Annotated in this window: 95 protein-coding genes and 2 pseudogenes; 57 read left to right on the top strand and 40 right to left on the bottom strand. The window is 48.7% G+C overall.

Annotated features, from left to right (window positions below; genetic code table 11):
• Positions 1-394: 394 nt before the first annotated feature.
• On the bottom strand, positions 395-1345 hold the full coding sequence (locus EVX52_RS23665; protein WP_129992246.1) for a LysR family transcriptional regulator: 951 nt from the start codon (positions 1343-1345) through the stop codon (positions 395-397).
• Between the two features lie 91 nt (positions 1346-1436).
• Between EVX52_RS23665 and EVX52_RS23660 the strand changes: the two genes are divergently transcribed.
• From EVX52_RS23660 to EVX52_RS23645, 4 genes are all read left to right on the top strand, one after another.
• Entirely contained in the window at positions 1437-1913 is a 477-nt protein-coding gene (locus tag EVX52_RS23660; RefSeq protein ID WP_240783494.1) for a nuclear transport factor 2 family protein, read from the top strand.
• Positions 1914-2534: 621 nt separating this feature from the next.
• Positions 2535-3170: an AAA family ATPase gene (locus EVX52_RS23655; protein ID WP_129955455.1), complete on the top strand. Its 636-nt coding sequence runs from the start codon at positions 2535-2537 to the stop codon at positions 3168-3170.
• Complete coding sequence (locus tag EVX52_RS23650) at positions 3170-3445, top strand: ribbon-helix-helix protein, CopG family (RefSeq protein ID WP_014333818.1); 276 nt, start codon at positions 3170-3172, stop codon at positions 3443-3445. The genes EVX52_RS23655 and EVX52_RS23650 overlap by 1 nt, the downstream gene beginning before the upstream one ends.
• A gap of 1605 nt (positions 3446-5050) precedes the next feature.
• Positions 5051-5614, top strand: a complete 564-nt coding sequence (locus EVX52_RS23645; RefSeq protein WP_165385199.1) for a hypothetical protein — start codon at positions 5051-5053, stop codon at positions 5612-5614.
• Between the two features lie 101 nt (positions 5615-5715).
• Here the strand turns inward: EVX52_RS23645 and EVX52_RS23640 are convergent, their stop codons facing one another.
• Positions 5716-6282, bottom strand: coding sequence for a TetR/AcrR family transcriptional regulator (locus EVX52_RS23640; protein ID WP_129992251.1), 567 nt, complete (start codon positions 6280-6282; stop codon positions 5716-5718).
• 183 nt (positions 6283-6465) lie between these two features.
• Here EVX52_RS23640 and EVX52_RS23635 point away from each other — a divergent pair, with 183 nt between their 5' ends.
• The gene (locus tag EVX52_RS23635; RefSeq protein ID WP_129992245.1) at positions 6466-7131 is read left to right on the top strand and encodes a glutathione S-transferase; all 666 of its coding nucleotides are present in this window, start codon (positions 6466-6468) and stop codon (positions 7129-7131) included.
• Between the two features lie 2 nt (positions 7132-7133).
• Here EVX52_RS23635 and EVX52_RS23630 read toward each other — a convergent pair whose 3' ends face one another.
• The 5 genes from EVX52_RS23630 to EVX52_RS25795 form a co-directional block, all read right to left on the bottom strand.
• The gene (locus EVX52_RS23630; RefSeq protein ID WP_129992244.1) at positions 7134-7844 is read right to left on the bottom strand and encodes a helix-turn-helix transcriptional regulator; all 711 of its coding nucleotides are present in this window, start codon (positions 7842-7844) and stop codon (positions 7134-7136) included.
• Positions 7841-8233 carry an amino acid-binding protein gene (locus EVX52_RS23625; protein ID WP_129955459.1) on the bottom strand — a complete coding sequence of 131 codons (393 nt, stop codon included), beginning with the start codon at positions 8231-8233 and terminating at the stop codon, positions 7841-7843. Before EVX52_RS23625 ends, EVX52_RS23630 begins: the two co-directional genes overlap by 4 nt.
• Entirely contained in the window at positions 8226-8549 is a 324-nt protein-coding gene (locus tag EVX52_RS23620) for an antibiotic biosynthesis monooxygenase (RefSeq protein WP_129955460.1), read from the bottom strand. The genes EVX52_RS23625 and EVX52_RS23620 overlap by 8 nt, the downstream gene beginning before the upstream one ends.
• Before the next feature lie 103 nt (positions 8550-8652).
• Positions 8653-9441, bottom strand: a complete 789-nt coding sequence (locus EVX52_RS23615) for an alpha/beta fold hydrolase (protein ID WP_129992243.1) — start codon at positions 9439-9441, stop codon at positions 8653-8655.
• A gap of 121 nt (positions 9442-9562) precedes the next feature.
• Positions 9563-9646, bottom strand: a complete 84-nt coding sequence (locus tag EVX52_RS25795; RefSeq protein WP_370278370.1) for a DUF6434 domain-containing protein — start codon at positions 9644-9646, stop codon at positions 9563-9565.
• Positions 9647-9711: 65 nt separating this feature from the next.
• Between EVX52_RS25795 and EVX52_RS23610 the strand changes: the two genes are divergently transcribed.
• The gene (locus EVX52_RS23610) at positions 9712-10335 is read left to right on the top strand and encodes a pyridoxamine 5'-phosphate oxidase family protein (protein ID WP_129992242.1); all 624 of its coding nucleotides are present in this window, start codon (positions 9712-9714) and stop codon (positions 10333-10335) included.
• 170 nt (positions 10336-10505) lie between these two features.
• On the opposite strand, the gene EVX52_RS23605 is transcribed toward EVX52_RS23610, so the two are convergent.
• The 4 genes from EVX52_RS23605 to EVX52_RS23590 form a co-directional block, all read right to left on the bottom strand.
• The gene (locus EVX52_RS23605; RefSeq protein ID WP_129955463.1) at positions 10506-11246 is read right to left on the bottom strand and encodes an SDR family oxidoreductase; all 741 of its coding nucleotides are present in this window, start codon (positions 11244-11246) and stop codon (positions 10506-10508) included.
• 321 nt (positions 11247-11567) lie between these two features.
• The gene (locus tag EVX52_RS23600) at positions 11568-12332 is read right to left on the bottom strand and encodes an NADPH-dependent F420 reductase (RefSeq protein WP_129955464.1); all 765 of its coding nucleotides are present in this window, start codon (positions 12330-12332) and stop codon (positions 11568-11570) included.
• A 16-nt stretch (positions 12333-12348) separates the two neighbouring features.
• Positions 12349-13083, bottom strand: coding sequence for an NADPH-dependent F420 reductase (locus EVX52_RS23595; RefSeq protein WP_129992241.1), 735 nt, complete (start codon positions 13081-13083; stop codon positions 12349-12351).
• Positions 13084-13110: 27 nt separating this feature from the next.
• Positions 13111-13542, bottom strand: a complete 432-nt coding sequence (locus tag EVX52_RS23590; protein WP_238483234.1) for a MarR family winged helix-turn-helix transcriptional regulator — start codon at positions 13540-13542, stop codon at positions 13111-13113.
• Between the two features lie 350 nt (positions 13543-13892).
• Here EVX52_RS23590 and EVX52_RS23585 point away from each other — a divergent pair, with 350 nt between their 5' ends.
• A complete protein-coding gene (locus EVX52_RS23585) occupies positions 13893-14339 on the top strand; it encodes a hypothetical protein (RefSeq protein WP_240783493.1) in 447 nt (148 codons plus the stop codon).
• A gap of 212 nt (positions 14340-14551) precedes the next feature.
• Here the strand turns inward: EVX52_RS23585 and EVX52_RS23580 are convergent, their stop codons facing one another.
• Entirely contained in the window at positions 14552-15535 is a 984-nt protein-coding gene (locus EVX52_RS23580; RefSeq protein ID WP_129992240.1) for an NADPH:quinone reductase, read from the bottom strand.
• A gap of 150 nt (positions 15536-15685) precedes the next feature.
• Between EVX52_RS23580 and EVX52_RS23575 the strand changes: the two genes are divergently transcribed.
• The 4 genes from EVX52_RS23575 to EVX52_RS23560 all read left to right on the top strand — a co-directional run bounded on the left by EVX52_RS23575 (position 15686) and on the right by EVX52_RS23560 (position 20275).
• A complete protein-coding gene (locus EVX52_RS23575; RefSeq protein ID WP_129992239.1) occupies positions 15686-16027 on the top strand; it encodes a helix-turn-helix domain-containing protein in 342 nt (113 codons plus the stop codon).
• A 247-nt stretch (positions 16028-16274) separates the two neighbouring features.
• Positions 16275-17285 (top strand): LacI family DNA-binding transcriptional regulator, encoded by a 1011-nt coding sequence (locus tag EVX52_RS23570; RefSeq protein WP_129992238.1) that lies wholly within the window; start codon positions 16275-16277, stop codon positions 17283-17285.
• Positions 17286-17411: 126 nt separating this feature from the next.
• On the top strand, positions 17412-18833 hold the full coding sequence (locus EVX52_RS23565) for a glycoside-pentoside-hexuronide (GPH):cation symporter (protein ID WP_129992237.1): 1422 nt from the start codon (positions 17412-17414) through the stop codon (positions 18831-18833).
• Between the two features lie 83 nt (positions 18834-18916).
• Complete coding sequence (locus EVX52_RS23560; protein ID WP_129992236.1) at positions 18917-20275, top strand: NosD domain-containing protein; 1359 nt, start codon at positions 18917-18919, stop codon at positions 20273-20275.
• A 104-nt stretch (positions 20276-20379) separates the two neighbouring features.
• Here the strand turns inward: EVX52_RS23560 and EVX52_RS23555 are convergent, their stop codons facing one another.
• Positions 20380-21741: an MFS transporter gene (locus EVX52_RS23555; RefSeq protein ID WP_129955471.1), complete on the bottom strand. Its 1362-nt coding sequence runs from the start codon at positions 21739-21741 to the stop codon at positions 20380-20382.
• 210 nt (positions 21742-21951) lie between these two features.
• Positions 21952-22866, bottom strand: coding sequence for a GntR family transcriptional regulator (locus EVX52_RS23550; RefSeq protein WP_129955472.1), 915 nt, complete (start codon positions 22864-22866; stop codon positions 21952-21954).
• Between the two features lie 139 nt (positions 22867-23005).
• Here EVX52_RS23550 and EVX52_RS23545 point away from each other — a divergent pair, with 139 nt between their 5' ends.
• A complete protein-coding gene (locus EVX52_RS23545; protein ID WP_129992235.1) occupies positions 23006-24028 on the top strand; it encodes a zinc-binding alcohol dehydrogenase family protein in 1023 nt (340 codons plus the stop codon).
• A gap of 106 nt (positions 24029-24134) precedes the next feature.
• Here the strand turns inward: EVX52_RS23545 and EVX52_RS23540 are convergent, their stop codons facing one another.
• From EVX52_RS23540 to EVX52_RS25355, 7 genes are all read right to left on the bottom strand, one after another.
• On the bottom strand, positions 24135-24302 hold the full coding sequence (locus tag EVX52_RS23540; RefSeq protein ID WP_129955354.1) for a general stress protein: 168 nt from the start codon (positions 24300-24302) through the stop codon (positions 24135-24137).
• Between the two features lie 651 nt (positions 24303-24953).
• Positions 24954-25079 (bottom strand): hypothetical protein, encoded by a 126-nt coding sequence (locus EVX52_RS25715; protein WP_255466777.1) that lies wholly within the window; start codon positions 25077-25079, stop codon positions 24954-24956.
• A 251-nt stretch (positions 25080-25330) separates the two neighbouring features.
• Positions 25331-26281, bottom strand: coding sequence for a cytochrome d ubiquinol oxidase subunit II (locus tag EVX52_RS23535; RefSeq protein ID WP_129992234.1), 951 nt, complete (start codon positions 26279-26281; stop codon positions 25331-25333).
• A 10-nt stretch (positions 26282-26291) separates the two neighbouring features.
• Positions 26292-27659 (bottom strand): cytochrome ubiquinol oxidase subunit I, encoded by a 1368-nt coding sequence (locus tag EVX52_RS23530; RefSeq protein ID WP_129992233.1) that lies wholly within the window; start codon positions 27657-27659, stop codon positions 26292-26294.
• On the bottom strand, positions 27652-28143 hold the full coding sequence (locus EVX52_RS23525; RefSeq protein WP_129955357.1) for a DUF1641 domain-containing protein: 492 nt from the start codon (positions 28141-28143) through the stop codon (positions 27652-27654). The genes EVX52_RS23530 and EVX52_RS23525 overlap by 8 nt, the downstream gene beginning before the upstream one ends.
• A complete protein-coding gene (fdhF, locus tag EVX52_RS23520) occupies positions 28143-31115 on the bottom strand; it encodes a formate dehydrogenase subunit alpha (RefSeq protein WP_129992232.1) in 2973 nt (990 codons plus the stop codon). The genes EVX52_RS23525 and fdhF overlap by 1 nt, the downstream gene beginning before the upstream one ends.
• A 336-nt stretch (positions 31116-31451) precedes the next feature.
• Positions 31452-31604, bottom strand: coding sequence for a hypothetical protein (locus EVX52_RS25355; protein ID WP_165385198.1), 153 nt, complete (start codon positions 31602-31604; stop codon positions 31452-31454).
• A gap of 243 nt (positions 31605-31847) precedes the next feature.
• On the opposite strand from EVX52_RS25355, the gene EVX52_RS25620 reads away from it, so the two are divergent.
• The 4 genes from EVX52_RS25620 (at position 31848) to EVX52_RS23495 (ending at position 34424) form a co-directional block, all read left to right on the top strand.
• Positions 31848-32174 (top strand): four-helix bundle copper-binding protein, encoded by a 327-nt coding sequence (locus EVX52_RS25620; RefSeq protein ID WP_129955360.1) that lies wholly within the window; start codon positions 31848-31850, stop codon positions 32172-32174.
• A gap of 551 nt (positions 32175-32725) precedes the next feature.
• A complete protein-coding gene (locus EVX52_RS23510; protein WP_129992250.1) occupies positions 32726-32941 on the top strand; it encodes a DUF2767 family protein in 216 nt (71 codons plus the stop codon).
• Positions 32942-33057: 116 nt separating this feature from the next.
• Positions 33058-33732 carry a hypothetical protein gene (locus EVX52_RS23505; protein WP_129992231.1) on the top strand — a complete coding sequence of 225 codons (675 nt, stop codon included), beginning with the start codon at positions 33058-33060 and terminating at the stop codon, positions 33730-33732.
• Positions 33733-33944: 212 nt separating this feature from the next.
• Positions 33945-34424 carry a type VI secretion system tube protein TssD gene (locus tag EVX52_RS23495; protein ID WP_129955367.1) on the top strand — a complete coding sequence of 160 codons (480 nt, stop codon included), beginning with the start codon at positions 33945-33947 and terminating at the stop codon, positions 34422-34424.
• 398 nt (positions 34425-34822) lie between these two features.
• Here the strand turns inward: EVX52_RS23495 and EVX52_RS23490 are convergent, their stop codons facing one another.
• Positions 34823-35863: a tyrosine-type recombinase/integrase gene (locus EVX52_RS23490; RefSeq protein ID WP_129992249.1), complete on the bottom strand. Its 1041-nt coding sequence runs from the start codon at positions 35861-35863 to the stop codon at positions 34823-34825.
• Positions 35864-36235: 372 nt separating this feature from the next.
• Here EVX52_RS23490 and EVX52_RS23485 point away from each other — a divergent pair, with 372 nt between their 5' ends.
• On the top strand, positions 36236-36559 hold the full coding sequence (locus tag EVX52_RS23485; protein WP_129992230.1) for a helix-turn-helix transcriptional regulator: 324 nt from the start codon (positions 36236-36238) through the stop codon (positions 36557-36559).
• Between the two features lie 625 nt (positions 36560-37184).
• Here EVX52_RS23485 and EVX52_RS23480 read toward each other — a convergent pair.
• Entirely contained in the window at positions 37185-37883 is a 699-nt protein-coding gene (locus EVX52_RS23480) for a glutathione S-transferase family protein (RefSeq protein ID WP_129992229.1), read from the bottom strand.
• A gap of 165 nt (positions 37884-38048) precedes the next feature.
• On the opposite strand from EVX52_RS23480, the gene EVX52_RS23475 reads away from it, so the two are divergent.
• The 14 genes and pseudogenes from EVX52_RS23475 (at position 38049) to EVX52_RS23415 (ending at position 50628) form a co-directional block, all read left to right on the top strand.
• The gene (locus tag EVX52_RS23475; protein ID WP_047611445.1) at positions 38049-38960 is read left to right on the top strand and encodes a LysR family transcriptional regulator; all 912 of its coding nucleotides are present in this window, start codon (positions 38049-38051) and stop codon (positions 38958-38960) included.
• Positions 38961-39110: 150 nt separating this feature from the next.
• A pseudogene (locus EVX52_RS23470) lies at positions 39111-39227 on the top strand (IS30 family transposase); the annotation flags it as partial.
• Between the two features lie 117 nt (positions 39228-39344).
• Complete coding sequence (locus tag EVX52_RS23465; protein WP_129955373.1) at positions 39345-40157, top strand: helix-turn-helix transcriptional regulator; 813 nt, start codon at positions 39345-39347, stop codon at positions 40155-40157.
• 99 nt (positions 40158-40256) lie between these two features.
• Entirely contained in the window at positions 40257-41672 is a 1416-nt protein-coding gene (locus EVX52_RS23460) for an NAD-dependent succinate-semialdehyde dehydrogenase (RefSeq protein WP_129992228.1), read from the top strand.
• A 330-nt stretch (positions 41673-42002) separates the two neighbouring features.
• On the top strand, positions 42003-42683 hold the full coding sequence (locus tag EVX52_RS23455; RefSeq protein WP_129955473.1) for a type 1 glutamine amidotransferase domain-containing protein: 681 nt from the start codon (positions 42003-42005) through the stop codon (positions 42681-42683).
• A gap of 156 nt (positions 42684-42839) precedes the next feature.
• Positions 42840-43595, top strand: a complete 756-nt coding sequence (locus EVX52_RS23450; RefSeq protein WP_129992227.1) for an alpha/beta fold hydrolase — start codon at positions 42840-42842, stop codon at positions 43593-43595.
• Positions 43596-43730: 135 nt separating this feature from the next.
• Positions 43731-44552 carry an alpha/beta fold hydrolase gene (locus tag EVX52_RS23445; protein ID WP_120163810.1) on the top strand — a complete coding sequence of 274 codons (822 nt, stop codon included), beginning with the start codon at positions 43731-43733 and terminating at the stop codon, positions 44550-44552.
• Positions 44553-44684: 132 nt separating this feature from the next.
• Positions 44685-44945, top strand: coding sequence for a DUF1471 domain-containing protein (locus tag EVX52_RS23440; protein ID WP_129955378.1), 261 nt, complete (start codon positions 44685-44687; stop codon positions 44943-44945).
• 69 nt (positions 44946-45014) lie between these two features.
• Complete coding sequence (locus EVX52_RS23435) at positions 45015-45620, top strand: TetR/AcrR family transcriptional regulator (protein WP_014333868.1); 606 nt, start codon at positions 45015-45017, stop codon at positions 45618-45620.
• Positions 45621-45730: 110 nt separating this feature from the next.
• Positions 45731-46861 (top strand): alkene reductase, encoded by a 1131-nt coding sequence (locus EVX52_RS23430; protein ID WP_129955380.1) that lies wholly within the window; start codon positions 45731-45733, stop codon positions 46859-46861.
• A 19-nt stretch (positions 46862-46880) separates the two neighbouring features.
• On the top strand, positions 46881-47009 hold the full coding sequence (locus tag EVX52_RS25710) for a hypothetical protein (RefSeq protein WP_255466776.1): 129 nt from the start codon (positions 46881-46883) through the stop codon (positions 47007-47009).
• 692 nt (positions 47010-47701) lie between these two features.
• Positions 47702-49249, top strand: a complete 1548-nt coding sequence (locus EVX52_RS23425) for a methyl-accepting chemotaxis protein (RefSeq protein ID WP_129992248.1) — start codon at positions 47702-47704, stop codon at positions 49247-49249.
• Between the two features lie 181 nt (positions 49250-49430).
• The gene (locus EVX52_RS23420; protein ID WP_235174996.1) at positions 49431-49886 is read left to right on the top strand and encodes a DUF5680 domain-containing protein; all 456 of its coding nucleotides are present in this window, start codon (positions 49431-49433) and stop codon (positions 49884-49886) included.
• A gap of 196 nt (positions 49887-50082) precedes the next feature.
• The gene (locus EVX52_RS23415) at positions 50083-50628 is read left to right on the top strand and encodes a chorismate mutase (protein WP_129992226.1); all 546 of its coding nucleotides are present in this window, start codon (positions 50083-50085) and stop codon (positions 50626-50628) included.
• A 354-nt stretch (positions 50629-50982) separates the two neighbouring features.
• Here EVX52_RS23415 and EVX52_RS23410 read toward each other — a convergent pair whose 3' ends face one another.
• The gene (locus EVX52_RS23410) at positions 50983-51195 is read right to left on the bottom strand and encodes an ogr/Delta-like zinc finger family protein (protein WP_014333852.1); all 213 of its coding nucleotides are present in this window, start codon (positions 51193-51195) and stop codon (positions 50983-50985) included.
• 639 nt (positions 51196-51834) lie between these two features.
• Here EVX52_RS23410 and sacB point away from each other — a divergent pair.
• Positions 51835-53082, top strand: a complete 1248-nt coding sequence (gene sacB, locus EVX52_RS23405; RefSeq protein ID WP_129955387.1) for a levansucrase — start codon at positions 51835-51837, stop codon at positions 53080-53082.
• A gap of 133 nt (positions 53083-53215) precedes the next feature.
• Positions 53216-53506, top strand: a complete 291-nt coding sequence (locus EVX52_RS25790; protein ID WP_370278368.1) for a phage holin, lambda family — start codon at positions 53216-53218, stop codon at positions 53504-53506.
• 65 nt (positions 53507-53571) lie between these two features.
• Here EVX52_RS25790 and EVX52_RS23395 read toward each other — a convergent pair whose 3' ends face one another.
• Genes EVX52_RS23395 through EVX52_RS23385 form a run of 3 tightly spaced genes read right to left on the bottom strand, consistent with a single transcriptional unit; the run spans position 53572 to position 56533 of the window.
• Positions 53572-54864 (bottom strand): FAD-binding oxidoreductase, encoded by a 1293-nt coding sequence (locus EVX52_RS23395; RefSeq protein WP_129992224.1) that lies wholly within the window; start codon positions 54862-54864, stop codon positions 53572-53574.
• A 53-nt stretch (positions 54865-54917) separates the two neighbouring features.
• A complete protein-coding gene (locus tag EVX52_RS23390; protein ID WP_014333849.1) occupies positions 54918-55340 on the bottom strand; it encodes a RidA family protein in 423 nt (140 codons plus the stop codon).
• Positions 55341-55393: 53 nt separating this feature from the next.
• Entirely contained in the window at positions 55394-56533 is a 1140-nt protein-coding gene (locus EVX52_RS23385) for a tyramine oxidase subunit B (protein ID WP_129955395.1), read from the bottom strand.
• Between the two features lie 178 nt (positions 56534-56711).
• On the opposite strand from EVX52_RS23385, the gene EVX52_RS23380 reads away from it, so the two are divergent.
• The 5 genes from EVX52_RS23380 (at position 56712) to araC (ending at position 63578) form a co-directional block, all read left to right on the top strand.
• Positions 56712-57527, top strand: coding sequence for a helix-turn-helix domain-containing protein (locus tag EVX52_RS23380; RefSeq protein WP_129992223.1), 816 nt, complete (start codon positions 56712-56714; stop codon positions 57525-57527).
• A gap of 139 nt (positions 57528-57666) precedes the next feature.
• Positions 57667-59067: an APC family permease gene (locus EVX52_RS23375; RefSeq protein WP_129955475.1), complete on the top strand. Its 1401-nt coding sequence runs from the start codon at positions 57667-57669 to the stop codon at positions 59065-59067.
• A gap of 359 nt (positions 59068-59426) precedes the next feature.
• Positions 59427-60650, top strand: a complete 1224-nt coding sequence (locus tag EVX52_RS23370; protein ID WP_129955399.1) for an oligosaccharide MFS transporter — start codon at positions 59427-59429, stop codon at positions 60648-60650.
• 18 nt (positions 60651-60668) lie between these two features.
• Positions 60669-62678: a beta-galactosidase gene (locus tag EVX52_RS23365; RefSeq protein ID WP_129992222.1), complete on the top strand. Its 2010-nt coding sequence runs from the start codon at positions 60669-60671 to the stop codon at positions 62676-62678.
• Between the two features lie 27 nt (positions 62679-62705).
• Positions 62706-63578, top strand: coding sequence for an arabinose operon transcriptional regulator AraC (gene araC, locus EVX52_RS23360; RefSeq protein ID WP_129992221.1), 873 nt, complete (start codon positions 62706-62708; stop codon positions 63576-63578).
• A gap of 128 nt (positions 63579-63706) precedes the next feature.
• Here the strand turns inward: araC and EVX52_RS23355 are convergent, their stop codons facing one another.
• On the bottom strand, positions 63707-64459 hold the full coding sequence (locus tag EVX52_RS23355; RefSeq protein ID WP_129992220.1) for an IclR family transcriptional regulator: 753 nt from the start codon (positions 64457-64459) through the stop codon (positions 63707-63709).
• Positions 64460-64861: 402 nt separating this feature from the next.
• On the opposite strand from EVX52_RS23355, the gene EVX52_RS23350 reads away from it, so the two are divergent.
• The 10 genes from EVX52_RS23350 to EVX52_RS23305 all read left to right on the top strand — a co-directional run bounded on the left by EVX52_RS23350 (position 64862) and on the right by EVX52_RS23305 (position 72661).
• Entirely contained in the window at positions 64862-65254 is a 393-nt protein-coding gene (locus EVX52_RS23350; RefSeq protein ID WP_129955407.1) for a RidA family protein, read from the top strand.
• Between the two features lie 111 nt (positions 65255-65365).
• Positions 65366-66190: a transporter substrate-binding domain-containing protein gene (locus EVX52_RS23345; protein ID WP_129992219.1), complete on the top strand. Its 825-nt coding sequence runs from the start codon at positions 65366-65368 to the stop codon at positions 66188-66190.
• 49 nt (positions 66191-66239) lie between these two features.
• A complete protein-coding gene (locus EVX52_RS23340) occupies positions 66240-66974 on the top strand; it encodes an amino acid ABC transporter permease (protein ID WP_129955411.1) in 735 nt (244 codons plus the stop codon).
• A complete protein-coding gene (locus EVX52_RS23335) occupies positions 66971-67615 on the top strand; it encodes an amino acid ABC transporter permease (RefSeq protein ID WP_129992218.1) in 645 nt (214 codons plus the stop codon). The genes EVX52_RS23340 and EVX52_RS23335 overlap by 4 nt, the downstream gene beginning before the upstream one ends.
• Positions 67612-68349, top strand: a complete 738-nt coding sequence (locus tag EVX52_RS23330; protein ID WP_129992217.1) for an amino acid ABC transporter ATP-binding protein — start codon at positions 67612-67614, stop codon at positions 68347-68349. Before EVX52_RS23335 ends, EVX52_RS23330 begins: the two co-directional genes overlap by 4 nt.
• An 11-nt stretch (positions 68350-68360) precedes the next feature.
• Entirely contained in the window at positions 68361-69632 is a 1272-nt protein-coding gene (locus EVX52_RS23325) for an alanine racemase (RefSeq protein WP_129992216.1), read from the top strand.
• A gap of 182 nt (positions 69633-69814) precedes the next feature.
• Positions 69815-70036: a type II toxin-antitoxin system Phd/YefM family antitoxin gene (locus tag EVX52_RS23320; RefSeq protein ID WP_129955421.1), complete on the top strand. Its 222-nt coding sequence runs from the start codon at positions 69815-69817 to the stop codon at positions 70034-70036.
• Positions 70033-70404, top strand: coding sequence for a type II toxin-antitoxin system death-on-curing family toxin (locus EVX52_RS23315; protein WP_129955423.1), 372 nt, complete (start codon positions 70033-70035; stop codon positions 70402-70404). Before EVX52_RS23320 ends, EVX52_RS23315 begins: the two co-directional genes overlap by 4 nt.
• Positions 70405-70646: 242 nt before the next feature.
• Positions 70647-71552: a manganese catalase family protein gene (locus tag EVX52_RS23310; RefSeq protein WP_129955425.1), complete on the top strand. Its 906-nt coding sequence runs from the start codon at positions 70647-70649 to the stop codon at positions 71550-71552.
• Between the two features lie 122 nt (positions 71553-71674).
• Positions 71675-72661, top strand: coding sequence for an SDR family oxidoreductase (locus EVX52_RS23305; RefSeq protein ID WP_129992215.1), 987 nt, complete (start codon positions 71675-71677; stop codon positions 72659-72661).
• Between the two features lie 22 nt (positions 72662-72683).
• Here the strand turns inward: EVX52_RS23305 and EVX52_RS23300 are convergent, their stop codons facing one another.
• Both EVX52_RS23300 and EVX52_RS23295 read right to left on the bottom strand, forming a co-directional pair.
• Positions 72684-74312 carry an alpha-amylase family protein gene (locus EVX52_RS23300; protein ID WP_129992214.1) on the bottom strand — a complete coding sequence of 543 codons (1629 nt, stop codon included), beginning with the start codon at positions 74310-74312 and terminating at the stop codon, positions 72684-72686.
• A gap of 105 nt (positions 74313-74417) precedes the next feature.
• Positions 74418-75739, bottom strand: a pseudogene (locus tag EVX52_RS23295) (cation:proton antiporter).
• A gap of 383 nt (positions 75740-76122) precedes the next feature.
• Between EVX52_RS23295 and EVX52_RS23290 the strand changes: the two are divergent.
• Both EVX52_RS23290 and EVX52_RS23285 read left to right on the top strand, forming a co-directional pair.
• On the top strand, positions 76123-76599 hold the full coding sequence (locus EVX52_RS23290) for a DUF1003 domain-containing protein (RefSeq protein ID WP_129992213.1): 477 nt from the start codon (positions 76123-76125) through the stop codon (positions 76597-76599).
• A 25-nt stretch (positions 76600-76624) separates the two neighbouring features.
• A complete protein-coding gene (locus EVX52_RS23285) occupies positions 76625-77107 on the top strand; it encodes a CinA family protein (protein WP_129955433.1) in 483 nt (160 codons plus the stop codon).
• 102 nt (positions 77108-77209) lie between these two features.
• Here EVX52_RS23285 and EVX52_RS23280 read toward each other — a convergent pair whose 3' ends face one another.
• Together EVX52_RS23280 and EVX52_RS23275 are read right to left on the bottom strand one after the other, a co-directional pair.
• Positions 77210-77725, bottom strand: a complete 516-nt coding sequence (locus EVX52_RS23280; RefSeq protein ID WP_129992212.1) for a ferritin-like domain-containing protein — start codon at positions 77723-77725, stop codon at positions 77210-77212.
• A 62-nt stretch (positions 77726-77787) separates the two neighbouring features.
• Complete coding sequence (locus EVX52_RS23275; RefSeq protein WP_129955437.1) at positions 77788-78276, bottom strand: ferritin-like domain-containing protein; 489 nt, start codon at positions 78274-78276, stop codon at positions 77788-77790.
• A gap of 322 nt (positions 78277-78598) precedes the next feature.
• Here EVX52_RS23275 and EVX52_RS23270 point away from each other — a divergent pair, with 322 nt between their 5' ends.
• A complete protein-coding gene (locus tag EVX52_RS23270; RefSeq protein WP_014333835.1) occupies positions 78599-78766 on the top strand; it encodes a general stress protein in 168 nt (55 codons plus the stop codon).
• 135 nt (positions 78767-78901) lie between these two features.
• Here EVX52_RS23270 and EVX52_RS23265 read toward each other — a convergent pair whose 3' ends face one another.
• From EVX52_RS23265 to EVX52_RS23255, 3 genes are all read right to left on the bottom strand, one after another.
• Positions 78902-79618, bottom strand: coding sequence for an HAD family hydrolase (locus tag EVX52_RS23265; protein ID WP_129992211.1), 717 nt, complete (start codon positions 79616-79618; stop codon positions 78902-78904).
• Positions 79619-79836: 218 nt separating this feature from the next.
• Complete coding sequence (locus EVX52_RS23260; protein ID WP_129992210.1) at positions 79837-82911, bottom strand: efflux RND transporter permease subunit; 3075 nt, start codon at positions 82909-82911, stop codon at positions 79837-79839.
• Positions 82908-84050 carry an efflux RND transporter periplasmic adaptor subunit gene (locus EVX52_RS23255; RefSeq protein WP_129992209.1) on the bottom strand — a complete coding sequence of 381 codons (1143 nt, stop codon included), beginning with the start codon at positions 84048-84050 and terminating at the stop codon, positions 82908-82910. Before EVX52_RS23255 ends, EVX52_RS23260 begins: the two co-directional genes overlap by 4 nt.
• 335 nt (positions 84051-84385) lie before the next feature.
• Between EVX52_RS23255 and EVX52_RS23245 the strand changes: the two genes are divergently transcribed.
• The gene (locus EVX52_RS23245; protein WP_129955445.1) at positions 84386-85171 is read left to right on the top strand and encodes a MipA/OmpV family protein; all 786 of its coding nucleotides are present in this window, start codon (positions 84386-84388) and stop codon (positions 85169-85171) included.
• A gap of 254 nt (positions 85172-85425) precedes the next feature.
• On the opposite strand, the gene EVX52_RS23240 is transcribed toward EVX52_RS23245, so the two are convergent.
• The gene (locus EVX52_RS23240) at positions 85426-86313 is read right to left on the bottom strand and encodes an ATP-grasp fold amidoligase family protein (RefSeq protein ID WP_129955446.1); all 888 of its coding nucleotides are present in this window, start codon (positions 86311-86313) and stop codon (positions 85426-85428) included.
• Between the two features lie 312 nt (positions 86314-86625).
• On the opposite strand from EVX52_RS23240, the gene EVX52_RS23235 reads away from it, so the two are divergent.
• Both EVX52_RS23235 and surE read left to right on the top strand, forming a co-directional pair.
• The gene (locus EVX52_RS23235) at positions 86626-87843 is read left to right on the top strand and encodes an alginate lyase family protein (protein WP_205952708.1); all 1218 of its coding nucleotides are present in this window, start codon (positions 86626-86628) and stop codon (positions 87841-87843) included.
• Between the two features lie 82 nt (positions 87844-87925).
• Entirely contained in the window at positions 87926-88684 is a 759-nt protein-coding gene (surE, locus tag EVX52_RS23230) for a 5'/3'-nucleotidase SurE (protein WP_129992207.1), read from the top strand.
• Between the two features lie 41 nt (positions 88685-88725).
• On the opposite strand, the gene maa is transcribed toward surE, so the two are convergent.
• The 4 genes from maa to EVX52_RS23210 form a co-directional block, all read right to left on the bottom strand.
• A complete protein-coding gene (gene maa / locus EVX52_RS23225; protein WP_205951629.1) occupies positions 88726-89277 on the bottom strand; it encodes a maltose O-acetyltransferase in 552 nt (183 codons plus the stop codon).
• 73 nt (positions 89278-89350) lie between these two features.
• Complete coding sequence (locus tag EVX52_RS23220) at positions 89351-90703, bottom strand: carbohydrate porin (protein ID WP_129992206.1); 1353 nt, start codon at positions 90701-90703, stop codon at positions 89351-89353.
• Positions 90704-90825: 122 nt separating this feature from the next.
• The gene (locus tag EVX52_RS23215) at positions 90826-92259 is read right to left on the bottom strand and encodes a glycoside hydrolase family 32 protein (protein ID WP_129992205.1); all 1434 of its coding nucleotides are present in this window, start codon (positions 92257-92259) and stop codon (positions 90826-90828) included.
• Positions 92260-92277: 18 nt separating this feature from the next.
• Positions 92278-93519, bottom strand: a complete 1242-nt coding sequence (locus EVX52_RS23210) for an MFS transporter (RefSeq protein WP_129992204.1) — start codon at positions 93517-93519, stop codon at positions 92278-92280.
• A 244-nt stretch (positions 93520-93763) separates the two neighbouring features.
• On the opposite strand from EVX52_RS23210, the gene EVX52_RS23205 reads away from it, so the two are divergent.
• The 3 genes from EVX52_RS23205 (at position 93764) to EVX52_RS23195 (ending at position 97744) form a co-directional block, all read left to right on the top strand.
• Positions 93764-94771: a LacI family DNA-binding transcriptional regulator gene (locus EVX52_RS23205; RefSeq protein ID WP_129992203.1), complete on the top strand. Its 1008-nt coding sequence runs from the start codon at positions 93764-93766 to the stop codon at positions 94769-94771.
• A 431-nt stretch (positions 94772-95202) separates the two neighbouring features.
• Positions 95203-95910 carry a GNAT family N-acetyltransferase gene (locus EVX52_RS23200; RefSeq protein ID WP_129955452.1) on the top strand — a complete coding sequence of 236 codons (708 nt, stop codon included), beginning with the start codon at positions 95203-95205 and terminating at the stop codon, positions 95908-95910.
• Between the two features lie 784 nt (positions 95911-96694).
• Complete coding sequence (locus EVX52_RS23195) at positions 96695-97744, top strand: RepB family plasmid replication initiator protein (RefSeq protein ID WP_129955453.1); 1050 nt, start codon at positions 96695-96697, stop codon at positions 97742-97744.
• Positions 97745-98116: the final 372 nt, after the last annotated feature.

Raw genomic sequence — 98116 nt, 5'->3', positions numbered from 1 at the left:
TAGGTTAGTACTTGCTTACATTTTCCACTTCACCTCTATTTACTCTTTACAGTGGTTAATGCTCTCCATAGTGGTTTTACTCACTTTAGTGGATGTTACTCTCTGCAGTGGTTGCTTCTCACTACAGTGTTTTCAGATTTCGTGTAAGTTCTTTTGCTCACTCTAGTGGTTAATGCTCTCTATAGTAGATATTATTAATGTCTGAGTTTTTAGCGGATTAAAGTGTCTTGGAAGAGGTTTGAGACAGTGTCACTTTTACCGTGGTACTTTTAAGACCACTTTTCTGAGGTCTGCTTAGCTGGCTGAGGAATGACCCTACCCCCGATAATCTACACCCCTTCAGAAACAGAATTCCGGCCTTTACGCGGAGATTGTACAGATGGAAAGTCAGGTTTCAGATGGGAGAACGCTCACTCTTCCGCTTTGGGTCATTCATCGGAGTGACCAAATAATCGCAGAAATTGGTGTGCATAAAGTCTACGAAGGCGCGCACCTTTGGCGTAATTTTTCGGTTGCTGGGCCACATTATATGAATAGTATTAGCATCCGTTACGTAGGCATCCAGCAAGGTTTTCAGGCGTCCTTCAGCGACCGGAGTTCTGACAGAGAAATCGGGCACACATGCGATCCCGCGCCCGGCAAGAGTCATATAAAGCAACGCGTCCAGGCTATTGCATACCATCGACAAGGGCAGCGATGATATTGCTGCTGTACCGGCGGTGTGTTCGAGTGGCCACTGGTATATTTTGCCAGTGGGCGTCCAACGATAGTGCAGGCATGCATGATTCAAAAGATCGTCCGGTTTTGTGGGGATACCTTTTTCTTTCAAATATGACGGTGCGGCGACAAGGCAGGCTCGATAGGGTCCCAGCGGGCGGGATACCAGACGTGAATCGCGAAGCGAGTTCCCCCGAATTACCACATCAAATCCTTCATCGACCACATCAACAAGTCGATCGGTGAAATCCAGATCGAGTTCAATCTCGGGATAGCGCGCCATGAATGCTGAGAGGACGGGCAGCGGCAACCCTGCTGAAAGTGCCAGACCCACCCTTAGTCGTCCGCGTGGGTGTTGTGTCATTGCGCTGAGTTCATCTTCCGCTGCCTGGATTTCACCAAAAATGCGTCCGCACCTTTCGAGAAACATCTCTCCTTCTGAGGTAAGGCGGACGCTACGTGTGCTGCGCTGGAAAAGCCGCACGCCAACACGCTCTTCAAGCCGGGAAATACTTTTACTGACTGCGGACGCAGAAATGCCAAGGTTTCGCCCCGCTTCGGCAAAGCTCCGTGTCCTCGCTGTTTGAACAAACACCTCCAGCCCTCCCAGTGCGCTGAAACTATCCACAATCTCCTCCCGAAAATTTCATTACTGACATTTTTGTCATATCTGAAATGAACTTTACCCCGCTTAATGACGCACGATCAATGGCGTTAGGATGAACCTGAAAGGTGCCTGGTCTCTTACCAGGCACTGGCTGAAATTCACTAATGGGGAGAATTTTTTCATGGTCACCACTGAGCATCTCGATGCGTATCTCAACGCTATGGGCAATCGTCACGTTGAAGGGCTCGAGGCCTATATGGCGGATAATGTCATACTTCGCAGCCCGATTGTTCCTGTTCCATTTGAAGGAAAAGAACTTGTTTTTCAGATAGTTTCCCGGCTTCTTGAGACCATCGATGACTTTGAGCTGAAGCTCCTTTTGCGTGACGGAGCAGACTTTGTGGCAGTGTTCACCATCAAGTTTGGTGACCATATTATTGACGGCATGGACCACATGCATTTAGACGATATGGGCTTTATTGACAACATGACTGTGGCATGGCGCCCACTTGCGTCAGTTGTCGCAGTGCAGCAAAAACTTGCTCCGAAACTGGGAGGCAAGCCGATGCAGCTGGTTCCTTTGGAATAATCAGGTTTAAACGTTAACAATGACAGTAGAATCGTAGCCTCAACTGCGCGCAGGAATGGCATTGCAACCGGTCAATCCTGCTGTCTGCGTTGCAAACCGCAGAATTCTACTTTAGCGATCTTTAGTTGCCGGTCTGACTATATCTGGCACAGCCGGCAATGACGTGTGTCACTTTGAATTTAAACATGAACAGGGCGACCGCCGCGGCAAGTGCAATTACTGCCGCAACCCAGTCTGTTCTCCCTCAAAACTCCTTGGCCACAGTACGTGATATCTGCCGGCCGGATCGCCGAAGCTGATGAACCCCCGTTTCAACCAGAATAAGAAGGCTTCCCAAAACTGACCGGATGCGCAGGCGCCACTGTCATCATAAGTGGCGGGCTTTTATTCATGAATTCTAATCCCGCTTGTTATGACTGAGGATTGAAAATATTATAAGTATTTGTTTTTAAATAATTAACCTGAGATTATTTTGAGTTACGTTGTCACTTTTAATGAGCGCTAGATTTGTTAAAGTGAAAAAGTATTACTTCATAAATATTAATTAGTTAATATTACTTCACATTTAGCTTTTATGCGTTATTATTTAGGAAATGCTATTTTCGATATCACAGGTGACAAATGATCACGATTATTGGATGCAATAAAGGTGGGGCAGCCAAAACCACTACTGCTATTAATCTGGCTGTAGGCCTGGCCCTTCGTGGCGAAGATGTATGTCTCGTCGATGCTGACGTTCAGCGTTCAGCTTCAAGGTGGTATGCAGAACGTGAAGCTGCGGGAATTAGCCCATCCATTACCCTGATTGAAAAACGAGATAACATTTCTCAAACGCTAAGAAGCCTTGATGAAAAATTTGCTCATGTCATCGTTGATGTTGCTGGTCGCAATAGCCGTGAGCTAATCACCGGAGGCACGGTCGCACATCAGATTATCGCCCCACATCAATGCTCACAGTTAGATCTTGATACTATGGTTGAATTGCAGCAGCAGCTGGAAAGTATGCGAGATCTCAATCCCGAGCTTAAGGCGTACTGCTATCAAAGTATGGCAACCACGAACCCGCTGTTGCAGGGCAATGAACGACATGAGTTTCTTGAATATGTTCGCGAGTTTGAAGGGCTCATTCCTTTGACTGCCACCGCATGTTACCGAAAGGTTTACCGCGATGTGATGTCCGAAGGTAAATCTGTACTGGAAACAACTAATGAAAAAGCCAAGGCAGAAGTGCTGGCATTGATGAATGAGGTATTTTAATGGCTCTAAAAAAACCCCCTTTTTCAAATCGTCGTGTTGTTACGGAAGCTGAGGCTGACGCGCTGGCTAACAGACTGGCTGACCGCCCCTACGGTGACGAAAAGGTTGTGGAACCGGCTCAGGAAATCCTGACCAGGACAACCATCTCAATACCTCAGAATACGTTGCGCGAGATTGAAGATCTTGCTCTCCATAATAAGCGTATCGGTGTAGCCCCAAAAAGCGTCAGCGCAATCATTCGCGACGCATTGGAAGCCTACCTAAAAAAGGTTTGATATCTTAATGGCATGGGCAGTTATGTATGATGCTGCCACTGCCAGGTTTGCAGGTAAAATTAGCTCTTTTAAAATTTCCCACCATTCTACAACTCCCCTCCCCCACCTGAAGTTACCGACCAACACAGCTTTATCGTTGTGGTAACTCTCTGTTTTTATTTTAAAATTCTGAAATTTGTTTCATAAGGTCTGCCATTCACTACCCTACTTATGATGTAATAAGTATTACTTAGTAACTATGCAAAAATCTGTTTTTAATCGCTCATTACCCTATGAAGTTTGGTCCCTCGAAACTGCGTTTGTTGTTGAAGTTGTAACCTGATTTTACGCTAATAAATAATAAGTATGAAATGTTAAGTATGCTATTTCTGAAAGGCCAGGCTCCCTTTAATCTTCAAATGATTCCGATTATTAAATAATATGTATGAAGTATGAAAACTACACCTCATACCTCACACCTCATAAAGTTTAAATGATGAGTTTTTTGGGCGCAAGGTTGAGACATGGCGGATTAGGAGTCATCGCGGTGAAATGACTTAATTCAGGAACTGCGTGGGGTGAGTTCACTTTTCAAGAACAGAGGATAGCTGATCAATGTAATGGCCGTGTAGGGTATTATTTCATACTTATGAATGCATAATTATTACTTATTAGACGTTGTAAATGAATGTTGAATTAACATAAATTTCAGGTGCATTGATATGGCAGCTCCAGACTGAACTGCTGGCCCTTTAGAAAGGGGAGTGAGAATAATAAGTAATATTTACTCCTTTTTAAGTGTTAAGTGTTAAGTGTTAAGTATTAACTCACAACTCACTCTTGACGATTCCTGCCACCTCTAACGTAATAAATATGAGTTCATATCTAATAAGTTATAAGAAACGATAAATCAATATCAGGTGTGATTTCACACTTCACACTTAATGTTTCATATTTCATGTTTAACCATTCATACTTAACACATAATCATCCAATATGAATGCTGACCTGTGCCCAGATTTATTCACAGAAACAGCGGGTAAGGCTTTGGAACAAAAATGGGTAATAATTTTTTGTTTAACCTGGTAACCCGATCCCGAAATCCTGCTCCATTTTTTCAGTAAGCAGGGTCTGGCGCCGCGTCGCCAGTGTCTACGTCGTAACAAATCAGCACAGCTGTGACCGCCTCAGCCTCAGGGTTTATATCCTCATCATGTCTGAACCACACCAATACAGAGTTGCATAAAAACTTTTTTGTTCATGATTCGTGAACAAACATCAGGCGTGAACAAATGAAGCCTTAACGACTTGTCACAAAAGCTGCCGAAAATATGCCCTAAGGCATCAGATTAGATTATGAACTTACTGAAGGGGAGGGCGGTACTGATGGAAGCGCCACACTGACTACCTCATATGGGCAGAAAACACATTTTACTCTGGAAGTAAAAACGGTCCACCGAATGGAGACCCTTTCTGGCGTTGAAAGACGGACTCTCACGCCAGTCAATAGTTTGCCGGTGTTGCTTATTTGAATCGGCTTTCCCCGGCGCGGAGGGATTACTGCTCGCAAAACCGCATTAACTTTATCGACAGCGCCGGAAATGCGCGCATTGATGTGCCGGGACTTTGCATCATCATCCAGGGAAAGCAGGAAGAAAAAAAGGTTACTGCAGCAGGAGGGGTATTCCCTGCTGGGGTCATGAAACTTTTGTTTGTTGTGCTTTCCGAACTATCTGCGGCGCTCAGGGTATTCATTACTTTATTGCGGGTGCAACGGCGCGCGAAATCCTGCTTCACCATGTGTATGGGAGAGCCATCGGCCGCCGTACCCGTGATATTGATTTCGCAGTTTTTGTTCAGGAGTGGCAACTGTTTGACGACCTGAAGCAAGCATTAACTGCAGCGGGTGCAAACACGATAAAAGGGAATGCCCATCGTCAAGTACTGGAGGATATTGAACTCGACATCATTCCTTTTGGCGGCGTTGCTGAGGCAAATAAAATTGCCGGGCCACCAGACCGGGAAGTTGTAATGGCGGTTGATGGTTTTGAGGAAGCATTCAGGCATACGGTATTGATAACAATGCAATCTGGTGAAGAGATCCCTTTCTGCTCAGTGCCTGGTCTCGCGCTGGAGCAGCCACTCGCCTTTGTCGACGAGGTGCGCGCCACGTTCGCCAGGCTGCGTTAGCCTTAACCGGAATGGCCAGCGATCGATGTTATTTTCACTGCAGGTTGAAACACCGGGAGAGACGCGGGCGTTCTATTTCCTGATGCGTGGCTGTGACCCGTCTAGATGATGGGTATCAGTCCTGTCTGCTGATAAGTCATCATCAGTTCATCAAACAGTTCAGTGTTCTTATGGATCCGTGCAATCAGTTGCGCGCCCGCGACGGCTGTATAAATAGCGAGGGCCTGTTTTTTGTAATCCTCGGAACTACCTGTACCTTTCTCACTAAGCACCTGGCTCAGCCACGCGACGTTGGCATCAACAAAAGCCTGTACTTCAACCTTAACGTCCTGAGGCAGGTCTTCATATTCAGCGGCCATGAAACTGGATAAACACAGCCTGTTATCATCTTCAAGGGATTGACGGAAAATAGCAGGATAACGCTTTAAGGCTTCGCCGGCACTGGCACTTGTGCTGCGTATGGTCTCAAGGTGCTGAGCGGTATCCTGCCAGTATCGGTGGGCAACCGCAGCGCCAAGGCTTGCCTTGCTGTCAAAGTGGTAATAGATACTGGCATTTTTGATACCCACTGCCGATGCAATACTGCGAAAGTTTATCCCGTTATATCCGTGCTTCTGAGCCGCATGTTTCGCCTCAGCCAATATTGCTTCCCGTGCATTTACACTCATCATCGCCTCTTTCTTAAACAAAAATCCATGTCATCACTATACACCTGTCGCCTTAGCCTGCCAACTGACAGGCAGGTGTTGGCACTCACAAAATATAGGTCCAATATTAAACTACCAATTGACAGGTAGATATTGGCTATGACTTATCCACTCACATTAACTGGCGTTAAGGAACTTCCTCCGATGAAAATCTATGACTGGTATGACGGACCGTATCCTGCACGTGTGCGCATTGCGCTTGCAGAAAAAGGATGGCTGTCAAAGACAGAATTTGTCCCGATCAATTTATGGAAGGGTGAGCATAAAAAAAACGAATTTCTCGCCATTAATTATTCGGGCACGCTGCCTGTTCTGGAGCTTGATGACGGCACGCTGATCGCCGTATGTACAGCCATCACACAGTATCTGGATGCACTGGACCCGTCATGTGCGCTGACAGGAACAACGCCGGAAGAGAAGGGCATTATTCATATGATGACGAAGCGTGCTGAAATTGAATTCCTTGATGCAGTAAGCGTGTATTTCCATCACGCAACGCCGGGGCTGGGGCCGGAGGTTGAATTGTATCAAAATCCGGAGTGGGGCAACCGGATGTGCGATAAGGCAATCAGAGGGATGTATTATTTTGATCGCGTTCTACAAACGCAGCCTTATGTCGCCGGTGACGCTTTCTCAATGGCGGATATCGCAGTGATCGGAGGGATGATTTTTGCCGCATTAGTGAAACTTCCCGTACCGGCAGACTGCAATGCATTGCGTGAGTGGTATACCAGAATGCAGGCCAGATCATCCGTTCAGCAATGGAAAGCGATGGTTGATGCAGAGCGCGCCTGCAGAGATAGGATGTGAGATCAGGTTAAGTTCAAACCGAACAGGCGATACATTGCACTCTTGCCACTGCCGGTCAGGTGCACCTCGCGATATCCCTGCGTGCGGGTTATCCACCCTTTCTGCAGAAAAAGTGTCATGAGTACCGAGCCAGCATCACCGCCTAAATGGAAGCGTCTTTCGCTCCAGTCGAGGCATGGACAACAAGACTTACGGCGCGGACGTGAATTAAGCACCGCGCCAAGTTTCTCAAAATGTGTTTTGCCGACTGGCGTCAGCGCAGTGCCGTCAGCCTCAATCCATTTTTCCTGCTGCATAAAATCGTAAATTTTTACAGCCAGTTCTCCTGCCAGATGATCGTAACAGGTTCGTGCGTAACGCAGAGATACCGGCGTCCTGGATTGAGGGGAAATGAGGGGATGCATGGACACTCCCATGAGATTCTCCAGTAACCCGGCGATATGATGGCCCGCAAGGCTGTAATACCGGTGGCGCCCCTGAGTCAGACAGATGACCAGCCCGCCGCTGAGAAGTCGGGTAAGATGACCGCTCGTTGTGGATGCAGCAATATCCGCTACCACGCTGAGTTCCGTTGCTGTCCACGCGCGGCCATCCATCAGTGCACACAGAATGCTGACCCTTGATGTGTCAGCGATGGCAGACGCAACCAGTGACATCGATTTCTCTAGCGAATTATCCGGCTCACTGTCATATACGGTTTTCAGAGGGGTCATTCAGGGTGTATTGCCCATTTTTGAGTGACTTTAGCCGCCCGGATATCGTCATCCGTGACCAGAATAAGCCGGTTACTGTGATCGCTGTACTGTACCAGAATGTTAATGCCATTTCGGGCCATTGTGTCAGCTATTTCTCCGAGTTCTCCTGGCCGTTCCTGAGATAATTTCCTTATCAGAGGGCGGCATACGCGGATGACATCAAAGCCGGCATCCGTCAGAACCTTGCGGGCTTTTTCACCGTCTTCAACCAGAAAATGTGCATGTCCGGCTTCAGGCGTCGAAAATACACCACCTCCTTCAAGTCCTACACCGTTTGTACCCAGCACGCGGCCAAGTGAGCCAAGCGAACCTGGGGTATTACTGAGAATGACGTGAATATCATACATGCTGATGTGCTCCCGTATCAGAAGAGTAATCACGGAATACACGGGCAACGCGTATTCGGTAGAATGAGAAAATTGACTGTTTACCTTCTTTCTGCGCTGCCAGATGTATAACATTTTGTTTCCAGCCCGCCACAGATTCCTCATCTTCCCACCATGACAAAGAAAGGATTTTTCCGGGCGTACTCAGACTCTGGAATCGCTCAATAGAGATAAATCCCGGCGTGTCTGATAATAAGGGTTTCAGCTCAGAGGCAAGCTGAAGATACCTTTCCTGAGCCTCTGGCAGGGCGTCTGCCTCAAAAAGCACTGCAATCATTAGTCTGCTCCGTCGTTAATTTCCAGTCAGTTTATTGCCGACAGAAGCCTGATGCTTCGGTCGTCGCCGAAGCATCAATGTGTTGTGAAAAACGATTAATGATTTATATCGATGCCATAATTCCCGCCAATACATCCCCCGGCCTTTCAAGCACGGCCAGATGAGTTCTGGCATTCTCCAAACGTTTCACCTTAAAGAAATCATGCGTTGTAGCGAAACGCTGCTGTAAAGCAAGGTATTCGTCGTTTCTGTCGAGGGAATAGATATGGGTAGCCTTCGGTGGGTTTTTGAGTTTTTCGAGGCGTTGCAGCGGTGAACCGTATTTATGATAGGCACCGGCGATCACCTGACCTGCAAGCCGCCAAAGCTGGTAGCTGGAGCCAGCCATTTCGGTTTTCAGATGGTGGTTCATGATGGGGGAGTCGCTTCCTGCCAGCCAAAATTCGTAAAGATGATCCCGCGCATATTGCCAGCGATCTTCATGCTGCATTTCTTTGATTGAAGTGAAAAACGCCGCCGCAGGCTGATTCATGATCCAATCAAGGAATATCACTGCAGGCACACGTTCTTTTAAACTTTCCACCAAATCTACAGCTATCCAACTGGCATGGGCAACAGAGACAGGTACTACGCGGGACAGGCCGAGATGTTCAATGAGGGTCAACGCGTCTGTTAATAACGCCGCACCGTCAAAATCCTGACCATCGGTCGATGATTTTCCATGACCACGCCAGTCAATAATGACAACACGGAAGAAAACGGCGGCCAGCTCAGAGAAGTCATTGAAGACGGTTTTTGGCTGGCACCAGCCCGGCATCAGGAACAGCGTTGTGTCCCCCGTACCGATATCCTGATAATCGATATCGCCATGCTCTGTATGCAAAATAGGCATGTTTTCGCCCTGTAGTGAAGTGAGTGGATAACTAACCTATCCGATCCTTTATCAATTAAACAAGATATTACTTGTTTAATTGGGGGTGTTTAGCGATAATGACCGGAATTGCCTGCGCCGGTTAATGCGTACGCTGCCATTCATCTGCAATATCTCCCAAGGTTTTTGGAACGTCACTACGTATCCAGGTTATGAAAATAGACATCTAAAAAGCATCAGCGATAACATCTCAGCGTGCATACTGTTTTGAAATCAATGGAGGGGAATAAGATGGCTGACGAAAACATGCTGATTACTGACAGTGATGAGCTTGAGCAACTTTACGGCGCGATAGCTAAACCTTCTTTAACAAAGGTGACTGACCATATTCATCCGGCTTACCGGCCTTTTATTGAGGCTTCGCCATTTGTGGCGCTTGCGACATCAGGACCGGAGGGTCTGGACGTATCACCGCGAGGCGATCCAGCCGGCTTCATTCACATCGAGGACGCTAAAACGATACTTTTGCCCGATCGCCGGGGAAATAACCGTATCGATAGTCTGCGCAATATTTTAAATGACAACCGGGTTGCGCTTCTCTTTTTAATCCCCGGCGTTGGCGAAACATTGCGTATAACCGGGACAGCTGAAATCCGTAAAGACCCGGCTTTGCTTGATCAATTCTCAATCAATAATCAACCCCCTAAAACGGTGTTGCGCATTTCAGTGAACAGCGTTTTCTTTCAGTGCAGCAGGGCAATTATTCGTTCAAAACTTTGGGATCCTGCCACACAAATTGAGCGCCAGACTCTTCCCAGCACAGGCAGTATCCTGAGTATGATTTCGCAGTCAGAAATTGATGGTTTGGCTTACGACGAGGCCTTGCCCGGGCGATTAAAAACCACACTTTACTGATGTTTGCGGAAAGCAGGGCCCGGCAAGGTCAGGGCGGTAGCTGCTGGCAGATGAAAGTCACACCATGATGCTCGGGGGATTCTCTGCTCTGTTCGTTAAGCCCGCTTCAGGCACGAAGCCATCTGAAAGGAGAAACTCAGTCGCCTGTGAGCGGGAAGTGGATTTTAGTATCAATAGTGAACCAGTCCGCCGTCTACCGCATACTGGCTTCCGGTTACGTAAGACGCATCATCGGAGAGCAGGAAAAGCGCGACAGCGGCAGCTTCATCAGCTGTACCGGCTCGTCCGAGAGGCACCTGGTTTACCACAAACTCCTCAAACTGTTGCCGCGATTCATCGGGCATAAAGTGCCTGAAATTAGTCTCGATGGGCCCGGGTACCAGTGTGTTGGCGCGAATGTTGCGCGTAGCAAGCGAGGCGGCCCAGCTTTTTACCATGGCGACAACGGCACCTTTGGTTGCCGCATACAGGCTCGTCATTGCCGCGCCTTCATAGACCGAAGACGACGCGGTGACCAACACAGATGCGCCGGGATTCAGCCTTTGGGAAAGTGATGCAAGCTGGAGCATTGGCCCGCGAACATTGGCATTCATCATGCGGTTAAAGGCGTCAGCTGTCACAGATTCAGGGGCACCCACTTCCGCGTAACCTGCATTCAGCCATAATCCGTCAAGTTGTCCCCAACTGCTGACAGCCGTTGCGAGCGCATTAATATCAGCCTCACTGGCTGCATCACTTTTCAGGATCAGTGCAGTGTCCGGTAATAACTTGCGGGCTTGTGCCAGACGTTCTTCACTGAGTCCCGTGATGGCAACTTGCCCACCTTCTTTTACAATGCGCAGCGCACCCGCCAGCCCTATGCCACTGGTACCCCCCGTGATAAGAATACGTTTACCGTGAAATCTGCCCATAACCACTCCTTTTTTATTCTTAAAATCGTCGCTTACCTTACGAAACTTACACACATCCGTCTTCTGTTCAACGATGCCGTGGTGAAGTGATGGATGACCTGCCAGGATCAACCTGGCCGGGATCTTAAAAAGTGCAGGGAACTAAAACGGGTGTGCTTACAGGTTCACCTCTGGCACGGAGCGGACAATATAATCGTCCGCTGTGAGCGAAAAAAGGACGTATGCTTTCTCGCTCATATATCGATAAATGGAACAGGGCTTAATGAGAAATGGTGATATTCCAGAGCAGATTTTAGTGCAGTCAGTGATACGGCTTGCGGATTACATAAAAAGAGCCCGGTGTAAGCGAACAATATAATCTGCATTCGGATTGGATCGTTTATCGCCCATTCGTTCCTGAATTGCCTGCACAGCAATATCCCGACGCGCGGGCAGCCGTGATTTTTCCGTTGCGGCGAGCGCCAACTTCATTTCATTGTATGTGAGATCCGTACAGTAGCAGGGCGCGCCCGGCTGTTGACGCCATGACTCCTCAAGCGTGCCCGCATCGAAGGCGTCGAACCCTGTTTCATTGACAAGACTCATAACCACTTTTTTGTGCTCTTCGATATTCCCCGCCACAGGAATTGAAATACGTACTGCCGTTGCTTCTGCTGTACCTTTTGTCGCGAGAGAATCTGACCCTATTGCATTCCACACCTTTACCAGAGGGCGGTTCAGGAGATGCGCCACCCACAGGCTTTCGACCTGACCATCTGAGAACGTATCAATGTTGCCGTCGCGATGGGGATAATAGTTTGACGTATCAGCAACGATAACATGCTGGGGTAACTTTCTTATCAGAGGGGCGATATCCACAAGCTTCGCCATAGGTATGGACAGAATAACAACCTGCGCATTTTGCATGGCGCTGGCAGCATCGGCCGCTTCAGCACCCGTTGCAAGCACGTCGGGGGCTATCGTTTCAGGGCCGCGTGAATTTGCAACCTTAACGGAGTGACCGGCAGATGCGAGACTGCGCGCAAGCGTTTTACCGATATGGCCTGTTCCCAGGACAGCAATGCGGTACTTTTCATTATTAGTCATAAAGTTACCTTTTGAATCAGGCCGTTACTTCACGGTTACGTTTGACGATAGCATCATGAGTGAGTTGAGCGCCTGCAGATGTGAATTCCTCGATTAGCGCATCTCTGTTCAATGGAGCGCGGGTTTTATTCGCTGCCTGCAGGGCCGCTTCAAGCTCTCCTGCTTTCAGCTCAGTGCAATAGGCTGGCGTGCCGGGCTGTTGCCGCCATGATTCGCTGAGCGTACCGGCGTCAACGGCATCGAAACCGGTCTGACTCACCAGTTCCAGCGCAACAGATTTTGCTGCCAGATTATCGCCGGCAACCGGAATAGCGATACGGGACGGAGAACCGGCCGCCAGCCCTTTATCTTTCAGCGTCTCGGCCAGAACAGCGTTCCAGGCTTTGACAAGAGGGCGCCTGACTATTTCACTGGCGTACACGCTTTCAGGTTTGCCTTCACGGATTTTTTCAATGTCTCCGTCGCGGAAGGGGTAGTAATTAGACGTATCAATGACAATTACGCTTTCCGGAATGTTGTGCAGGAGTTCAGCCAGTTCAGCATGCTTGTCAAAAGGTATGGAGAGGATGATAACCTCCACATCGCGTACTGCCTCCTGGCGCTCAACCGCCACTGCGCCTGCCTTGCGTGCCAGCTCTGAAATCGTTTCCGGGCCTCTTGAATTCGCAAGTTTGACCGTATGACCTTGCTCAGAGAGCTTATGTGCCAGCGTCGCACCAATATTTCCTGCGCCAATAATGCCTATTTTCATACCAGTACCTTTTATCTGCGTGGGGGGTTAGCGGTTATCAGCAGGATGGGCAAAATTATTCAGGGTATCTCGTAACTCCTCGAGCTTTGCATCCGATAACTGACAGGCTGATTTGATTCTTTCGGTCACGCGCCACAGCTCGTTTTGCAAAGCGCGTCCGTTATCCGTAAGGGTAATGAGCACCCGCCTTTCGTCCGCGCGGTCCCGCGTGCGGAGTATGCGACCGGCGGATTCAAGCCGTTTAAGAATGGGCGTAATGGTGCCGGTATCCATGCCGAGCTTATTACCGATCTCACCCACGGTGCGTGGTGTGCCGTTAAACAACTCCAGCATGACCAGATACTGCGGAAAGGTAAGCCCCAGTGGGTCCAGGAATGGCTTATGTAACCGGTTCATGCGGTTCGCCGCACCGTAGAGCGCAAAAGAAAGTTGTGTTCCTGTTTCCTGTCGCGACTGCATATTCATACTCCAGTCTCTTATCTTGTTGTTGATTATCTTGCGCACAAGATAAAGCATATAGTAACCCTTTCGTCAGTTAAAGAGTGATGAATGAGTAATTCGTGCGCTATTACAATGACCATAAATCAGGGAAGAAGGCTCAAGGCTGACGGGGTGCTATAGCTCTGCGTGATTCGAACAGGCCCGCCTTTGGTACGGAGCGGCTTGGTCCGAGGGACATGTCGTCTGCTAAGAACGAGAAACGGAAGTACGAAATCGTTCTGACTACCGGGGGCGTATTTCAAAACATCCCGTGTGTTAATCAACGGGGGAGCAGATCAAAGAGGGAAAATTGATCCGAATATCTGGTCATGCCGCAGGAGGCAGTGACGCGCTTCAGCGAGCTGGGGGAAATTCTTGAAACTGGCCTGCCGCTGTTGCCGCAAAAGATCCTTGCGCAGTTTCTCAGCGAAGGGCACTTCTACCGCCATCTTAAAAAAATGCGCATTCTCTATCAGCAGCGTCGTCGCATAATGCTTGAGTCTATTGAGACGAGCTTTCCGGGGCTGTCTGGATTTGAGCTGACCGATGGCGGCATGCACATTGTTACTTTGCTGCAGCGTGGCATTCAGGACAATGCGCTGGCCGTGCTATGGAGGCAGCACGAGCTCTACGTGCGGCCTCTCTCCAGCGGGTATGCGCAGACTCAGAAGCGTTACGGGCTGGTGATTGGCTATACCGATATCCGATCGTTTGAACAGGCGCAGCAAATCTTACAGCGTGTGGCAGACGAGACCCGTGCGTTGATGCAGTCGTAACGGTACATCTTTTACAGATGTGGTATGCGATGCGCCACCAGTCGCGTGGGTGTCCTGTGCAGACGGATACGATTTCCTTTTTCGGAAAAAGCAGCCATAGAAAACTTTACTGCGGCAGTTAATTGAGGGATTTCAGGGCGATTTCGCTCACCGTAATCCTTCAGGCTTACCTGTTACTGAATAACCTCGCGTTGCACTAATTATTGAGCCGGTCAGAGGTGTACGAGGACCTTGCCGATGACTTCAGAAGATTCTACAGCGTTGTGAGCATCCGCTATTTGCTCAAGAGGCAGATTTAAGCCTATTACGGGTGAATAGTTCCCCGTTTCAAGGCAGGCATTAATATCTGCTGCGCTGGCTTGTTTCAGTTCACGAGGCACGTTGTATATATACACAAAGCGGAGTACACAACCGTGCGTCATGGCCTTAAGAAGTGGGACGGAAATTTCTTCTGTTGCGCGACTTGTTGCATAAGCGCTGATGACACCTCCCTGAGACAAACAAGCCAGATTGGTATCAAAATTCTCTTTCAAAGCCACATCGACAATATAATTAACCCCGAGGTTCTCAGTATTTGCCAAAATAGTACGTGCCACATCGTCAGTTGTACGGTTGAGCACCAAATCTGCACCATGAGTCCTCGCTATTTCTGCCTGTTTTGCATTGCTCACCGTGGTAGCGACCCATGCCCCCGCCCATTTTGCTAATGATATTGCTGCTGTTCCTACTGCGCCGGCCCCGCCATGAATAAGGACCCGACAGCCTTTCAGATCACCATCGGAAAACAGACAACGGTGGGCTGTGAGTGCGGGGATGCCGAGTGACGCACCTGTTTCAAATGAAACGTTGTCGGGAAGCCTGACGGCCTGATGTGCCGGAACAGCAACAAACTCAGCCGCAGTGCCTGTCGCCCGGCCATATTGCGCCTCATAAAGCCAGACACGTTCACCGAGTCGTTCAGATGATACGTTCCCGCCCACTGCCTCAATCACACCTGCACCATCCTGATGGGGAATGATACGTGGATAGGGCATTTTCGCAGAGAAACCTGTTCTGGCCTTAATGTCCGTCGGATTGATTCCGGAGACAGTAATACGCACGAGCACTTCATCAGGACCTGGTGCCGGTTTGGATACTTCGCCAATTTTCAGCACATCATGAGCATGGCCCTGGGTTTCATAAAACGCAGCTTTCATAATTTATAACCCATTCATTATACGAGTAAAAAAATTCATGGCCATATCAGCCACCTCTGCGGAGATACTCTAGTGGTTATAAGCTCTGTTGGAAAGTAGGCACACTTTTGATATATAGAGATAAAAAGTATACTAATGGAGTGTTTGAGAATGACGACTCAGCAAGAACGGAATTACCGGTGTACCGTCGAAGCAACAATTGCAGTAGCGGGTGGCAAGTGGAAACCGCTGATCATTTACTATCTGCTCACGGGAACCAAGCGGTTTGGCGAGCTCCGTAAGCTTATCGGCGGGGTCACACAGCGTTCATTGACGTTACAACTCAGGGAACTTGAAGCTCATGGCATTATTTCCCGGGAAATATTTGCTGAAGTTCCTCCACGCGTCGAATATTCACTGACTGAGTTGGGTTTTACGCTTGAGCCGATACTCGACACGATGAAGCGCTGGGGAGACACCTATATATCCTGGCAACAAAGAGATGATAAATAATCAAGATTCTAACTTTGGGCGTTGCCTTTGCTTTTATTGCGGCCGTTGTAATGCTGGCGGCGGGCATCCACAGATTGGATTAGTTGCGAATGATGTAGCAGCAATCCGGGATGCGTTTAGCGACTCAGGCCGAACTGAGCGGGCAGACAAGGTTTCATGTAACGCAACAACATGTGAACTGGCTTACATTTTTGACCTGCATCACAATTTATAGTGACAGAATTGTTAAACGACGCATCTCATTATCATGGCATCCATTAAAGACGTAGCGAAAAAAGCGGGAGTATCAACGGCTACCGTATCGCGAGTGCTGAATAATCACCCCAGCGTGATACCTGAAACACGCAAAGCGGTGCGTGATGCCATGGATTACCTGTGTTATGTGCCCAGTAAGAGCGCGTTCCAGCTGAGTGGTAAATGTTCCGGGCTGATTGCCGTCGTCGTGCCAAATCTCGTCAATCCTCACTTTTGCGAGTTGCTGGCGACATTTGAAGAAGAGGCAAGGTACATTGGAAAATCGGTGATTGTTAAGACACACCAGAATCAACCGCAACAGGATAAGCAGATTATCCACACCTTAATTGGTATGGGAATTGACAGTCTGCTCTGGGTGCCAACAGAAGCAGAGGCCGAACTTTCTGAATGGTTAACCGCTACCCATATTCCGGTCGCGGTAGTCACGCAGGTTTCACGTTTTTTTAATTCCGTCTCTATCAACCAGAGTAAAGGTGCGGAAAGTATCGCGGGACATTTTATACAAACCGGGCATACCACCTTTGGGTTTGTTGCCCAGGAGGGCGTTGATAATCGTAAAGTCTCCGCCTGGAGTAAAAAAATTACCGGTCAGGGGCTGACTTTCAATAAAGAGAACCAATTCTGGATAGCGAAAGGGGAAGGGGAGAGAACATCGGGCCATATCAGTATCCTTGACAAGATTATCGAGAAATTAGCACTCCGGCGAAACGAATGTTCATGCCTTTGGGTATATAACGATGTCGCTGCCAGCTATATTATCGACGGATTAAAGAAGCAAGGGATTTCTGTTCCTCAGGATATCGCGATCGCCAGTTTCGATAACACCTTACTGGCGCAAACAAAGGGTATTACCAGCGTTGCACAGCCGATACATGAAATTGCACATCTGGCATTCCAGATGGTTAAAAACCAAAGCAAACAAGAAGGGATCGAAATGTATGAAATTGTCTCCCGGTTAATTATACGTGAGAGTAGCGTCAATATGGACATCACGACCTTTTAATTTCTATATTCCATTATTTAACGTTGCCGGTAGGATAAAACCTATTCCCTTTCTGTTATCAGTACGGGTATGGGTCATAAAAACCCGTGCTTCAAATTTATGACTGCGCATTATCGAGGTAATATTATGTCTGCCACTGTAATGGAAAAACAAAGTGCTTACACAAAGTTGAGTCTAAAAGAAAAGATCGGCTACGGAATGGGTGATGCAGGTTCCTGTATGATCTGGAGCGTGCTGGCACTTTATCTGACATGGTTTTATACCGATGTATATGGTTTATCTCCAGGAATCGTAGGGACATTATTCCTGGTAATACGTATTTTCGATGCCTTCAGCGATCCCATCATGGGGGCAATTTGCGACCGGACACACAGCAAATGGGGTAAATTCCGCCCCTGGTTATTGTGGATGGCTGTGCCCTTTGGTCTGGGTGCCATATTGATGTTCACCACGCCTGATTTAAGCATGAACGGAAAAATCATTTATGCGTGGGTGACTTATCTGATCATGTCGTTGATTTATACCGCCATTAATATCCCCTATTGCTCGGTCGCAGGCGTGATTACGCTGAACCAAAAGGAACGACTGGGTTGTCTGTCATGGCGTTTCTTTCTCAATGGTCTGGCGACACTTATTGTCTCCTCATCCATTTTACCGTTAACCGACTGGCTGGGTAACGGCAACCGTGCATCGGGTTTTCAGTTGACGATGATGATTATGGGCGGAGCCGCGACCTTGATGTTTCTGTTCTGTTTTTCCAGTATTAAAGAGCGTGTGGTTTCTATTAAGCCCAACGATTCCCTGATGAAGGATTTAAAAGATATCGCCAGGAATGATCAATGGTTATTGATGATTTCGATTACGTTTCTGAACGTTTTTCCTGCATTTATTCGTGGTGCGGTGACTATCTATTATGCTACCTATGTCATGCAGGCCTCAGTAGGATTTATTACTTTATTTATGGCGCTCGGCGTTGCCTGCAATATGTTGGGCAGTGTGATAGCGAAGCCACTCACTGATCGATTTGATAAAATAAAGCTATTCCGGATTATTAATATCATCCTGGGTGTCCTATCCTTCGCATTGTGGTTCGTCGACCCGAAGTCACTGACACCGCTGTTAAGCTTATTTATCATTATTAATATCCTGCATTTAATTCAGTCCGGTCCTATTCTCTGGGCCATGATGTCCGATGTTGATGACTATGGTGACTGGAAATTCGGTAAACGCCTGACCGGTATATCCTTTGCCGGTAATCTCTTTATGCTCAAAATGGGGCTGGCTGTCGCCGGGGCCATCGTCGCCTGGATATTGTCATTCACCGGTTATGTAGCCAATAAACCTGAGCAAAATGCGCAAACCGTACAGGGCATCGTTATCATGTTCTCGTTGCTGCCGATGGTAAGTTATTTTATCAGCGCGTTCATGGTGCGTTACTTCAAACTCAATAATACCCTTGTTGAAAAAATAAAAGTTGATCTCGCAAAACGTGAACTGGAAAACGGTTCAGATCAGTCGCAGGAGTTTAAGGATATCCCCGTGCATTAATGTCAGTAAGAGTCCTTACGACTGCGCCGGATACGTTGCGCTACCAATTTATCACTTATTAATGTCAAAGAAGGATGTTACACATGTCGAGTCAAAACTATTATGATGTCACTGACTGGAATCAAGGTAATCCGTATGAAGATATTGGCGAGGTCATTAACAGTATTATCGCGGATATTAAAAGCAGGCAAACGGATACGAATGTTAATCAAGGCGGAAAGCCAGGGGCGGTTATCTATATTCCACCCGGTGATTATCCTCTCCTCACGCAAGTTGTTATAGATATCAGCTATCTGAAAATCATGGGTTCCGGGCATGGATTCACCTCTTCAAGTATCCGGTTTAATACGCCTGAGAGTGAATGGGTTAACTGGCACGAAGTGTGGCCAGGTGGAAGCCGTATCCTCGTTGAACTGCCCGCAGGTGTTGGCACGAAAGAATCCGACGGCGCCGCTTTTTACGTCGCGCGCAGCGGGGATCCGCGGATAAGTTCGGTCGAGTTCGCTGATTTTTGCATCGATGGTTTGCACTTTGTTGATGACGGTTCAGGAAATGATGATCCTGAAAACACCTATCTCAACGGTAAAACGGGCATTTATATTGCCAGCGCGCAGGATTCATTCCGCATCAGCGGCATGGGCCTGGTGTATTTAGAGCATGGCGTGACTGTCTATAATGCCGATGCTCTGGCGATACATAATAATTTCATTGCTGAGTGTGGTAACTGTATAGAATTACGCGGGTCAGGCCAGGCCTCAAAAGTCACCGATAATCTGATCGGCGCGGGTTATCGAGGTTACTCAATTTATGCGCAGAACTTCGGCGGCCTCCTGATCACTGCAAACAACATTTTCCCGCGCGGCAAAAGCAGTATTCATTTTTCGGGCGTAGTACGCTCGTCTGTCAGCAGTAACCGGTTCCATTCATTTTATCCGGGAATGCTGGTCTTTGAGGGCAGTTGTTCAGAAAACCTGGTATCTGCAAATCATTTCTTCCGTGAGCGTGAACCCTGGGGCCCGATGCAGCCTTACAACAATGGTTTAGATGATTTGTATGGCCTGCTGTATATCAGCGGCGATCATAATTCGATCATTGCCAATCATATTTCGGAAACGATAGATACTCAGTACATTACCCCGCCAGGAGCGAAACCGGTGATCATCCGAGTGGTATCAGGTCAGGGGAATTATATTTCTGATAATCATGTTGTTGCTACAACCGAAGCATCGCAAGTGCAGGACGCTACAGGCTCTTGTTTCTCTACACAAGTGAGCTCATTACTGGCGACTCAGGGGTTGCAAGCGCTTGACGTGACCACGGTACAGATTGAAAAAGAGTCCATTCAAAATACCATTCTTGATTCCGGTAGTGATGCTCAGGTTGTAGTGGACAAGGCAGTCAACGCCTTCAGGTCTACTCCTGTTCCGGGCCTGCCGGTGTAATAACGGCAGTAACGCCCGTCATTATCGCTATTCCTGCATCAGACGGGCACTCCCGTCTGATGCACCCTAACTGAGTCTCTATAATACAAATCAACCTTCAGCTTTTAATCTTTTCGCGGGTCGCTAATAGGCTGCCGTACGAGTATTACATAAGCCAGCGCTCCCAGCGCCGTAACACAACCACATATGATCAGTGCCAGACGGAAAGAGTGGGTGGTATCCACGATAAAACCCGTAACAATCGGCGCAAACGACGCGCAGAGAAAGCTGGCAAAGTTTTGAATGCTGCCTACCGATGCCGTCATGCGTGATGCCACTGCGACGTGAATCAAACCCCAGCATGAGGTACCGGCAAAATGAATACAGAACAGCGCCATGCCGATGAGAAGCACTGCGCTCATGGATGTTGTGGCCTGCGGCACTAAAAAGGTAAAGGCCGCTGAACAAAGCATACCCGTAATGATGCAGATTTTGCGGCTCCTGATCGGGGCCATTCCCCGTCTCACCAGCCAGTCTGTGACGAAACCGTTAATCAACATACCGGCCGCACCAAACAGGAAGGGGATAGCCGCCATCATCCCGGTGCTTTTTAAGTCAAGGTTATACGCAGTTTGCAAGTAGCCGGGGAGCCAGGCCAGATACAGCCACGCGGTGTAGTTAATGCCACTGAATCCCAGCATCATTCCCCACATGGTGCGGTTACGGAACAGGCTGCGCCATTCTGCAAAGCTCAGCGGGTCCCGACGCGCGTTAATACTGCCGGCATTCAGATAGGCCTGCTCTACAGTGGTCAGCTCCACGTTCTCGCGGTTCCGGTAAAGCATATACCAGCCGATGGCCAGGAACACACCCAAAATACCGATAGTAATAAACATCAGGCGCCAGCCCATCAGGAGCATCATCGCTGCCAGAATCGGCGGGCTGATGGCTACACCAATGGTGGATGCGGCGTTGAAAACCCCCATAGGCTTTCCGCGCGCTTTAATGTTGAACCAGTCGTTGATCACCTTGACGCCACAGGGGTTCATTGGCGCTTCGCCGATACCCATGCCTATCCGTACCAGGATAAACTGTGTGAAGGTATGCACCATGCCTGACATTGCCTGGAAGAGTGACCAGAAAAACATGCCCAGTCCAAGCATAATACGCGGACCTTTGCGGTCAAGCAGGGGGCCGCAGGGCAGTTGTGCGAAACCATAAGCCAGGGAGAACACGGATAACAGTGCACCAATTTCAGTGGCACTCAGTCCCAGCTCATGACGGATAGTCAGGTTCGCGACAGACAGGGAACTGCGGTCAAGATAATTAATCACTGCGGCAAAAAATAGCAAGATCATTGCCGTTGTCTGGATCCGTTTAATACGTGCAGAGCGCTCTAATAAACCGTTTGGCGGAACTGGGATGTCCGCGAATGTGGTCTGATCAAACGTTGTCTGCCGGTCGAGGGTAATATTATTTTTTTCCACGCCAGACTCCTGAGATTTGATTATTACTTTTCATTAATGGATTAATGGAAAGGTCTCATTAATTCGTCAGGGGAGGATTGTTATCATCTCCTGACGAATCTTCCGTCGTATAACCGACGTGTTATTGAAAATAGGAGTGGCATTTTATTTTGCGTTTAACTTTTAACTGAAGCGTGCGCCTGATAATGGTTTACTGCTTTTAATCGGTACTTAATGGAAAACGGACGCAGTCTGATTGATGGAGCGGACCATCGATTGTTTGGCTGTCTGGAGGTGGTTACGCATCGCCAGCATGGCGTCCATATCGCTGCGGCAAATCAGGGCACTCAGAATGGTCATATGCTCATCAATGGCAATAATATTGCGCTGCTTCAGGTCACTTTCATCCCACTGGTAGTGGAAATGGAAGATGACAGAAATAATCTCAAGTGACTGATCGAAAAATATATTATCGGCTGCAGAAAGCAGTAACCCGTGAAACTCCCGGTCCAGGGAAGAGAACTTACGAAAACTGTCGCCAATGCTGTCACGAAGGGTCCGGTGACGTTCAAGCAGCGCTTTTGCCTGAAACCAGCGGGGGTCATCAGCAGGCAGATTTAAAAAGCGCTGAAGGGCGTGGGTCTCCAGCATCTCCCTCAGTTCAAACAGTTGCTCCGCATAGCGTTGATCAAACCGTTTCATGCTCCAGTGACCCCGTTTCTCGCTTTCAATCAGGTTGTAGCGGCCAAATTTCAGGAGGTATTCACGTACTACAACCGGGCTGACACCCGCAGCACGCGCGAGCTGAAGTTCTGAGAACGATTCTCCGGCGCGAAGCTGACGCTGATTTATCATCGAGAAAAATGCCTGTTCGAAGATTTTTGTTTGTGCCTCCAGCGGTTCACCGGAGCAGGCAAAACCGTCGTTATTCTCTGGCTTACGCAAGATCAGGTAATCACTTCCTGCAGCCTGCAATACGCCACACTCGCAGAGATGAGCAAGAATATGACGGACTGTGGTGCGGCTAACGTTGTACATCTCCGCGAGTGAACTTTGGGATGGGAGCGGTGAAGGGATATGCCCCCGATCCATATCATAGATAACCTGGTTGACGACGTTATGACGTAACTTTTGTGACCGGCTCATGGGTGATCCTTATGTTTCTTGCTATTAAAAACGGTTTTAAAACCGTTTTATGAGTCGGATTTCACAAATCAATTTTCTTATTTCACGATTTTTGTTTTTTTCATTGATACCTGGGTTAACAAAACAGGAGAAATGAATCATGACGACAATGAATGCCCTGATATGCCAGGAACCTACATCACTTATCTGGAAACAACGCGCAATTCCGGTTCCCGGTGATAATGATGCGCTGCTAAAAATTAAAACCGTGGGTATTTGCGGAACGGATATACATGCATGGCGCGGGAAACAGCCTTTTTTCAGCTATCCGCGAGTACTGGGTCATGAAATATGCGGGGAGATAGTCGGGCTGGGCAAAAATATTTACCAATTTAATACCGGACAACAGGTTTCCGTTATTCCCTATGTCGCCTGTTATCAATGCCCTGCTTGCCTCACGGGGAATACCAACTGTTGTGAAAAGATATCAGTGATTGGCGTTCATCAGGATGGCGGGTTCTGTGAATATCTGAGCATACCTGCCAGCAATTTGCTTGATGCGGAGGGTATAGACCCCGAAGCCGCAGCGCTGACCGAACCTTTTGCTATCAGTGCTCATGCCGTTCGCCGCGCCGCCATCAGCCCCGGCGATCAGGTGCTGGTCGTGGGCGCAGGTCCGATTGGCCTGGGGGTGGCGGCCATTGCCAAAGCGGACGGGGCCCGGGTTGTGGTGGCTGATACCAGTCCGGAACGTCGTCAGCATGTAAAAGAAAAATTGGGATTACTGAGTATCGATCCCTCAGAAGAGAACTTTGACGTTCAGTTGTGTGGGGCATTTGGCGGTTCTCTGGCGCAGAAGCTTATTGATGCCACCGGCAACCAGCAGGCCATGAACAATGCAGTCAATCTGATCCGTCATGGCGGTAGCATCGTTTTTGTCGGGTTATTTAAAGGGGATCTGACTATTTCAGATCCTGAGTTCCATAAAAAAGAAACCACCATGATGGGCAGCCGTAACGCAACCCGGGAGGATTTTGAAAAAGTGGGCAGGCTGATGGCTGACAGAGTGTTAACGGCGGACATGATGCTGACGCACCGTTATCCATTTAGCGGGCTGGCCGAAATCTACGAAGAAAAAATCATCAATAACCGCCAGCTCATCAAAGGCGTTATTCAGTTCTGACATCGTTAGCTTAACCAACGTGGAAGCCAAATGTAAGGCCCGCAGAATTATCCACGGGCCTTTAATGCTAATACATAACTACATAACATTCATACGATTAAGCTAACTAATCATTGTCATGGCTATGCTGTCCACCTTTTTTACCGGCTTCGCTTGCGCGTTCACGGTCATTCGCGAAGTTACCCCCGCTTTTTTGTCCGCCTTTTTTACCGGCTTCAGATGCTCTTTCTGGATCTTCTGCAAAATTACCTGAACCACCACGATGTTCGGCCATAATGTCCTCCTATCGGATTTTAAAAGTTATTTACTTGTAACATCATCCTTAATGGGATTTCTTATAAAGATGATATTTCCTGAAGAGCATGTGCTCACTTCTAATAATAGCGTGTATTAATAATGCGTCAAGCCGGGTGTCGCTAAAAATTAAATAATCATCTCCGCGTGAAACAGCAAGAGTAATACCTTTACTTTTAATATCAGACATAATTCGTTGTTTTGTAAAAATATAACAGATACTGCGTGGTGAAATGCTGGATTTTATTAAGAAAAGTCCCAATCGGGAGGTTGACTGAATAAGATATTGATATGAGTAACCCGGTAATTCCATGATATTAGTGGGAGTTATAACGGGGTTTGCTTTCTCTGAAAAATGGGTATTTGTCGCAGGTGGGTAAGCGATTATTTTACTCAATGAAACATAATTAATGATTTATTTGAATATACGAAGATCGCCTTTCGCTGCATGCCGTATACAGGTGCTGTGAGAGAATCATACATAGTCTGGAGAGTTTACATTCAACGAGGAAAACGACTGGCAGATGCTCAGGCTGTGCTGTGATCATGAAAAATAACTGATTAATAATAAATATTTAAGCACAGGAGTGAAATGAGCCCCCTCAGGAGTGGGCTCATTTCAGGGGCCGGGTCAGATATTTTTATCACCTGATTCAGGCGCATTATGAGGATCGTCTTTTTTGTAGTCTGGCTGCGGATTGTCTTTATCTCTTTTATGATCACACTGGCTATTATCAGGATCGCTATTCTTAAGCATATGGCCTCCAATGGGTTCTATGAATAAGTTATAAGTATAGTCAGAGGGAATAAATACTTCGCGCCGGGATAAGTATTTATAGGATTTTTCCGATCGGTGAGTTTTACGTATGCTGCGATATAAAATTTACTGATTTATAAAGGCCCGGTTAACCTAAAGAAGTTATTACCACTCCCTTTTATAAACCTGCGCATTATTACCACATACGCAGTTGAAGCAGCATGCCTGCACGGTGATAGCTTATTGTTTTATTACTTTTCTATTTTTCCGCGAAATACCCAAAAGGCCCAGCTATGGTAAAGAAGCGTGATCGGAATAATAAAGGCAATACCGGTCAGAAGGAACACTTGTGTTATACCGCCGGACGCCACCCTGTGTAAGTTCATTTCCCCCGGAATAAGCTCAGGGTAAATGCCTATCCCGGTCTGTATAACGATGGCAGCCAGTAAAATAAGAGTAACGGCCAGTTGTCTGAACGGGCTAAGCTTCTGTAATACCAAAAGCGAAAAAAGCCATAACAGGACAATTAATAGGATCAACCCCTTACCCCAGGCCAGTTGCCATACCTGCTGCCACGGTGCAGGATTCATACATTGTATAATTAAAAACAAACCCAGACTCAGCAGTAAAAAATAACGGGTAAGTCTGAGGGTGCGTTTTTCCTTCTTTTCAGCGACGCGCCAGCGTATCCAGCCGCAGCCCAGCAACATATACGCACAGATCAACCCTATACCACTGAGCATCGGATATAAGCCCAGCCAGGAATACGCGCCAGCGGCAATATTACCGCTGACGACTAAACCTGCGCAGATCCCCTGACAATATGCGGCAAGAGCAGAAGACGCTGGCAGAAGTTTATCAAGCCAGGGACGAATCCTCCCTGAGACCGTATCCCGGTATTCCAGCGCTAATGCGCGTAAAATCAGACTGAGCAACATTACAAATACTGGGATATACAGGGCACTGAAAAGGCGGGCGTAAGCGGCAGGAAAAAGTGCGAACAATCCGCCGGCCAGCAACACCAGCCATGTCTCATTAGCATCCCAGATGGGTAGCATTGACTTTACGATGGACCGCTTTTGTTTCTCGTCGTTAAAGAAAATCAGCAGCATCCCGGCACCTAAATCCGTACCGTCGAGCATCAGATACATCAGCAATGAAAATAACAGCATCGCCGCAGAGAGATCGGCTAACCATTCCATCACGAGCTCCTCAGGTTGAGGTCGGTATCGCGGTCACCACCACATCCGATCCCTGAGGTAAAGGACCGGAGGCGTAGCGCAGAAAGTGCCGCAAACCAAAACCGAAGACCAGACCATAAATCACTATTACACCGCAACATGAGGTGATGACCCATGAGAGTGGCATTGAGGATACACTCTCGGCGGTGCGCAGCATGCCAAAAATTGTCCAGGGCTGACGGCCAAGTTCGGTGACCAGCCAGCCGGCCAGCATGGCAATAAAACCTGACGGAGACGTCCAGATCAGCCACCAGAGCAATAGTCTGGCATCAAACAATCTGCCGCGTTTAAGCCGGTACGCCGCTACCGCACTGGTCATCAACATCAGTAACCCCAATCCCACCATGATACGAAACGAGAAAAAAACCGCAGCGACGGGAGGACGTTCATGCTCAGGAAATTCACTCAAACTCTTAATATGACCGGTCAGATTATGGCGAAGATAAAGAGAACCGATCATCGGTATCGCTACTTCCAGCTGATTGCGTTGCGCCTGTTGATCCGGCCAGGCAAACAGCCGCAGAGGTTCACCTTCTCCGGGGGCGGGCTGATGCCAGCTTCCTTCCATCGCGGCCACTTTCTGAGGCTGATAGTGAAGCGTATTTTCCCCATGCTGATCACCGACCACGATTTGTACCGGCGTTGCAACAACCGCGAACCAGATGGCTGCTTTCACCATGATCCTTGAGGTGGCTTCAGCGGGATGATGAAGCAGACGCCATGCGCCAATACCGGCAATCATAAATGCGACAGCAATCAGTGAGGCCAGCACCATATGGAAAAAGCGCCAAGCGAAAGAGGGGGCTGAAAGAAACGCCATCCAGTTTGTGGGATGGAAATTACCGTTTGCGTCACGCATAAAGTCCGCCGGCGTCTGCATCCAGGAATTAGCGGCAAGGATCCAGAAGGCGCTGAACAATGCTCCGGCTGCGACCAGACAGGTGATAACAAAATGCCACTTCGGCGGGATCTTCCCCATCCCGAATAGCATCACGCCCGTCAGCCCAGATTCCATAAAAAAGGCGATCAGCACTTCATAAAACAGCAGTGGCCCGATAATGCCGCCTGCTTTTTGCGAAAATACCGACCAGTTGGTGCCGAACTGAAATTCCATCACTACGCCGGAAACGGCTCCAACGGCAACGGTGATGGCAAAAATTTTCAGCCAGAAGTGCAGGGCAGTACCCGAGGCTGCCTGTTTACCCCATAGCCAGCGGGCTTCGAACCATACCAGAAACGGAGCCAGTCCTAAGGTCAGTGCAGCCAGCGTGATGTGCATCGCCATAGTGAGCGCAAATTGTCCGCGTGACAGCAGCAGCACCCAGTCAGTTTCACTCATGCGTTTCTTTACCGGTATTTCGGGTCACAGGTTTCTGCTCTTCTTTCTGTATCTCTTCCCCAAAGGCTTTCAGGCCGTTAACGATCGGCATCAGACCACGCCATAAATCCTCATCATTGAGCAGTTTCATCATGCCGAGCACCCCGGGCGCCGTCTCTTCGTGTTTCGGTTCGTTACGCTCATTATCCTGGCGTACCGCCATAACGCCGGATTTGAGCGCCTGCAGCAGATGATTAAAATGCTCCGGCGGGATTTTGCTCAGCGTGATAAACAGCAGGGACAGGTTTTGCATGGCATTCTGGCTACCGGGCTGATTCATCCCGTCGACCAGAATACGCGCGATATCCGTATTTGCCCGTACCACATCGTTCAGCAAACGTAAAAACCCATGCTCATGCAGGCTCTCGGTTAAGGTATGCAGCATTTCCTGTGCGGTTGTTTCGGTGCTGGCAGGCGGCACCTGATATTCCTGTCGTTCAGCCATTAGAATTTCTCCGGATGTTCAACATGTTCAGGCGGCAGGCGATAACCATCCTGACGCCATTTATCTTCTGCTGGCACCTGGTTGATCGGGGTGCGCTGACCATAGCGGAAGTTTTCTCGCGGCAGGGGATCAGGTTGCGGAGTCCGCTCCAGTTTGGTCATCGTGACCGCGATTTCCTTATAAGCCGGGGTATTCACGTCCGGATCGTGGTGCTCTCCGGTCAGGCCATTCACGCCGGGTTTTCCATGATGAATGGGAATAAACAACACGTTACCGGCCACACGGTCCGTGATGAGCACCGGCACTTCCAGCGAGCCGCGGCGCGAAGTCAGGCGTACCCAATCCCCTTCCTGTAACTGACGTTCTGCCGCCAGCTGAGGGCCCACTTCCACATACCAGTTTGGCGAAAGGGAAGTGATTCTTCCTCCTTTGCCGGTCTGATTAGTTGACTGGAAGTGCTCAAGCATGCGGCCGTTATCGAGCAGCAAATCGTATTCGCTGTCGGATTCCTCCATGGGCGGATGCCACTCAAGCGGATACAGTCGTGCTTTGCCATCGGGAAATTGGAATTTGTCGGTATACAGCAGCGGCGTACTTTTACCGTCAGCACTGACCGGCCAAAGCTGAGACTGCCATCCGGACAGGCGTTCATAACTGACACCGGCAAAAATCCCGGCGATATTTGCCGCTTCCTGCATAATCTGGCCAGGATGCTGGTAATACCAGGGATGGCCAAGTTTGGAGGCCAGCATCGTCAGGATTTTCCAGTCCGGGAGGCTTTCACCCAGCGGTTTCATTACCTCATAAAAACGCTGGATACGCCGTTCGGTATTCACGAAGGTGCCTTCTTTTTCGACAGACGGGCAACCAGGCAGCACCACATCTGCAAATTCTGCGGTACGGCTCATAAAAATGTCCTGGACCACCATAAATTCCAGTTTGCTGAAAGCCTCATGAACATTCGTCGAATCTGCATCGGAAAATGCGGTCTCCTCTCCGATGATGTACATCGCCTTCAGCGCACCTTTATCGGCCTGTTGTACCATCTTAAAATTGTCTGCGCCCGCCTTGTCAGAGAGTGCCGCAGGGTCGACGCCCCAGGCTTCCGCCCACTTTTCACGCACCGCCGGGTCGGTGACTTTTTCATAGCCGGGATAAACATTACTCAGGCAACCGAAATCACTGGCCCCCTGAACATTGTTGTGGCCGCGCATCGGATAACCGCCGGTGCCCGGACGGCCATAATTGCCGGTCACCAGCAGTAAATTCGACAGCGCCGTGCTGGTATCGGCTCCGTGGCTGTGCTGGGTGATCCCCATCGCCCACAGCAGACAGACGCTTTTCGCCTGGCCGATCATCTCCGCGGCTGATACCAGTGTTTCGACACTCAGGCCCGTGATCTCACTGGCATATTCCAGCGTGAACGGCATAAGAGAGGCATAATATTCCGCGACCTGATTGACCCGCTGGTTCAGGAACTCTTCATCGGCATAACCGTGGTCAAACATGTAACGTGACATGGCCGAAGCCCAGACCAGATCGGTTCCCGGCTTGATTTGCAGGAACAGATCTGCGCGGTCGGCCATTTCATGCCGCCGGGGATCGACCACCAGCAGTTTTTGCGACCGGTGTTTATGTGACTGCTTGATATGTGAGGCAATCACCGGATGGTTTTCCGCCAGATTACTGCCGATCGTGATAATCAGGTCAGCCTGCTGCATATCTTTGATGGTTCCCGCATCGCCACCATAGCCGACCGTGCGGAACAGCCCCTGTGTGGCCGGGTTCTGGCAGTAGCGTGAGGAATTATCTACATTATTGGTGCCAAAAATCAGGCGGGCAATTTTTTGCGTCAGGTAAGCTTCTTCATTGCTGGCCTTGCTTGAACCAATAAAACCGATGGCGTCTCCCCCATGACGTTGTGCGATTTCACGCAACCGGCGGGCAACGGTCTCCAGCGCTTCGTCCCAGCTGACAGGGCGGAAGCGTCCATTTTCGCGGATCAGTGGTGTGGTCAGCCGTTCCGGGCTGTTGACAAAATCCCAGCCAAATTTCCCTTTTACGCAGGTCGAGATACCGTTTGCCGGCGCCTCCGCCACAGGCTGCACTTTCAGTATATGGCGGTCACGCGTCCACATTTCGAAACTGCATCCTACGCCACAATACGTACATACCGTCTTCGTCCGCTTGATTTCCGCCTGCCGCAGCGCATTATCGATCAGGGAAATAGCCGTCACCGGCTCCGCGCCAATACTGTTCTCCAGGGCTTTAACGAAATCGATCAGCGGACGTTTAACCGGTTCAGGCATGGCGGTAAACGGACCGGCATCCGGTTGCATGGTTTTTTCCAACAGTGCGTTGCACGGGCACACAGTGACACAATGCCCACAACTGACGCAGCTTGAACCGGCGATTTGAGTCCCGCCATCCCAGCGTACGCGCGGATGAGCTTCGGTATAATCGATGGTCAGCGTTTCATTCACCTCAACGTTCTGGCAGGCTTCAACGCAACGACCACAGAGAATGCACTGATCCGGGTCGTAAGTATAAAAAGGGTTAGAATGGTCTTTCCCGTAGGGTTTTCGCTCGAAAGGGTAATACTGAATCGGGATATGCATATCGGCGACAGTATTGTGCAGGGTGCAGTCACCGGTGTTGTGTTCGCAAACCGTACAATACAGCTCATGGCGGTTAAGTATGCGATCCATCCCTTCTTCCTGCGCTGCGCGTATGGCGTCGCTCTGACTGTTCACTGCAAGACCATCATAGGTAGTGAGCGTGCAACCGCGCACTTTTTCACCATCCGCTTCTACCCAGCACACATCGCAGGTTTCCAGCGGTGGCAGCGCAGGGTGATAACAAACATGCGGCAGTTTTTTCCCCTGTTCTTGCAGAAAATCAATCAGCGGTTGATTAATCCTCCCCGTTAAAGGCTCGCCGTTATACAAAATCGTGCATGTTTGTTGGTTCATTAAACCCCCGCGTTCCGGTTAATGAAAAAGGCAATTTCCGCCCTGCTGGTTTGTAAGGTTATGTATATGAGCTTAGCTAACATGCTTTTTTCTTCAATTAATAACGCCAGATTTACATATTCTTCAGATAAATCTGTAAATCAGGAAAAAGGGAGGGCTAAGCGAAGGTACCTTATCTTATTGATATATTGGCGTCAGGATCATAAAAGCATGGAATTATCCCCGGCGTGGAGTGCTATATCAACAGGGCTTAGAACAGACAACCGTGAGAACCGTGGAACATGGCTGCCTGCTGAAACGCATTTCATCACATATCGCAGGATATATATCTTTGTATTACAACATCTTATCGCCTGACTCCGGTGCATCTGCAGGATGATCTTTTTGATAATCTGGTTGAGGTTTATTCCTTTCCCGCTTATGAATATCCTTATCCCGTTCATGATCATGCCCGGATTTACTTTTATCTTGATCAGTGATGCCTGTCATTACAACAACCTCCCGTCATATTAATCGAACTTAAAGTATAGCCACAGGTATTGCGTGTAATGTGATTAAAAAGGATAACAATGACAGTCCTGACATTTAAATGTATAGCAAGCCCCTGTTTGTATTAAATGATTATTCATCAGGAGTATCTTATAATAAATTGTTATTATGGCACTCTGAACTTGCTTAACGTGAAATATTATTCAGACTTTGAAAGGTGTTAAATTTAATTAGGAGGCTTGTATGAAGATCAATAATCAGGAGATTATCGATGAATGTTATCAATGCGCAGAAGCATGTGATCACTGTGCTACATCCTGCCTTAACGAAGAAGACATTGGCATGATGAAAGCTTGTATCCGGCTGGACATGCAATGCGCCGCGATTTGTCGTCTTGCCGCGCATTTTCTGGCGCTCCAAAGCGGCTATGCGCAACAGATATGTTATCTGTGTGCGGACATTTGTACCGCCTGTGCTGAGGAATGTTCGCAACATCAGCATGACCACTGTCAGTACTGTGCGAAGCGCTGCCGGCAGTGCGCCGATATGTGCAGTAAGGTCGCCGCGTAAATTTCCTCTCTTAAAAAGGCCTGCAATGCAGGCTTTTAGCAACCCGAATTTAGTTACAACATTCACATGATTTCCTTCTACTACTCCGTGCAAATCTGAAGCTCCCGAGCTGGCCCTTAATAACGGACCGTGCACAGCGGTAACACCCGTGTGGAACCTGGCCGCCCTGAAAAGCCGCGCCCCCGGGCCAAAGGCCCGGAACAGAGTGGCTTTAAAATGAATGTTGTAACTACTGCGGTTGTGTCGCTTTAAGAGGTTTTCCTTTGGTTTTAGAGTACACGCTCGTAAGCGCTTTTGCCGCTAACGCGGAGATACGCCCTGGCTTCGCCAGGACCACTCCGACCGCGTAATTAAACGTTTCATTGCTGTAAGCGGGAATGGTCTTGCAGGGCGGGGGGGCTGCGCAGCGTCACCGGCGACCATAAGCTGAGGTATCCTATGTGACACTATTTGTCGGCTTCATGTGCTAACGCACACAAATACAACTTAACCGCAATTTAATTAGGGATGTTTGATAATATACAACCGATACAAACAATTATGAGGTTGCTATAAGTACAGAGGAAACGGACCAACTGTACGATCAAATGTGCCGGATTGTTGGAGATTTAGTATTTACGTTACATGACCTGGCTATTGAACCTAAACACATAGTGATAGCGGATCTGTTGAGAACAGCGCTAACAGCAAAGGTTGAGCGGCCAGAATCGATGATTAAATGTATGAAAGTGCCAATCAAAGTACTGGAAACGTACAGACCAGCCTGACGTTGTGTCGGATAAGCCGCAAGAAAGGGTGTCTTCAGGGGAAAAGCGCGCGGTGAGCGCATGTTATGGTAAATTGAATATCCATACGGACTTAATGGCATAAGCAAGGAATGATTATGTACGGTAATGATGAAATTATCAGCCATTTACAGGCCAATAAGATTCTTGCGTTAAAGCTCGATCACGCATTAACGGGTGTTAGAGAAGCGGTATCAAATCAGATTGAAACGATAGGTGCAGGCGCACAGCGTGCATTGTATTACACATCCTGTTTCACGGATGAATATCAGGACGTCTGTCAGAAACAAAAGACTGAGGATATTCGATTTTCTAAAGGAGTCTACCATCTTCTACAAAATGGCAATATTGCGTACGACATGCTTAAAATATATTTCGGAGAAATATTTAAATTTAAAACAACTGCTCAATTAGAACACATCAAGCAGCGGCTTATGGCTGTGAATGTCCTCACAAATGTCGGGTTTTCTTTAGCTGTTGCATCATCCGTTACCATCGGCATGAATCTAAATCTTGAAATCAGCGCACTAGCAGGACGCAGGGCGGGCGGGGTTGTTGGTGGGCTTGGCATATATGGCATAGTCCAGAAAGCAGCAAATAGTGCAGATCGTCTTCGCTTTACTTACCCTGCGTACTACTCTGCGCTATATGCTCAAGAACTGGAAATGATGTACTTCCTGATAGAGCCATTGTTTGAGCGGGCTGGCGCATTTAAAGCACTGTGGGGATCGGATGGTGATATTACAGACATCATCATCAAGATGATTAGATAAAATATGATGAATTTTATCAGAAGGGTTTTTAAGAGATTTTTCAAGTCATTATTTTCGATGTACGGACCCGCCGTACTAACACTTATATTTGCAGTTGTTCTAGTGCGTTTTCTCCCTGATGGCCCTTTATGGCCTGTGCCTCTATTTTTCGTGATCGTAATAGTTATTTTTTATCGCTACGTTAAATGATGATTAATTTATAAGGAAATTAAATGTCCACTCCCGCTCACTTATGGCTTGAAGATGAAAACGGCTCTCCCGTTGTCGGTAGCTGCATGATGCCACTGCGCTTAGGCTCTATCGAATTAAAATCATTCTCCCACGGCGTCACTATTCCCGTTGATCCACAATGGGGAAAACTCACAGGAACGCGCGTTCATCGGCCTATCTCGATAGTGAAAGAATTCGATCAGACTACACCACTCCTGTATCGCGCTGTGTGTGAAGGTCGAACAATGAAAAAGGCAACAATCAAGATGTACCGCATCCTGGAATCTGGCATCGAGGCTGAGTATTTCAATATCATCTTGGATAACGTCAAGCTCACGACGATTGCGCCGTACCTAGCTCCAAATGGTATGAGCAGTACGCATCTGGAAACGCTCGAGTTACGTTATGAAGCGATTACTTGGAAGTACACTGATGGGAATATTATCTACCGCGATTCATGGAATGATCGCTGTTGCGCATGACCCCATTTAGTAACAGTTTTTTTGCCTGATTTTTTTCAGGCAAAAAATGCCTAATCAGTCTGGTTAGCCTTCAAACCAAAAGCAGCATCCAGATAAAAAAGAAAATGAACGCTGAATGAACGCTGAATGATTTCCTGAATGGCATTAACTGATTAGGTCTTTAACTCGACCGGATGACATATTGGCCCAATTTAATTGATTCTTGGCGTGCTACCCACTCATTGACTACACATCACTCTCCCTATTATGGCAACGTCAGCAGGCCATTGACCCATCTTTCTCATGAAAAATCGCCCTGTTTAAACCTGACCACCATCCTGGCCCAGCACGTTTCTGAGTGAAGTAACAGATAGATTAAAATCATAATTCATACTTATTTTTTATGAATTCATATTTAATTAATTTTGTCCTGATGGTTTTTTTTCCATCAGATCAATCATAACCCCTTCATGCGCCTGAAGGTTACGGATATAACGCATTAAAGTTTCAGGTTTTTTCCAGGTTCCTTCCTGCATAATCTGAGCGACCGCATAACCACGTCCTGCCATATCCTGTGCAGCACCTACGCGGGCACTGTGGCCAGTCCAGGTTTTGTATCGCCCCTTATTGGGATTGACAGTTTCAACGGTTCCAATCGTCTGCCACGCATGTGCAAAAATGGATTCCATCGCCGGCGTGCTCAGCGGACGGGTGATTGAAAAAGTTGCACTCCCCGAACGGTGCACCGGACAAAAGAGGAAGGCATCAGGTTCAGTGCTAATACCAGACAACGATAACCATTCTGACAACCGGTGCGAGGATTGCGAACTGAGAGATTTGATCAGCCCGCCAGTCTGAACAATCGTTTTGGTATAGCTCACGTTAAGGATGATCCTGCCATCTGTTGCCCTGGAGATATCGCGAACGCGGAGACGGGATATTTCACTGACACGCAGCAAAGTACTGTAAGCGACATGCAGAAAAGCCAGATCACGTTTTTGGCGAAGCGATATTGAGTCAGACCATAACGCATCAAGCTCAAGCAGATCCTCAAGACGAAAGGGCACAGCCTGGCCAGTACGTTCGCCAGTAACGACAGCAACACGATTTATCTTCTTCACCGCCCGGAAAACCAGAGGGGAAGCGTTTGGCGGTGTAAGACCGGCGTTACGGTGTAACATCGAAATCAATGAGCCATGCGTCGCAATTGTTGAAGAGGCTCGGCCGTTCTCTTGCAGCCAGTTCAGGTAATCGCGAAGGTCGGCCGGAAGCATAGGCAAAAATGGGCGGCGATTATCTATCGACCATCTGTGGCAGATCCGCATTACGCTCATCAGTTGCCGCCAGGTATTGGGTGAAAAGGCTTCACGATCCTGGACAAACTCCTTAAGTCTGTCCAGAACATCTTCTTCGGCCTGGATAACAGGCAGCATCTGGTTCGTTGGTATTAATTTACCCATAGATAGCTCAAAAAGCGAACTCCCGGTGACTGACAACGCTACGTGGATTCTGAGAAAGATGCAGGGGATTTACCTTGCAGATTTCACGTAGCGGTATCTGTACGCGATCCACGGTGAAGAATCATTTGCATCTGTAACTACTGGATAGAATACCAGCCATCCCAGTAGACTACTAACTTTATATAAATCCCATTATATAAAGTTAGTAAAAAAGAATCATCTACAGTGAAGTGAGGAATTTTTGGGAGAGAGTGGGTTCTTTTAACATAATTATGATTATGCGTACTTAATTGTTACTCCAAAGCGCTAATTTAGGAAACTGCGAGGAACAGTGATGATGTCGGCTGGCTGTTCGCTCTGGCGGACAAGCGCATGCGTGCGGTGATCAATGCCATACCCGACGCGAAATGGACTCTGCAGAAGCTCGCCGGGCAAGCCGCCATGTCACGCACAACCTTTGCGCTTCGGTTCAAGGAGTTCGTCGGCCTCTCGCCGATGGACTACCTGACGCGCTGGAGAATGGCACTCGCCGCAGACAGGCTGAGGCATTACCGCGACTCAGTTGCTGAGATCGGCCACGCGGTTGGGTATGAGTCCGAGAAATCCTTCAGTACAGCATTCAAACGGGTCATGAATTGTCCGCCACGCCAGTATGGTCGCGGACAACGCACAGCGGGTCACAGCGAACCGACGTGAGAATTGAACGCGCTTGTTCACCTGATCTGCTGGAGCCTTAACGCGTTATGCCTGAGCCTGCATCAAGAAGTCTGACGCCCACGGACCTTTGCGGAATGAAAACCAAACGAGTTGGAGAGATGTTTCATTGAAATAAACAATGTAACACCTCCGCCCCCCTGAAAAGCTGCCCCGCCCCGGGCCAAAGGCCCGGAACAAAGTGGCTTTAAAAGTGAATGTTGTAACTATTAAAAATGTGTCGCTTTAAGAGATGTGGCGTTAACGTTGAAGTACACGCGCGTAAGCGCCAAAGGCGCTTCGCCAGGACCACTCCGGCCACGTACCTTGACGTTTCATTGCTGTTAGCGGGAATGGTCTGGCAGGACGAGGGCTGAGCATCGGTGTTACCTATAAAACCAGGGCGGCTGCGCCGCGCTACCGGCGACCCTTACCGATAACGTTCCTTTCAAAATGGGGTGTCGCCTCCATGCACTGCGCGCATTTGCAACACTAAAAACCGTTACCAACATAGCGTTTTCGTTCGCAGGGAAGCGCTGCAAATTCCTGAATACTCATACCGCCCCAAAGTAGGCCTCTTCGATCGCGCTAAATCCACGGTTGGATTTAGCGCGACTTTAAAGTTAGATCACGCCTTGTTTTCGAGCTCAGGGATACCGCTGCTACGGTCTGCATATGCAGCCTGGAAACTTGGACGCTGCTGCCAGCGCTGCCAGTATGCGTCCAGGAACTCAAAACGTTCGTCCAGCGGCGTAGCATTCACCGGGAACTTCGAGAACGCGATCGCGGTTGCCAGCGTGATGTCGGCAAAAGTAGGCTCGTCGCCCCTCAGCAGCCATTGGCGTCCGTCTGAAAGATGTTTGTTGACCAGTGCAGCATGGGCCAACGCTTCTTTACGGCAGTGTTCGCCCCAAGCTTCGTTCTTCGTCAATTCGAGTTTGAAGCCGAGACCGGTATGCAGAACGTGGAAAGCCGTGACGATTCGATACAGAATGTGAACCCAGATGCGGTTATCCCACATGTTGTCCAAGCCCTGTTCCAGCGGCGTATCCCCCATGATCTTGCGGCCGGGGTAGGACTGGTCCAGGTAACGGACGACAGCTGCAGTTTCGGAGATATAGCTACCGTCAGCGAGCTCGAGGGTCGGCGTCTCACCCCAAGCATTCATTTTCAAGTGACGCCATCCACGCTGTTCGCCAACCGGCGTCATGTCGTAAATAGTCTCCTGGAACTGATCAGCGATTCCCTTTTCATGCATGAACAGGCGCAGGCGCTGTGGGTTAGGGAAAGCCGAAGGCGAAGTGAAAACGTTCAGTTTGCTAGTCATTGTGTCGCTCCTAAAAGTAAATTGAGGTGTAGGTCAAAACCGTGCACTGCTTGAGTAGCGCGGCCTTGTCACGGTGTTGCTGAAGCTGTAGACGTACTTTAATGCGTTGTTCCTGGTTGATAAACCATGTAATAATCAATTCATTTATTACAAATGGTAATCAATATGGCAGCAGGTAACCCACTTCAGCTTGGCAGTATTGAACAGTTCTGCAGAGCAGCGGAGACCGGCAGCTTCACCAGTGCGGCTGAGACTCTCGGTCTGACGCCGGCCGCAGTCAGTCGGTCGATCAGTCGGCTCGAGCAGCGCCTCGGAGTACGTCTTTTTTTGCGGACCACCCGCGCCGTCAAGCTTACAACGGAGGGCGAGCTCTATTGGAAAGAATGTCATCTAGCGCTTGAGCAAATCGCCGAGGCTGAGCGAGCGATCACGGGTTCACAAACCGTCCCTAGCGGACCGCTACGCATTAGCGTCAGTGCTGCTTACGGAACGTTTCGCCTTTTACCCTTGATGCCCAAGTTCACTGATCTTTATCCGCAGATCGATATCGAGATTAGTATCTCGGACAAAATAATCGACTTTGTTGAAGAAGGCTTCGACCTAGCAATCAGGCTAGGCGTTCCGCAAGATTCGCGTCTTGTCGCCTTAAAGCTTGAGGACGCCTCGCTTGGGGTATTTGGAACTCCGACATATCTTGCAAAAAAAGGTGAACCATACCGTATTGATGAGCTCAATCAACACGATTGCATCCAGTACATATCACCGAATACAGGGCGCCCGCTGCAGTGGCTGTTCACCGATGAATTAGGTACTTCAATCGAGAAACAGATAACGAGCCGGATGCGCGTACATAATGATGCGTTAGGGGCTGTCGCTTGGGTTAACGCGGGCGGAGGCCTTTATCAAACCTATCGCTTTGCAGTGGGGGACGCTTTAAGGCGTGGAGACCTTGTAGAGGTCCTTCAAAAATACAGCGGCTGCTCTCGCCCTTTTTCGATTCTCTACCCCCAGAATCGTCATCTATCGGCGCGAGTACGCGCATTTGTTGAGTTCTTGCGCTCAGCAGTGAAATCCTAACTTATAGGATGCGCTCGATATCGAAGTCGCAGCTTTTTTAGCACGATCAGACGTTCTCTCAGCGTTTGCTAGCGGCCCAGGCTGTGTAAAAATGCAAAAGCATAATGTTTTCAGGGGTCGCTTTACCATTCCCTACCTCGCATCCGGTAGTGGCAACGTGGCTCAAATGAAAATACGAACAGGCTGCTCAGACAATATTTTCCAAAAGGAACTGACTTATCAGTTCACAGCCAGCAAAGACTTAACAGTGTTGCCAGACAGCTAAATGAAGGATTTTGTGTATAAATCATTCCGTTGAGCATAGGGTTCAGATGAAGAAAGAAGAGATTCATCAGCATCTTGATGAAGCGTTGGCACAACAGGCACATTTATAGGCAGGCTATTATGGTTAAAAAAACCACTTCAGAGCAGCGTCGTGAACTCGGTGCTTTCCTTGTAAGCCGGCGCGCACGCCTTAATCCTCAGGACTTCGGCATGCAACAGGGTACTCGCCGTACACCCGGTTTACGTCGTGAGGAAGTCGCCGTCCTGGCTGGAGTCAGTGTGAGTTGGTATACCTGGCTTGAGCAGGGGAGAGAGATTAAACCTTCGGCAGATGCACTCCAGCGTATAGCCAAAGTTCTTAAACTTAACAGAATCGAATCATCCCATCTTTTTGCCCTTTCACCGCGCGAAGAGCCGGTACCCCATCCCCTCGCGGATGGTGTGAGTGATGGCCTGAAAAGTTTAGTGCGCGCTATCGATCCCATTCCGGCATATGTGAGAAATGCCCGACTTGATATTCTTGCCTGGAATGATGCTATTGCTGATTTGTTTATTGATTATGGTTCGCTTCAACCTCATGAACGTAATACGTTGCGACTGCTGTTTCTATATCGTCCGTATCGCACGCAGATCCTGGATTGGGAGCCGATGGCACGAGGGATGATCTCCGTTTTCCGCGCGTCACGCGCCCATGCTCAGGACAAAAAGCCTTTTGACCATCTCATTGAAGAACTCTCGGAAAAAAGCCCGGAATTCAAGGAGTGGTGGCTGGATACGGAAGTGAAAGGCATGGGAGAGGGGAGCAAGCGGCTTTTGCATCCCACTTCCGGACATATTGAATTTACCTACGTTGCACTCACGCCAGAGGGGAGACCCGACCTCTCTCTGGTGACCTATATTCCCCGGCACGTTGCCTGTGACTCCCAGTCATAGGATAACAAGACGCCTTCCAGGGATGATTCGACCTGCCTAAACTGGATTTTATCGAAGCACACAACGTGCTTCTCTTAAACCGTTTATGAGGCAAAAACTATGTCATCCCAACATGTCACACAGAATACGCTTTCTATTGATGTCGCGACTTCACGTAATCCTGCGACGGACGAGTTGATCGCGACTTATGCATTCCAAACTGCAGACGAAGTAGAAGGCATGCTGGCAGGTAATAACGCGGCTTTTCGCCTGTGGCGTGCTACTCCCATGTCTAAACGCGTAGAAGCTTATCGTCGTTTATCCGCGATTCTGCGCGAGCGCTCAGAAAATTTGGCAGGGATCATCACCGCTGAAATGGGAAAAACCCTCGCTGCTGCCCGCGCAGAAGTCGAGAAGTGTGCAGCGACTATTGATTGGATTGCCACCAATGGCCCGGCAATCCTCGCAGATGAGCCTGTTTCTGTCGAAAATGACGATCAGGTACATGTCTCCTATCTGCCGATTGGATCTATTTTGGCCGTCATGCCCTGGAACTTCCCTTTATGGCAGGTCATTCGCGCTTCGGGCCCGATTATGCTGTCGGGCAACGGTTTTATCCTCAAGCACGCGCCTAATGTGATGGGCTCTGCCTATGCTTTGCAGGATGCTTATGAGAGTGCAGGCTTCCCTAAAGGTTTATTCGCCAATCTTATTGCTGATAACGAAACTGTTGCAGAAGTGATTGAGGATGATCGCATTGCAGCAGTGACATTGACGGGGAGTATGCGGGCGGGTTCTGCCGTATCGGCGATTGCAGGCAAAGCATTGAAAAAAAGCTTGCTTGAGCTAGGTGGATCAGACGCATTTATTGTGCTCGCTGACGCCAATATTGATTTGGCTGTTAAAGCGGGTGTTGAAGCGCGATTCCAAAATGCGGGCCAGGTGTGCTTAGCCGCGAAACGGTTTATTTTGGAAAAACCCATCGCGGAGGAATTCACACAAAAATTCATCGCGGCCGTCAGACTGTTGAACGTTGGCGATCCGCTGGACCCGCAAAATAGAATCGGGCCCATGGCGCGAAAAGATTTGCGTGATGAATTACATCATCAAGTAGAACGAACTCTCGCAGCCGGCGCGACACTTCTTCTTGGGGGGAATAAAATCGCGGGCCCCGGCAACTTCTATGAGCCTACCATATTGGGCGAAGTAGGCCCGGGAATGGCTGCATTTGATGAGGAAACCTTCGGCCCTGTTGCAGCCATTACTATCGCAGATGACGTCGAGCATGCCATTGAGCTGGCAAATACCAGCGATTACGGCTTAGGGGGCAACCTTTGGACCAGCGATGTTTCCCGTGCCCAGCGAATCGCGCGGCGCTTAGAAACCGGAGGCGTATTCATCAACGGATTTTCTGCCACTAATGCCAGCATCCCGGTTGGCGGCGTGAAAAAGAGTGGGTATGGTCGCGAACTCTCGCACTTTGGCCTGCGTGAATTCACAAATGCTCAGGCAGTTTGGGCAAAGAAAGTTGACTAAGTGCATTATCGATACGTGAAAAAACGCAGTTGAATAAGCAGGAAAATGAGTGGTTTATCTCATCGTGACAGGCATCTGCTATGAGAAGGTGCCTGGCACATAAAAGACCAAAAAGTTTTATTAACTATCTGTAGACGACCGGTCTATTCAGTGTTAGCTTACTCACATGGCAACGGCGACTAAGCGACATAGCACGACAGCCGTTCCGGAAAAATCAAACAGCACGCAGAATTGGCCGGAATAACAGGCACAGGTGAAACATTTTTATTTAAGAACATATTAGACGACTGGTCTAATTCAACTATCACTTTGAAATACTGGAGAGTAATGATGAAAATTCTGATGGTCTTAACCTCACACGACAAACTGGGTGACACCGGCCGCAAAACCGGCTTCTGGCTGGAAGAGCTGGCTGCACCTTACTACGCCTTTAAAGACGCAGGCGCGGAAATTACGCTGGCTTCACCGAAAGGCGGTAACCCGCCGTTAGACCCCAAAAGTAATGAGCCTGACTTCCAGACCGAGCAGACCCACCGCTTCGAGGCAGACCCCGAAGCAACCGCACACCTGGCGTCAACGGTTCGTCTCGACAGCGTTTCACAGGCTGATTACGACGCCGTTTTTTATCCGGGTGGTCACGGCCCTCTGTGGGACCTGGCCGAAGATAAACACTCCATCGCCCTTATCGAAGCCTTCCTGGCGGCAAACAAACACGTCGCTCTGGTCTGCCATGCGCCTGGCGTGCTGCGCCATGTCAAAACCCCGGAGGGAAAACCGCTGGTAGAAGGCCGTAAGGTCACCGGTTTTACCAACAGCGAAGAGGACGCCGTGGGCCTGACGCAGATTGTGCCTTTCCTGGTAGAAGACGAGCTGATTGCCAAAGGCGGGATTTACTCGAAAGGGGCGGACTGGAGTTCTTATGTTGTTACTGACGGCCTGCTGATCACCGGGCAAAACCCAACCTCCTCTACCGAGGCGGCAGAAGAACTGATTAAACAGCTGGGTGCATAACGGTTAATCACGTGGGGAGGGAGTTCTTTAAGCCCTCCCCCACTGAGCAAATCTGGACAACATTACACACCTGAATGTCCGTCCGCTGGCCTGTAAGGCAGGGAGCCAGGATGTCAGGGTATTAACTTAAAAAATGACAATTGAAGGAAATACATCATGTTTAAAAAAACATTGACCACGCTGGCTTTAAGCCTGGTTCTGTCTGTTTATGCTCAGTCTTCAATGGCTGCGCCGGTAAAAAACATCGTTCTGGTACATGGCGCTTTTGTTGATGGTTCAGGTTGGGATCCGGTGGCTCGCATTCTGAATAAAGCGGGCTACAAAGTGTCGATTGTTCAGGAGCCGCAAACCTCGCTGGCTGATGATGTCGCGGCGACTCGACGCGTTCTGGCATTACAAAGTGGTAAATCACTGCTGGTTGGCCATAGCTACGCCGGGATGATCATCAGTGACGCGGGAAATGATCCCTCTGTTGCGGGGCTGGTTTACATCGCAGCGTTCCAGCCGGAGCAAGGTGAATCATTGCTGAGTTTGGCCAAAAAATATCCGCCAGCCGCTCAGTCAATTACTGAAACGCCAGATCACTTCCTTTATATCAAACCGGAAAATTTCCACGCTGACTTTGCCGCTGACTTGCCGGTCAAAGAGACAAATCTGTTGGCGCAATCTCAAGTCATGACCGCAGTAGCAGCATTCGCTGCCCCGGCAGGCGTTCCTGCATGGAAAACGAAGCCAAGCTGGGCCGTCGTGGCGACGCAGGATCGTGCTATTAATCCAGAACTGGAGCGCTTCATGGCTAAACGCGCGCACAGCACCGTCACTGAATTGAAAGGTAACCATGCCATTTACGCATCGCAACCGGAAAAAATTGCGACCCTGATCGAGAAAGCGGCACAAAGCTTATCTCAGTAAACATCAGTTAAATGCTTTCTAGGCCAGTCATTCTGTCAATGACCGCCCAGTGTAAAAGTAAATATACGAAGAAAAATACTTTTAAATCAAATGCTCCGCCCATGAGGCGTCGCCAACAGAAAAGAGAATAAAGAGATGAAAACTATTCAGGTGAAAGACGGTTCTAAGATTGCATACAAAGACTTTGGCAAGGGACAAACCATTATTTTCTCCCACGGCTGGCCATTATCAAGTGATGCATGGGACGCGCAAATGTTGTTCTTCGGTCAGCAGGGGTTCCGTGTCATCGCTCACGATCGCCGTAGCCATGGCAACTCGAGTCAGACGTGGGACGGCAATGATATGGATACCTACGCTGAAGATTTATCATCACTCATCGAGCAGTTAGATCTCCACGACGTCGTTCTGGTTGGACACTCGACCGGCGGTGGTGAAGTCGCACGCTATATCGGTACGTATGGCTCGGCACGCGTCAGCAAAGCCGTACTTATCGGCGCAGTACCTCCGGTTATGCTGCAAAGTGAGAAAAATCCTGGCGGTCTGCCTATGGAAGTGTTTGATGGCATCCGTGCTGCGGTCGAAAAAGACCGTTCTCAGTTCTACAAGGATTTAACCACGCCGTTTTTCAACTATAACCGTTCGTCAGAGACGCCTTCTGAGGGTGTGAGGGAAAGCTTCTGGCTTCAGGGAATGCGGGGTGGGATCAAAGGTCAATATGACTGTATCAAACAGTTCTCTGAGGTTGATTTCACTGATGACCTCAAGAAAATCGATGTGCCAACCCTGATCATGCATGGTGATGACGATCAGATCGTTCCGCTGGCTGACTCTGCCATTCTGTCCGCGCAACTTGTCAAAGATGCGCAGCTCAAGGTCTATGCTGGATTTGGCCACGGGATGACAATCACCCAAGCCGGGACGATTAATGAAGACCTGCTGAGATTCATTGAAGAGTAATGCGATAAGGGACATACAAGGTCCCCATTTATACCCGTTCCCCAGGCATTGAACGAATTTTAAAAAGAATTCAGTGCCTACCCTTGCCCACGTTTAACGTGTGCTTAAAAATAATTTAATGAGGATATGATCATGAAAAAATTAACTAAAGCCTTTGCCGTCATCGTACTGACTGCCGCTTCTTTTGCCACTTTTGCCGCGACCGAAGTCAACGCTGTACCTGTGAAGGGACAAAGTATTGGGGTGATCAACGCTTCAGCTGTCGGAAGCAATTTGAGCGACCTGCAGGACAAACTGGCGGCGAAAGCGACTGAACATGGCGCAACGTCTTACCGTATTATTTCAGCCGGTGGCGATAACCATCTGTACGGCACTGCTGAAATCTACAAATAAGCGTTAGCAAAATGGAATAGTTTTATCTTGCCTGTAGACGACTGGTCTAGTTCTTGGTAGATTGAACCTATGAATACTACAACGCAACTACATAACAATGAAATCCGCGAGCATATTCTGGCGACAGGTCAGCGTATTATGGCGGGTAAAGGATTTTCTGCGGTCGGATTGAACGAAATACTTAAAGATGCTGGTGTGCCTAAAGGCTCTTTCTATCATTACTTTAGTTCGAAAGAAGCTTTTGGCGCAGATATGCTGGCACACTATTTTGATGATTATCTCGCCGATATCGACAGGACACTGGGCCAGCCAGGTCTCAATATGGCTCAGCGACTGATGAACTACTGGCAGCAGTGGCGAGAATCTCAGTCGTTCTCTGACTGTCAGGGTAAGTGTCTTGCCGTGAAATTAGGTGCTGAAGTTGCCGATCTTTCGGACACGATGCGCTTAACGCTAGAGGCAGGCACTTCAGGAATAATCTCGCGTCTGGCACAAGCGTTAGAAACGGGCGTAGCCGAGGGGTCTCTCACTATTGACGATACACCTCGCACTGTGGCAGAAAGCCTCTACCAGCTTTGGGTAGGTGCAAGCGTAATGGTCAAGATTGTTCGAAATACTGGCCCGTTTGATTCAGCGCTGATCACGACAAGAAAAATTATTCATATTACCCCCTAGCAAGGGGGTACTCAGTATAGAGTCGTTTTTTGTATCCGTTTAATATACGACCGGTCTAATATTTGTCACTTAATGTCGCCTCTTACGATGATCACTCATGGAAAATCCTTATGAATCATAAAGCCTTATTCGAGCCAACTCAGCTTGGCCCTTATACCCTTAAAAATCGCATTGTATTCCCCCCACTGACGCGCCAAAGAAGTGAACAACCCGGTAATGTGCCCAGCGACCTCATGGCCGAATATTACCGTCAACGCGCGGGTGCAGGTTTCATGATCACTGAAGGCACTCAGATTGAGCCCCGGGGACAAGGTTATGCATGGACACCGGGAATTTATACTGAGCAACAAATTGAGGGTTGGAAAAAAGTGACCCGCGCTGTCCATGCCGAAGGGGGGATTATTTTTGCACAACTTTGGCATGTGGGACGCGTTTCTCATTCTGCATTGCAACCAGAAGAAAGTGCCCCTGTTGCTCCTTCAGCCATTCAGGCTGAACAAGCAAAGGCTTTTATTGAGACAGGGCCAGGTACGGGCACGTTGGTTACCCCTTCGGTTCCTCGCGAACTGACGCGGTCAGAAATTAAAGACCTCGTGAATTTATATGCCCAGGCGGCGAAAAATGCCATCAGTGCAGGTTTTGACGGGGTCGAGATCCATGCTGCGAATGGTTATTTGGTTAATCAGTTTATTTCAGAGCATGCAAACCAGCGTAAGGATGAATACGGCGGTTCTATTGAAAATCGACTGCGGTTTTTGGATGAAATTGTGCAGGCTATCTCTCATGCAATAGGGCCAGACCGTCTGGGCGTTCGCTTCACGCCTTTATTTTCCAGCACAGATGAAGACCGCGTCTATATCGGCCTGGTTGAAAGTGATCCGCATAAAACCTACGTCGAAGCTGTAAAAATCCTGGAAAACGCCGGTGTGGCCTATATGTCTATAGCCGAAGCCGACTGGGAAAATGCTCCCGACTTACCCGAAGCGTTCCGCCGTGCGATCCGCGCGATATTCAGTGGACGCATCATCTATGCCGGTCGATACACAGCAGAACGTGGTGCCCGGATGGTTGAGGAGCAGTTGGCTGACCTCATCGCATTTGGTCGTCCATTTATCGCTAACCCTGATCTCCCTGAACGCATTGCGAAGGGTTGGGCATTTAACGATCTTAATGCCGCCACGCTGTATGGCGGGACGGGTGAAGGTTTTACTGATTATCCGGTTTACAACGCGCAGCGTTAACGAATTTAAAGGGCATATCATGAACAATGGAATTGAAAATAAAGTTATTTTAATCACCGGCGGTAATACAGGGATCGGTGCTGAGTTTCTGAATGGAGCAGGATTTTGGGTCAGGATCAGTGTAATATTTATGGAAAGATTGGCTTAAATGAACCAGTGGTAGAGGAAAAGAATTATTATCATAACCATTAAATATGGGTTACATATCATGTCTGCATAAATTTGTCTCACTAACTCAAACTGATCAATAATCAATCTACTTTACGCGCCCGAGATGAAAAAAGCCCGCGACAGGCGGGCAAATAGATCAGGATCATTTTTGTATATATTGGGTGAAACACGACTAAGTTAACCTGTCTCTGGTAAACCAATCACAAATGGAGAAGCAAATATTTAACCCTACTCTTACCATTACGTAATCAAACGAATGCTAAGCCGAGAAATGTTCAACATTCTGTTATCAACAGAAACCTAAGAAACTCAAAACAAAATTAAGTAATCGGTTGCTTAATTAATGCGTCTCAATTCTTAAATAATCATTCACACAAGATAAGATAACAATCAACCTGTTGATTTTAATTGTAAATTAAATTAAATAACTAATGTACCCACAAATAACAAAACCAAATTAACACTTCTTCACTGTTATTTACACATTCTCTTTTATTAATATTAAAGATCTGCTCCACCTCCCCCGATAAAGCGTCACAAACCTAAACCGGCGTTAAATCAACTAAACGTTCATTTTGATTGGAAATGTACGGAGTTTATTTGACTTAGCTGCGTAAGGTAACAGTGTTCTCCATAACCTCATTTATGATTCACCTGCCAGAGGGTAATATCTTGACTTTTAATAACATTAAAATTGGTGTGCGTTTAGGGCTCGTTTTTGGATTTATTATCACGCTCTTAATTATCGTGAGCATAACTGCATTCGTAAAAATAAACGCCATCAATGCATTAACCCAGCAAATGATTGAGGTTCGCTACGAAAAAGTCAGGTTGGCTTTTGATGTGCGCTTTCAGGTCAATGAACAGATCAAGTTTCTGCGAGGTGCCGTCATTGATTACGCCAGACCTGAATATAATAATCAGCGCATACAATCGCTTAATAATGCATCATCTGCGACACAACAATTGATTGCAAAAATCACTGCTCTTCAAACGACGGCCATCGGGCAACAAAAAATCAAAGCACTCGCCCAGGCAAACGAAGAATACAGGGAGGCACAGAAAGGATTATTTGCTCTTTTGAAAGCAGGCAAACGTGAAGAGGCAGAAAATTATGTCCTACGCAGCATGCGGGCGCCGGAAGCTGCAATGCTGAAATCCACAGCAGATTTCGCCGACTCTCAGGCTTCACAAATGAAAGAAGAAGGTCGTCAGATACTGCATGAGAGTGCAATGGCAATCAGGATAACCCTGCTGATATCCCTCATGGCCATCATATCTTCCATTATTTTAGGATATTTACTCACCCGCTCTATCACACGTCCGATGATGCATGCTATTCGTATTGCTGAAAACGTAGCCAAAGGCGATCTCACCTCCGAAATACAGGTCAATTCTACGGACGAAACCGGGCAAATGATGCTTGCTCTGCTGAATATGAATAATAACCTGCGGAAAATTGTCAGCGAAGTCCGTTCGGGCACTGACACCATTGCGACGGCTTCTCAGCAAATATCAATGGGAACGCTTGATCTCGCTTCACGTACCGAGCAACAGGCCAGCTCGCTTGAAGAAACGGCCTCTGCGATGGAGCAGATGACATCTACCGTAAAACAAAATGCAGACAATGCCCATCAGGCAAATAACTTGTCCAAATCAGCGTCACGTGTTGCCACCGAAAGTGCCGATGTGGTGAGTCAGGTTGTGGTGACCATGGACATGATTAATGACGCCTCTAAGAAAATTGTCGACATCATCAGCGTCATCGACCGCATCGCTTTCCAGACCAATATTCTGGCGCTCAACGCTGCGGTGGAGGCTGCACGGGCCGGAACGCAGGGAAGAGGATTTGCGGTCGTTGCAACAGAAGTACGTGGCCTTGCACACAGTTCTGCGACAGCAGCCAGAGAGATTAAAAGTCTGATTGAGGAATCCGTTACCCGGGTGGATGAAGGTACCCGTCTGGTCGCTCAGGCGGGCTCAACTATTTCGAACGTCGTGAGCAGCGTAAGCAATGTCACCGGCATTATGGGTGAAATTTCTATCGCCAGTGTTGAACAAAGTACCGGCATCGGTCAGATCAATGCTGCGATCAACCAGATGGACAGCGTCACACAACAAAATGCCTCCCTGGTTCAGGAAGCCTCTTCAGCTGCACAGTCACTGGAGGATCAGGCTGTCCGACTGGTGAAGGCGGTTAGCATGTTTAAACTCTGATAAGGATTTAAACCTCTTAAACGGGGCATTGCTGTTTATCCGCTCCCTGTAGCGTCAGAAAAATTTCCGACGCTACAGGGGAATAAATTATTAACAAATATTTCACTTTTGAAACTTGTCAAATAAAAGATTTTTAACTATTTTTACGACTCTTTAATTTCAGGCAGGAAAAAACATATTAATGAAGGATTTTTTAATCGAAGCAAATCGCTTTCTATACACTGCACCCGATACATTAATTATAAGAAAATTACCTCAGAATGATGTGAATCTCATTGAATACAGTAGGGATAATTATTCGTACAGAAACTACTTTACGGAAGGTAAAATAGTTTTCGGACAGATAATTATCTCGCTAAACAATAATCCAATTTGGTGTATGCAATTTAATGGCGGTGCCACAATACCGTCCCTGGATGAGAGGACAATGCGTAATCTCAGGTTTATTGCGCGTAAGAACCGTGGACAGGCAGATCATCGTTATCCCATCAGGGGGCCCAGAGAAAGTATTTATGCGGATTTGCATTACTTCAATGATGTGTTTGGCTGCCTTGATAAATTTCAGGGACATGAGTTCATTCAAAGTCAGGGGGAAACCTGCTTTAAAATGAAATTCTGTGGTGGGTCATTATGTTAGCGGCTCCTCTCCCGATGAGAAGTCATATTAAATAAATATAATCGGGCAAAAAAACGGCGATTTTCTCCGACAATTTCTTTCACTTCATCAACTGATGACTCACTTTTAGGATTAACGGAAGGTATTTTGTCACGGAACGGTATTATTACCTGAGTAGAGTACCTAACTCATGTTTACTGTTGCGTCAGAGGGTTCTATGGCTTACATCGTGGTTTTTTTATCATCATTGTTTATGGTGGGTTCCGTATTTGCGGCTTCCGTGTCCACCGTTGCGATTTCCTCCCTCACTTCAGCCATGAATCAGCGCATGCTGGACATGAAAGATGTCGCGGATTATAAAGCCGCACACCATCTGCCTGTAGAAGATATGATCCGGGAACAAAGTGTCCTAACCCGTACCCGTGGGGAGGCTGAAGAGTCAGGGCTCGACGGCAGCTCAATACAGCCCTTTATTCAGGCGCAAATGGATGTCGCAAAGGCGATTCAGTATCGTTACTTTGCCCAGTGGTTATCTCAACCACCCGACCGCACGGGTACGCAAAGAAGCCTGGATGACGTCAGGGCGTCCATTTCTCTGCAGGATAAAAAGATTCTTGAAGCTATCAGTCAGAAATTACTTGCTGGCGGCTTCCGTGAGTCAGACGAGTCAGAAATATTTAGTCTATTGCAGGCACCGCATCTGACAGATGCGGATAAAAAAATGTTGATCGGCTCTTTAGTGCATATCAGGCGTATTAAATAACGGCCTTTCATCAATACAGCAACCAGGACGAAAGGAATAACGATCCACTTCAGCAAACATGGGATGTTGAGCCAGCTCGCTGAGCGGTATAGCATTCTGTGCGTTTCAAAATGGATCTCAAATTCTCTGTCCAGAGTGCCTTATCTTAACGATCAATTGATCTTAGTAGCAGGAAATTAACTGATGGATTGCCCTCTCCATTCAAGCCTCGTCCCCAATCAAACTAAGGGTATTGTTAATTCTCACTAAAAGTGATCAATAGAATGCGCTTCAAACAAATTAAAGACCTTAGTTTTTTCATTTGTTTAATAAAAGCGCAGAATATGATAGACAATATTAATCTGTGGTCGCTAACTATTTTAAATAGGATTCTTCCTGATTACAGCCTGCACCTTCTGTTTTTTCAAAGGTTGGGCTGCAGAGGATTTTAGAAACGGTTTCAATTGTTTTAAAAGTGCATGAACACTCTATGTTCTGGCATTGATAATATGACTCCTTGGTTTGCTGTGACAGGTATCGGCTGGTTCGTATATGTGCTGAGTGATTGCAAAGCGGGCAACGCATCATAGGTAAAGCCTCGTTAATGTAATCATGCTAACTCATTGAATGTTAAAAATTATATTGCGTGGGGTAATGATTGTCTTACTTCGACTGAGAGCGCAGAAGAAATGGGTGGGATGCAAACAAAATAAAGAGGAGAAAATAAAATCATTCCTGACATAACGCTTTCCTTAAAGATGTTGTGTACTTACTGTCTGATACATTCCATAAAAATTAAATAATTTATAGCTGTCTTAACCCTCACACAACAAATTAAATTGACACTGAAAAGTAATTCAAAATATTTCTTCCTAAGGATTTATTAATAATAATTTAGAATTTCGTGCTATTCCCCGCAGTTAAACCGATTATTTTTCTCTGGACATTCATAATGAGTAAGCTCATCTCGTTTGCTAGCTATTTTACTAGAAGTTGTGATGAACCGGTAGAGGATAAAATTCGCTTCTTTTCCTGTCATGAAAAAACAATATGTAGCCAACTACACAACTTCCATTGCCAAAACATATATATAAGGTATTTCATATAAATTATGTATACATAATGGCACAACATCAACTGAGTGCATGCCTTATTTAATCATGTAACTATTCTTACGACTTCAAACGTCAAACACTCTTAATACTGATTTAATTAAAGGATATTTACATGACAAATTTAAATTATACACCGACAATCTGGACTCGTGCTGATGCTCTTAAGGTCAACGAAAACGACCCTACCACCACCCAACCGATTGTGAGCGCCGATTTTCCGGTCATGAGTGATGAAGTATTTATTTGGGATACTATGCCCCTGCGGTCATTAGACGGTACGGTGGTTTCTGTAGACGGATGGTCCGTTATTTTCACGCTTACCGCTCAGCGTAATAACAATAATTCAGAGTATCTCGATGCGGAAGGAAATTATGACATCACCAGTGACTGGAATAATCGCCACGGGCGCGCAAGAATTTGTTACTGGTATTCCCGTACGGGTAAAGATTGGATTTTTGGCGGGCGTGTGATGGCAGAAGGTGTCTCCCCTACAGCCCGCGAATGGGCAGGAACGCCCATTTTGCTTAATGAAGACGGTGATATTGATCTTTATTATACCTGCGTCACGCCGGGAGCGACCATTGCAAAAGTGAGAGGCAAAGTGCTGACCTCAGAAGAAGGTGTAACGCTGGCCGGTTTCAACGAGGTTAAATCATTATTTTCAGCTGACGGCGTGTACTACCAAACTGAAAGTCAAAATCCGTACTGGAACTTCAGGGATCCAAGCCCGTTTATCGATCCCCATGACGGGAAGCTCTACATGGTATTTGAAGGAAATGTGGCGGGTGAACGCGGTTCTCACATCGTTGGCAAAGAGGAAATGGGTATCCTGCCGCCGGGCCATCGTGATGTGGGTAATTCGAAATTTCAGGTGGGCTGTATTGGTATGGCCGTCGCCAAAGATCTGTCGGGAGACGAATGGGAAATTCTCCCACCTCTGGTCACGGCTGTCGGTGTGAATGATCAAACCGAACGCCCGCATTTTGTCTTCCAGGATGGAAAATATTACTTATTCACTATCAGTCATAAATTTACTTATGCAGATGGTCTGACAGGTCCTGACGGTGTTTACGGCTTCCTGAGTGATAACCTTACCGGCCCGTATTCTCCGATGAACGGCTCCGGTTTGGTGTTAGGCAATCCGCCTTCTCAGCCCTTCCAGACCTACTCACATTGCGTCATGCCCAATGGCCTGGTGACATCCTTTATTGATAACGTTCCGACAAGCGACGGTAATTATCGTATTGGTGGGACAGAAGCTCCTACCGTAAAAATTGTCCTTAAGGGAAACCGTTCATTTGTAGAGCGCGTGTTTGATTACGGGTATATCCCGCCGATGAAAAACATTATTTTAAATTAATGAGGTAATCAGCCCTTCCGCATATTGTTTGCGGAGGGGCTGATTAAAGGAGTCATAGTATCTGAAAGTTATATGCCTCATCAGACCTCAAAGGTAAAAAGGCTTTATTTTGAAACCCGACCATCCATTAATAATGTTGTTCTTAACGCTTTTTTTTCGCCAGAATTCTCCTGCCAGCGGTGTAATGATGTCAATGTTAATGGCACTGCTCAGGACAATATATTTGAAAGGCTCTCGACGGGAGATAATATGCGAAGCGTTACTTTGTGGAGCTCTCACTATAACTGCGATTTCAATAAGTTTATACTTTGGAGCCTCTGAAAATATGACGATGAGTATCGGCGGTATCATTGGTTTTATCGGCGTCAGAAAAATATGGGAATATTTAACCAGTTATATTCAGAAGAAATTATTAGGGAAGTAAACTGATGAGCGGCTTAACATCCCCTTTTCGGTCAAAGCACCAAGTGGCAATAAATCATTTCTGTCTCAGAAACGCTCAAATCGATACGGAGCGGGATCAATAATTGGCTGACAGCCGGAAACAAGATCGGCCGCCAGTTGTCCGGCTGCTGGCGAAGTACCAAAACCATGACCGGAGAAACCCGTTGCAACCGTCAGACCGGGTATTCGGTTTACAGGTCCGATAACCGGGTTGGAGTCTGGTGTAACATCAATCGTTCCAGCCCATGTATCGGCAATCTCCGCTTTGGCGAATGCGGGCCAGGCTGCCATTAAATTATCCATTGCTTCCTGATTAAGTGCCCGGTTGGCAGGGGGATCCATCATCCGCACCTTCTCAAACGGCGTGATACTTTTTGCCCCCCAATGACGTGCCAGCGTCAGGTCATGCAAAAAATTCTTACCCAGCGAAATGCGTAAATTGTCGCGCTGTGCACGCAGCTGGGGCAAATAGCGTAATCCGAGCAATAGATGGTCCGGTACCAGTGAAGCGTCCAGCGCGCCGCGCTGGGTAATAATGAACCCGCCATCCTGATGTTTTCGGAAAGAAAAATCCGGTGCGCCAACTGCTATTTCTGTCGGGCCAGCCATCGGACGAGTGCGCAATACCGAGCAGATTAATGGTAAGGTCGGCAAGGATACGCCATGATTGCCCAAAAAACGCCTCGACCAGAGCCCGCCGGCGAGCAGCACCTGATCGCAACGAATTTCGCCTCGTTCCGTGACCACACCACTGACTTTCCCGGCAGAAAGTGTCAGGCTGCGCACTGCGCAATTTTCCACAATAAAGGCTCCTCTGGCGATCGCAGCTTTTGCTATCGCGCTGGCAGCCAGTGTCGGTTCGGCACGTCCGTCGGAAGGCGTATAGATCCCCCCTGCCCATTGCCCTCTGCCCCCAGGGACCATTGCAGCAATTTCGTGCCGACTAAGCAAACGCGAGTCAAGTGACAGGTGCGCAACCGATTTGAGCCAACCTTCATACAAAGCCATCTGCACTTGCGTGCGGGCAACAAACATTATCCCCGCCTGGCAGTAACCCACATCACTTCCCAGCCGATGCGGCATCATCGCCCAGAGCCGATCCGATGCCAGCGCTAACGGAATATCTTCGGCAAGACGGCTGGTCTTACGTACCCATCCGAGATTACGGGATGATTGTTCTCCTGCAATAGCGCCTTTTTCCAATAAAACTACAGGGATTTTACGTTCAGCCAGCGCCAGTGCAGCAGTCAGGCCAACGATGCCCCCCCCGATCACCACCACAGTCGTTGCGGCAGGGAAAGTGGCGGAAGTCTGAACAGGAGTTATTGCCGGAGCCATAGCGACCTTCTTAAGTGGTTTAATATGCAAAAATTCAGTAAAAGAACCCGGCACTAAGACCCGACGGTGATTTCTTCCACTTCCGCTTTTCCAGCCCCGCGCCAGGCGGTAACTTCTAACTCAACTTTATAAACGGTCGATCCCAACGGTGGACAGGTCACCGTGGTCGCCGGATTGATGCCACGAAACTTCGCACCAATAATCTCCATCACGCTAGCGACATCCTTCGGATCCTGAATATATACCCGGGAAAAAACCACATCGGAAAGCGTGGCATCGACCGCTGCCAGAGCCATCTCAATATTTGCAAAAACCTGGAGTGTTTGTTCAGTCACGTCGTCAGGAATTTCGTTGCTACGCGGATCCCGGCCGGCCGTATTGGAGACAAAAATCCAGTTATCGACAGCAACAATGCGGGAATAACTCCCCCGTTCTTCAAATTTTGAGCCGGTTTTTACTTTAGTAATTTGGGTCATTTTGTACCTGTAAGATCAGATTATTGGAGGTGAATACGTGACTTATCCGGTACTCAGAAGAGTACAGGCGCATTCCACAGGTTGAGTTTGAGGCCGATCCCTTTTTCAAGCGCATTGCGATAGACAACAGTACCCCAGGCCACATCCTCAACCGGCATACCGCCGACTGACATGATGATGATTTCGTCATCGCTTTGGCGCCCCGGCGCATCTCCGGCAACAATCTTGCCGATGTCTTCCAACTGGTCAGCGGACAATTTCCCGGCCGCCAACATGTCCATAAACCGCACGCCTATTACGGGGATGGTGTGATGGGCAGGTTTCGGGACCTCTTCATACCAGGCGTGATAAAGCCCGGTATTGTCGAGCACTTTACGCACATCGGGTTGCTCCATGCCTTCGTCAAGGTTACACAGCGCCGGCATGGCGAGAAAAGCACCAGGCTTGACCCATTCGCGTTTTACCAACGGATAAGTTGCCGGATCGCCGACTTCCCCGGAGCTGCAATAGGTGACGATATCCGAATCACGCACCACCTGTTCAAGGCTATCGACGACCTGGATGTTGGTGATCTGAGGAAAGGTATTTCTGGCCCAAACGATAAAGCTGTCGAGATTCTTCTGACCACGGCCTTTCACCTTGATGGTGTTTATCTGCGGGCAGACAGCCATAAACGCCGCCACAGTAGTTTTCCCCATAACGCCGGGCCCCAGCAACCCGATCACCTGTGCATCGCGACGTGCTAAATGGCGGGCGCCGACACCGGGTACAGCCCCCGTGCGGTAGGCTGACAACAAATTTGCCGACATATACGCCAGTGGTGCCCCAGTATCCGCATCGTTTAGCGTAAACATCAGAATGGATCGTGGTAATCCCTTCTGCCGGTTGGCGATATTAGAGCCATACCATTTCATACCTGCAGTGCAGAAATCGCCGCCGAGATAGGCGGGCATCGCCATAAAGCGACGATCAGCTGTCGGTTTAGGCATATTGGGAAACGGTGAGTCGTTCGGGAAAGTCACCATTGCCCCATGTGAATCGTTGTTCGCTCCGGCCATGCGATAATCTCCCTGGTATAGCAGAGCAAACATCTTTTCCATCGTGTCAACACAGGCAGTCATATCAGTTACACCAGCACGGATCATGTCCTGCTCGGAAAGATAGATAAAATCAATTTTAGCGGCGTCAGACATGCCAGTTACTCCGTTAATGGGTGGGTTACATTTTTGTTAATCGTTTCGCGACACGATGAAAATTACGGGATAGGAAAACGGCTGTATTGAATATTTGCGACATTGTGAAAAAGAGATCGCCGGATATGGCATCCGAATTGCAGAGACAGGAAATGTTCTTTGTTATGGCGGGGGGCTTATGTCCTGTACAAACATTATCAATCCGGAACAGCCGTGGTTTGTGCTCAGTGCAGCGAGACAATATTCGCTGATGAACGCTGAGAATTCGGCCATTTCCCATTTTTACAGTTTCGAGGTATCTCCGTCTGCCCCTCTGACCCTCGCGGTACCGGATGGTTGCGTAGATATTGTCTTTGACTGCGATACCATTCATCCCATGGCGCGGGTATGCGGAACCACTCTTGAAGCGCGCAGCGCAAGGTTAATCCCAAACCACCGCTATTTCGGTGTGCGCTTTGCCCCTGGTGTCATTCCGGATTTTCTCGATGTGATGGCAGAAGATCTGACCGACCGCGAGTTTAATTTTCTGGACGTGGTTCCGGACGCACGTCAGGCCTGCGAGCAAATCCTGCGCACTGAGTTATTTGCACAGCAAATCACCTTGTTTAATAACTATTTTACGCCGCGACTGGCACGCAAAACGTCAACGGTGACGGCTTCAATTATTCGCACAATCCTGCAACAGAAAGGCAATTTCCGTGTCGGGCAACTGGAGGCATTAACTGGCTATACCTGTCGTACCATCCAGAGACAGTTTCGCCAGGATACCGGTATGTCTCCGAAGGCATTTGGCCGCATCATGCGCTGCCAGTCTGCCCTGAACAGCTTACATCAGGGTGCCAGCGTCTCGTTTTCCGAACTGGCACTGAATTTGGGTTTCAGTGATCAGTCACATTTCCTGCGCGAATTCAAAAAACTGATCAGTACCACCCCGCTTGATTTCCAGCGCCGTATGCTTCTTGCCGCCCATGCCGAGCGCATTAGTTACCATTAGGTTATTTTCAAGTTAACAGAAGGTGGCACTAAAAAAGTGCATATGTTGCACTATATGACTGTCCGATTTGTTCTATCCCACGCTGGCGCCGCTGGGAAATGATGCTGTCCTATATCCACTTACAAATAGGGCGCTGGCGATGAGTAACATTAATGGGTTAAGAAAAAACTCCCTGGGTTTATTTTCTCTGGTCTTCTTTGTCGTTGCCGCTGCCTCCCCCCTGACAGGGGTTATTGGTGGGTTGCCTGTGGCAATTTTTACGGGGAATGGCGGCGGTGTTCCGGCCGTTTATATTATGGCCTGCATTATTCTGATGCTCTTTTCTGTGGGCTACATAGCGATGAGCCGCTATGTAAATGACGCCGGAGCTTTCTATACCTATATATCAAAAGGCCTGGGAGAAAACTGGGGGGCCTCCGCGTCAGTACTGGCCTTGATTGCCTACCTCTCTATTCAGATAGCCATAATTTCCATGCTCGGCTTCTTTAGCCAAGAGTTCCTTGCACAGCATCTTGCGCTACATATTCCCTGGTGGGCACTCAGTATGCTGTTTACCATTATTGCCTGGATTTTCGGTATTAAACGGGTAGAAGTCGGGGGGAAACTGTTGGGAGTGCTGATGATCGCGGAAGTGGCAATTGTGCTGTTGACGGACGTCAGTTTGCTGATAAAAAAGCCGGGGCCACTGAACTTCAGTTCATTTGATCCGGCCGTGTTTAGTCACGGCAATCTCGGTATTGCGTTTATTTTTTGTATCGCTTCATTTATCGGCTTTGAGTCAACGGCGATTTATGCCGAAGAGTGTTGCGATCCGCATAAAACCGTGCCGCGCGCCACCCTCTGCGCACTGCTGATAATTACCGTTTTCTTTGGCTTTACCAGTTGGTCGCTGGTGCAAGCCTATAGTTTTGATCAGATTGTGGAGATTGCCCGTAAAGACCCTGGAAACTTCATTTTTGATATTACCCGCGAATATGTCGGTCAGTGGGCCGTTGAAACCATGTCCGTGCTGCTGATCACCAGTCTGTTTGCTGCTGCACTGGCATTTCATAACAACATTTCGCGTTATATCTTCAGCATCAGCCGTGATGGCCTGATCTGGAAAGAACTGTGCCAAACTCACCCGGCCAACGGAACGCCGCACAAGGCCAGCCATGCCCACAGTGTGATTCTACTATTGCTGCTGATGGGAATGGGCGGCACCAATATGGATCCGTTAGTCCAGATTTTCGCCTTCGGCTCCGCGATTGCGACCTTGTCGATCCTGATACTTCAGGTAGGGGTCTCTGCTGCCGTTATCCGGTTTTTCCGGCGTGTTGGCAAACACAATCACAGCGCGTGGCAAGTGCTGTGGGCACCAATGGGCGCACTTATCACCATGTCGGTTACCATTATCATGGCGATCAACAACCTGCAGCTACTCACAGGTGGCGGTGATGCAAAGCTGGTGGAATTTATTCCCTGGTTTCTTGCTGTTTGTGCCGGTGCTGGTTACCTGTTATCGGCGAGGCGTAAGATGCATGCAGTAAAGTCAAAATGATTTATCTCTTCATTGCACCCGGCTTGTAAAATATCAGGCATATTCGCGGTCAGCGTTATTGTTCGTTTCTCTTTTATAACGCTGCCCTCGTTTTTACTTCTACCCGTAGCGCTTCCCGTTACGTCAGCGACGTCTATTTCCCGGGAAAATAAACAGGCTCACACCCCCTGACCTCCCTTCCGCCGAATACTGTGACTGGGATCTCTCGTCCCCCCATAATGTGAAGCCGCTCACGCGCGTCTCGCTGTAGCAGGTTATTACTGGTCGGTAGCGAAACGTTTATGACTCCCCGTCGCGCAAAACGGTAACGTTGCTCGCGTCTCTACATCAAGATTCGTGTGTGAGGAAACGAGGGTATCATGAAAAAAAATTATTCAATTAGCTGCCTGTTCTTCCTGTTCTTCTTCATCGGTTGGGGCTGCTGTTATCCCTATCTGTCACTTTGGCTGACGGAAACCATCGGCATCAGCTATACCGATGTCGGTCTGGTTTACTCATTTACCGCTATCATCGCGGTTTGTGTGCAACCACTTTTTGGCTTTATCTCCGACAAACTGGTCTACCGCAAACACCTGATGTGGATGCTGGCCATCATTATTACACTGTTTGCTCCCTACTGGATTTATGTCTTCGCCCCACTGCTGAAGTACAACGTGATTCTCGGCGCACTGGCTGGAGGGGTTTATATAGGCATGGCCTATGGCGCTGGCTGTGGCATCTGCGAAGCCTATATTGATAAGGTCAGCCGCGCCTCTGGATTTGAATTTGGTCGGGCGCGTATGTTCGGCGGGATTGGTGCTGCTATAGGTACGTTTGCCGCCGGCAAGCTCTACGGCGTCGATCAGAACATGATTTTCTGGCTGGCCAGCGCTGCCGGGGTCTGCCTGCTGTTTGTCGTCTGGAAAACCCGGGTCGACACCACCCATGCAGGAGCACAACCGCAGAGCAAAGGCTCTCCCGTGACTTTTGATGACGCCACCGCTCTGCTAAAGATGAAGAAATTCTGGTTCTTCGCTGCCTACATGATTGGCGTCGGTGCGGTCTATGAAACTTACGACCAGCAGTTCGCTATCTATTACAGCCACTTCTTTGAAAGCAAGGCGCGCGGTGCGGAAGTCTTTGGTTACCTGACGACCGGGCAAATTGTCCTTGATGCGGTAGTGATGTTCTTCGCGCCCTGGTTCGTCAATAAAATCGGCCCTAAAAACGCCCTGCTGTACTGTGGCATAATTATGAGTCTGCGCATTATCGGTTCTGCCTGGGCGATCGGCCCGGTCTCCATCAGCCTGATTAAACTGCTGCACGGCTTTGAAAGTTCAGTGCTGCTGGTTGCTGCGCTGAAATATATCGCCGCTAACTTTAACCCTATGCTTTCCGCCACCGTCTATCTGATTGGCTTTCAGTTCGCCAAAAGCTTCAGCTCGATTTTCCTCTCTACCGGCATTGGCCATATGTACCAGAGCCTGGGTTTCACCAGCAGCTACGTGGTGCTTGGCAGCATAGCCCTGTGCTTCACTCTGCTCTCCTTTATCACGCTGGATAAAGCGCGATTTTTCGCCCCGCAGTCCGCAGCCGCACACTAACTTCATGAGGTAAACTCTATGTCTGATTTATATTACGGTGTCGCTTATTACGACGAATATATGCCGGAGGACCGACTGGCGAAAGATATCGCACTGATGCGCGAAACGAACATCAATGTCGTACGTATTGCCGAATCCACCTGGAGCACGCTGGAGCCGCAGGAAGGTGAATATAATTTTTACCACATCGATCGTGTGCTTAACGCGATGCACGAAGCGGGTATCGCGGTGATCATCGGCACTCCCACCTATGCGGTACCAGCCTGGCTGGTCGCTAAATACCCTGATATTCTCGTTACCACCGCCGGGGGGCAGCAGAAGTATGGCCCACGGCAGATTATGGATATCGTTAACCCTAATTTTCGCCGCTATGCGGAAAAGATTATCCGCACCCTGCTGGCGCACGTGCACCACCACCCGGCGATTGTTGGCTGGCAACTGGATAACGAAACAAAGCACTACGACAACATCGGACATTATATGCAGACGGGATTTGTACGCAGTCTGCGCGAAAAATACACCAGCCTCGACACGCTAAATCACGACTTCGGCCTCGATTACTGGAGTAACCGCATCGATAACTGGGATGATTTCCCGCCCGTTGAGAACACCATTAATGCCAGCCTCGCCTGCGCCTTCTCATGCTATCAGCGCCAGCAGGTGACGGAATATCTGGCCTGGCAGGCGGAGATCGTGCGGGAGTACTCGCTCCCTCATCAGTTCGTGACCCATAATTTTGACTTTGAGTGGCGCGGCTATTCGTTTGGCGTGCAGCCGCGGGTTGACCATTTTGCCGCCGCGAAGGCGCTGGATATCGCCGGGGTTGATATCTATCACCCCAGCCAGAAGCACCTGACCGGGCGGGAAATCGCCTTTGGCGGTGCTATCACCCGCGCACTCAAGGGGGGAAATAACTATTTCGTTCTTGAAACGCAGGCGCAGGGGTTCGCCCAGTGGACGCCGTTCCCCGGCCAGTTGCGGCTGCAGGCCTTCAGCCACGTGGCCGCCGGCGCGGCGATGGTTTCCTACTGGCACTGGCATTCCATTCACAACGCTTTTGAAACCTACTGGAAAGGATTGCTGAGCCACGACTTTTCGCGCAACGCCACCTGGCAAGAAGCGACGACTATCGGCGCCGATTTCGCCCGCCTCTCCCCTAAGCTTGCCGGGCTGCGCGCGGAGAATGATGTCGCACTGTTGATCAGCAACGAAGCGATGGATGCGCTTAACCGGTTTCGTCCCGGTAATGCTCAGGGCAACGTCTACAACGATATTTTCCGTCGCTTCCACGACGCGCTCTATGATCATAATATCGCGCTGGATATCATTAATGACGTAACTGATGAAACCTCGCGCTATAAAACGCTTATTGTTCCTGGTCTCTACGCCGCTGATGACGGTCTGCTGGCGCGCATAAACCACTATATTGAGCAAGGAGGGCGAGCGCTGATTGGCTTTAAGTCTGGTTTTAGCGACGAGAACGTGAAGGTGCGCAGCAGTGCCCAGCCGGGCATCCTGTGTCAGGCCTGCGGCGTAACCTATAGCCAGTTCACGCTACCTGAGGACGTAACTGTTGCTGCCTGTACGCCAGCGATCGACTGCCGTGCACATAATAATGTCGAACTGTGGATGGAACTGCTGACCCCTGCGCCGGGCACCCGCACGCTGCTGCGCTACCAGCATCCGGCCTGGGGAGAGTACGCGGCGGCCACTGAGGCAGATTACGGTAAAGGACGGGCGCTGTATGTTGGCTTCCTGCCACATAAATCGCTGATTCAGCAGCTTTTTGACACGCTGACCGATGGGCTGAGCTTACGTTCACGCACCTCCATCCATCGTTATCCGCTGGTCGCCAGAACGATGCGTAACCGCGACGGCAAGTATATCCACTTCCTGTTTAACTACAGCGCTGATAATCAGGAAGCGATCGCGGAAACGGCAGGCACTGAACTGCTGAGCGGTAAAACAGTGGCCTGCGGTGAGCCATTGCGTCTCAAAGGCTGGGACTTTAGTATCATCGAAAGTTAACGGCACATGACTACCGGCGGAGAAGATATGGAACTGGATATCAATGAGCTTTTGAACTTCTCGCCATTGATAAAAACCTTCACCTTTAACGCCTGGGTAGTTGCCGGTTTTACCCCCATCAGCCGTGGATCGAAGCTCGACTACTATATTAACCGCCCTCAGGGGATGAAGGGCTACATCATCAACCTGACCCTGCGCGGCCAGGCGCGGGCCAAAGCAGGGGACGGGGCACTGCTGTTTCGCGAAAATGAACTGCTGTTGTTCCCGCCCGGCGTATCCCACCACTACGGGCGTGATGAGCATAGTGAGTTCTGGGATCATCTGTGGATTTACTTTATCCCGCGGCCCTATTGGGTCGACTGGCTGAAGTGGGATCACACCACTCATGGCATTGGCAAAACGACGGTCAACGACCCGCAGCAACAACTGGTGCTGCGCGATCTGTTTTACGAAGTAATCCGCCACTATAACGACTCAGTACCTTTCTCCGAAGCGCTGGCGATGAATGCACTGGAGCGGCTAATTATAAACTGCTTTCAGTTGCAGCCGATCAGTAACCGTCATGCCCATGACCCACGTATCAACGCAGTCTGCGATTACCTGAACGAACATATCGCCCAGGAGATGAGAATTGAAAGGCTGGCCGCGATGGTTTTTCTGTCGCCCTCGCGGCTGGCGCACCTGTTTAAAAACAATCTGGGGCAGACTATTTACGCCTGGCGCGAGATGCAGCGCATTAATCGGGCAAAATGGCTGATGCAGACCACGGCATTGCCGCTGAGCAAGGTGGCAGCGTCAGTGGGCTATAGCGATCCGGTCTATTTTACACGGGTGTTTCGCAAACATAATGGTATTCCCCCAGGGGAATACCGAAAACGCTATGCTGCAATGAAGGGCTAACGTGCCAAATCTGACGCCAACGGAGCAGGATTTTAGGGTAGGGTCATGGCTGATAATGACTATTTCATAAAAAACGTATCATGACACGGAACTGAAAGTTATCACCTGACTAAGAAAATGCGTCGGACTCAGGTGAAATCAGACAATTTTTGCCCGAAAACGATCAACTCTCTCAGTAACATCTGACGGCGCTCCTCAGGCGTATCGCGACTCACCATAAAGCAGATAGCGGCTATCGCCTGCCCGCTACGCGAACGAATCGGTGCTGCCATACAGCAGGTAAAACTCTCTGACAAACCTTCGGTCAGGCAATATCCCAGTTGTCCGGCACGATGGATATCTTCGAGGAACGCCTGCTTGTCGAGGACCTGCCCGTTTGCCAGGCGATAATCTTCTTCAGGGATGAGATCGAGAATGGCAGTGTCTGACCAATTACTGAGCAGCAGACGGCCGGTGGCCGTCCAGGTAATCGGTACCCGCACTCCGATATCAGAAGTGATTTTGAAGGGGTGGGCACTACTTTCTGACAGAACTACGGTGTACTTATCCCCTTCCAACATACATAGCTGCACCGTCTCACCAAGACGGGCCACTATCTCAACCATTAACTGATGTGCACGGCGGATGAGATCGTTATGCGCCATGTAATCTGCACCGTAGTAGTGCATTTCACGACCAAAGAACACCGCGCCGTCGGCATCCAGTTCAATCAGCCCAGCCTCACTCAGCAGACTGACAAGTTCATATACGCTGGAACGCGGCGCACCGGTGGCGTCGATCAAATCTCGGATCGCCATGGGCTGACGAGCGATATGCAACTGGCGAAAAATGTCGATAACCCGGTCAACGCCGCGCGCACGCGATAGTTTCTCGTCCGGCATAAGCAAATTCTCCTGATGCAGTCAGGCGATCACGCCAGACAGTAAAAAAGAAAAGCATCATACACCGAGAGTCGTCGTTAACCCATCCCCGTTAATTAAAATTTTATTGGCTGAGTTTATATTTCCTTGTTCTATTTTGGGGCCTCATTTTTGCGCATAACGTGCAGATTATTTTTTTAAATTACGAGAGGGATAACATTTCCATTCGGAAACTTGCTTCTTTCATTTTTATTTTGCGATCGCGACGGCATCACAAAAATTAAATTCCTCACGACATATTGCAAAAATAAAAAACCTGTGCAAATCTTGGGCAATCCGATATTGCAGATAACAGTCCGGTATACCAGACTACTACCATGCCGTACAAATGGGCATTCTCAGAACAAAAAGGAGCAGTGTTGCATGACGATCAAACGTTATGGTATTGAAGGCGGCACCGGTACCGGTGGGCAAAAACTGCCGTTCGCACGAGCAGTAGAGGCCGATGGCTGGCTATATATCTCGGGTCAGACACCAATGCGCGAGGGCGAAGTGGTGGAAGGCGGCATCATCGAACAGACCCGGTTGGCGTTTGATAACTGCCTGTCCATTATGCGTGAGGCGGGTTATACAGTGGAGGATGTGGTTCACGTTACAGCGGTATTAACTGACGCACGTTACTTCAGTTCATTTAATAAAGTTTTCAGCGATATATTTACCGGAAATCCACCGGCACGTATTTGTAGCGTGCAGGATTTAGTCGTCGACTGCAAAGTGGAAGTGGATATGAAATGCTTTCGCGCCGATAGAAAATAATATTATTAATCTGATAACTACCTGAGATTTTTATTTATTCGCCAACACCACGGCAGTCCGTTAATAACTCATGTTTTTCATGTTGTCTCCATTTAATAAGCGAGAAAAATAATGAATGCAATTTCGTTAAAAATCATCGCCGGAACGCTGGTCATGCTGGCCGTTGCCGGTTGTACTCCCACGGAAGAAAAAAAAGAGGCGGGTGCGGCACCTCAATCGACGCTGCAAACCGTATTGCAACGTGGCACGCTGCGCGTGGGTGATTGCCTGAGTTTCGCTCCTTTCGGCTTTTACGATAAAGACGGCAATCCTGATGGTTATGACGTCGATTTGGCGAAAGCGCTGGCGAAAGAGATGGGTGTGAAACTGGAGATGGTGAACACCACCAGCGCCAACCGCATCCCTAACCTGCAAACCAACAAAGTGGACGTGGTGTTCTGTAACTTCACACGTAATCTGGAACGCGCCAAAGAGATCGGCTTCACCAATCCGTATGTGGTGGCAAGCGAAGCGATGCTGGTCCGTAAAGAGAGCGGTATCAAATCGGCGCATGACATGGCCGGAAAAACCATCGCGACGGTGAAAGGGTCAACCAATGGTGACGAAGTGCGCAGCATGGGTATCGACGTGAAAATTCAGGAATACGATTCCTCTCAGGCAGCGATCCTTGCCGTGAAACAGGGTCAGGCTGATGCGATGATCGAGGATAACAACTTCCTCGCTTATCAGGCCAAGCTTGATCCGACGCTCGCCGTCACCAACGAAGCGCTGGTGCCGCTGGAGTACAACGCTTTTGGCGTGAAACAAGGAGACCAGGCGTGGCTGAACTACCTGAATGAGTTCCTGTTTGAGATCAACGCTTCCGGTGAGAATGCCAGATTGTATCAAAAATGGTTTGGCGATAAACCGCGTTATCCACTGAACCCGCAATTCTGATCACCTGCGGCGTGGCAGCTTTTGCTACGCCGCAGGAAGGAGTCCATTCATGAGTTATCAATGGCTAACCCTGTGGAGTTATGGCGAGACTTTCCTGACCGCCGCCTGGCTCACGCTACAGGTCACTCTTCTCGCTTTCATGCTGGCCGTCGCACTCGGGTTGCTGGCAGCACTGGCGAAAGCTTCCGCGTTAGCTCCGCTACGCTGGCTGAGTCACTGCTATGTCGAATTCATCCGTAATACGCCGGTGTTGCTGCAAATTTTCATTATCTTTTTCGGTCTGCCCTCGCTCGGCGTCACCATGAGCGCCTTTACTGCTGGCGTGCTGGCACTGGGCATTAACGTCGGTGCTTATTTGTCGGAGATCTTTCGTGCCGGGATTCAGTCCGTGCCGAAAGGACAGCTGGAAGCCGCGTGGATCCTCGGTATTCCGCGCCGTCAGTTGTTTCTCAGCGTAGTGTTACCCCAGGCCGCACGCGCGGTGTGGCCAGCCATTATCAATAATCTGATCCAGTTGCTACTGGGTACTTCGCTGCTGTCGGCGATTGCCTTACCCGAACTGACCGGCACGGCAACGGTGATCAACGCCCGTACCCTGCTCTATATCCAGACTTTCAGCGTGGTGACGGTGGTGTATTTGCTGCTCAGCAACCTGTTTGCCTGGCTCGGTAATCTGGCAGGACGACGGATGTTTCATCCGCCGCTGGTTACCCGGGTAAAAAAGCCCGCCTGGTGGGCAAGAAAATGGCTGACTAACCCACTGAAGCGGGAGAACGCGCTATGAACGACCTGATCACCAGCTCGTTACCGCTGTTGCTGAAGGGGCTGGGTGTCACCCTGCTTCTGTCGGTGGCGGCGATTATCGGCAGTACCCTACTCGGTCTGCTCACCGCCGTGCTGCGAACCAGCCGTTTGCCAGTCGCACAACAAGTTGCCGTGTTATATACCGAGCTTTTCCGCGGAACCCCGGTATTGATCACCCTGATGTTTATCTACTTCGGCGTGGCGTATTTCGGCTATGAAATCAACCTGTTTGCTGCCGGGATACTGGGTCTGAGCATTTATCAGGGCGCGTATATCGCTGAAGTGTTTCGTGCCGGGCTCGAAGCGGTGCCGAAAGGACAATCGGAAGTCTCGTGGATCCTCGGCCTGTCTAAATACCAGACCTTTTTTAGCGTGATCCTGCCACAGACACGCGGCATTGTGCTGCCGCCGCTGGTGGGCCAGTATCTTTCTCTGATTAAGGATACGTCGATCGTCAGCATGATCGGCATGTCTGAGCTAATGCATCAGGGGCAGGCCATTGTCGATCGCATTGGCCAGCCGGTGGTGATCTACGGTCTGGTGGCCGTGCTGTACTTCGTTGTGTGTTTTCCGCTTTCCCGTTGGGTTCAACATCATCAAACCAGGAGTCAGTTATCATGAGCAAATCCGCCATTACGCTGAGCCGTATTACTAAATCGTTTGGTACCACTCAGGTACTGAAAGAGATCAGCCTTGATGTTTCGCCCGGCGAAGTGCTGGTGCTAATTGGCGCATCGGGTTCAGGAAAAAGTACCGTACTGCGCATTATGAGCGGACTGGAAACAGCCGATGGGGGGGAAATCTGGGTCAACGATGTGCCGCTGCACGACAATAAACGCAACCGGGAAATTTGTGGTCATGTCGGGATGGTGTTCCAGCAGTTCAACCTGTTTCCCCACAAAACCGCGCTCGGTAACGTGACACTGGCGCTGATTAAAGCGCAGAAACTGTCTGAAGCCGAAGCGAATAAACGCGGCATGGCAGCCCTGACCCGCGTCGGTCTGGCTGAGCGCGCGCACTATTATCCAGCGCAGCTGTCAGGTGGACAACAACAGCGCGTAGCCATTGCCAGGTCGCTGGCGGTTGAACCTAAAATTATGTTTTTTGATGAAGCAACTTCGGCGCTCGATCCCGAACTGGTCGGCGAAGTGATGGAGGTGATGCGCAGCCTGGCGCGTGAAGGTATGACGATGGTCGTGGTCACGCACGAGATGGGTTTTGCGCGCAAAACCGCTGACCGCGTGGTGTTTATGGATCAGGGTGTAATTGCTGAACAGGGATCGCCTGAGCAGATTTTTGTTCATCCACAGAATCCCCGCACTCAGCAATTTTTGTCACGTGTGCTTGAGCATTAATTGGAGGCGCTATGTCAATTCATTTTCCGCTGATGGCAGATGGTCTGCTGGATGCGATCCAACCCGCGCCACGCTTTAAATCTGTTGCAGGCCGCGGCGATGCGCCGTTACCGGCTGGCACGCCGATATTTGCCAGCAACATGGTGTTTTCCCCGCTGATGCTGATGAAGCAATCGGCGCTGGAAAATAATCTGCGTCAGCTGGCAGATTTTTGTCATGAACAGGGCGTGATGCTGGCGGCACACGCTAAGACGTCTATGTCTCCGGCGATCCTGCGTCGTGCCGTCACTGAAGGCGGTGCCTGGGGATTGAGCGCTGCCACCCCGGCGCAGGTACGGGCGCTGCGCCAGTTTGGTATTCGCAACGTATTTCTCGCTAATCAGCTGGTCGACCCCGCCGGTATTCACTGGATAGGCGAATGGCAAAAGCAGCATCCCGACCATGGCTTTCTTTGCTACGTCGATTCAATGCAAGGAGTTCGTTTGCTGGAGCAACATCTCAGCGACAGCCGCATTGCGGTACTGCTGGAGATGTCCGTCAGTGGCGGACGTACCGGCTGCCGTACCCAGCGCGAAGCGCTGGAGATCGCGACCGCGATCGCTGCCTGCCCTGCCCTGCAACTGGTCGGCGTAGCGGGTTATGAAGGTGCGCTGGGGGCGGAGCGTGACGCCACCGGTATCGCCAGGGTGCAAGATTATTGTCAGATGCTGATCGCCACCGCTGCGCTGCTGGCCGAGAAGCAGCTGTTCAGCAGCGACACCATTATTCTCAGCGCCGGTGGCGGTGCCTGGTTTGATGTGGTCAGTACCTGTTTTAACGAAGCCCGGCTGTCGCTACCGATCACACCGCTGATCCGATCGGGTGCCTATATGGCACACGATAACGGGTTATATGCCCGCATCGCCCCGTTTTCCCAACCTGATGCCCGGTATCATTTTGAGGCAGCGCTGGAAATCTGGGGGCGGGTGTTATCTCGCCCCGAGCCAGGGCTGGCGTTTGTTGATTTTGGACGCCGTGATGTGCCCTTTGACCAGGACCTGCCGAATCCGCTGTGGGTGCGCAATGTTGATGGCAGCGCCCCTCGTGCGGCTTCTGGCATGCGTATCCGCGAGGTGAACGATCAACATGCATATTTGTTGTTGTCGGATGAGGATACATTAAAGCCTGGTGATTGGGTGGGCTGTGGTATTTCACATCCCTGTACCGCGTTCGATAAATGGCGGTATTTGCCATTGGTAGATGATGAATATTGCGTCACAGACTCACTGGAAACAGCATTCTGAGTGAAGCATCGAATCATAGCGATGGAGGCGCAGGTTCAGACTGCTCATTTCAGATAGTGAGTGATCCTTACTTATTCATAATCATGCGTGTGAATAGTCATGAGTGCGGCGTTGAAAAATACCATTTTTAAATGTACATTGAGTTGTACAACTGGGGTGTACATTTCATTGAGGTGATAACGATGCAAGCGATAAATTTTACAACGGCCCGAAATGAACTGGCAGCGGTCCTTGATGGCGTGTCCGGCGGTGAACCTATCATGATCACACGCCGGTCCGCAAAACCTGTCATTGTCATTGATGCTGAGCAGTATGAAAAAATGCAAAAAATACAGGCGGAATCGGATTTTGACTGGTTGTTTACTGAACATGGCCAAACGCTTGAAGCACTCAAAAACCGATGATTTATTTTCTTTCCAGTAAAGACATCATCAGTATTCACGAACGTATGATTGCAGCTTACGGAGGTCTTGCAGGCTATGCCGATCCTGGCCGGATAGACAGTATGGCAACCCGAATTTTAAACCGCCACATTTATGAAGGCGAGAATGATATATACGTTCTGGCTGCTGCATACCTTCTGGCCATAGCGCGGGGACATTGTTTCAATGACGCAAATAAAAGAACGGCATTTGCATCAACAGTTTTGTTCCTGCGCCGTAACGGGATTTCTCTTCGGTTTTCTCCAGACCATGAAGAGTTGACTGTCGCTGCAGCGCAGGGGAATCTGGATGTGTGGCATATTGCTGAAATCCTGAAACAGTCGATCTGAAAATTAATTCCCACCTTTTAATACGTGTAATTAACATTCTGTGGCTGATAACACCAGGGGAAGCTCTTCAAAGAAAGGGTTATTGAGGCGATCAGTTTTCCTCTTTAACTGCTCTATGCAGAAAAATCCTAAACGTGTTATCAGATGCTCATATCCTTCCCTTATTTATGGTTAATCTCCCTTTCCTTTTCTAGGCTTAATTTGCTCAACCCATATTTCATCGATTTGAATGAGGAAACTTCATGTTTAAACATATCAAGCAGTTGCAATATACGGTTCGTGTCGCAGGGCCGAATCCCGGCCTGGCAAATTTATTACTCGAGCAATTTGGCGGCCCTCAGGGAGAGCTGGCGGCAGCCTGCCGCTACTTCACGCAGGGGATTGGAGATGACGATCCGGGCAGGAAGGATCTTTTACTCGACATTGCCACCGAAGAGCTCAGTCATCTGGAAATTATCGGTACTATTGTCGGTATGCTGAATAAAGGCGCAAAAGGTGAGCTGGCTGAAGGGACCGAAAAAGAGGCAGACCTTTATCGTTCTCTCACCGGTGGAGGGAATGATAGCCATATTACCTCTCTGCTGTATGGCGGCGGTCCCGCACTGGTTAACTCTGCCGGCGTGCCGTGGAGTGCTGCTTACATTGACACCATCGGCGAACCTACAGCGGATCTGCGTTCAAACATTGCGGCGGAAGCCCGCGCAAAAATCGTGTATGAACGCTTAATCAATGTAACAGACGATCCGGGGATTAAAGACGCGCTCAGTTTTCTTATGACCCGTGAAGTCGCGCATCAGCAGTCCTTTGAAAAAGCGTTATACGCGATCCAGGATAATTTCCCGCCGGGCAAATTACCGCCGCTGCCACAATTTTCTCAGGTCTATTACAACATGTCAGAAGGTGGCACTGTCCGTGGTAGCTGGAATTCTGATAAGACATTCGAGTATGTTGACCAGCCTCAGCCTGCGGTTGATGGCGGAACGGGTGAAGCCTCGGTCAGCCTGGATGCAGCACAGCAGTCCCAGCTGGATGCGATGAAAGCACGGACCCAGTCTGACCCGTCGATAAACCCTGTCACGGGCGCTGAGCTTGGTTCCACCGGCCCTATTGAAAACACCAAGCCAGATATCATCAAGCCTAAGACCTGAATATCCTAATCAGCGCCTGCCGCCTGTATACGCAGGCGCTGATTATAGGGATATATGAATATCGGTCCTCAATATTCCACAGCGATAGATAATGTCAGAAATGAAATAATAGGAGGTGTTCTATGCCTTTAGTCGTGGTTACGGGGGGGACCGCGGGTGTTGGGCGAGCCACGGCATTATGCTTTGCACAGCATGGTTATGATGTGGCTGTTATTGCCCGTAGCCAGCAAGGTCTCACAGCAACAATCAAAGAAATAGAATCGACAGGCGTCCGCGCGCTTGGGATGAGTGCAGATGTTGCCGACACCGGTCAGATGGAAGATGCCGCGACTCAGATTGTTAATACCCTTGGGCCAGTCCATGTCTGGATAAACGCCGCCATGTGTACGGTCATCTCCCCTTTCACTGAAATGAGTCAGCAAGAATATCAACGTGTTACAGATGTCACTTATCACGGTGTAATTAATGGTACACGGGAAGCATTAAAAATTATGTCGGCCCAAAATAAGGGGCATATTATTCAAATTGGCTCAGCATTAGCATATCGATCTATTCCGCTGCAATCTGCCTATTGTGGTGCGAAAGCCGCTATACGTGGTTTTACTGATGCACTGCGTTCAGAGCTTATCCACTCAAAATCAACTATCCGGCTGACGATGGTGCATCTCCCAGCCGTTAATACGCCGCAGTTTGAATGGTCGCGTAACAAGCTGCCCCGGACCACCCGTCCGGTAGCCCCGGTTTACCAGCCGGAAGCGATAGCGGAGGCCATATATAAAGCCTCTCTTTTAGCCCCGAGGGAATTATGGGTCGGGATATCCACTGTACAGTCCATTCTTGGCAATATGTTTTTCCCGGGATGGCTGGATAAGCTGATGTCCCAAAAAGCATGGGGAGGACAAATGCAGTCAGAACCTCACCCGATAAATGAAGACGATAATCTCTATACGCCTGTTGAAGGTCATCACACAAGCAAGGGAAAGTTCAGCGGTGAAGCGAAGGACAGTGTTATTGCCATCGATCCCGCGCGAACGGGTAAAGTGGCGCTGACAATGTTTAGCGCCGTTTTTTGTGCCCTATTATGGCGAAAAAGCGGCAGGAAAAAGTAATTCGGTATTGTATACGTGGCATTCATTCGCGAGTGAATTTGAGCGTAAACCAGCGGTAGCCGTAGCCATTGACCGGAAACCTGTCTGTTGCTTTCAATAGTCCTGACTTAGCATATTCTTCATCGGCAAGCAGTTCGGTGAGCATCATAATTTCTGGCTCGTTTAGCTCAACCTGCACTTTTTTATTGCTTAAATTGGTAATCATCAGCAAAGCATCCCCGTCATAGTCATAACGAATGGCAAAAAGGGAGGGCATTTTCATGTCGATGATTTTATGAGTACCGGACCCTATTTCTTTGCACCCTAGCCGCGTCCGGGCCATGTTGCTGACAAGATGCAGCAGTGAATGGTTTTGAATTTGTGATTTACTGACGTTCACAAGCCGGTAACGGTTGGGTCCTCTTACCATCACTGGTGCGATCAGTTTATCGCGTTCAGCTTGAGAAAAACCGGCATTCCGGGTGGTGTCCCACTGCATGGGTGTTCTTACAGCATTCCGCTCGTTCAGGGACAGATTCTCGCTCATGCCAATTTCATCACCATAGCGAATAATAGGTGTGCCCGGTAATGAAAATAACACCGAATATGCCATAGCAATTTTTGCTGTATCATTTTCAAACATTGAAGCTAAGCGTCGTCTCAGTCCGCGCTGATAGATATGCGTATCCTGTTCAGGACCAAATTCTTTTATAACATCACGTCGTTCTGCCGGGCTTAATCCCGCCAGATCCAGTTCATCATGGTTACGCAACCAGTTAGCCAGACAGGCCCTTGCCGGTGGGGTGGGAATATCATCCAACGCCTTAACCAAGGGGCGGGCATCTTTATGTGCGAAGGAAAGAAACATCGCCTTGTTTAGTGAGAAACTCAGTAACATATGCAGGCGATCATTATCGCCAAAATAATCGCTATATTGCTGTGGCGGAACATCAACCTCGCCCAATAAAATAGTTTCGGGGTGCCGGACGGCGACAAAATTTCGTAAATGATTCAGTAACCCGAGACCTTTTTTGACATCTCCTTTTCCGGCTTGTTTTATCAGGTGCGAAGCGGCATCAAGCCTGAATCCGGAAACACCCAGCCGGAGCCAGTACAGGATCACCCGCTCAATTTCATTTATCACGGCGGGACAAGCCAGATTTAAGTCCGGCTCATCATGGTAAAACATATGTCGATAATACTGCTGCGCAGTCTCATCCCAGCTCCAGACACTCTCCTCTATCCCGGGAAACATGGGAGGATCGTCATTTTCAGGGGGTTCATCTGCCCAGATATAATAATCGCGGTACGGCGAATGACGGTCTTTCCGGGCTTCCTGAAACCATCGATGTTCGCTTGAGGTATGCTGTAAAATTAATTCAATTATCACCCGCAGTCCCATTTCTTCAGCCTGTTCAAGCAGCATCACCATATCGGCGATATCACCAAAACGCGGATCTACTGTGAGATGGTCCTTTACGTCGTATCCGTCATCTCGGAAAGGAGTCAGATAAAAAGGTGTCAGCCAGAGTGCATTAGCCCCCAGACCACGAATGTAATCAAGGTGTTTAAGAATACCGCTGATATCGCCAATTCCGTCGTTGTTCGCATCAAAAAAATAAGCGGTATCAACCTGATAAATAATGGCATTTTTATACCAGTCACTGTTCATCGCTTCACTCTCTGTTTTAAACCCTATTCTGAACCGTGCTTATAATAACTTTAGCGGCAAATAATGATTTCGCGACAATCAGCGGCTACGTCTTCGCCAATATAGCTATTTTTTCTTACGCCGCCATTTCTGCAGCGGCCCAACCGTAACACCATGCAGCAGTACGCTGAACGTTATTAATGTCACTGCGCAGTTAACCATTCTGGTTACTTCTTCGCCTTGCAAACCGTGAAGAAGGGCAAAAGCGATATAATTAATACTGCCAATACCCCGAATACCTAACCACCCCATCATCATTCGCTGTTTCCAGGAATAGGCCATTTCCCAGGTCATCAGTAACACGGCTATCGGACGCACAACCACAAACAACCCCACAGCAAGCATCAGTCCATCAATATCCCAATGCAGCGCTAACGTCATGCCCAATAAAATAACTAAGGTTGCAGCCAGCAGCCGTTCGACCGTGTCCCCAAAAGATAACGCGTCACCGATAACTAATCCGACGGACTTCACCGGCCCCTGTTCCTCAAGACGGTGCCGGGAATGAGGATTTACCATCGTTTCGGCGGGAGGGATTTCACCGTTCTCATCATCCTGTTTATGGCGTTTTTGTACGCTAACTTCAGCGCTGCGCAGCCCAACCCCGGCCGCGAAAGCGGCCAGAAAAGCCGAAGCGTTTATTTAGGTCGCCAGTGAGAAGCTCAGGGCCATCAGTGCGAGCGCAATGAAATCACTGGAGCTACATCCTGTTGTAAATGTCGTGAGCGTGTCGCGAGCAGGCCAACGCCCCTGCCCAGCCCGAAGCCGAGGGTCAGACCTGCGAATAATCCCCAAAGCAGGTCAACGGACAGCCAGTGGATCCATTGGTCAGCGGACAGAGGGGCTTCATTTGCATGAAAGAAAATCAATGCCAGCATCAACAGAGGTAATGCCGTCCCGTCATTGAGACCGGCTTCGCTGGATAATGACAACCTGAGCCAGTCACTGTCTCTGGCGTCATTGACGGCCACCAGGCTGGCTAACACCGGATCGGTAGGCGCGACAATCGCGCCAAAGGCCAACGCGATGGGCCAGGAAAAGCCCGCCAGATAGTGTGCAATAAGCATCATACCGCCGACGGTTAATAACATGGTGGGAAGCGCCAGAACCACGCCAATTTTCCAGACCGGCGCACTAAAGGAAAAACGCAATTTTAACCCGGTAATAAACAATGATGCCGCCATAGCAATTTCCGTCGCCCGGCTGATCATAGAGGTATGCCTAAAAACATCTATATTTACCAGTCCCAGTCCCCATTGACCACAAGCGATACCGACAACTAAATAAAGACCGAACATAGGCACAGGCGTTCTGTTTAACCAGCCAGTCAGCATCGACATAGTCAGTAGAAGGATGCCAGCCGCAATCATCCAGTCGAGAAAATTCATCTCTCACCTCCTGCACTGCTTTCTTGTATATGATTCATTTCAGTAAATTTTAATAATGACAGCAATCCGTCAGTTGTAAAAAATTCAAGCTGTTTTTATTCTCTTCGTTGAGTCTGGTAAATACTTAAATTTATGTATTTTTCGTATTTAACCGCTTATCTTAAATAAGAAAAATCTTATCGATGTAATATCGCGTTATGCTCATTATTTTATATTTAAGCATACTAAATTGTTTATTAAATAGACAGGCACACAGAAGGTAGTGCGAAAATTATACAAAAAAAGTTTTATGTACAGCTTTTAAAAAAACCGTTTGATATACCTTACCCATCGGAAATGTATAATAAAATAACTTTATGCCTTAATTCAGAGAGGATGATGATATGGCTGAAATCATGGACACCAAAGACAGAGAACACTTGCAACAACTTCGAAAAAAAAGTCAGGAGGAGCATGCGACATTAATAAACGATCCGGAAGAATGCAGGAAGCCAGGTAATTTCGGTGAAAAACTTGCCGAAAGAATCACCGGTGCTATTGCAACCTGGAAATTTATCCTTATACAAACGGGTATAATTCTGGGTTGGACAAGCTATAATGTATTTATTAAGAAATCAGCTTTTGATCCCTACCCTTTTATCCTGCTTAATCTTTTTCTGTCTTTCCAGTCAGCTTATACCGCCCCCGCGATTATGATGAATCAAAAACGCCAGGAGAAGAATGATCAAATCCGTAAGGAAATCGAATCTGACGTGAATGTAAAAGCAGATTTAGAAATTGCGCAGCTTCATGACAAGATAGAACATCTCACAAAATTAGTGGAAAAATTGGCGGGCAACAGGTGTGAATCCTCTTCGTAGCTTGAGCAAGAGAAGGAGAACAGGAATGGATGAGCAATTATTAAACGCGGCGCAAAAGGTGGTTCATGTACTCAAGGACAGAGACCTTACACTGGCAAGTGCCGAATCCTGCACAGCCGGTATGGTAGGGATGGCATTGTGCGCGGCTTCCGAGGGCGGCGTACCCTATGCGAGCGGTTTTATTACCTACGATGATAGGGCGAAAAATCAACTGCTTCATGTCAGTACAGACACGCTGGCTAAATTTACCGCCGTCAGTGCTCAGACCGTAAAAGAGATGGCAAAAGGTGCCAGCGAAATGGCTGGCACGGACACCGGGCTTTCTGTCAGTGGCTATGCGGGTCCGGAAGGGGGAGAAGACGGGACACCTGCCGGCACCGTTTGGTTTGGCTGGTATCTCGGGCCAGGTAAACAACGACAAGAAGTGAGACATTTTGACGGTGACAGTGAAGCGGTTCTCCTGCAGGCCTCCATTTTCGCTCTTGAAAAGCTGGCTGCACTTTTATAACGGGATATAACGGGAACTGCCTGAGATTGGCGGATTCATCATTTTATTAAACGCGTAGAGCCCCGATGCCGGGGCTCATGAACGTAAAATGCGTGCTCAGTATCAGCGTTTCGCTTCTGCGTCCGGGTCTTCTTCACGGGACAAAAATTGTTTCGTCAGTTCAGGCATATGTTCGGCTAACCATTGAGCCATTTCTTCTTCCTGAATTTTAATCTCCCGAAAAACGCGGGCACCTTCCAGATCGCCCACATGCTCAGCAGCAGCGATAAGAGAGCTGTATGAGGCAATTTCAAAATGTTCAAATACGTAACCGCTGATCCCGCCTTTTATGACTTCGTCACTGGCAAACATACCGCCAAAGGCCTGACCCATCGCCGACATTTTACCGGCGGTATCCTTCAGCACGGAGCGCGAGGTATCAAGGTTGTTTAAAACGCCCTCAACCAGTCGCTGTTGCCCCTGCGTTTCGGTAATATGCTGCTTAATTCTTTGCTGAAGAACCGGGTAGTGTTCTAACCGATCCGCCATTTTTGATAACATCGTTTCGGCTTGTTGTTCCATGGCGTGAGCATCCCTCACCCAGTCAATGTAATTCTCATACGCTTCTGAAGTGGCCATAACAAACTCCTTATAAACAGAGGAATAAAACAATCATCCGGACGATCGCAACCCAACGGAAGTTAGCCTTTTGAAGCCTGATCGGACTCCGCCAGAAGGGTCAGTTTCTCATCGGTTCTTTTTTCTTCTTCCAACGTTTCATGAAGTAATTTAGCAACGTCGGTATAACCTAATTTTTTGGCCATTGCGACCAGAGTGCCGTATGTGGCAATTTCATAGTGTTCAACTTTTTGCGCGGCACCGATCAGACCGGCATCCAGAACCTCACCTTTTTCAACTGAGTCGATCAATTCCTGCGCTTCAGCCACAAGGCCTTCCAGGGCATGACATTTCATGCGTTTAATGCGCAGATCATCACTTAATTCCACGACCTGATCCAGCCGTTCAATTTGGCCTTGTGTTTCTTCAAGATGGAGTTTAAAGGCTTCTACCAGTTTGGGATTGGTCGCCGCCCGTGCCATCTTCGGTAAGGCCTTGGTAATTTGGCGCTCAGCACTATAAACGTCAGATAAATCATGAATAAAAAGATCTTTCAATGTCGTAATAGCCATAATTGCCTCGTCATGTTGTTTATGTGAGTTATTAATAATAGTTGTTTTAATTGTTAATATATAGGTTTAGGATTTTTCCTAAACAAAATTATAATATCCAACCACAGCAGATTCCGTAAACCACCTAAAGAATAGCGGGTTACGATTGTATATGCAGACACACCCCACTCACCGCCCATTAAATATAAATAAAAATTTTTACAGCCAGACAAACTATATTATTATTGAACGTGAGCACATGCTCTTCAGGTAAAACATCCTGTATATTCATATCAGGATGCTCTTACTCTAAAAAACTGTACTAATCCGATAGGAGGATATTATGGCCGAACATCGTGGTGGATCAGGTAATTTTGCAGAAGACCATGAGAAAGCATCAGAAGCCGGTAAAAAAGGCGGGCAAAAAAGCGGGGGTAACTTCGCTAATGACCGCGAACGTGCAAGTGAAGCCGGCAAAAAGGGTGGACAGCATAGCCATGATAATGATTAGTACTTAATCATGTAGGGCTATATTTTGTCCCACCCGGGCCTGTAGTGAATTCCGCAGGCCTTTTTAATTTGTTTATTATTTTAATACGTATGCACTTCTTTATTTTAGCCCGGTACATAGTATCTTATTTTCTGCTCACCAAGGCCGAGGTAAAGCATGCTGCGTAAACATCATAGTGATTTCGTTAAGAGAATTTACGGAATATTCTGTATCAACCCACCGTCCCGGCCATGGATGAAACCCTTTCAGCCAGATAGATTTCATGCCAGCATTTTTAGCTCCCTGATAATCATTAACTGGATGATCGCCCACATACCAGCACTGATCTGGACGTAAACCGAGCCGATTTGCTCCTGCATGAAATATTTTTGGTGAGGGCTTACTTTCGCCAAACCTTTCAGAACAGAGCATTACGTCTATTTTTTCTGAAAGAGAAAGGGCTTCTAACGTTTTATTGCGTGACCACTCAGCGCCATTTGATATGACGCCAATAGCGATACCATGCCTGATAAGTTCATCAATCAGTTCATTGGCACCAGGCATGACAATAGCCGCTGAAGGGAAGTGATTGACCCAATGTTCCAGGACTGTCTTACCCTGTTGGGGGGCTATCCATCGTAGCTCTGAAGCTAATGTTTGGCTTACTGCCTCGCGGATTGAGGAAAATGGCGAGTTTTCAGGAAGGTAACCGCCGTTATCCTCACGAGTGATAATCGCATTAATATTATCTGCATTTTTTTCTTTAAGTTGGTTACGAAAGGCCAAATAAAATATCTCTGCATACCGGGCAATACTCAAAGCTCGATGAGTAAGCGTATTATCTAAGTCAAAAAACACGGCTTTTGGAGACATCCTCTAACCTCTTGTTATTAGTTATACTTTTCACCCTAATGCTTTCTTTCAATAATGAACTTACAGCCTGGCTTGGAATGATTTCAGGCAGATGTTCACCTGCCTGAGCATTGCACAGAACTAACATTATCGTGAACAGGTTACAGCCAGACCTCGCAGGCTGGCTCCTTCTCTGTACGACAGTGAGTGCTACTGTTACGTGACTGAAGTTCATCAGCTTAGTTTAACTTTGCATTAACATGATTCTTTTCAAACTGCATAATAATACTCAGCGAAGCGGGTAAAACAGTAAGCGTGACGAAAGTGGCAACGATGAGACCGCCGATAATCGCATAGGCCATAGGTCCCCAGAAAACCTGCTCAGCGATCGGGATCATTCCCAGTATTGCAGCACAAGCCGTGAGTAATATAGGCCGGGAGCGGTGTTGTGCCGCCGCTTTGATGGCTTCATCGCGGTCAAGACCCTCCCTGACGTTATTGTCCACTTCGCTGATCAGGATCACCGCGTTGCGGATAATCATGCCTGCTAAAGCGATGATACCGAGTAAGGCGACAAATCCCATCGGCGTACCTGTCGGCAACATTGCCAACACAATGCCAATCAGCCCGAATGGGGCCATGAACAACGCGAGAAGCATACGGGAGAATCGCTGAAGCTGGATCATGAGTAAGATCAGCATAACAAACAGTGTGACCGGCAGTACCGCGAATACCGAGCTGTTGCCTTTGTCCGACTCTGCCACCACACCACCCTCCTCTATAGTATATTCCGGCGGTAAAGTTGCCCTGATGCGTGACACCAAAGGGGCAAGTTGCTGAGAAACAGTCTCTGCACGCAGCCCTGCGGCTAAATCAGTTTGTACAGTGATAAACGGCAGGCGCTGACGACGCCAGATAACCGGGTCATCAATGCCCCAGACAGGTGTCGCCACCTGACTGAGGGGGATTTTCTGCCCGTTTGCCGTCGTGATCATCAGCCCGGACAGCGTGGTCAAATCCTGACGTTCACGCTTATTTGCCCGCAGAACAACATCAATCAGCCGGTTTTTATCCCTGACGGTGGTGACAACACTCCCGGACCAGACGGTATTAAGCAATGTGGCGAGACTTTCGGAGGAAACGCCCGCTGCGCGTGCTGCGGTCTGATTCACCTGCAAAGTGATGACCCGCTCAGGTTCACCGGCGGTCAGGTTAACTTCACGGGTCTCGGGACTGTTTCCGAGCACACTGGCGAGATGCTGCGCAATCTGTCTGACCTTCGCGTAATCCGGTCCGCTGATACGATATTTTACCGGCCAGCCTACCGGTGGCCCCAGTTCCAGCGGCGAAACACGCGTCGTGATATCGCTGAAATCCCGGGCTAAAACTGTTTCCAGTTGCGCACGTAATTTATCCCTGTCCTCAAGGCTTTTAGCGACAACAACCAGCTGTGCTGTGTTTTCATCATCCAGTAGCACATCCATAGGCAGGTAAAAGCGCACCGCACCTGACCCCACATACGTAGAAAAATGGTCTATGTTCGGATTGTCTTTCAAGGCATGCTCCAGCCGCCCGGCTTGCCGTGCGGTGTCGCTTTGAGAAGCGTTGCCAGGAAGCGTAAGGCTGACCAGCAGTTCCGGGCGATCCGACGCCGGGAAAAACTCGCCCTGCATAAACGTGGTCGCATAAGCGGCAAGCCCTAACAAAAGGCAGGCAATACTGAGAGTCACCACACGTTTTTGCAGAACCTGATTGAGCAGACGCTGATAGAAACGCATCAGTCTGCCCTGTTTTCCCGCGTGTGATGCCAGTTTCTCAGGTAACAGCCAGGTTCCGATCAGCGGTGAAAAAAGGATGGCCACTACCCAGGAACATAAAAGCGCAATCAGCACCACGGCGAAGAGAGAATAGCAATACTCTCCCGCACTTGAGGCGGCAAATCCGACCGGAATAAAGCCCGCTATCATCACCAGCGTGCCGGTCAGCATCGGGAAAGCCGTAGTTTCGAATGCGTAAGTTGCTGCCCGCCATTTAGAATCACCGGCCTCAATGCGGGATACCATTGCCTCGACGGTGATCATGGCATCATCCACCAGCAACCCCAGGGCAATGATTAACGCCCCCAGTGAAATACGTTGTAAGCCTATGCCCGCCAGCATCATGCCGATAAACGTCATCGCCAGCACGATGGGGATCGCCGCAGCCACCACCAGCCCGGCACGGGTGCCTAATGAGACGAAGGACACTGCCAGCACAATGACCACAGCCTCAATTAATACACGGATAAATCCGCTTACAGCCTGCGAAACCACTGTCGACTGATCCGCGACTTTAACCATTTCAATACCATGCGGGAGCTGCGCGCCAATAGCAGCCATCCGGTCATTGAGCGCCTTGCCGAAAGAAAGCATATTGCCGGTAGAAGCCATGGATATGGCAAGACCGATAGCAGGCTGACCGTTGACCCGGAATGCCGGTGACGGAGGCTCGGCATCCTGGCGGCTAATGGTCGCGATATCCGTCAGCGGAATGTAGCGCCCGGCAATATGCAGCGTCACGGCACGTAAACTTTGCTCTGATGTCAGTGCGCCGCTCACCCGCAAGGCAATGTTTTCACGATCGCTTCGCAAGACGCCTGAAGGTTCAACCGCATTTTGCGCCTTCAGCGCATCGGTGATTTGTTGCAAATCCAGTCCCATTCCCGCCAGCTGCGCCGGTGAGAATGCGAGGACAATATTCTCCTCCTGCACACCCAGCAGATTGATCTTCCCCATATCCGGCAACGACATCAGACTGCGGCTGATATCATCGACCCTGTCACGAAGCTCACGCGGCGTGAAACCTTCTGCAGTAAAGCCATAAATGGTGCCGAATGTGTCATCAAATTCGTCATTCACCGCCGGGCCCTGCACACCCGCTGGCAGTGACGGCGCAATATCCTGCATCTTTTTACGCACCTGATACCAGATACCCGCGACTTCTGAAGGGGGCGTGTCATCGCGAAGGTTCACAAAAATAACTGATTGCCCTGCATGGGTTTCACTTTGGACAAAGTCAAGATAAGGCGTTTCTTGCAGTTTTTTCTCCAGCGTATCGGTGACCAGATTAACCGTGTCCTCCACGCTTGCACCCGGCCAGCTCGCAGACACCACGGCAGTTTTAATGGTAAACGCCGGGTCTTCATTCCGGGGGAGTTGCTCATAGCTGATGATACCCGCCGCCATTAACAGCAACATAAAAAAGGCGATCAGCGACTGATGATTCAGCGCCCAGGCTGAAAGGTTGAAAGCCCCGACCGGGGAAGACGTTTTCATTCGCTGTCCTCCCCGGGGATAACTTTTTCACCGTCTCGAAGTTTACTGACACCCGCAATGACCACCCTTTCGCCAGAGCGGATACCGGCAGATATAAATATTTCAGAGGTACTGTAACGCCCGATAACGACTGGCCTTAAATGCAACAACTGTGTTTTCTCATCCACAACAAAAACGGCCGGTTTATTCCCGGTACGGGTCAACGCAGAGGCAGGCAGTGCTATCAAAAGCGGACCTGACGCGTTAAGTGTAAGTTGAACACTGGCACCGAGTGCCATGGCCGGTGGCGGGTTATCCAGGGTGATGCGCAGACGCCAGGTACGGGTTTGCGGATCGGCCTGCGGGCTGACGTCGCGGAAATGCCCCCGGGCCACTACGGAAGGGGCCGAAAGTAGCGATACATTAAACAGGCTGTCAGCTTGCTGAGGAACAGACTGAGGATCAGCCACATCAAATACGGCATCGCGAATGCTGCCACTGGCCAGGGTGATCACAGACTGTCCGGCACTGACCACTTGTCCTGCCGACGCGCTGACCTGGGTGATCACCCCGTCAGCCGGAGCAATGAGTTTTGTCCAGGACACATTTTCCTGCGCATTTTTGAGCGCATCTTCACTGCTCTGACGCTTCGCGCGGGCAGCCTGCCAGTCAGCCTGGGCACTATCAAGCTGCGATCGGGCAATAGCCCCCGAAGGCATCAGTAACTGCATACGCCTGAGATTGAGCGAGGCCACCTGTTCTGCCGCGCGGGCACTGTTCAGATCGGCCTGCGCACTGCTGAGCTGGTTGCGGCTGGTATCGCTTTCTTGTGTGGCGAGAACCTGACCTGCGATCACACGATCTCCCACCTCGGCCTGCCGCGTCAGAATGCGTCCGTCCAGCCGGAACCCGAGCGTAACCTCTTCATGGGCGCGTATTTCACCCGTTTGAATCAGAGAACCCACCGCGACCGGGGACGGTGCGAGAATTGCCCGTACCGGCCTGACCGGAGGAGTTTGTTTATGGGTTTTGTCACCACAACCTATCAGCACCATAACAATAATGGCCAGACAGGCAGCAGGAATGAAGGGAAGTATCCGGCCGGAGGCGGATAAATGGCGAACAGCATGCCGCGCATAATCGGTGAAGGTAACAGCCATGACAGTCTTCCTGAATTGAGATATCGCTATTCAATCCAATCACTGTCCAGATTCCCGTAATATTTCATCAAGGAACCGTCAAGATGAACACTTTTTTGCAAGATTGCTGACCGGCACAGCGACAGCACATGTGCAGCGTTTAAATGCGCCCCGGAAATGTCCGTCACATCGGTGTCATTCTCCACAATCAGGATCCGCTTTGTCTGCACAGGGGGCGTCTTGACGGTTTCTTCATAATTCCCCGACAGTTTATTGACACGGCCTCTTCATACTTCGGGTTTCAGACGCGGCTGCAATCCGCTACGAACCATATGTTTGGGTGATGAGGAATCACAATGATATCCAGAAAACTAATGCTGCAGATGACCTGTTTCAGCCTGTCCGCCACAGTGCTGCAGGCAATGGCCGACAACACTCCGCCTGCGCCAACCTTTACCGTCGGCATGGGCGCACAAAGCGCGCCGCGCTACAGCGGTTCCGATCAGCGCCACTGGCTGGTTGCGCCGGTCATTCAGGCGCGCGATGGCGCCTTTTTCTTCGATTCGCTGAAAGGTGTGGGTTATGACCTGCAGGCGGATAACGGCCTGTATCTGGAGCATACGCTGGGATATAGCCTGGGGCGGACAGACAGAAATTCCACCTGGCGGGATGGCTCGAATAAACTCAAAGGCATGGGAAATATCGATGCGACCATGAATACCGCGCTCGCGGTGGGTTGGTCAGCAACACCGTGGTTGTCTTTTGAAGGCAAAGCCACTCTGCCACTGACAGACGGGCAAGGTGTGCATTATCAGACTTCCGTCACGGTACTGCCGGTACAAAACGACACCGACACTGTCGCGCTTCAGTCGGCGGCGCTCTTTGGCGACCGGCGCTATATGAACACCTTTTATGGCGTGAGCCGCGAACAAAGCGACCGCACTAATTTCGCACCTTATCAGTCCGCCGGGGGGTTCTATGGCGTAGACAGCAGCCTGACCTGGAGTCATCAGTTCACGTCGCACTGGGGCGGCGTTGTCAGTGCCGATTACACCTGGCTGGACGACAAAGCGGGTAACAGCCCGATTGTGGTTAAGCGCGGTGGTACAACTTACAATTTTGGTGTGCTTTATACCTTCTGATGGACTGAACATGAACGTATGAAAAGTCGTCCTAAACGGCGACTTTTCATACGTCAATCCTTCTACTCTCCTATATTAAAGGCGACCCGGATGAAAGGAGATATCGCCATGCTGGTTTTGATCATTTTGTTTTATATTTTCGCCTACTATTGCGTATTTTTGATATTATCGCCGCCCTCATTCTCAGGATATTTCAGACATGCCCTGGGTTTTTTCTAAGCAAAAATATAATCCTGCATAATTAAACTGAAAAATCACACCCACAACTCCCCCAGAAAATAATCCCAGTGCACGGGGGATATCTGTATCCTTCCGTTGCATGGCGTGAGGGTTATCTCACTAAAATAAATCTGGCTTGCATCGGCAATAAAATCCACCCGGCAATAAGCGATACCTTCCGCCAGCTTTTCCGCAAGGCCGATCATGTGGCGATAAAGAACAGGTTCAGCGATTTCATGCGGGGAGTTATTGTAACCCATGGTGAGCGGAAGAATTTTCCAGTGCGGGTCATAAACATTGACATACTCATTATTCATGGCATCAGTAAAATCAGCTTCGGTAATATGTGCTTTACCTGAAAAACAATGAACTCGATAGACTTCAGGAATAAGATGTAAGGGTTTCCCCCCGAAGACATCGATAAATTTTTCACAGATTATATAAGGCTTGATATCCTTGTAGTGCCATTCACGCGTGACATAATACATATTCCGATTAAGATGATCATTAAGCTTTTTCTTTGCTGCCCGCTCATCGAACTGATGTTTATTTTTGCAGATAATCGCGCTGCCACTGTCATGACTACATTTCAATACAAACCGCTCAGGAAGATGAGATAAATCAATAAGTTCAGCCCTCTCAAAGACCCCTAAAAGCGGGACGAGATAATCGTCTCCAATTTTCGTTTTCACGTACTCCCGGACTGCAATTTTATCCGCCAGCATAGTAAAGAAAGGGTCTCTTTCGAAGATCATTCTGTTATTTATCTTCTCATTCAGGCTTTGTGGATTTTCAAAATCAGGCACTCTGCGAAACTCTTGTTGATGCTTTCGCATCCGGTAACGTAAATCACTGATAAAAAATGTACGGACTAACTTCAGCTTGTACTCTACCTTTTTCAAGGCCATTTTATAAGATTTCATGAGTCTGTTCCCGAGGTGAATAAAAAATGCCATGCAATACTCACCGAAGAGAATCAATATTTCGTCAAGGGAAACACAATGTATCGTTAACACAACACAAAAAATATATGAAGCATACTACATATTAGATGCCTAACTTATCGACGGTAAATTGCATTAAATTATATTTTGATGATATTTATTTACAATAAAATCAGTGACGCTTACGCCTGCTACAGATATCTTTGCAACGGAATAAAATGAACCCCTCAGTTACATCAAAAAATTAAATATAAATCATGCCTTAATTAAAGAATAAAGGAATAATTAATAATGAAATTTTATAAAAATCATGCAGTGCGGGATAGGCATCTCCCTTATTTTTCATGTCTGATGTTAACCGGGGCATTGATTATTGCCCCCATCACCAGCACGCGGGCAGAAGCGGTTATGCCCTTTGTCCATCCGGGACTTCTGCATACCCAGAAAGACTTTGAACGGATGCAGAGTAAAGTGTTACAAGGCACTCAGCCTTATATCGATGGCTGGCAGAAATTACGGGAAAATAAGCATGCATCCCTTGACTGGCACCCCAACCCGCAGGCCGTTATCTATCGCGGAAAGGACGGCATTCATACGGAAAATTACGGCACCTTATTTAACGACGCTGCTGCGGCTTATGCACTGGCATTGCGTTGGAAAATCTCGGGGGACGATGCGTATGCCCGCAAGGCTATCGGTATTTTAAACGCATGGACGACGACACTCACGACGATTCAGGGAGGATCTGACCGGTATCTGGCCTCAGGTCTTTATGGCTATCAGTTTGCAAACGCAGCCGAGATACTGCGTAACTCAGCCCTATGGAACCCAAAAGATTTTCATGATTTTCAAACCATGATGCTGACCGTCTTCTACCCTATGAATCAGGATTTTCTCGAGCATCATAATGGTGCGAAAATTGATCACTACTGGGCAAACTGGGATTTGGCAAACATGGACTCCATGTTAGCTATCGGCGTACTCACGGATCGCCGGGATATTTATGATAAAGCGATTACCTACTTTAAATATGGCCAGGGTAATGGTTCTGTGGAACATCTGGTGTGGAAACTCTACGGTTCTTCTCTCGGACAAGTCCAGGAAAGCGGCCGCGATCAGGCTCACTCATTACTGGATATCGCTTTGCTTGGTGCGTTCTGCCAAATGGCCTGGAGTCAGGGAGACGATTTATACGGTTACGACCATAACCGGGCTTTGCTTGGCGCCGAATACGTTGCAAAGTATAACCTAATGCATGATGTGCCCTACACCCCGTATACCAATAGTGATGTCACCCAGCCCGTCATTTCCGAAAAATTCCGCGGAGAAATGAGGCCAATCTGGGCGCTTTTTTATAACCATTATGTTGTGCTGAAAGGGATAACATCTCCTTACGTCGAAGCTTTTGCAAAAAAAGCCAGTCCCGAGGGCGGTGGGGGTGATTATGGGCCTAACAGCGGAGGTTACGACCAGCTCGGATACGGCACGCTGGTCTATACGTTGAAATAGCCAGTTTGGCAAACTTGTTGCCGGTTTTCATACGTAATCCCCACGTTTATACAACTTAGCTTATCCCGTTTAAGGAGAATCTATGCCTCAACAAAGTATGCTATGCGAGAGAATATTATTAACCAATGACGATGGTATCGATGCTCCCGGTATGGCCGTCCTGAAAAAAATCGCTCATCAACTTTCTCACGATGTCTGGATAGTTGCTCCCGTCCACGATCAGAGTGGCACGTCACATTCACTTAGCCTTCACAGTCCGTTACGTCTGAGTGAGAGAGGACCACAACGATACGCTGTGACCGGGACACCCGGAGATTGTGTAGCGTTAGCGCTCGGTCATCTGATGAAAGATAAAAAGCCAACGTTGCTGCTTTCAGGGGTTAACAGAGGGGCCAATCTGGGAACCGAGACCGTTTTTTCCGGAACCATTGGCGCTGCAATGACCGGCATGCTGATGGGGGTGACGTCCTTTGCCCTCAGCCAGGCTTTTACGGACCGCAATAATGTTCCCTGGACAGTCGCAGAAACCCGGGGCGCTGCCACTATCGAAGCGCTCTGGAAGAGTGAAAATTTCAAGGCCGGATGTCTTAACATCAATTTTCCCGTAGCCATTAACCCGGCCTTGCCGCCGCTGACCTTTACCCGTCAGGGGAAAGGATATCTGCACAATATTGACGTTATTTCACAGCGCGACCCCCGCGATCTTGAGTACTTCTGGCTCTCCCTGAAAAGGCAAAACTTACCGGATGCTCCTGAAACAGAAGCCGCCATTCTGCAACAAGGGGGGATCAGCGTGACACAATTAGGTTTTGACCGTGGTGTAACGCGCCAAAACGGCTAAATTATTTATCCCCCCTTTTCCACCGACTGCGGCACCGGTGTCTAAAGCCGCTTAATGATACGGGCCGGATTCCCCCCCACGACGCAGTTAAACGGCACGTCTTTTGTCACGACCGCGCCGGAAGCCACCACCACATTATCACCCAGGGTGACACCTGGGTTGATCACCGCACGTCCACCGATCCACACGTTATTACCAATCGTCACCGGCTTGCCGAGTTCTTTCCCGCTTATGCGCAGCTGTGCATCAAGCGGATGGGTAGCGGTATAGATGTGCACTCCTGGTGCCAGCATGCAGTTATCACCAATACGCACCTCGCATACGTCAAGGATCACGCAGTCAAAATTGGCGTAGAAATTTTTTCCTACATGGATGTTATAACCGTAATCACAGCGGAAAGTCGGCTCGATATACGCGCCCTGATGACTTCCTAACAACTCGTTAAGCCACTGTTTACGCAGTTCTTCATCATCTGGTGATGAATGGTTGTAACCATGTAAAAGCTGGCGTGCGCGCCTGCGCTCGCTAATGAGTAATGCATCACCGCTCTCATAGAGTTCGCCGGCGATCATTTTTTGTTTTTCTATATTCAACGTCATACTTCGATATCCTTTAGTGATGCGCTCATGCCAATTTCCAGCGCCAGGTTTTTACGGCAACCGGTGTTTAGAAAAGGTATTTAAAGCGCACGCGTGCACCATAACGGTCATCCGTATTACCCGTTTTAATCGTCGGTGATTCAAGCCAGGAGGCATAAGCCCCCAGGTAAATATTGAAGTTAGGCATATCCATGATATCAGGCAGGTGCCATGAAGTATGAAGGGTATGAATGTCATACTTACCCGGCGCCAGAATCGCGCAGTCGTTGTCGCAGTCACCGGCTACCCCGGCCATATTGAACTTGTCGATATTGTTGTGCGCGTAGATGTAACCCACTTCCACCCTGTGCCATAACGCATTGATGCCTGCGCTGAAATCTTTTTCGTCAGCTGCGTCGAGATAAGCCGTGCTCAGGTTAACGACCGCACCGTTTTCTGCATCAGTTTTAAGCGTGTTCCAGCTCATCGTCATTCCGTAACCGGTCCGGTTCGACTGGTCAACCCAAACACCCTGCGTATTCTGATATCCGTAGGCATTATTCACCAGGTTGCTTTCGACCGCGGCGGCGACTGACCACTCACCGGATTGCCAGGCAATAACCGGGCGGGCATAAACCACATTTTTACGGTTATCTAACGCATTGCCGTGATAGTTATTGTCGACAAATAGCGAACTGCCATCTTCTATAAGCGTGTTGAGTTCGAAATACCAGTTATCGAGTGTCTTACTGAGCAGGAAATTGCCACCGCTGCTGCTGCGCCCGCGACCCTCTTTCATCATATAGATGTAACCGTAACCGTCACTGTAGAGATCGTTAGCGGTATTACCGGAATATTCAATGAACGTATCCTGATTCAGCGGGAACATATCCCAGGCCTCGAAGCGACCAATTTTAATTTTCCAGTCATCCTGCTGACCAAAGAAAAATGCCGCATCGTCGAGGTTCATTTTTCCGTTGATATCAGCCAACGGCTGAACGCTGAATCCGGCATATTTTCCATTAACCCCATTTCGCAGACCATCAAACCCCAGGAGAATACGACCATTAATATCCCAGCGCTCTTTATTTCCCGGCGCCCAGTTTTTATTTGTGCTGGTTTTTATCGACGTCAGGCTGCCCGTGCGGCTGGCACCATCCATATTAAATTCAACGTCTCCATAAAATTTAATATCACCATTCCCGGTGAGCTGAAGCGCGGGAGTCGCAGGAGCCGCGGGAGTATTGTTTACTACGTGGGACAATTGCTTCTCTTGCCTGAGGGCGCGAATTTCAGCCTCCGCACCCGCCGCGCGCTGCTCCGTGACTTTCAGCCGCTGCTCCATTTGTTCCAGCCGTTGTTCGAGGGAAAGCGTACCCTGTGCATGGGCTACCGAGGTACATACAGACGTCAAAATACATCCGACCCAGATTTTATTCATCGGAAAAGACCTTCTTATTATTTATATTAATGTGTCATTTTTGTATAAATACAGCCCGAAGATAAACGCAGTAATAACCCGCCCATCATCAAAGACGGGTTATTTTCGACACTGGACAGGGCTTATTCCAGCTGCCAGGCTCCGGCATCTGATAATGTCGCTGTTCCATGCCAGGCAAATAAACTTAATTCGCGGCGATCGGCATCCGGATATATTCGGCTACTGAGGCATGCCTCGCCGTCATTAACGAATACCTCGACCGAAGAGCTGTCAATAAACATACGTAAAGCCAGAGGAGCGCCGGGCACCAACGGTACACTGCGCGTGCCACATAATCCGTACTGCGGATAGCGGCGCTCAAGCACCAGACGCTGCATCTGCGTATCAACATAAACACGCAGACCTTCTCCCAGGCTGAGTCCATACTGTTCCGCATCACTGCTTGCGCAATCCCAGTAAAGCACGACTTCCATGGCCTCCCCTTTGTTTGCCATGAGTGTCTGCTGGTTTTTCAAGGTACTGACAGGCCATGGGAACCAGGCCTGACGCAGCGCTTCCACCTCTTTCGCGGGACGCATTTGCAGACGATTGTCTTCAGTAAGACTCAGCTCACGCGGCAGAGACAACATCCCGGACCAGCCGTCCTGTTGCTCCGGCATCGGCGACTCCCACATATCCAGCCAGCCAATCACGATGCGGCGGCCATCCGGTGTCAGGAAACTCTGCGGGGCATAGAAATCGTGTCCGTGATCCATTTCGACGAATTCCCCTGTGCGGACAAACGGCTCTCCGGGCTGCCAGTCTCCCACCAGATAACCGCTCTGGAACAGATTGCGGTTCTCAAAGCCCTGCGCGGCCATCCCCTGCGGAGAAAACATCAGGACACGTTTGCCATTAAGGGTAAAGAAATCAGGGCACTCCCACATAAAGCCCATACCGGCTTGCGCCTCATCCAGGATCCCTTCATCCTGCCACTGACGCAAATCGGCTGAACGATACAATCGTATTTGCCCGGTATCGCCAACGCGCGCACCGACGACCATGTACCAGCTATCCCCTTCGCGCCAGACCTTAGGGTCGCGGAAATGATGCAAGTCCGGCGGGGTATCGATAATGATCCCCTCACGTTTAAAGTGAATACCATCGCGACTGGTTGCCAGACACTGCACCTGATAAAGGTTCTCGTCGTTACCGGCGTCGCCGTGAAATTTATGTCCGGTGTAAATCAGCGCCAGGGTATCGCCATCCACCACCGCCGACCCCGAAAAACACCCGTCTTTGTCTTCCGGTCCTTCCGGGGCTAGGGCAACGGGTAAGTGCTCCCAGTGAAGCAAATCTTTACTCCGCGCATGCCCCCAGTGCATCGGCCCCCACTGAGTGGAATAAGGATGATGCTGATAAAAGGCGTGATACCAGCCATCAAACCAGATCAGGCCATTAGGATCGTTAATCCAGCCAGCCCTTGCAGCAAGGTGATAGCGCGGATACCAGCGCAGGTTTAGCATCTCGCGCTTAGCCTGAAGTTCCTGTTCAGCATTAGCAATTGTATAGGTCATCGTTTTCTCTCTTTTCAATCAGATAGTAGAAAGTTGTGGTATCTGCGGATCCATTGAGGTTTTACCGGAACGCAACAGGAAAATAGAAATAAAGGTGATGCAGAACACCATTAACCCCATGAACAGATAGGACTGAGCAAATCCATATTTTTCGTAGCTGTAGCCAGCGAGGGGTGACAATACGGTGGCAATTACGGATCCCGTACAGGCAAAACCCACCAGATAGAGCGTGGATGAGAGACGTTTATCGAAGTTAAGGCTGTTGTATTTGAAGATAGAGATAAGCAGTATCGGGAGTTCAACCGCATGCAGCAGCTTGGTGATAGAGATAAGCAGAGGGCCTTCCACTAATCCGGAGGCGACCATGCGCATCGCCATCACCATGCCGGCGAAAATCAGACCATTTTTAGCACCTAGACGATTTACCAGCCATGGTGCACAGAACATGCCTGCGGCCTCCAGGAATACCTGAAACGAATTAAGATAGCCGTACATCGCATTCCCTTCATGTTGCGTCGGGAACTGTGAGGAAAAATAGACCGGGAACTGTTGATCGTAGACGCCGTAAATACAGGTGCCGACCACAAAGAATACCAACGCCCAGAAACGCGGCAGGGTCAGCAGGCGTAATGCATCCTCAAGCGTGACTTTCCCACCCGCCACGGCTTCCTGCATGGCATGGGGCGCAGAAGAGACGCGTAAGCGCATCAAAAGTATGAAGAAGACCAGACCAGAACAGCTGGCAACCGCGAAATTTAATTTCGGGTTAATATTAAACAATAACCCGGCGAAAAAGGTTGCCACAGCCCAACCCAGCGACCCCCACATCCTTGCTTTTCCGAATTCAAACTGGCTCTGACGGGCGACACGCTCGGTGTAAGACTCAAGGACACCAATACCGCCATTGAAAGTCAGACCGATATAGATGCCGCCAAAAAAACTGCCCAGAAAGACGTTAATTTTCAGTAGATGGCCAAAAAGCAGATAGGCCGGACCGGAAAAAATTAATAATGCCGTGATAAACCAGAGCAAATTCTTACGCAGCCCCAGCTTATCCTGAATAAAACCATAACAAATTTGCACAAACAGAGTGGAAAAAGACACCACTGAAAAAATTATCCCGGTATCCCCTGCTTTCAGACCGACTTCCTGATGTAGCCAAATCGAGAGCAGTGAGCCTGTAGAGGACCAGGTTACAAAGAAAAAGAACAATAAAGCGCTGAGTATCAGATAACTTTGAGAATGACGGGTTTTCATCATAGCAATCTCATGCTGAGGTGGAGCGCAAATGATAACGTTAACATAAAATAAGGCGCATGCCGTTTTGCTGTAATTCTAGATGTTAATCACAAAAGTTAACGTTAACATAAGCAGTATGAGATCATGATCAACTTTTCTTATTCACTGCAACCCACACCCGGACACCAAAATCACGTATGATCCTTTTACATCAGCAAGTTAGTTTTATAACCTGTGGCGTAATGAGCAGGCAGGAGCAAAAAGAATGGCGTCCCTGAAAGATGTGGCAAAACTGGCGAATGTATCACTGATGACGGTTTCCAGGGCACTAAACTCCCCGGAACGTCTAAAGCCTGAGACCTTGTCACGCGTACAATCTGCTATCGATGCGACGAATTACGTGCCCGATTTATCGGCCAAAAAAATACGTGGCGCTCACGCGATTGCAAAAACCATCGGTGTGCTGGCACTTGATACCGTCACCACCCCCTTTTCAGTGGAAATCACACTCTCCATTGAAGAAACAGCACGTGCGCATGGCTGGAACAGCTTTGTGGTTAACATGTTTTCTGATGACAGCCCGGAAAATATCGTTGATTTGCTTCTCTCACACCGACCGGATGGCATTATCTATACAACAATGGGATTGCGACAGGTGCCGCTACCCGAGAAGTTGTTAAACCTTCCCTGTGTGCTCGCCAATTGCGAAAGCCTGCATCAGCAGGTAGCGAGTTATATTCCGGATGACGAACATGGACAATATGCAGCGGTACGTGCACTTTTGTCTGCAGGCTATCGTCGCCCGCTCTGCTTACATTTGCCTGCAACACATCTTGCCACTGTCAGACGCCGCAAAGGTCTGGAACAAGCATGTATGGAGGCGGGGCTGGTTTCTGAGACACTCGACCACTATTACATGGAATATGGTGATGAGCATTATCGGGATATTCCGGCGATTGTGCAGGCACATATTCATCAGAAAAAACCCTTATTCGATTCGGTGATTTGCGGTAACGATCGCATCGCGTTTATGGTGTACCAGACGCTTCTGGCGCAAGGTCTGAGGATCCCCGAAGATGTGGCAGTCATAGGTTACGATAATATGGTGGGGATCGGTGATTTGTTCCTGCCGTCGTTGTCAACGGTACAATTACCCCATTATGAAATTGGCAGGCTCAGCGCGCTTCACATTATAGAGGGTAAATCCCATCGCGATATAATCAAAGTTGACAGCCCGTTACTGCTTCGTCAGTCAATGAATACAGTAAAATGAATTATCTTCAACTCTGCCGATGAATTGGCATGAGTTCATCCAAAATTCAGTAGTATCGGTCATACCGAATAAAAAGCTGTCATTATATTATGGAATGAAATAATACAATGCAGTATTAATTCTAACAATAAAGAATCATGGCGCCATTTTACAGCGTTCCGCTATTCATCGCACTAAGATAAACATGTGATCTTAATCATATTTTTAATAAAACAAAGAAATACTTTTTTAATTTAAACTAATATAAATCAACAGCTTAGTGTATATTTTAGAGTAAACATAAATTCAGCACTAAAATAAATTATTTTTTTACCGATAAGTATTTTAATTACGATATGCGAGCATCATGGATTGAATAATAGTGCAGGAGAAAAACAAAATCACAGTGCTCGCCCAATATACTAATATTAACAACACAGGTAAAATTTATTATGACTGAATTAAATATTTATGGTCAGACATTGGGTAAAGAATTACCCGACTGGCAGCCACATGCGCTTCCTCAAAAAGTTATCCTCAGAGGAAAATATTGCTATCTTGAGCCAATTGACGTTAAGCATAGCCGGGACTTATTCGATGCCTGGCACAGTATTGATGATGAGCGTGACTGGACGTACTTTCATATTAAACGCCCCGTCACTATCAAACAGTGCGATTACTACATCGCTTCTCTTGCCGCAAGCAAGGATCCCATTTTTTACGCAGTAATCAATATATCTACAGGTAAAGCTGTTGGATTTCTTGCGCTACAGCGAATGGATCCTGATAACGGTTCTGTAGAGATAGGCTGGATTAACTGGTCACCGCTGATGAAACGCACCTTTTGCAGTACTGAGGCCATATTCCTATTGCTCTATTATGTACTGGAAACATTACGGTATCGCCGGTGTGGATGGAAATGTGACAGCCTGCATGAGGCAGCGATCAGTGCGGCAGAAAGACTCGGATTTACCTATGAAGGTACTCTCAGGCAGACACAGGTTTCAAAGGGGCACAGCCGTGATGTCCGCTGGTATTCTATCATCGACTCTGAATGGGATGGCATCAGACAGGCTATGGAGCTTTGGTTAAGTCCCTCTAATCTTGACGAACGAAGAAAACAAAAACACCGGCTGGCCGAATTTATGCCTCACCTCTGACAGGTACATCATTGCCAACGATGCTCACTGCTGATCTGGAAGCAGTGCGTATCATAGAGACACCTGATTATCTGAAGATGAGCCACCCTCCTCCTCCCGTTAAATTTTAACTCACTTTCCTTTTTATCCACTTTTCCACAGGCCAGATCCAATAATAAGATCCTATAGAGATCATCTAATAGATCAAAAGAGATCCCCGCTTCGCTACAAGCCTTGCGCTATAAGGGATTGATCGACATAAGAAACCACTATAAGGAGCAAACTAACCGCTATAGAGAGCTTAGTAACCACTATGAACAGCAAGTTAACTTCGCTGGTGAGTGACTAAAAACCACTAGAGTGAGTAAACCATCATCAGTACTGTGCATAATATTATCCCTTAAGGAATGAGATAATTGCCTGAAAAATAAATGACAAGTCTTCCGGCTGTCCGAAGACTTGTCATGATGTACACAGTTTATGCACCTGCCAGATACGGGGCTGCAATGGTCATTGTGGATCCTTATCGGAAAATTTAACCTTCTGTTTTTAAAGTTATCCTCTTGTTCGATCCAATAATAAGATCCAAATAGAACCTAAAAGAACCAAAGAGATCCCCGCGCCTCTGGAGGCCTTGCGCTATTTGGGTAAAATGAAGATCGTTAACCGCTATAGGGAGTAAAACAACCACTATAAAAAGCAAATTAACCACTATGTGTGGTAGTAAAACCGCTATAGTGAGTGTTAGTATCCACTGTATCGTGTACAGAGAGACTCTTATGCACATTCATTGTGAGAGCAGATAATGTCTGGAAATGAGCCAAAAAACATAGAGATAGCGAAAGCTTTCGCAGAAACGGATAAGCGAACAGGTGAACTTGTTACTCTGGTTCCTAACAGCAATAACACGGTTCAGCCTGTAGCACTTATGCGGTTGGGCTTATTTGTACCCACGTTGAAATCGACTGCCCGGGGCCGTAAAGGTCAGATGAATTCCATGGATGTCACTTCGGAGCTCAAGCAACTTTCGATCGTCAAGTCTGAAGGATATGAAAACATTAAGATCACCGGTGCCCGGCTTGATATGGATAATGATTTCAAGACATGGGTCGGGATCATTCATGCCTTTGCCAAGCATAAGGTCCTGGGAGACTCTGTATACCTGCCTTTCGTTGAGTTCGCTAAATTATGTGGCATTCCTTCCGCGCGCTCCTCAGCGAAGCTCAGGGCGCGTTTGGAAGCCTCTCTGGAACGTATCGCAACCAACACGTTGTCGTTTTCCAATAAGGAGGGGGACTATTATGTTACTCACCTTGTTCAGTCAGCAAAATATAGCCCGAAAAAGGATGTCGTCGAGTTACAGGCGGATCCGAAGATTTTTGAGTTGTATCAATTCGATAAGAAAGTTCTTCTTCAGCTCAGGGCAATCAACGAACTATCTCGCAAGGAGTCGGCGCAGGCTCTCTATACCTTTATTGAAAGCCTGCCGACAGATCCCGCTCCCATATCCATGTCGCGCCTGCGTGCCCGCCTTAATCTGACATCACGAGCGATCACTCAGAACGCTACTGTTCGTAAGGCAATGGAACAACTTAAGGCTATTGGCTATCTCGACTATACGGAGGTCAAACGCGGTAAAGCCGTTTATTTCTGTATCCACTATAGGCGGCCAAAATTACGACCAGCTCAGATCCCGACAGGTATAGGCGATGATGTCTATGATGTCCTGGACGATGAACATATTATTGATATCCCTGCCGAGAAAGATGTCGATCCTGGCGCGCCGCGTGAGATGGTCATGCTGACGAAAGAAGAACTTGAGTTGCTTGAACAACTTCGACAGGCAAAGAAATAGCATCGATACCTTCGTTATCCCTCTGACCTGAAGCCTGTTGTGTTATCAGCAGGCTTTTTTCATAACCACTGTGGTAAGCAAATTAACCACTGTAGTGAGAAGCGCAACCACTGCAATCAGCAAACTCAGCGATTATCAAATCCACCAACCACTGCGGTTAGTAATCTTTACTCGCTCTAGTGGTTGTTTGCGTGTTTTACCCTAACCCCCCTAGTAGTTACTAACCTGAAGCCCCTTATGATAGTTAGGTTAGTACTTGCTTACATTTTCCACTTCACCTCTATTTACTCTTTACAGTGGTTAATGCTCTCCATAGTGGTTTTACTCACTTTAGTGGATGTTACTCTCTGCAGTGGTTGCTTCTCACTACAG

The organism is Rahnella sp. CFA14(1/10) (assembly GCF_004195095.1).
GTDB classification, from domain to species: domain Bacteria; phylum Pseudomonadota; class Gammaproteobacteria; order Enterobacterales; family Enterobacteriaceae; genus Rahnella; species Rahnella perminowiae.
The sequence above is the reverse complement of the archived record's forward strand: the minus strand, read 5'-3'. Positions and strand labels throughout refer to the sequence as shown.

Excerpts from the sequence above, each read along its gene's own strand:
- EVX52_RS23660 (WP_240783494.1), top strand. The coding sequence starts at position 1,437 with ATGAACCTGAAAGGTGCCTGGTCTCTTACCAGGCACTGGCTGAAATTC.
- EVX52_RS23655 (WP_129955455.1), top strand. The coding sequence starts at position 2,535 with ATGATCACGATTATTGGATGCAATAAAGGTGGGGCAGCCAAAACCACT.
- EVX52_RS23650 (WP_014333818.1), top strand. The coding sequence starts at position 3,170 with ATGGCTCTAAAAAAACCCCCTTTTTCAAATCGTCGTGTTGTTACGGAA.
- EVX52_RS23640 (WP_129992251.1), bottom strand. The coding sequence starts at position 6,282 with ATGAGTGTAAATGCACGGGAAGCAATATTGGCTGAGGCGAAACATGCG.
- EVX52_RS23635 (WP_129992245.1), top strand. The coding sequence starts at position 6,466 with ATGAAAATCTATGACTGGTATGACGGACCGTATCCTGCACGTGTGCGC.
- EVX52_RS23630 (WP_129992244.1), bottom strand. The coding sequence starts at position 7,844 with ATGACCCCTCTGAAAACCGTATATGACAGTGAGCCGGATAATTCGCTA.
- EVX52_RS23625 (WP_129955459.1), bottom strand. The coding sequence starts at position 8,233 with ATGTATGATATTCACGTCATTCTCAGTAATACCCCAGGTTCGCTTGGC.
- EVX52_RS23620 (WP_129955460.1), bottom strand. The coding sequence starts at position 8,549 with ATGATTGCAGTGCTTTTTGAGGCAGACGCCCTGCCAGAGGCTCAGGAA.
- EVX52_RS23615 (WP_129992243.1), bottom strand. The coding sequence starts at position 9,441 with ATGCCTATTTTGCATACAGAGCATGGCGATATCGATTATCAGGATATC.
- EVX52_RS25795 (WP_370278370.1), bottom strand. The coding sequence starts at position 9,646 with ATGTCTATTTTCATAACCTGGATACGTAGTGACGTTCCAAAAACCTTG.
- EVX52_RS23610 (WP_129992242.1), top strand. The coding sequence starts at position 9,712 with ATGGCTGACGAAAACATGCTGATTACTGACAGTGATGAGCTTGAGCAA.
- EVX52_RS23605 (WP_129955463.1), bottom strand. The coding sequence starts at position 11,246 with ATGGGCAGATTTCACGGTAAACGTATTCTTATCACGGGGGGTACCAGT.
- EVX52_RS23600 (WP_129955464.1), bottom strand. The coding sequence starts at position 12,332 with ATGACTAATAATGAAAAGTACCGCATTGCTGTCCTGGGAACAGGCCAT.
- EVX52_RS23595 (WP_129992241.1), bottom strand. The coding sequence starts at position 13,083 with ATGAAAATAGGCATTATTGGCGCAGGAAATATTGGTGCGACGCTGGCA.
- EVX52_RS23590 (WP_238483234.1), bottom strand. The coding sequence starts at position 13,542 with ATGCAGTCGCGACAGGAAACAGGAACACAACTTTCTTTTGCGCTCTAC.
- EVX52_RS23585 (WP_240783493.1), top strand. The coding sequence starts at position 13,893 with ATGCCGCAGGAGGCAGTGACGCGCTTCAGCGAGCTGGGGGAAATTCTT.
- EVX52_RS23580 (WP_129992240.1), bottom strand. The coding sequence starts at position 15,535 with ATGAAAGCTGCGTTTTATGAAACCCAGGGCCATGCTCATGATGTGCTG.
- EVX52_RS23575 (WP_129992239.1), top strand. The coding sequence starts at position 15,686 with ATGACGACTCAGCAAGAACGGAATTACCGGTGTACCGTCGAAGCAACA.
- EVX52_RS23570 (WP_129992238.1), top strand. The coding sequence starts at position 16,275 with ATGGCATCCATTAAAGACGTAGCGAAAAAAGCGGGAGTATCAACGGCT.
- EVX52_RS23565 (WP_129992237.1), top strand. The coding sequence starts at position 17,412 with ATGTCTGCCACTGTAATGGAAAAACAAAGTGCTTACACAAAGTTGAGT.
- EVX52_RS23560 (WP_129992236.1), top strand. The coding sequence starts at position 18,917 with ATGTCGAGTCAAAACTATTATGATGTCACTGACTGGAATCAAGGTAAT.
- EVX52_RS23550 (WP_129955472.1), bottom strand. The coding sequence starts at position 22,866 with ATGAGCCGGTCACAAAAGTTACGTCATAACGTCGTCAACCAGGTTATC.
- EVX52_RS23545 (WP_129992235.1), top strand. The coding sequence starts at position 23,006 with ATGACGACAATGAATGCCCTGATATGCCAGGAACCTACATCACTTATC.
- EVX52_RS23540 (WP_129955354.1), bottom strand. The coding sequence starts at position 24,302 with ATGGCCGAACATCGTGGTGGTTCAGGTAATTTTGCAGAAGATCCAGAA.
- EVX52_RS25715 (WP_255466777.1), bottom strand. The coding sequence starts at position 25,079 with ATGCTTAAGAATAGCGATCCTGATAATAGCCAGTGTGATCATAAAAGA.
- EVX52_RS23535 (WP_129992234.1), bottom strand. The coding sequence starts at position 26,281 with ATGGAATGGTTAGCCGATCTCTCTGCGGCGATGCTGTTATTTTCATTG.
- EVX52_RS23530 (WP_129992233.1), bottom strand. The coding sequence starts at position 27,659 with ATGAGTGAAACTGACTGGGTGCTGCTGCTGTCACGCGGACAATTTGCG.
- EVX52_RS23525 (WP_129955357.1), bottom strand. The coding sequence starts at position 28,143 with ATGGCTGAACGACAGGAATATCAGGTGCCGCCTGCCAGCACCGAAACA.
- fdhF (WP_129992232.1), bottom strand. The coding sequence starts at position 31,115 with ATGAACCAACAAACATGCACGATTTTGTATAACGGCGAGCCTTTAACG.
- EVX52_RS25355 (WP_165385198.1), bottom strand. The coding sequence starts at position 31,604 with ATGACAGGCATCACTGATCAAGATAAAAGTAAATCCGGGCATGATCAT.
- EVX52_RS25620 (WP_129955360.1), top strand. The coding sequence starts at position 31,848 with ATGAAGATCAATAATCAGGAGATTATCGATGAATGTTATCAATGCGCA.
- EVX52_RS23505 (WP_129992231.1), top strand. The coding sequence starts at position 33,058 with ATGTACGGTAATGATGAAATTATCAGCCATTTACAGGCCAATAAGATT.
- EVX52_RS23495 (WP_129955367.1), top strand. The coding sequence starts at position 33,945 with ATGTCCACTCCCGCTCACTTATGGCTTGAAGATGAAAACGGCTCTCCC.
- EVX52_RS23490 (WP_129992249.1), bottom strand. The coding sequence starts at position 35,863 with ATGGGTAAATTAATACCAACGAACCAGATGCTGCCTGTTATCCAGGCC.
- EVX52_RS23485 (WP_129992230.1), top strand. The coding sequence starts at position 36,236 with ATGCGTGCGGTGATCAATGCCATACCCGACGCGAAATGGACTCTGCAG.
- EVX52_RS23480 (WP_129992229.1), bottom strand. The coding sequence starts at position 37,883 with ATGACTAGCAAACTGAACGTTTTCACTTCGCCTTCGGCTTTCCCTAAC.
- EVX52_RS23475 (WP_047611445.1), top strand. The coding sequence starts at position 38,049 with ATGGCAGCAGGTAACCCACTTCAGCTTGGCAGTATTGAACAGTTCTGC.
- EVX52_RS23465 (WP_129955373.1), top strand. The coding sequence starts at position 39,345 with ATGGTTAAAAAAACCACTTCAGAGCAGCGTCGTGAACTCGGTGCTTTC.
- EVX52_RS23460 (WP_129992228.1), top strand. The coding sequence starts at position 40,257 with ATGTCATCCCAACATGTCACACAGAATACGCTTTCTATTGATGTCGCG.
- EVX52_RS23455 (WP_129955473.1), top strand. The coding sequence starts at position 42,003 with ATGAAAATTCTGATGGTCTTAACCTCACACGACAAACTGGGTGACACC.
- EVX52_RS23450 (WP_129992227.1), top strand. The coding sequence starts at position 42,840 with ATGTTTAAAAAAACATTGACCACGCTGGCTTTAAGCCTGGTTCTGTCT.
- EVX52_RS23445 (WP_120163810.1), top strand. The coding sequence starts at position 43,731 with ATGAAAACTATTCAGGTGAAAGACGGTTCTAAGATTGCATACAAAGAC.
- EVX52_RS23440 (WP_129955378.1), top strand. The coding sequence starts at position 44,685 with ATGAAAAAATTAACTAAAGCCTTTGCCGTCATCGTACTGACTGCCGCT.
- EVX52_RS23435 (WP_014333868.1), top strand. The coding sequence starts at position 45,015 with ATGAATACTACAACGCAACTACATAACAATGAAATCCGCGAGCATATT.
- EVX52_RS23430 (WP_129955380.1), top strand. The coding sequence starts at position 45,731 with ATGAATCATAAAGCCTTATTCGAGCCAACTCAGCTTGGCCCTTATACC.
- EVX52_RS25710 (WP_255466776.1), top strand. The coding sequence starts at position 46,881 with ATGAACAATGGAATTGAAAATAAAGTTATTTTAATCACCGGCGGTAAT.
- EVX52_RS23420 (WP_235174996.1), top strand. The coding sequence starts at position 49,431 with ATGAAGGATTTTTTAATCGAAGCAAATCGCTTTCTATACACTGCACCC.
- EVX52_RS23415 (WP_129992226.1), top strand. The coding sequence starts at position 50,083 with ATGGCTTACATCGTGGTTTTTTTATCATCATTGTTTATGGTGGGTTCC.
- EVX52_RS23410 (WP_014333852.1), bottom strand. The coding sequence starts at position 51,195 with ATGATGCGTTGCCCGCTTTGCAATCACTCAGCACATATACGAACCAGC.
- sacB (WP_129955387.1), top strand. The coding sequence starts at position 51,835 with ATGACAAATTTAAATTATACACCGACAATCTGGACTCGTGCTGATGCT.
- EVX52_RS25790 (WP_370278368.1), top strand. The coding sequence starts at position 53,216 with ATGTTGTTCTTAACGCTTTTTTTTCGCCAGAATTCTCCTGCCAGCGGT.
- EVX52_RS23395 (WP_129992224.1), bottom strand. The coding sequence starts at position 54,864 with ATGGCTCCGGCAATAACTCCTGTTCAGACTTCCGCCACTTTCCCTGCC.
- EVX52_RS23390 (WP_014333849.1), bottom strand. The coding sequence starts at position 55,340 with ATGACCCAAATTACTAAAGTAAAAACCGGCTCAAAATTTGAAGAACGG.
- EVX52_RS23385 (WP_129955395.1), bottom strand. The coding sequence starts at position 56,533 with ATGTCTGACGCCGCTAAAATTGATTTTATCTATCTTTCCGAGCAGGAC.
- EVX52_RS23380 (WP_129992223.1), top strand. The coding sequence starts at position 56,712 with ATGTCCTGTACAAACATTATCAATCCGGAACAGCCGTGGTTTGTGCTC.
- EVX52_RS23375 (WP_129955475.1), top strand. The coding sequence starts at position 57,667 with ATGAGTAACATTAATGGGTTAAGAAAAAACTCCCTGGGTTTATTTTCT.
- EVX52_RS23370 (WP_129955399.1), top strand. The coding sequence starts at position 59,427 with ATGAAAAAAAATTATTCAATTAGCTGCCTGTTCTTCCTGTTCTTCTTC.
- EVX52_RS23365 (WP_129992222.1), top strand. The coding sequence starts at position 60,669 with ATGTCTGATTTATATTACGGTGTCGCTTATTACGACGAATATATGCCG.
- araC (WP_129992221.1), top strand. The coding sequence starts at position 62,706 with ATGGAACTGGATATCAATGAGCTTTTGAACTTCTCGCCATTGATAAAA.
- EVX52_RS23355 (WP_129992220.1), bottom strand. The coding sequence starts at position 64,459 with ATGCCGGACGAGAAACTATCGCGTGCGCGCGGCGTTGACCGGGTTATC.
- EVX52_RS23350 (WP_129955407.1), top strand. The coding sequence starts at position 64,862 with ATGACGATCAAACGTTATGGTATTGAAGGCGGCACCGGTACCGGTGGG.
- EVX52_RS23345 (WP_129992219.1), top strand. The coding sequence starts at position 65,366 with ATGAATGCAATTTCGTTAAAAATCATCGCCGGAACGCTGGTCATGCTG.
- EVX52_RS23340 (WP_129955411.1), top strand. The coding sequence starts at position 66,240 with ATGAGTTATCAATGGCTAACCCTGTGGAGTTATGGCGAGACTTTCCTG.
- EVX52_RS23335 (WP_129992218.1), top strand. The coding sequence starts at position 66,971 with ATGAACGACCTGATCACCAGCTCGTTACCGCTGTTGCTGAAGGGGCTG.
- EVX52_RS23330 (WP_129992217.1), top strand. The coding sequence starts at position 67,612 with ATGAGCAAATCCGCCATTACGCTGAGCCGTATTACTAAATCGTTTGGT.
- EVX52_RS23325 (WP_129992216.1), top strand. The coding sequence starts at position 68,361 with ATGTCAATTCATTTTCCGCTGATGGCAGATGGTCTGCTGGATGCGATC.
- EVX52_RS23320 (WP_129955421.1), top strand. The coding sequence starts at position 69,815 with ATGCAAGCGATAAATTTTACAACGGCCCGAAATGAACTGGCAGCGGTC.
- EVX52_RS23315 (WP_129955423.1), top strand. The coding sequence starts at position 70,033 with ATGATTTATTTTCTTTCCAGTAAAGACATCATCAGTATTCACGAACGT.
- EVX52_RS23310 (WP_129955425.1), top strand. The coding sequence starts at position 70,647 with ATGTTTAAACATATCAAGCAGTTGCAATATACGGTTCGTGTCGCAGGG.
- EVX52_RS23305 (WP_129992215.1), top strand. The coding sequence starts at position 71,675 with ATGCCTTTAGTCGTGGTTACGGGGGGGACCGCGGGTGTTGGGCGAGCC.
- EVX52_RS23300 (WP_129992214.1), bottom strand. The coding sequence starts at position 74,312 with ATGAACAGTGACTGGTATAAAAATGCCATTATTTATCAGGTTGATACC.
- EVX52_RS23290 (WP_129992213.1), top strand. The coding sequence starts at position 76,123 with ATGGCTGAAATCATGGACACCAAAGACAGAGAACACTTGCAACAACTT.
- EVX52_RS23285 (WP_129955433.1), top strand. The coding sequence starts at position 76,625 with ATGGATGAGCAATTATTAAACGCGGCGCAAAAGGTGGTTCATGTACTC.
- EVX52_RS23280 (WP_129992212.1), bottom strand. The coding sequence starts at position 77,725 with ATGGCCACTTCAGAAGCGTATGAGAATTACATTGACTGGGTGAGGGAT.
- EVX52_RS23275 (WP_129955437.1), bottom strand. The coding sequence starts at position 78,276 with ATGGCTATTACGACATTGAAAGATCTTTTTATTCATGATTTATCTGAC.
- EVX52_RS23270 (WP_014333835.1), top strand. The coding sequence starts at position 78,599 with ATGGCCGAACATCGTGGTGGATCAGGTAATTTTGCAGAAGACCATGAG.
- EVX52_RS23265 (WP_129992211.1), bottom strand. The coding sequence starts at position 79,618 with ATGTCTCCAAAAGCCGTGTTTTTTGACTTAGATAATACGCTTACTCAT.
- EVX52_RS23260 (WP_129992210.1), bottom strand. The coding sequence starts at position 82,911 with ATGAAAACGTCTTCCCCGGTCGGGGCTTTCAACCTTTCAGCCTGGGCG.
- EVX52_RS23255 (WP_129992209.1), bottom strand. The coding sequence starts at position 84,050 with ATGGCTGTTACCTTCACCGATTATGCGCGGCATGCTGTTCGCCATTTA.
- EVX52_RS23245 (WP_129955445.1), top strand. The coding sequence starts at position 84,386 with ATGATATCCAGAAAACTAATGCTGCAGATGACCTGTTTCAGCCTGTCC.
- EVX52_RS23240 (WP_129955446.1), bottom strand. The coding sequence starts at position 86,313 with ATGAAATCTTATAAAATGGCCTTGAAAAAGGTAGAGTACAAGCTGAAG.
- EVX52_RS23235 (WP_205952708.1), top strand. The coding sequence starts at position 86,626 with ATGAAATTTTATAAAAATCATGCAGTGCGGGATAGGCATCTCCCTTAT.
- surE (WP_129992207.1), top strand. The coding sequence starts at position 87,926 with ATGCCTCAACAAAGTATGCTATGCGAGAGAATATTATTAACCAATGAC.
- EVX52_RS23220 (WP_129992206.1), bottom strand. The coding sequence starts at position 90,703 with ATGAATAAAATCTGGGTCGGATGTATTTTGACGTCTGTATGTACCTCG.
- EVX52_RS23215 (WP_129992205.1), bottom strand. The coding sequence starts at position 92,259 with ATGACCTATACAATTGCTAATGCTGAACAGGAACTTCAGGCTAAGCGC.
- EVX52_RS23210 (WP_129992204.1), bottom strand. The coding sequence starts at position 93,519 with ATGATGAAAACCCGTCATTCTCAAAGTTATCTGATACTCAGCGCTTTA.
- EVX52_RS23205 (WP_129992203.1), top strand. The coding sequence starts at position 93,764 with ATGGCGTCCCTGAAAGATGTGGCAAAACTGGCGAATGTATCACTGATG.
- EVX52_RS23200 (WP_129955452.1), top strand. The coding sequence starts at position 95,203 with ATGACTGAATTAAATATTTATGGTCAGACATTGGGTAAAGAATTACCC.
- EVX52_RS23195 (WP_129955453.1), top strand. The coding sequence starts at position 96,695 with ATGTCTGGAAATGAGCCAAAAAACATAGAGATAGCGAAAGCTTTCGCA.